Here is a 95,435-nt window from a genome sequence, read left to right as displayed (position 1 = left end):
GCTAATAATATCTTAGAAGATGTTAAGAAGAAGAGGTTTTAACCTTAGATAACTAGCTAAAAAGCTAGTTATCTCTATAAAATAATATATGTTTAATTCTTTAAGATTTAATGAAATTGTGATATAGACAAATTCTAATTGTTAATATTAAGTATATTTTTTAAATCAAATACATTTTAGAGTGTGATAAAATTCAGGGTTATCAAAACTTGGAGGAAAAGGAACACTCGCTCTAAATTCTTTATAAGCATTACCTGGAAGTTTGTCTATAATTTCTATAGTGTAAGAAACACTTGTATTTTGCATTTTGGCATTGCGGATATTTTTATCATTGAAAATTTCTCCCCCTGCTTTTTTTTGGTTTAATATGCTAAGCATCAAATAGCATTTTCTGATTTCAAATTTAGTAAGATTTTGGACCTTTCCGCTTACGATAACACTTTCATGTCTCAGATCTCTTGTGTAGGTTAGTTTGCTAAGATCGGCTTGAGTGGTGAATTGATTGATTGTTAGAAAAATAGAATATATCAAAAGTGCGATAAAAATAGTAGCTATGGTATAAGAAATCAAAGCCATTTCTTTCTGTTCGACTTTTAGAAAGATTAAAATACAAATCAAGGCAAAGCAAATAAGTAAAATAATAAAAGCTATAATATGAAAAATTGTAAAATGCATTAAAAACACTCCGAAACTAAGCGTATGGTATAGTTATTTTCATAGTTAAAATTTTCAAAAGCAATTCTTTGAAATTGGGTTGCATTTTTCTTTAGATCTTTAATTTCTCTACTTTTTTGTCTAAAAGGGATAAATTTCTTTTTATATTCTTCTATGATATTATCATTAGGTATTTTATCTGCAAAAATTTTAGCTGTAATTTTGCATTCTTTAAAATTATTTTTTGAATTATTTGTAATGTTAAAATCAACAATTAAATCATTTGAGCTTTGTATTATTTTTTGATCTGTAATAGCGGTTTTTCGAGTTCTTATTTCATTGTCTATTAGTTTATACCCATAGATATAAACTAAAAAACAAATAATAATATCAAATGCAATAATAAAAAGTGCTGCTATAGGTCTATGGCGTAAAAATACACAAAGAAGTAAAACACAAGTGAAGAGAAAAAAAACTAATAAAATCAGCATATAATCTACTAAATATAAATGAGTAGTGTAAAAAAGCACGATTTCTCTTAGTTTTTCCACTTGCGTATCCTTTTAGTTCATGTTGGCAGAACTTTGCTTTTTAGCATCTTTGGTATCAACCCAAATGTTTGGCACTGCTCCACCTGGAGTTAAGAAAATTTTAGCATCTTGATTGACTTTTAAAGCTTCATTAAATTCTTTTTGAGTTTCAATTTGCTTTAAATTTAGCAAAGGAGTGTTTAAGCTGTTTGCGATTTCTTTGTTAGAATAAGCTTGTGCATCTGCTTCTATTTTAACAGCCATAGCTTTACCTTTGGCACTGATTATGGTTGCATTTGCTTCCCCTTCAGCTAAAGCAGCTTTTTTTAAGGCTTCTTGATTAGCTCTTTCTACTTCATATTTAGTTCTTTCAGCCTCTTGTTTTGCAATTTGCACGCGTTCGATTTGTTCTTTTACTTTTGAAGGTAAAATAATTTCTCTAAGTTGTACAGCGCGAAGTTCTACAGGTTCGTTTGGTTGGGCTTCTATGGTTTTTCTTATACCTTCTTCTATTTGAGCGGCTATTGTATTACGATTAGTAGGAAGTTCTTCGGCTGTATATTTTCCTACAACACTTCGCACTACATCACGAACAACTGGATCGATAATTTTATTTTCCCAATTTAAGCTCCAAGTAGCTATGGTTTGAGGAACTTGCAAAGGATTTAAACGGTATTGCACCGTAACATCAATAGATACAGGCAATCCACGAGAATCAAGTACAGAAATACTATTTTTATTAATAACACCTGAACCTGAAGATAAATTTTCATTACTTCCCTCTATAGAAGCATAGTTGATTTGTCTTACTCTAGTATCGATTATGGTTATTTTTTGTACAAAAGGTAAGAAAAAGTGAAGTCCTGGTTCTAATGGATTTGGGTCATATTTACCTGTTGTTGATTTAATCCCCATTTCCCCAGAATTTATCACCATAAAAGGTTTTGCAACGATTAAAAATAAGATAATAATAATCACTCCATAAACAAATGGAGAGAATTTTCCAAAACCTTTAAAATTAAATTCTGGTGCTTTGAAATTGAAATTTTGACGGTTGTTGTTTCCGTTATTGTTAGAATTTCCATTTTTTTTATTGAAATAATCATTCAAATCAGCTGGCATTTATTTCCTTTTTTAAATATAAGTTAGCATAGATGCGTATTTTTCATTGCGTCCATAAACTACATCAAAATAAGCATCTTGAAGTTTTTTAGTTACAGATCCTCTTAAACCATTTCCTATTATTCTTGCATCGATATTGTTAATAGGTGTGATTTCAGCGGCTGTTCCGGTAAAAAATGCTTCATCAGCAGTATAAACTTCATCTCTTGAAATTCTTTGGCGAAGCACGGTGATACCAAGATCATGAGCGATTTTAAGCACTGTATCTTGAGTAATGCTTTTTAAAGAAAAATCATTTGGAGGCGTGATTAAAACCCCATCTTTTACAATAAAGAAACATTCTCCTGTTCCTTCTGCGATAAAACCTTCTTCATCAAGCATCAAAGCTTCTTCATAGCCTGCTTCAATAGCTTCAAATTTTGCAATTTGAGAGTTAAGATAATTCGCACTTGCTTTAGCTTTTCCCATGCATGATTTAACACTATTTCTTGCAAAAGACGAAATTTTTACTTTTATGCCTTTTTCTAAACCTTCTTCTCCAAGGTAAGCACCCCATTCCCAAGCTGCAATCCCAACTCTTACAGGAGCTTTTATATGATAAAGTCCCATAACTCCATCACCTAAGAAAATCAAAGGACGGATATAGACATTGCTTTGAAAATTGTTTGCTTTTAAGAGTTCAATTTGTGCATTTTCAAGATCTTTTTGAGAAAAAGGACAATTTAAAAGAGTAATTTTTGCAGACTCTAAAAGTCTTTTGGTGTGATCTTCAAGTCTGAAAATTGCTAAGCCTTTATCTGTTTTATAGGCTCTAGTTCCTTCAAAAACAGCATTGCCATAATGCAAAGAATGGGTTAAAAAGTGCAAAGTTGCATCTTTAAAATCAACTAATTTTCCATCCATCCAAATTTTATCTGCTGAGATCATTTTTTACCTTTTATAGTTGTTTATTTCTTAAAAAATATTATTTTAAGAATAAATCGGGATTTTATCAAAAATATACTAACAATAAGCTTTTATTAAATTAAGGTTTTTTGTTAAAAAAAATATTAGGTATTTTTTGAAATAATTATGAAAAATTATCGTTAAAAAGGAGAAATTATGCCATTGGTAAATATTAAATTAGCAAAGCCGTCTTTAAGCAAGGAACAAAAAGCGGAACTTATAGCTGATATTACCGAACTTTTAAGCACGAAATATAATAAAAGTAGAGAAAGAGTTGTGGTGGTTTTAGAAGATGTGGAAAATTATGACATAGGCTTTGGCGGAGAAAGCGTTGAAGCTATTAAAGCAAAGGCAAGTAAATGAGTTTAAACATAGGAGATAAAGCGCCTCAGTTTGAGCTTTTAAATCAAGATGGGGTAAAAATAGCATTAAAAGATTTTATTGGCAAAAAGGTGATTTTGTATTTTTATCCAAAAGATAATACCCCAGGTTGCACTACAGAAGCTTGTGATTTTAGTGCAAATTATGATAAATTTGGTGGTAAAAATGCAGTGATTATTGGTATCAGTCCTGATAGCGTGGCAAGTCATGAAAAATTTATCTCTAAATTTGATTTAAAACATACTTTACTTAGCGATAGTGAAAAAGAAGTTGCTAAAGTTTATGGAGCTTGGGGGCTTAAGAAAAATTACGGAAAAGAATACGAAGGTCTTATTCGTTCTACTTTTGTTATCGATGAAACAGGTAAGATTGCCCAAATTTATAGTAATGTTCGTGTAAAAGATCATGCTTTAAAAGTGCTTGAAAGTCTTTAATGCTAGTACATATTTGTTGTAGCGTAGATAGTCATTATTTTATTGAAGAACTTAGAAAAACTTATCCTAATGAAAAAATCATAGGATATTTTTATGATCCAAATATCCATCCTTTAAGCGAATACGAACTAAGATTTTTAGATGTAAAAAGATCTTGTGATAAACTTGGTATCAAGCTTTATAAAGGTGAGTATGAGTATGAAAAATGGCTTAATGCTGTGCGTGGTTATGAAGATGAGCCTGAAAAGGGTGCAAGGTGTGAAATTTGCTTTGATGTAAGAATGGGATCTAGTGTTAAATTTGCTGCTAAAATAGGAGAAAAAAAGCTTACTACTACGCTTTTAACTAGCCCTAAAAAAGATTTAGAACAGTTAAAAAATGCTTTACAAAAAGAATGTGAGCCTTATGGGGTAGAGTTTTTAGCTCCTGATTTTCGTAAAAATGGCGGCACTCAAAGGCAGTTTGCTTTAGCAAAAAAAGAAATGCTCTATCATCAAAATTATTGTGGTTGTATTTATGGACTTAAAAAACAAAAACAAGATAAGAATTTCATTGATGAATTAATGTCTTCTGTAAATAAGCAAATTTTACCTGCAAGTATAGAAGCAAGAATAGCTCTTTATAAAAAAGTAGTTTTATGGGAAAAAAAGGGTATAAAATTTGAAATTTTAAGAGAGAAATTTTTAAATTATCGTCTTTTAAGCGCTTTGATAAAATTAGATAAAAAGCCTGTTAAATCTCATATTTTATTTTATTCGCATTTTAAAAACGCTTATACAAGATTTTCTTTAAATGAAGAAAGCTTAAAACAGAATTTAAAAGAAGGTTTTTATAGAAGCACCAAAGATGAAATGGTTTTTGTAGAATTTTGGCGTTTTAATACATTTTTTAAAAATAAATGGAAAAATTTTGAAGATTTTTTAAAAAGACCTTTGAGTGTGCAAGCAGAAATTAAATGGCGCAATAAATTGTTTGGAACTTATAATCTTAGCCCTATTATCATCCTTGAAAATATTTTACCTTCAAGATATGAAGTGATAGCAAAAAGTGAAATTTATCATGATAATCAAGAGGTGCTTGTAGAAATTTAAGAAATTTATTAAGAAAAACTTTTTTGTTAATGTAATTTTTAATGATTTTTTTATATAATAAAATTTTTAATTGTTTTCAAGGTTAATTTAATAATGATAGATGTAATGCAAATTCAAGAAATCTTACCACACCGTTATCCTTTTTTACTAGTAGATAAAATTACAGAATTAAAAGTTAAAGAAGTGGTGCGAGGATATAAAAACATCAGTATAAGTGACCATGTTTTTATGGGACATTTTCCAGGGCATCCTATTTATCCTGGAGTTTTGATTTTAGAAGGTATGGCTCAAACAGGTGGAGTTTTAGCTTTTGAAAGTATGGAAGATAAAGTGGATCCAAAAAGTAAAGTGGTTTATTTCACAGGCATAGATGGAGCAAAATTTAGAAATCCTGTGCGTCCTGGAGATAGGCTTGATTATGAAATGAGCGTGGTTAAAAATCGTGGTAATATGTGGATTTTTAAAGGGCAAGCTTTTGTAGATGGAAATTTAGTTGCAGAGGCCGAGCTTAAAGCTATGATAGTGGATAAATAATGAAAAAAATTCATCCAAGTGCGGTGATTGAAGAGGGTGCACAACTTGGTGACGATGTTGTAATAGAAGCTTATGCCTATGTAAGCAAAGATGCTAAAATAGGTAATGATGTTGTCATCAAACAAGGTGCTCGAATTCTTTCAGATACAACTATAGGTGATCATTCTCGTGTATTTTCTTATGCTATAGTAGGCGATATTCCTCAGGATATATCTTATAAAGAAGAGCAAAAAAGCGGTGTTGTTATAGGAAAAAATGCAACTATTAGAGAATTTGCAACGATAAATTCAGGTACAGCTAAAGGAGATGGTTTTACTCGTATAGGCGATAATGCTTTTATTATGGCTTATTGTCATATTGCTCATGATTGTCTTTTAGGTAATAATATTATTTTAGCTAATAATGCAACTTTAGCAGGACATGTAGAGCTTGGAGATTTTACGGTTGTAGGCGGGCTTACACCTATTCATCAATTTGTCAAAGTAGGTGAGGGTTGTATGATAGCAGGAGCAAGTGCACTTTCTCAGGATATAGTACCGTTTTGTTTAGCAGAAGGAAATCGTGCAAGTATTAGAAGTTTAAATTTAGTAGGTATTCGTCGTCGTTTTGATAAAGATGAAGTAGATAGACTTAGCAGAGCTTTTAAAACTTTATTTAGACAAGGAGATTTAAAAGAAAATGCTAAAAATTTGCTTGAAAATCAAGAAAGTGAAAATGTTAAAAAAATGTGCCATTTTATATTAGAAACAAAGCGCGGAATTCCTATCTATAGGGGTAAAAATAATGCCTAGAAAATGTAGTTTTTGCAATGAAGTGGAGAATCCACAAAGAAGAATTTTAGCAAATGAAAATGATGATGCTTTTATTTGTGAATATTGCGTTGAAGGTGCTTATAGTATTATTTATGGAGAAGAAAAAGAATTTAAAGAACCTAAACAAAGCCATAATACAGAATTTAAAGATATCACTCCAAAAGAATTAAAAGCTTATCTAGATCGTTATGTTATAGGACAAGATAGAGCTAAAAAAGTTTTTAGTGTTGGAGTATACAATCATTATAAAAGACTTTTTAAAGCCGAACTTCAAGATGATGATACAGAGCTTTTTAAGTCAAATATTTTACTTGTTGGGCCAACAGGAAGTGGAAAAACTTTATTGGCGCAAACTTTAGCTAAATTTTTAGATGTACCTATAGCAATTTGTGATGCAACTTCTTTAACTGAAGCAGGATATGTAGGTGAGGATGTGGAAAATATTTTAACACGTCTTTTACAAGCTGCAGATGGAGATGTGCAAAGAGCTCAAAAAGGTATAGTTTTTATTGATGAGATTGATAAAATTGCTAGAATGAGTGAAAATCGTTCTATTACTCGTGATGTAAGTGGAGAGGGTGTGCAGCAAGCTTTACTTAAGATTATCGAAGGAAGTTTGGTAAATATTCCACCAAAAGGGGGAAGAAAACATCCAAATCAAGAGTTTATACAAATTGACACTTCAAATATTTTATTTGTTTGTGGTGGAGCTTTTGATGGTTTGGAAACTATCTTAAAAAGAAAACTTGGCGATAAAGTTGTGGGCTTTTTTGATGATGCAAAAGAAGAAAATAAAGCTTTACTTGAGAAAATTGAACCTGATGATTTGGTGCATTTTGGTTTGATTCCTGAGCTTATAGGTCGTTTGCATGTGATTGCATCTTTAAATGAGCTTAATGAAGAAGATATGGTAAGAATTTTAACTGAGCCTAAAAATGCCATTATTAAGCAATATCAAAAGCTTTTTGCTATTGATGGAGTGAATTTAAAATTTGAGGAAGATGCTCTAAGAGCTATCGCACAACTTGCATTGGAGAGAAAAACAGGGGCTAGGGGGCTTAGAAGTATTATAGAAGAAATGATGATAGATTTAATGTTTGAGTTACCAGAGTATAAAGACTATGATATTGTAATAACCAAAGAAGTTGTTAAAGACAATGCAAAGGCATTATTAATAAAAAGAAAAATAAGTTAAAAAGGATAGAAATGATATTAGATCAGCTTATAGGATTTTTTTCTAGTGATATGGGGATTGATTTAGGAACAGCTAATACGCTAGTTTTGGTAAAAGATAAGGGTATAGTGATAAATGAGCCTTCTGTTGTGGCAGTTGAAAGAGAAAGGTATGGTTCCAAAGCAAAAATTTTAGCCGTAGGTAAAGAAGCTAAAGATATGGTGGGAAAAACTCCAGGCAATATCGAAGCTATTCGTCCTATGAAAGATGGCGTGATTGCAGATTTTGATATGACTGAAAAAATGATCCGCTATTTTATAGAAAAAACACACCGTAGAAAAAGTTTTTTACGCCCTAGAATTATCATTTCTGTTCCTTATGGTTTAACTCAAGTAGAAAGAAAAGCGGTAAGAGAAAGTGCTTTAAGCGCAGGTGCAAGAGAGGTATTTTTGATTGAAGAGCCTATGGCAGCAGCTATTGGTGCAAGTTTACCTATACAAGAGCCTAAAGGAAATTTGGTAGTAGATATAGGGGGTGGAACTACTGAGATTGGAGTGATTTCTTTGGGTGGACTTGTGATTTCAAAGTCTATTCGTACGGCTGGAGATAAGCTTGATATGAGTATAGTTAATTATGTAAAAGAAAAATACAATCTTATCATAGGTGAAAGAACAGGCGAAGAGATCAAAATCACTATAGGTTCAGCAATACAACTTCCAAAAGAGCTTTCTATGGTGGTAAAAGGACGCGATCAAGTAAGTGGACTTTTAAGTCGTATTGAACTTACAAGCGAAGATGTAAGAGAAGCGATGCGTGAGTATTTAAAAGAAATTGCTGATGCTTTAAAAATGGTTCTTGAAATGATGCCGCCTGATTTAGCAAGTGATATAGTAGAAAATGGTGTAGTTTTAACAGGTGGCGGAGCATTGATTCGTGGTCTTGATAAATACTTAAGTGAAATTGTACGTTTGCCAGTTTATATCGCAGATGAACCGCTTTTAGCTGTAGCAAAAGGAACAGGTAAAGCTTTAGAGGAAATTTCATTATTACAACAATTAACCAATGAAGAATAAGATTTTTTATGTTCTTGTCTTAGCCTTTTTGGTTTTTATATCTTTTTATTATGGAGGACTTATTAAGCAAAATGTTCTCCGTGTTAATGATTTTGTTATAGGTAATTTTTATAATATTAAAGATTATTTAGGAGAAAAAATTTCAGAACACTTTAATCAAGCAAATCAAATTCAGCAACTAAAAGCTAGAAATAAAGAATTAGAAGATATTGCTGTAAAGGTAACTAGTTTTGCAAATCAATTAAATCGTATTTTAGAGGATCAAAATTCTACAAAATATTTACCTCAAGTTTCTTTAACTAGAGTTATTTCTTATGTTCAATTGAATGATTATAAAAAATTATGGTTAGATTGGAGCAAAATTCCCGTTGGTAAAAATCGTGGTTTGATATATCAAGGATATACCGCAGGTATAGCTATTAATAAAAATGGTAGAGCAATGGCTCTTTTACAAGGTGATGATCAGTGTGTTTTTTCTGTTTATATAGGAAAATCCAAAGCTCCAGGTTTAATCCAAGGTGAAGATGGCAGGATTGTGGTTAAATTTATTCCAAAATGGGCAAAAATTAATATCGGAGATGAAATTTTAACAAGTGGACTTGATAATATTTTCTTTTCAGATATACCTGTTGGGATTGTGAATAGAATTGATGATGAAGATATGTATCAAAGTGTAGAAGTAAAGCCTTATGTTAAGATTAGTATTCCTGCTTATTTATATGTAGTAGATAATTTATAAGTCAAGGATTAGACTTTTTAAAAAAATTTCTATATTTTTGCTAATTATTATAACTTTGTTTAATGCTAAAAATTTTATTAAATTATCAAATAAATTTTTATAATCGAATGAGAATTTTATAAAAAATCTTAAATTTCTTTATGTATTATTTCCTAGATTAAAAGCAGAGTGTTTATTTTTTAAAATTATATCGATAATTTCAAAGTTTATAAAACTAATTTTTGTTATAATCAGCCCAAATTTATGCTCTTAGGAAAATTTATGCCAAAACGAACAGATATTAAAAGTATTTTACTTATAGGAAGTGGTCCTATTGTGATAGGACAAGCTTGTGAATTTGATTATTCTGGAACTCAAGCCGCAAAGACTTTAAAAGAATTAGGATATCGTGTAGTATTAATTAACTCAAATCCTGCAACCATCATGACAGATCCCGAATTTGCAGATGCGACTTATATAGAACCCATAACAAAAGAAAGTATTTTAAGTATTATTAAAAAAGAAAAAATTGATGCAATTTTACCAACCATGGGTGGACAAGTAGCGTTAAATGTTGCTATGGAAGTTTATGAAAGTGGACTTTTAGGAGATGTGAAATTTTTAGGTGCAAACCCTGAGGCGATTAAAAAAGGTGAAGATCGTCAGGTCTTTAAAGAATGTATGAAAAAAATCGGCATGGATTTACCAAAATCGATGTATGCGTATAATTATGATGAAGCTTTAAAAGCTGTAGATGAAATTGGCTTTCCTTTGATGATCCGTGCTTCTTATACTTTAGGAGGTGCTGGAAGTGGTGTGGTTTATAATATGGACGAATTTAAAGAACTTGCCAATACTGCTTTAGCTTTATCGCCTATCCATGAAATTTTGATTGAAGAAAGTTTGTTGGGTTGGAAAGAATATGAAATGGAAGTTATACGCGATAGAGCGGATAATTGTATCATAGTTTGTAGTATAGAAAATATCGATCCTATGGGAGTTCATACAGGAGATAGTATTACAATAGCTCCAGCATTAACTTTGACGGATAAAGAATATCAAGTTATGCGTAATGCTTCTTTTGCTATTTTGCGTGAAATTGGCGTAGATACAGGCGGAAGTAATGTGCAGTTTGCTATCAACCCAAAAAATGGAAGAATGATAGTTATAGAAATGAATCCAAGAGTTTCAAGATCAAGTGCTTTAGCTTCTAAGGCAACGGGCTATCCTATAGCAAAGGTTGCGACACTTTTGGCAGTAGGCTTTAGTTTAGATGAGATTAAAAACGATATTACAGGAACTCCTGCATCTTTCGAGCCTGTGATTGATTATATCGTAACAAAAATTCCTCGCTTTACTTTTGAAAAATTTCCAGGAGCAAACACAACTTTAGGTACAGCTATGAAAAGTGTGGGTGAGGTAATGGCTATAGGACGCACTTTTAAAGAAAGTATACAAAAAGCACTTTGTTCTCTTGAGCGTTCTTTGAGTGGTTTTGATAGAGTAAAATTTGAAGATAGAAATGATCTTGTTTTTAAAATTCGCAATGCCAATGAAAAGCGTTTGCTTTATGTTGCTCAAGCTTTTAGGGAAGGTTTTAGCGTAGAAGAACTTTATGAGCTTTGTAAAATAGATCCTTGGTTTTTAACACAGATTAAAGAAATTGTAGATTTTGAAGAGCAAATTGATATGGATATTTTAAACAATAAAGCTCTTTTGAGAAAAGCAAAAACTATGGGCTTTTCAGATAAAATGATAGCCTTGCTTGTAAATTTGAAAGATAATTTAGAATTAAGCCAAAATGATATTTATTATGCAAGAATGAAGCAAAAAATCATCGCAGAATTTAGTGAAGTGGATACTTGTGCGGGTGAATTTGAAGCCTTAACTCCTTATCTTTATTCAAGTATTAATGTAAGCGAACTCACTCAAAGTAAAAACGATGCTAAGGATAAAAAAGAAAAAAAAGTGATGATTATAGGCGGGGGGCCAAACCGCATAGGACAAGGTATAGAATTTGACTATGCTTGCGTACATGCTTCTTTTGCGCTTAAAGATATGGGTATTAAAACTATTATGTATAATTGCAACCCTGAAACCGTTTCGACTGACTACGATACAAGCGATATTTTGTATTTCGAGCCTATTGATTTTGAACATTTAAGAGCGGTGATTGAGCGTGAAAAACCTGATGGAGTGATTGTGCATTTTGGTGGACAAACTCCTTTGAAATTTGCTAAGCGTTTGAGTGCTTTTGGAGCTAAAATTATAGGTACTAGTGCAAGAGTAATTGATATGGCAGAAGATAGAAAGAAATTTGCCGAATTTATTACAAAATTAGGCATCAATCAGCCAAAAAATTCCACTGCAATAAGCGTGGAAGAAGCAGTGCTTAAGGCTAGTGATATAGGATATCCTGTGCTTGTAAGACCAAGTTATGTTTTAGGTGGGCGTGCGATGCGTGTGGTAAATGATGAGGCTGAACTTAGACTCTATATGCAAGAAGCTGTGGATGTAAGCGATAAAAGTCCTGTTTTGATCGATCAGTTTTTAGACAATGCTACAGAAATTGATGTTGATGCGATTTGTGATGGCAAAGATGTTTATGTGGCAGGAATTATGGAGCATATAGAAGAAGCAGGAATTCATTCAGGTGATAGTGCTTGTTCTTTACCACCTTGTAATATCGATGAAAAAATGCAAGAATTTATTGCACAAAAAACAGCAGATATTGCTTTAAATTTAGGAGTTGTAGGGCTTTTAAATATACAATTTGCTTTACATAATAATGAGCTTTATATGATAGAATTAAATCCTAGAGCTAGTCGTACTGTGCCTTTTGTTAGTAAAGCTACGGGTATTCCTTTAGCAAAAGTGGCAACGCGTGTGATGTGGCAAGGAAATTTAAAAGAAGCTTTAAAATTTTATGATACTTTCAAAGTGGTTAATTTTGATACTAAAATTTTACGCCCTAAAACTCCAAAATATATGAGCGTAAAAGAAGCAGTATTTCCATTTGCAAAACTTAGCGGAAGTGATTTAGAATTAGGCCCTGAAATGCGTTCAACGGGTGAAGTTATGGGTATAAGCAAGGATTTTGCAAATTCTTACGCAAAAAGTCAAATCGCATCGTTTAATCATCTTCCAGAGCAAGGCGTGGTATTTATCTCCTTAAAAGATAAGGATAAAAAATATACCAAAAAAATCGCCGCAGAATATGTAAAGCTTGGCTTTAAGCTTATGGCAACTGGGGGGACTTGCAAGGAAATTTTAGAAAGTGGTTTTGAGTGTGGGCTTGTGCATAAAATTTCAGAAGGACGCCCCAATGTTGAAGATAAATTGAAAAATGGAGAAATTCACTTAGTTATCAATACAAGTGATAATCACAGTTTTAAAGGTGATACGAAAAAAATTCGTGAAAATATTATTCGTTTTAAAATACCTTATTTTACAAATTTACGATCAGCTTTAGCAGGTGCAAAATCGATTAAAGCTATACAGAGTAAATCTTGCCTAGATGCAAAGAGTTTGCAAGAGTGGCTTAAATATTGATTTATTTAGCTCAAACAGATACTACGGTAGGATTTTTAAGTAAAAATTTAGAAGAGATTAATGCTTTAAAAGGTAGAGATAAAAATCAACCTTGCTTAATCACTTCTGCGAAATTTTGCGAGTTAAAAAGTTTGGCAAGAATTCCAAAATCTTTTAAAAATTTAGTACGTCGTTCTAAAAAAACAACTTTTATTTATCCAAATAATCAGGCCATTCGTATTGTGAAAGAGTGTAAACATGCGAATTTTTTAAGTAAAAATGGCTATTTTTATTCATCTTCGGCAAACAAGCATGGAAAAGAATTTGATGAAGAATGGGCTAGAAGTGTTGCTGATATAATACTTGATGAGAAATTTTTCGAAAATATCCCATCAAAAATATTAAAACTTTCAAAGAATAAAATGATAAAAATACGTTAATTAAAGAGCTTTTAAAATATCTTCAAAAGCAATACAAAATTGCTCTATGCCATCGCTTAACAAATCATTGCAAGCTTTTTCTCGTTCACTTTGAGAAATGATTTGATTAAGTTCTGTATAAATTTCAAAATTCATTAAAGGTTTTTTAAAATCCATTTTTCCTTTAAATGCCTCTATTGCATCAAGAGGAGCAGTATTAACAGAATTCTCAAAAAGAAGTTCTTTGATATAATAGTCTTTTGGCAGATCATCTCCTTTAACTCCAGTGCTTGCAAACAAGGCGCGAATATTAGGTTCATTTTTTGAGTAGATATTGTTATAAGCTAAATTTGCATTTAAAATTCCAATACGATTTTGCTCTTTGGCTTTAGGATTTAAAAGTCTATCAAAACGACTTACAAAAATACTTATAACAGCTTGTGGTGTTCTAGTATTTTGTTCTTTTAAGGCTATATTGTTTTTTCTAAATTCGACTAAACCTGCATTTAAAGCTTCAAAACATTTTTGACTTTGTTCAAGAGAAAAAATTAAGGTAGCATTGACGCTAATACCATTTTTCATAAGTTCATACATTACTTCATAAGAAGCTTTTGTAGCTGGAATTTTAATCATTACATTTTCTTTGCTAATAGCACTATAAAGTCTTTTAGCTTCGCCTAAACTAAGAGTCGTGTTATTATGAAGTCTTGGATCTATTTCAATACTTATAAATCCATCGTTTTTTTGATAAAAAAGAGGAGCTAATTTATCAGCTGCTTTTTGAATATCAGAAATTGCTAATTCTTCATAAATATCTTTTGTTTTTTTTCCTTTTAATTTAAGAATTTTATCTTTATAAATTGGAGAATTTAAAATAGCATTTTTAAAAATAGCAGGATTTGAAGTAGCACCATTAATTCCATGTGATAATAAATTTAAAAATTCATTATCTAAAAAACTATTTTCTATAAAATCACACCAAAGAGAAAAATTTTTCATTATATTACCTTTATTATTTCTTTTAAGTCTTTTATATCTATGCAAATATCAGCTTTGGAACGTAAAATTTCTTTAGCACAAAATGCAATCTTTAATCCACTTTCGTTAAACATTGCCAAATCATTTGCCCCATCGCCAACACACATCACTTCATCTGTTTTCAAATTTAAAAAGCTTTTTAATCGTTGTAGCATTAAGCCTTTTGAATTTGAAAACATCATTTCCCCACCAACTAGCCCTGTTAAAATGTCATTTTTATGATGCAGATAATTTGCAAAACCAAGGTTAATTCCAAGTTTTTGCATAGCAGGATCTATGCCTTCATGAAAACCACCGCTAAAAATAACAATTTGTATATTTTTAGATTTTAAATATTGGATAAGTTCATGTGCTCCATGCATTAGTGGAAGTGTGCTACCTAATTCTAAAACTTTTTTATAAGACATACCTTTTAAAAGGCTTACTCGTTTTTGAAGACTTTCGAAAAAATCAAGCTCTCCAGCCATGGCATGGCGGGTAATTTCGCTTGTTTGATTACCCTTGCCATGTGCTGTAGCTAAAATATCGATGGTTTCACCATCCATTAAAGTAGCGTCAAAGTCAAAAACACAAAGTTTAATCATTAAAATTCGCGCTTAAGTAAAGCTTCTACTTTGAGTATAGTTAAGATATTTTCATCTCTTTTTCCTATACCATAAATCATACCTTTGTCTTTAACTAAAGTTTCAGGTGGTGGATCGATTCTGTTTCTGTGAATTTTAATTGCTTCAGTTAATCTATCTATAACAAAACCAGCATTTCCTCCAACTCCAGTTCCATTTGTCTCACCTCTTAAAACAATATATCTTGTTTGAGGTGTCATTTTAGAACTTCCTAAATGAAAGCGTTGAGCTAGATCAATGAGTGGCATAACATTACCACGCATATTAAAAACCCCTAGAACATAATCAGGTACACTAGGAACTCTAGTATATTCTATAGGTTTGATGATTTCTTGTATATTAAGAATTGGAATCGCATATTCCTCATCTCCAACTACAAAGCCGACAAGTTGGATGATATCATCTTCTCTTTGATCGACATCAGGACCAGCCATCTGAGTTTGCTGTTTTTGCAAAATTTGCTCTAATTTTTCATTACTCATATTCTTATCCTAGTTTCAAATTTTTTCTAACCACATTTTCCAAGTATTCTGGAGAATAAGGTTTAGTGATATATTCAGTCATACCCACTTCAACACCTCTTAAGCGGTCAGTTTTACTTGTTCTTGAAGTAACTGCAATGAGTGGTAAGTTACGATATTTAGAATACTTTCTAATTTCACCAGCTAAGGTGTATCCATCCATTCTTGGCATTTCGATATCTATAAGCATTGCATCAATATCATGTTCGCCAGATTTTATAATATTCAATGCTTCAACACCATTTGTTGCTTCAACTAAACTAACTCCTAGCGGTTCTAAAGCTTTTTGCATTAAGGTTCTATCCATTTTAGAATCATCTACAATTAAGACTTTATAATCACTTGGTTGTTCTTTAGGTTTTTTCGCGCTTGATTCTAATTGCGCTTTAATATCAACTTTAATTTCTTTGGCCATATCCATCATAGCACCTACATCAATGATTAATGTCACTCTACCATCACCACGGATTGTAGCTCCTGCTATGCCTTGGATATTTTGTAAATAATCACCCATAGATTTAATAACTATTTCTTCTTGTCCTACAAGAGTATCTACTATAATACCAAGCTTGCTTTCTGCTACCCCTATAACAACGACATAAGTTTGATCACCGCTTTCAAGGACTTGTTTAACTCCAAATACATCTGAAAGTCTCACAAGAGAAAGCACTTCATCTCTTAAGCGTAATACATTTTTACCTTCGATAGTATAGATATCATCAATTGGCACTCTAACTGTTTCAAGAACGCTTGCAAGTGGAATTGCATAGAATTCCTCTTGAGTTCCTACAAGTAAAGATTGAATGATTGCCAAGGTAAGAGGAATTTTAAGTTTAAATGAACTTCCTTTACCTAACTCACTATCAATTTCAATTACCCCATTTAGTTTTTCGATGTTGGTTTTAACAACATCCATTCCTACACCACGACCTGAAACATTTGTTACTTTAGCCGCAGTTGAAAAACCAGGCTTGAAAATCAAAGCAAAAGCTTCTTTGTCTGTCATTTGATCTGCTTCTCTTTCGGTAATCAAATTTTTCTCTATAGCTTTTGCTTTTAAGCCATTTGGATCAAGTCCTTTACCATCATCTGTAATTTCTACAACGATGTGATTGCCTTCATTATAAGCTTTAAGTTGAACTATACCTTTTTCAGGTTTTCCATTAGCTGCACGAGTTGCTGGATCCTCAACACCATGGTCACATGAATTTCTAATCATATGCATGATAGGATCGCCAATTTCCTCTACGATAGATTTATCAAGTTCAGTTTCTTCACCTGTAATTTCAAGTTCTATTTGCTTTCCTAATTCACGACTCAAATCACGAACAACTCTTGGGAATTTATTGAAAACTTTTGCTATAGGTTGCATTCTTGTTTTCATTACAGCAAGCTGAACATCAGTTGTAATAATACTTAATTGACTTACAACCTGATTAAGTTCTTCAAGGAATTTTTCTCCTTCATAACGCTCTTCAACATCATCGTAAATTTTAAGCAAACGGTTTTTACCTAAAACAAGCTCCCCAATTAGATTCATTAAGTGATCTAATCTTTTTACCTCCACGCGTATGGTTTGATCCATACTGCTAGCATTACTACCTGAAGCAGGAACTTTTTTCTCTCCACTTTCCGCAGGTTTATTTGCTGTATTGTTAGTCGATTTAGGTACCGCATTTGTTGTTTGTTTTTTTTGTGCGCGACGAGCTTGATCTTCAGCTTTTCTAACTTTTAAAAGTCTTTCTATTTCAGCTTCAACTTCAGAATCACTTAATTGATTAACATCTACTTCAGGTTCTGGAGTAGCTATTTCTTGTTTTGGTGCTTCTGGTTCTGCTTGTGGAGTAGATTTTTCATTTGAATCTTTTGCCGCAACAGGAGACTCTCCCTCTGAAATAGCTGTTAATCTTGCGCAAATTGGTTCTATATCCATACCAATAGCAGTATCGTTGCCATTATCACGAATGGAATTAAGCAAAGTTTTCATTCTATCAATAGACTCTAAAACTACATCCATAATATCTGGAGTTATTTTTAACTCGCCATGTCTTGCTTTGTTTAAAACATCTTCCATGTGGTGAGTTAACTTTGTTAAAACATCAAAATTTAAGAAGCTTGATGATCCTTTAACCGTATGTGCAACACGGAAAATTCTATTTAATAATTCTAAATCTTCTGGATTTGATTCAAGCTCTACTAAATCATGGTCGATTTGCTCAACAAGCTCAAAAGCTTCAACCAAAAAGTCTTCAAGTATTTCTTGCATATCTTCCATATTTTACCCCTGTTCTTGAGATTGATGTTTTTTAATAACCTTTGCAATTTCATTGAAGAAATCGCTAGCGTTAAATTTGACAAGATAACCTTCTCCACCAGCTTCTTGAACACCTTTCTCATTCATAAATTCATTTGATAAAGACGAGTTAAAGACTATAGGAATATCTTTAAATCTTGGATCTTCTTTAATGCGTGCAGCAAAGTGGAAACCATCCATTTGTGGCATTTCGACATCGCTTACTATAATTTTTAAAGTATCATTTAAACTTTCACCATAAACTTGGCTTAATTCTTCTAATTTGTTTATGCCCTCTACGCCGTCCTTAGCTTCAACAACTTGAAAGCCCATCTGTTGCATCATTTCTTTGACGCGTTTTCTAGCAGTCATGCTGTCATCAAGTATAAGTGCTGTTCCAGTAAATTTTTCTATTTTTCCAAAATCTATATCTGTTTTTGGAGCGTAAATTCCTAAATCTTCAACAACACTTTCAAGATCTAAAATTAGCAACACTTCATCATTTTCAATGCGTGTTACACCTGTGATTTTACCTTTATCTAAAGCACCTGATCCTGTAGAAAAAGTTGCTGGTTCTATATCTTTCCAGTTTATTCTACGAATTCTTTTTGCTTCGTGAACTATAAAACCAATAAGAATATTGCTAAATTCAGTAATAATAACTCTAGGTTTTAGCATAGTGCTTTCTGGCTCAGTGATTTGCATCCATTTGGCAAGATTGACTACAGGTATAACCACGCCACGAAGATCAAAGATACCTTCGATGTAATCAGGTACACCTGGAAGTTCTGTAAGGCTTGGGATTTTTATAATCTCCCTTACCTTAGAAACATTTACACCATAAATTCCTTCATAGACTTTATCGTGTCCTTGCTTAAAGATACGGAAATCGACAAGCTCCAATTCATTTGAACCCGTTTTCACGATATTTTCATCAAACATTTTGACCCCTCAATTTCTGTTCTCGAAATTTGATTTCTTGCTGATATTCTACTACAAAAAAACTTCTCTCATATGCAAAACTAGCTAAGTTAAGATATTTAATGTTTTCTTTGTTGATTTGTTGATTTTGATGATAGTGTCCTTCACATACCCAAAATCCTAAATTTTCATATCTTTCATATCTTTTTTTCGCTAAATTTTCAAAATCTTTTATTTGATAAAAAAGGTTTTTTTTGTTTTGATTTTGAAGAATTTTATTTGAAATAAAATTACAAGTAATAATATTTAAAAAATTCAAAAATATAAGCAAATAATGATTTCTTAATGTTTTAAGAGTAAATTGTAAAAGAGGTGGTAAAAAAATATCTCCGTGAGCTAATTTTATAAAAGCATTATTTAAAACAAGATTATTACCTTTACTTGTATGCAAATTAAGCTTTATGGGCTGCTCTTGTAAGTTAAAAATTTTTACCCTTTTAAAAAAACAAGAAAGATTAAAATCATGATTGCCTTCTAAGTAGATAATTTCAATTTTTAAGGCCAATTCTTCTAAAAGTTCTATGTAAGGTTTAGCAAATTCATGTGTAGCAGAGATTTCGCCTATAAGCAAATCGAAAATATCACCCATGAGTATGAGTTGAGGGGTGGAAATTTTACCTTTCTTTAAGGCTTGTAAAAATTCCCAAAATCCCTTTCTTTGTTCATTTTCATGAGCATCCGCGATTAAAATCGCTCCATTTTGTAGTAAAATTTTTTATCCTTAAAATTTCAAAGGCTCATAATTTATAGAAAGGATTTCAAATTCACTCTCACCTTTTGGCAAACGCACTTTAAAATCATCTCCTTCTTTTTTCCCAAGCATAGCTTTTGCTATTGGAGATGCGATGGAAATATAACCCTTATCTAAATCTCCTTCGCAAATTCCTACTAAAGTATATTTATTTTCTTTTTCTGTATCCAAATCCATGATCACAACACTTGAACCAAATTTCACACTATCATGTTCATAGCTTGAAGGATCGATCACTTGAGCTCTTGCTAGCAAGTCACTAAGCTCTACAATACGACTTTCTATCAAAGCTTGTTTTTCTCTTGCAGCATGGTATTCCGCATTTTCTTTCAAATCCCCATGACTCCTTGCTGTATCGATTTCTATTACAACGGCAGGGCGTTGATTGTCTTTTAAATCTTTTAATTCTGCGGCTAATTTATCATAGCCAAATTGACTCATTGGTTCTTTTTGCATGATTTATCCTTTTATATTTCGCTTAGGATTTTTGCTAAATTTTTAGCACTTCCAAATTGTAAATATTCTTTTAAAAAATCAACTTTAGCAAAAAATGCCTTATAATCATATTTATTATAAGCTTCATATAAATTTAAAACATTAACTTTATCTTGTAAAAATTCAGGATTTAAAGCTTCTTTTTTAGCAAAATCACAAAAAATATTTGCAAGTCCTATGTGTTTTAATTTTACAAAAAGTTTTGCGATAAAAATATCAATAGCCTTTGCCTTATAAGCAAGAGCAAAAGGAGTTCCCACTAAAGCTGCTTCTAAAGTAGCCGTTCCACTACAAATAAAGGCAAAATCAGCTTTTTTAAGCACTTTTGGAGTGTTACTTTCTATTTTAAATTCACTAATATCACCATAAATTTCTAATTTTTCAAGATTAAATGGGGGAACACAAAGAATTTTTTCACCCTTAAATTTTTGAGAAAGTTCTTTAAAAATAGGCATCAAACGCCTAATTTCACTACGCCTTGAACCTGGTAAAAAGGCTATAGTTTTTTCATCATCTTTTTTTGAAAATGTATGATTAATATCTTCTTGATTTTTAAATTCTTTTATCTCATCTAAGAGTGGATGCCCTACATAAGTGCTTTTGTTAAAAAACTGATTATCAAAGGGTAAAATAGAAGCTAAAATATCAAAATGACTTTCTATGATAGGTATGCGACCTTTTTTCCACGCCCAAACTTGAGGCAAGATATAATAAATGCGTGGAATTTTACTGCCTGCTTTTTTTAAAGCCTTGGCAAAAGGTATGTTAAAAGCGGGCGAATCTATACATAAAATCCCATTTATTTTTTGAGTAAAGCTTAAATTTACAAGTTCTTTTATAGCTTTTTTTGCTTTGAAAATCAAAGGTAAAACTTCTATAAAACCCATAGCACTAAATTCATGTGAGCTATAAAGTGGTTTAGAATTTAAATCAAATTCTTTGCATAAACTCTCATCATAAATCCCATGAAGTTCAAATTCACCAAAATCTTTTTTATAAGCTTTTAAAACTTCTTTTAAATGCAAATTTGCTGAAGGCTCTAAAGCGCAAACTAAAAAGGTTTTCATTTTTACTCTTTCTTATTTCTTAAGGAAATATCACAACCGATTTTTTAATATTTTAATAGTTTTAATTTCATATTATCTTAACTTCATTATTTGATAAATTTATACTTGCTTAGTTTATATAATTAAAAAGGCAAGGCAAAATCATCGTTTTTTGATATAAAAGGAATTTGAGATATTTTCTCTTCAAGATTATCTAAAACAAGTTTTTGCATTTTGCCATTTAACGCTTTAAACCACTTATAAAATTTATCCAACTCTTCACATTTGATAGAACTAGGATATTGCTGTGTATGAAAATCATTTTTAATGATTATGTTTATAAGTTTAGAATTGTTTTCAATATACTCATTAAAAGAATTTCTTTGAATAACCTTATCAATTTCTCCTAGAATTTCATTTATATTAGCATTTAATACAGGCTCTCCTATAAAACAATCAATATAACCAATAATATAATTTGAAAAAATATTATAAATCGCTTTATCTTCTTGGCTAATTTTTAAATTAACAAAATTTTCTTTGTTTAACTCTCTCTTTATATCTGCAAAACTTTGGTAACGAAATTTTTTTTCTTTTTTAATCATTTTATTTAAAATATTAAAATATTCAAAATTATGTTTATTTTCTGCTAAGTTATTAATAAGTCTATAAACCAAATCACCTAAATAATAAATATCAGTTTGAATTGTATATTCCTTTTGAAAATACTCTTCTGGTAAAGTATCAACATCATTTCTATTTATAATTGAATTTAGGGTATCTTCGTTTTTACTTATATCAAAAACCTTTCCCAAACCAAAATCAATAACTTTAACTACCCCGTCAGCATCTATAAGAATATTCTTTTCTCTTATATCCCTATGTATAATGCCTTTTTCTTCTATATAGGCAAAGACCTCAATTAGTTGTATAAAAATAGAATTTAAATTCTCCAAGTTATTTTCATCATCAAAATACTCTTTAATATTTTTCCCTTGTATATACTCCATTATAATATAAGCTGTATAAATATTTTCATAAGGATAATAATTAAAAATTCTAACAATATTTTTATGATTTAACTTGTATAAAATTTTTATCTCATCTAAAAAATTTTTATAAAATCTTTTCTTATTATTTTCATCTAGTATATCATCTGGATCATATTTTTTTACAACAAAAAGCTCATCAATAAAAACATCTCTAATCAATAAAACCTTACCAAATGATCCTTCATCTAAGAAAGTAATTTTTTCATAATCTTTTTGCTTAATAAATTTAATAATTTCTTGGCCCATCTTAATACACCACTTTCAAGCGTTCTTTTAAAAAGCTTTCTAGGTTTAAATAATCTTCTAAATTTATATCATCATATCCATTAATATACACATTTTCATTTTGTGTTTTTCTTAAAAATTCTAAAACTTCATCATCGCAATTTACTATATAAAAACAATCTTCGCACTCATAAAGTTTATCTTTTAAAATCATTTTTAAGTCTTTGTCTAAAGTCTTACCATCTAGTAAGGCTAAATTCAAAGCTTTTTCATAAGGGGTTAAATGTTCGTGATATTTTAAATTTAAAGCATTTAAATCATCTTTTGTTAGTTCAGGTTTTTCTACAAGAGAAAATACTTTAAAGCCTAAATCTAAATTTTTATCCCTATTTTCTTTTAAAATTTTCTCACCCGCTCTTTTAACTCTTTCAATGGTTATATCGCTAATAACTGGGTTTTCGCTTCCTAGTTTATTTTTACAAAAATTATAAGCCACTTTACTTTTATTCTCATCGATTTTTTCATCAAGTTGCACTAGAATAAATTTACGATTTCCATTATCTTCTGCGTTGAGTTCCATTACCGCTTGTGCTGTCGTGCCACTACCTGCAAAAAAGTCTAGGATAATATCATCGTTTTTAGTAACATTTTTTATAAATTTTTTAATTAATTTTGAAGGTTTTGAATAGTTAAAAATCGGGAGTTCAAAAATTTTTTTAATTTCTTCTGCAGCATCATTATTTGTATAAACATCCTCTTCTATTTTTTTGCTTAATAAATTTCGCATAGGACGGAAGGGGATGTCTTTACCAAAATTTTTATAAAATATAGGTTTCATTCCTTTTATAGATTTAATTTCAATTTTTCCACCTTGTTTTATTTCATCATCAATTTTTTGTTGAGACCAGCAAAATCTACCTTTAATTTGAATATCATCTTTAGCAATTCCATTTGTTATCTCTACATCTTTTAAAATTTCTATATTAAATTGTTTTGATCCATACTCACCCCTTTTTAATAAACCATTAAATTTTCCATTTTCAAATATACAAAAATTTTTATCTAAAATTCTTTCACTTACATTAGATGATTTTATAATTAACTCTCTATGACCTTTTGGATCAATAAGTGCATCTCTTGTACCTTCAAAAGTTTCACTTTTTCTATAAATTAAAATATATTCAATTAAATCTACAATATTTTTACCTAAAAATGAAGCATTATCTTTTTTATGCCAAACAATATTTGCCACAAAATTCTCTTCCCCAAAAATCTCATCACAAAGAATCTTTAAATTTGCTTGTTCGTTATCATCAATGCTTATAAATATTACTCCATCTTCTCTTAGCAAATCTCTAGCAAGTTTAAGGCGTGGTAGCATAAAGCCAAGCCATGCACTATGACTTCTATCGCCCCTAGTATTGATGAAAAAATTTAAAATTTTACTTCTGATTTCTTCACCTTCTTCTGTGATTTCTAAAAGTCCAACTTCTATTAAAAGTTTTTTATGCTCTTTTACAAAATCATCATTATAAATAAATTTATCATTTTTAGTATTGTAAGGCGGATCGATATAAATCATTTTTATTTTTTCATAGTAAGCGGATTTTAAAAGTTTTAAGGCATGAAGATTATCCCCTTTTATGATAGCATTTTTAGTAGTTTCAAAGTTTTTGCTTAAACTCTTATGAAATTTTAATTCTTTAGTATTTGGAGTATCGTAAAGAGCATTTGCTAAAGCTTTGCCTGTGAAACTTAACTCATAACCTCTAATTTCTTTATTATTTAAGCCTAAAAGCATAGCAATAGCCTTTAAATCGACTTGTCCATCTTTTATGGTTTGTGGGAAATTTAGCTTTAAATACTCTAAAAGTTCATTTTTATTTTCTTTTGTATTGATTAAATTTTCTTTTTTGATTTTATTTATATCAAGCATTATTTTCCTTTAAAACTTCATTGATACAATGAATTAATTTTTGTTTATTTATCCTTGTGTTAAAAATAATTTTTATATTTTCATTTTTTAAATTCTCATCTAATTTTTGAAAAAACACTCTAGCATAATCTATCTTTTTTCTTTCATTTAATGCGATATCACTTTCTTTATCATAGCCTTTACTTTCGCATACAAAAAAGATTTTTTTACCCTTTTGATCTTCTAAAAAATAAGCAAAATCAGGTTCATAGTTTTTATAAGGTGTAGGGATGCTAAGTTTTGGTAATTTGGCAAAAACTTTTATCGTTTTAGTTTCGATAATTTCATGATTTTCTTTGATGATTTCTTTTTCTATATTAGAATCATAAATCACACTTTCATAAAGATAATTTTTAGCCGGTTCTTCATCATCTTTGTAACGCCCTAATTTTTGCATAGCGATACTTTCTTTAAATTCACCATTTTCTATCAAATTTTCATAAGAATTTGAAAAAGCATGAAGAGAAAATTCATAATTTATAGAGTGTAATAAACTATGATGAATTTTATCTTTGATGATGTTTTTTAGGCTATTAAAAGCTTTTTTTGGAGAGTTTTCAAATTTAGTTTTATCAAGTTTTTCATAAATTTTTAGCAAAAATACTAAAGGAAATTTTTCATCTTTACTGAAATTTAAAAGCAAATTTTGTATTTCTTGGTAAAGGCTTTTTTTATAATCAATTTCTTCCAAGGTTTTAATTTCTTCAGTGATGATAGAATTTTGCTTAGCGTCAAAAAGTTTTCTTTCATAATACACGCGTTCTTTTTCTATATTTAAAGCATTAAAAGCTAGTATAACTTCATCTATAATACTTTGTTCGTTTATGTTTTGATAAATTATTTGTGCTTTTTTATTAATTTTTTCCCAAAGCTCTTTAAAATCTTTGGCTAAATGCGTTCTTATTTTGACCTTATTATCTTGATTTTTAGCATTGATGATTTGCTCATGAGTGTTGTTTGAATTTTCTTTAAATATATTTAAGAATTTATCAAATTTATCGCCTAAAAGTTCTTTAAACTCTTCATTATCCTTTATACTTTCATATATAGGAGATAAGATTTTATAATTACTTTGTTCTTCATTGTAAGAAATTAATTTTGATTTTTTTAAAAGATAAATTAAATCACTAGCTAAATCTACATTTAATAAATTCTCAAGAAAGTTTTTTTCTAGTGTTTGACTATCAAATCTAAAACTAGAATCTAAAACTTCTTTTTGCAAATTTTCTATATAATCAATTTCTCTTGCACTCACTAAAATATCAAGATAATTAATATCATAAAATTGATTGTCATCAAAATCTAAATAATTATGCGTAATTCTCTTGCCTTTATTATTAACACAAAGTCTTAAACCACGCCCCACTTGTTGATGAATGCTAATTTGAGAAGAAGAATTTGAAAGTTTGGTTAAAGTAAAAATATTTGGATTATCCCAGCCTTCTTGCAAAGCCCAAACGCTGAAAATAAAACGCAAAGAAGTATCAAAAGAAAGTAATTTTTCTTTTTCTTCTAAAATAAGCTTTACTCCATTAGCTTCTTTTTCATCAGGACTTCCTTTATCGCCACTAAAATAGCCTTGATGAACTCTTAAATTTCCTGCTTCATCAAAGTCTTTTTCTAAATATTCTTTGTATCGAACATCTAAATTTAGCTTTAAAATTTCCTTGCGTTTTTCTTTGTAAAGTTCTTCAAAAGTATTTTTAATAAAAGGACTTTCTCCCCTAAAATCTGTGATGTTCGGGATAAAAAACAAACTTAAAGCTTTGATACCCTTTTTAAAAAGTTTTTCTTCCTTTTCAAAATGCAAGTCAATCGCTTTTTTTAAAAGTTCTTTAATTTCATCATTGTTTAAAACATAACTTTCTTTTTTCTCGATAATAGTTTCATCATTAAAATAAGCTTTATTATCCTTTACTTGCGTTAAAATGGCATTATTTAAAAGAGAAAAACTATCTTGTAACTTTATTGTTTCTTCTCTTTCTATGCCATTTAAAGTATAGGTAAAAATTGCTTTTTTATTTTTATACTCTTTAAGAAAAATATTGTTTGTATTTACTCCTAAAGTATGTACTTTGACTTGTTTTACAAGATATTCTTTAAAAGCAGATATAGAATCAAGACAATAGATCATATTGCTAAGTTCATAATCTTTTTCTTTTGGAAAAGTCGCCCCAAAGCGAAAATAAAGTGAATTTATTTTTGAAAAATATTCATTAAAAGCCTTTCCTTTAAGTAAATGAGGCTCATCAATAATACTAATAGGTTTTAAATCTATGATATTTTCAAAAACGCTTTTGAATTCAGATAAACTTTTAAATAAACTTTCATTTTGTTGATTAAGCAAATTGGTTTTTTTATCAATAGCACTATTGGTTAAAACCAATACCGAAAGTTCATCTTTATTGTTAATGTAGTGATTAATAATAGCACTCTGACTCTTACCATCTGAGTAGTAATAGGCTTTTAAATATTTTTGATATTCTGAATAAAAATAAATTTTTGTGAGTTCTATATTTTGTTTTACGCTTTCTAAAATTGCTTTTCTTGGAACAAAAATAATGAATTTATTTTGCTTAAATTGCCTATGAAGTTCAAATATCAAATTTAAATAAGTAAAAGTCTTACCTGTGCCCGTTTCCATTAAAATATCTAAATTTAATTTATCACTTATATTTTGCACCGGTAAAAAGGTGTTTTTATAAAATTCTTTCAAACATTCTTTTAAATTATCCTGTCTTTTAAAATCAAAATTCTTTAAAAGTGTGATAATATTATCTATGCACTTAACTTGATACTCTTGTTTTTCAAAAATCATTCACATTTTCCGATAAAATATTTTAAACATTTTATCTTATTTTGGCTTAATTAAAAGAAGTTATGCAAGAATACACGCTAAAAAGCGTGTATGAAGGTTTATTCTCTCCAGCCGTATTTTTTAAAAATTTCTTTAGCTTCCTTAGAACTTAAATAAGCAATAAAATCTTGTGTTTCTTTGCTCGCACCTTCTTTAGCTACCACATTAAAAGTTCTATAAACAACCAAATCTTTTTCTATAGCTACGGCAGTTCCTATGTCAGGATTGCTTTTTGACCAGTCAATCCAAGTGATCCAAGCATCGGCTTGATCTTGTGCGAAAAGCTTTCTTGCACTTCCACTATTTGGAACAAAAGCTACGATATTGTTTCTAAAATTTTGTATGGTTTTTATATCTTGAGTTCTACCTATCATATCTTCCCAAACTCCCGTTCCAGAAGTATTACTCTTTCCAGCACCTTCAGGCACAACAATTCTTACTTTTTTATTGGCCAAATCTTTTAAACCTTTGATTTTTAAAGGATTGCCTTTTTGAGTAAGTATGATGGCTTCTCTAAAATACAAAGGCTTGATTTTACTCACATTAAAATCTTTCCCAAAATCACTCGCTATAGCTAAAGCCGATTGATCTGAAGCACCAAATAAAATATCTGCATCTTTTTTAGCCTTTTCAAACCAAGTCGCTTGAGGGCCAAAATTTACATTTACTTTAACGCCTGTTTTTTCGCTATATTTACTTGCTATATCTTTTAAGGCCGTGTGTGGGCCACCTGGTCCATAAAGATTTACATCTGCATTTGCCATACTAAAAGCTAAGGCACATGCACCAAATAAAGTAATAATTTTTTTCATAGTATTTCCTTTTATGATAAATTTTTATTGATTGAAGGTGAGATTTTAGAAATTATATGTTAATAAATAGTTATAATGTAATAAAAATATTACTAATGTATAATAAATATTAATTTTTTATAAAATAAAATTGTAAATGAAGTATTGTTTATTATTAAAATCATAGATATAAATTAGAATAGATTTGGTATTATTTTAATAATATTGTAAACCGAAATTTTTGGTTTACAAATGTATAATTAATAAATAGGGGTTGCTTCTATAATAGCTGGAGTAAAAAACATTAATTCATTTAAATCTAAAAATAAAGCTGGATCCAAAGTGCAAGGTTGTATGCCAAAGCGATTTTCTATAGCGACATTTGGATTATAAAATGTTACCATACACTCTCTTCCTCCTTCAACTAAAGATCTAATTTGAACTGCTGGTCCTGTTGTCGGCATAATAGAGAATACAGTTTCTAATTTTTCATCTTCTAAATCTTTTGTACAAGATTTTCCTCCAAAAAACCCACTTTCTAGTATTGCTAAACATAAATCACTATCGCTTGGATTAACAAATTGCACATAACCAAAAGGTAACTCTTTTGCTAATTCATCCCTTTGTTTTAATTTGTCATTAAGTATAATTTCTCTTAGAATCCAATTTTGATCTTCAAGTTTCTGAGAAGTTTCTCTGAATGGACTTAAACTAATTCCTGTTTCTAAAGATCTTATGGCAAACATAGGGGTAAAATCAGACAAGTCGCCTGGTTGTTCAATTGATCTAGATAAACTTAAAAAAATAAAAATTAAAACAAAAATTTTTTTCATGGTATTACCTTTAAAATTTTCTAAAATTTACTGGAAAGTGGTCTGATGCTAAAAAGGTTCTAAGACCTGCAAAAGCTAGTATAGCAAGTATTGATGGCGGACTATATCTTCTACTTATATCAGAATTTCCAGTAATGGCATAATCAAGAACATCGCCGCTTGCTTGTGTAAAAGAAGAAGGGGTAACAAAAGAGATTCTTGATCTTAAATCAGCATCTAGCAAGGGTGCTAATAATCCTGGATTTCTATTAAAATCGCCCATAATCATCCAGTTTATTTGAGGCATATTTCTAAAATGAGCATCTATAGCTGTTACTATAGCTCCTGCATCATTACCACCTCTTGCTAAAGCATGGATACTAAAAAAAGCATCATTTCCTATACGAATTCCTATAATAGGTCGTGAGCTTACAGTTGGAGGAGGTAAAACTATAACTTCATCAGCTTGTCTTCTGCTGACTATAGCCATATTAACTCTATTTGCGCCTACGTCTATTCTTGAGTAATATATAAAAACAGAATTTGGACGAGATGAGGTGCCTAAATTCCATTCATATTCGTGAATAGGAATACCTATTCCAACAGGTTGAACTTGTCTTTGTGTCATTACTGCAGTAGTAGGGAGAACCCCTGCTTCTTGAATAGCAAGAATATCCATAGGATTATCTCCTGTGACAAGTTGTCTAATGCTAATATTCCATTTGCTCTCTGTTGCTGCTGAAGAGCCTTGTAAATTCCATGTTCCAACATTATAATCTTCCAAGGCTCCAAAAAGTAAATTTATACTAAAAACCAATAAAAATATTTTTTTCATATTAAACTCCATTTTATCTATACGGTCTATGAGAAGCAAAAGTAGGTGCTGTTATATACCATTGTCTATCTAGATTTTTTTCACCTGATTTTAAACAGTCTGTTGTATATATATCATAAAAAGAGAAATTGAATTCATGCATCACATCTTGTATGGGAGTTTGAATACATTTTTGAGTTGCAAAATTTTGAATTTGGTAAGCTCCATTGCTCATAGGATAAAGTTTCCAAAATTGTGCATAATTACTTTGATCGCAAGGATAATGAACAATTCCTTCCCCATAAGCATTTAAACAAGTTAGTGTTTTGGCATTTTTAATCATAACCTTATTATTAGGAAATTCTATAAGTTGCCATATATTTGCATCTCCAAAAGGTATGCTTGAGTATAGATTATAACCCCATATCCAATTTCCCGGTCTTAATGCCCAAACAGTTAAAGCAGCTCCTGAAGGACCCATAATAGTCACGAAATCGCTTGGATATCCTCTATTTTCATATACAGATGCATCATTAAATTCGCCATTTGATTTTAATCTTGGCAAAGGTCCTTTAATACTACTACTATTATCTTTAAAAGTATTTAATTTTATTAAAGGTGGTTCTAACGGGATATCTGCTGGAATTAGGTTTGTGTCATCAATTAATGCAGGAATTTCTTGTTTAGCTGGTATTGTAGGTTTTTTTCCTATTTTAAGAGGATCGCTATCATATAATTTACCATAAGAACGCCCTAAAGGATTGAGTTCTTTAGAGGAACATCCAATAAAAAATAATAACAACAAGCTTAATATTATTACAAGATTAATTTTTTGCATTTTTTCTCCTTGAAGCAAAAATATTGTAAGTATATTAATATATTTTTTAAAAAGATATAAAATTTATAATTTATTTAATTTTTTAAATATATGTAAAGAATAAAAATAGTAAGTGATATCAATATTTATAAGTAATGCAGACAGTTTGGTAATAAATGAAATTAAGTAAAGTTTTGAAGCAAAATAAAGAAAATTGATAATAGACTAAAGGCTTTGTGATTGAGATAATTTGAATTTTGAAAGTACTATTTATAGAGAGTTGATATTAGTGTTTATAATCTCTAAAACTAGGAAGATTGAAATTAAGTGTTCCTGGATTTTAACAAGATATTGTATTAAAATTAAAAAGTATAGATAATTATTATATTTTTTATTATATGGTTGAATGTTAGAGAAATTATTTACATTTATAGGTGAAAATTTTAAACTAAATAGCAAAAATCAAAGTCTAATTCCTATGCTGATTTTATGGATTAGCTTTATTAAATTGAATTAGAGATAAGGAATATAAAAGTATTAGTAAAATTAGTAGTAGAAATTTAATCTATACTTGTACTTAAGGCTTTTTATGTTAAAATACTTAAAAAAAGGGTAAGAATGAAAAGAATTTTAATTACCAATGATGATGGTTATGAGAGCGAAGGACTTAAAAAGCTTGTCAAAATGTTAAAAAAAGAATTTAAAGTTAAAATTACCATAGTAGCTCCTGCTACTGAAAAATCAGCCTGTTCGCACTCTATAACTTTAACAAAACCCTTACGCTTTGTTAAAGTAGGAAAAAGATTTTACAAACTTGATGATGGTACTCCTGCAGATTGTGTTTATCTTGCACTTCACGCACTTTATAAAACACGCTTGCCTGATCTTGTAATCAGTGGGATTAACAAAGGAGCAAATGTAGGGGAAGATATTACTTACTCAGGAACTTGTGCAGGAGCTATGGAGGCGGTTTTACAAGGAATTCCTGCTATCGCTCTTTCTCAATTTTATAAAAAAAGTGAAAAAGAACTAGACTATAAAAATGCTTTAAAAATTACCAAAAAAATCATTCAAAATATTTTTGATAAAGGTTTTCCTTTGGAAAAAAAAGAATTTTTAAATATCAATTTTCCTGCAAAATCAAAAATCAAAGGCATTAAAATTTGTAAAGCGGGCAAAAGGGTTTATAATTTTGAAGCTCACTCAAATGTCAATCCGAGAGGAGTTGAGTATTATTGGCTTGCAGCGGCGAATTTAGACTTTGAAGATGAGAAAAATAGCGATATTGCCTTACTTAAAAAAGGCTACGCTACAATAACCCCTATAATGCTGGATCTTACAGCTTATGAAAGAATGAAAAAAGTTAAAAAATGGTTAAAGGCAAATGATGAATGATAGATTTACACGTATAAAATGGCTAGTTGGAGAAGAAAAATTTCAAAAAATTTCACAAACAAAAGTTTTGGTTTGCGGACTTGGTGGAGTGGGTGGAATTTGCGTTGATACACTTTATCGTAGCGGTTTTAAAAACCTTACTTTAATTGATGCGGATAAATTTGAAATCACTAATCAAAATCGCCAAATTCATAGCGAAAATATAGGCGAAGAAAAGGCTAAAGTATTTGAAAGAATTTATAAGGCTAAAGGTATAGTCAGTAAAATCGATGAAGATTTTTTAAAAAAATTTGATTTAAGCGAGTTTGATCTTATCATAGATGCCATTGATGATATCCCTGCAAAAGTAGCTTTAGCTCATCTTATAGATTTTAAAAAACAAATTTTTATTTCTTCAACAGGTGGAGCTAGAAAGCTTGATCCAACACGTATTAAAACCACAAGTATTTTTAAAACTTACGGTGATGCTTTAGCGAAAAAATTTCGCTATGAACTTAGAAAATCAGGCTTTAAGGGAAATTTTGATGTGGTATTTTCTGATGAAGAAGCACATTGCAAAGATTTAGGTTCTTTTATGGGCGTGACAGCTTCTTTTGGCTTAGTTTTAGCAAGTTTAGCAATGAGAAAAGTCTTATCAAGATATAAAGAGCAGTGAGAAATTTTATTGTATTTATATTGTTTTTGAATATAGCCATTGGAGAGGATAAAATACTTGGTAATTTTTTTAAAGATTATAATACAAGTGGGACTTTTATAGTCTTTAATGGAAAAAATTATGCAAGTAATGATTTTAAAAGAGCTAAAAAAGCTTTTTCTCCTGCTTCAACTTTTAAAATTTTTAATGCTTTAATTGCACTTGATAATGGTGTAGTTAGAGACACAAAGGAAATTTTTTATCATTATAAGGGTGAAAAAGTATTTTTGCCCTCTTGGAAACAAGATGCTAGTTTAAGCTCAGCCATAAAATGCTCTCAAGTGCCTGCTTTTAAAGAATTGGCAAGAAACATAGGACTTAAAACTATGCAAGAAAGCTTAAATAAACTTTCTTATGGAAATACAAAAATTTCAAAAATCGATACCTTTTGGCTAGATAATTCTTTACAAATTTCTGCAAAAAATCAAGCTGATTTACTTTTTAAACTTTCGCAAAATTCTTTACCTTTTTCTAAAAAAAATCAAGAAGAAGTTAAAGAAATTATTCTTTTTAAGGAAGATAAAATCCAAAAAATTTATGCTAAAACAGGTTTTAATGATAATATCAATTTAGCTTGGATTGTTGGATTTGTAAAGATTAAAAACAAAATTTTATCTTTTGCTTTAAATGTTGATATAAAGGACATTAAAAATATTAAAATAAGGGAAGAATTATTAAATAAGTATTTAGCTAATTTTTTCAACAATAATAGGATTAAAAGCTTTTACTGAAAGTATGAGAGTATCGCCTATTTTTATATCTTGATAAGCTTTTAAAAATTCCTCTTCACTAAGAGTGATTTTAATAATATCTTGATTTAAAAGCAAGGTTAAAACCACCAAAATATCACTTTTTTTAATTTCAAGTAAAGTCGCACTCAAACGCAATTTTGCACTAATACTTGAATGAGTAAAAAATTCATTTTTAGGAAAATCCTTAATGATATTTCCATTTTTAAGCTCTAAAATTCTATGACTTAACTTATAAATTTCAGCCAAATCATGACTTACCAATAAAGTACTTATCTTAAAATACTCTAAAATTTTAGCCAATTCATCTTGTAAATTGGCGCGCATTTTAAAATCCAAAGCACTCAAAGGCTCATCTAAAAGCAAAATTTTTGGTTCTCTTGCTAAAGCTCTTGCTAAAGCTACTCTTTGTGCTTGTCCTCCGCTTAAATGTTTAGGATAAATTTTAGCCAAATTTTCAAGACCCATTAAGGCTAAAAGCTCACTAACCTTTGCTTTAGAACTAGCGGCATAGGCGATGTTTTCTTTTACATTCATATTTGGAAAAAGCGCATAATCTTGAAAAACAAAACCAATTTTTCTTTTTTGTAAAGCTAAGCTAAAATTTTTTGAAGAATCAAACCAAAGTTCATTATCTGCTTCTATACGCCCAAATTCAGGTCTTATAAGCCCTGCTATGATTTTTAAAAGAGTAGTTTTTCCTGCTCCACTTTCGCCAAAAAGTGCAGTAATTTTTCCTGATTCTATATCTTTTTTAAAATTTAAATCCACCCTTCCTTTAGCGGTATTCATAGGATGATTGATATCAATTTTTATCATTGAAAACTCATTTTTTTATTGACAAAATAAAGACTAAAAAGCACTAAAAAAGAAAAAATAAACAATATAAAAGCATATTGATGGGCTAAGCTATAGTTTAAGATTTCAAGTTCATCATAAATAGCTATACTAGCCACTAAAGTTTCGCCTTGTTTATGTCCTCCTATCATCATCACGACTCCAAATTCACCCACAGTATGAGCAAAACTCATCGCACAAGCACTAAAAATTCCTGCTTTAGAATTAGGTAAAATCACTCTAAAAAGAGTATAAATTTTACTTTTACCTAAACTATAAGAAGCATCGAGCAAATTTGGATTAATCGATGAAAAGGCACTTTGTAAAGGATTTACCATAAAAGGCAAAGAAAAAATCAAAGAAGCAAAAACAAGACCTTCAAAACTAAAAACTAAAGAAAGATTAAAATATTCTTTTAAAACTTGCCCTAAAAAACTATTAGCCGAAAAAGTTACAAGCAAATAAAATCCCAAAACACTAGGAGGTAAGATTAAAGGCAGAGAAATAAAGCTTTGAAGAATTGTTTTAAAAGGAAAACGCACAAAACTTAACAAATAAGCTAAAAAAACACCAATAAAAAAAAGAATAAAAGTCGTGATAAAAGCAAGTTTAAAAGTAAGATAAAGGGTTTGTAAAAAAGCTGGATCAAGCACTATGACTCCTTAATACAATATCATTTGCTTTTACAAAACAAAACCATTCTTGATTTTCACAAAGTTCAAGTTCTAAAGCTTTTTCTTTAGTGATAATACTAGAAAGCTCATTACCTTTAAAATCAAAAAATACCTGATACAAAAGTTCGCCTTTTTTAATTTTTGTAATTTTAGCTAAAAAAGAATTTTCAACACTTAAAAGAGTTTTACTTGTGCTAAAACAAAGTTCATGCTCTTTAAAAAGAAGTTCTACACTCGCACCAATTTTTAAATTTTCTAAAGATTTTAATTCAAGCATTAAAACACTAAAAATCACTTCTTTAGAAAGTATTTTAACAATAACTATATCCTCTTGATTCAAAAGTTCACAAATTTGTCCTTTTATAAGGTTCATGGTGTGCTAAATCCGTATTTTTTAAAAATCTCTTTTGCTTTTGAAGAACTAATAAATTCACTAAATTCAAAGGCTAATTTTTTATCCTTAGCATATTTTGTAATGACATAACTTTGCTCTAAAGGGCTAAAATACTTTGGATTAATAATACTTGTTTTACCTTTAGGATGATTGATAGGAGAAACTAAAGAATAAGCCACTATAGCTATATCTACATTTTTACTATCTACATGTAAAACAGGTACTGAGATATTTTCGCCTAAAACGATTTTGTCTTTAAAAAGCTCATTTAAATCCAAATTTTCAAGCACTTCTTTAGCCGCTACTCCATAAGGAGCTACTTTAGGATTGGCTATGCTTAGATGCGTGATTTTACCTGCCTTTTCTTTTAAATTTTCAACACCTCCTTGGAGTAAATTTTCATCCAAACTATACAAAGCCAAAACTCCTAAAACATAAACTTTTGGTTTTATTAAGGCATTTTTATCATCATAAATAGCCTTAGCATATTTAGTATCTGCTGAAAAAAAGAGATCAAATTCTCTCCCTTGTTTTAAAAGCTCATAATATTTTCCAGAAGCACCAAAAACCAATTCTATTTTATCTTTTGGATGTGTTTTTAAAAACTCATCTTTAACTTCACTCATCGCCTTTGAAGCTGAAGAAGCCACGAAAATACTTAAATTTTGTGCATTTAAACACGAAACAAAAAACAAAATCCCAAAAAATACTATAAACTTTTTCATTTAGTTTTCCTTGTGTAAAAATTTAATTTTTGGATTATAACACAAAAAATTCATTTTATATCATTTTTGCATAAAATAAATACAGGATGATAAGTGAGTTTGTTTTGAAATTTTTCTTCAAATTCTTTTAAAAAACTTTTATTTAAAGGATAAAATCCTAAAGAATTTACCCCGCTTAATTTTAAATGCCTGAAAACATCTAAAGTATTATTAAAGCTTAATTCTATGAGTTCTTGAGTGATTTTTACTTCATCAAAATAGACTTTAAAAATTTGCTCTAATTCATTTAAGCTAAAATAATTTAAACCAAAACCCGTACTTTGTTTGATTTCTTTTAAATTTTGTTTTGCAAAAGTAGAAAGAAGTAAAATTCCATTTTGATTTAGCATATTTCTAAGACTTGGTATAATGCGTTTTAAATCAAGCCATTGCAAAGTTGCATTTGAAACAATAAGATCAAATTTCTCTTTACTTAAATCTTGTTTTGCAATTTCATTCATATCAAAAATTAAAATATTAGAATTTTCTTTAAAGTTTAAAATATCGTTTTTTAAATACTCATTAAAAGTAATGAAATTTTGAAGTTTTTTGCTAAATTCACCCCTACCACAACCAAATTCAAATACTTTTTCAAAATGTGAAATTTTTAAATCTTTTAAAATTTCACAAAGTTTTAAACCCATAAAATCTTGCACTTTTGCATGTTTTTCATAATCTTTTGCTTTTAAAAAATTCAAAGCTCATCCCAAGTTTTAAAATGAAAAAAAGCAAAATGCGGTTCATCTAAAAAAATCAAATTTTTAAAACTATTTTTCAAGGCATTTGGTGGAAAAATTTCATCTTCTTTACTTGAATAAACCTTATCCCAAAGCAAATTTTCTTCTTGTTTTGTTAAAGCAAAGTCAAAAAGTTTTTCAAGCTCTATTTTCAAAGATTTTTCATCTTTAAAAATAAAATCTTTGGCTAAGCTTTTGCGTTCTTCAAATAAAACTTCTTTAAAATATTTTAATTTAAAATTTTGCAGGGTTTTTTTAAAAATTGTAGAATGAATTCCTTTTAATTTATCTATGCCTAAATTTGTGCCATTTATGGCTATTTTTTGTTTAAAATGAAGCTCTTTTAAAAGTCTATTTGCTACGCAAACTCCCATAGAAAAAGCGATTAAAAAAAGTTCATCAAAAGCTTTGAAATCAAAATTTAAATCAAAATTTTCATAATCATAAAATAAAATCACATTTTTATTGCTTTTTAAATGCGAAAAATGACTAGGATGTGAAGCAAACCCTCCAAATACCACTATAAGTTTTTTTGAATCAGGATTTTTACATAAAAATTCATATTTCATAAAAGCTCTATTATCCTTTCAAGTTCTTCTGTGTTAAGTCCTGCGTGCAAAGAAAAACGAATTCTAGCTGTATTTTTTGGCACAGTAGGTTCTTTGATCGCAGGAGCAAAAAATCCAGCTTTTTGGAGTTTTTGTGAAATTTCTAAGGCTTTTTTATTTTCACCTAAAAGCAAGCAAATGATATAAGCATCGCCTAAAACAGTGTGATTTTTTTCTTGCAATTTACTTTTAAAAAAAGTGCTTAAAAGTTCTAATTTTTCTCTTTCTTTCTTAAAACAAGGTATTTTTTTAAAAATAAATTGTGTCCAAGCTACATTAATAGGCGGCAAGGCTGTAGAATAAATAAAAGCTCTAGCTTTGTTGATGAAAAATTTTTTATATTTTTCATCACATATCATACAAGCACCTATGGAAGCAAGGGCTTTTCCAAAGGTAAAAACCAAAAAATCCACTTCATTTTCTAAGGCTAGTTTTTTAATAAGCCCCAAACCCTCTTTATCAAAACAACCCACGCTGTGTGCTTCATCTATATAAAGCTTAATTTTATCATAACGTTTTTTAAGCTCACACAAAGTTTTAAAATCGCTAAAATCTCCATCCATACTAAATAAAGCTTCGCTTAAAACGATGATATTTTCATAATTTTCATAATGTTTTTGGATTAAACTCTCTAAATGATTTATATCTTTATGGTGAAAACGAAAAAAATCAGCTCTACCAAGTCTTAAGCCATCAATCATACTTGCATGAATAAATTTATCAGCTAAAAAAAGCGTCTTAGAAACGCTAGAAAGTGCTGCTATGCAAGAGATATTTAAATGATAGCCACTATTAAAATGTAAAATTTCCTTATCTTTAAATTTAGTCTTTAAAAAACTTTCTAATTCTTCATAAATTTCAAAATTTCCACTCAAACTTCTTGAACTCGAACTTGAAAAAAACAAATCTTGTTCTTTTAGGGTGTTTAAAAACTCAGCTTTTAACTCTTTAGAAGACGCCAAATAAAGATAATCATTTCCTGCTAAATTTAAAAGTTTTTGATCTTGCTTATAAACAAATTTATTTTCATGTTTTAAAGGCGTTAGAGTTCTTAGATTGTGATTTTGCTCTAGATCTTGCAAAATTTTTTCAAGCTTCATTTTTTTCCTGTAAATTTAAAAATTTAAAGTATTATTTTGCCAAAATATTTTTAAAAAAGAAGTTATAATGCAAAATCAAATCTTAAAAAATCTCGATTTAAAACACATTTGGCACCCTTGTACACAAATGAAAGATCACGAAACCCTACCTTTAATCCCTATAAAAAAAGCAAAAGGCGTATGGCTTTATGATTTTGATGATAAGGCTTATATGGATTGTGTGAGTTCTTGGTGGGTCAATCTTTTTGGTCATTGTAATGAAAAAATCACAAATGCCATTAAAAAACAAGTTGATGAGCTAGAGCATGTGATCTTAGCAGGCTTTACACATGAGCCCATCATCAAGCTTTCTGCAAGACTTTGCGAAAAAGTAGGCAGGAATTTTAACAAATGTTTTTATGCAGATAATGGCTCAAGTGCTATTGAAGTAGCACTTAAGATGAGTTTTCATTATCATTTAAATAAGGGAGTGAAAAAAAGTAAATTTTTATCTTTAAGCAATTCTTATCATGGCGAAACCTTAGGAGCCTTAAGTGTAGGAGATGTAGCGCTTTATAAAGATACTTACAAAGCTTTGCTTTTAGAGTGTTTAAGCACGCCTGTGCCACAAGGTAAAGACTATACTAAAGAGCTTGAAATTTTAAAAGATATTTTAGAAAAAAATGCAAGTGAAATTTGTGCTTTTATACTTGAACCCTTGGTGCAATGTGCAGGAAATATGCATATGTATGAAGCAGGGTTTATTGATGAGGCCATAAAGCTTTGCCATAAATTTGGAGTGCAAGTGATTTTTGATGAAATTGCGGTAGGTTTTGGACGCACAGGCACTTTGTTTGCCTTACATCAATGCAAACAAAGCCCCGATTTTATCTGCCTTTCAAAAGGGATCACGGGTGGATTTATGCCACTTTCTGTAGTGCTTACAAGAGATGAAATTTATAATGCTTTTTATGATACTTATGAAAGCCAAAAGGCTTTTTTACATTCTCATAGCTATACGGGAAATACCTTAGCTTGCGCCGCAGCAAATGCGGTTTTAGATATCTTTGAGGATGAAAATATTTTAGTAAAAAATCAAATTTTAAGTGCCTTTATCCAGCAAGAATTTTTAAAACTTAAAAAATTTGATTTTTTAGGAAATTTTAGAACTTGTGGAATGATCAGTGCTTTTGATATTTTAAGCTCTAAATACGAACGTGTGGGACTTTTTGTATTTCAAAAAGCCTTAGAAAAAGGTTTGCTTTTAAGACCTTTAGCAAATACGATTTATTTTATGCCTCCTTACATCATCACAAAAGAACAAATCGTTTATGTAGTAGAGAGTTTAGAACAAATTTTTAAGAAATTTTAAGTTGCAAAATTTCTTGCATTTGCTCTTTAAAATCTTTATTTAAAATGCTATTTTCATCAAAAAAATCAAGATTAATTATGGGAATTTTTGCATAATTTTTTATAAAATCATCTTGAAAGGTATCTTTTTTGCCCATCATCACAAGGGCTAAAATATTGATATTTCTTTGCTTTAAAGCTTCAATGCTAAGTAAAATATGATTAATGCTTCCAAGATAGTATTTTGCTACTAAAATCGTAGGGTGTTTAAAAATATTCATAAAATCAATCATAGTGTAATTTTCATCCATAGGAGAAAAAAGCCCACCCGCAAGCTCAATAAGTAGGTTCTCACTTTTTGGTAAAATGATATCTAAGGCTTTATAATCAAGCTTTTCTTTGATTTTTCCAAGATGAGGGGAAGCTGGAGTTTGCAAAAAAATACCTTCTTTAAAAATCTTTGTTTTTGGGCTAAATTTTGCAATAAACTCGCTATCTGTTGGAGTTCCTGCTTGAATGAGTTTAAAATAATCATAGTTAAAATTCGCACAAAAAACTGCGCTAAAATGTGTTTTTCCTACATCAGTATGTATTCCACTTACATAAATTTGCACAAAAAATCCTCAAGAAAGAAATTTTAAACCCACTGTACAAGCAATAATCACAGCGATTAAAAAAAGTTTTAAAAAACTTTTACTTTCTTTATAAAAAAGCACTCCTATCATTGCCCCACCAGCGGTTCCAGCTCCTGTCCATATAGCATAAGCAACACTCATAGCGATATTTTGCATACTTAAGCTTAAAAAAGTAAAAGAAAACCCAAAGCACACTATCAAAGCCAAAAGATAAAGCTTATTTTTAGTATTTACAAGTTCTTTCATGATCGCCACGCCAAAAATTTCACAAGTAGTAGCTAAAAACAAATAAAACCATTCCATGTTTAAGCTTCCTTGCTTACCCATTTAAGGGCTATAATGCTTAAAAGTAAAATCGCTATAAGCACAAGTTTAACTATAGAAACAGCCTCATTAAAAATAAACATTTCATTTAAAACCACTCCTATAGTGCCAATGCCTACAAAAACACTATAAGCAATGCTTACTTCAAGTCTTTCACAAGCTTTTAAAAAACAAGTAAAAGAAATACAAACCCCAATGGCTGTTAAAATATAGTGCCAAATTTCTGTAGAATACTTAAGTCCACTTACCCAAAAACATTCTATAATCCCGCCTAAGATTATTAAAAACCAAGCTATATTGATATTGAATTTTTCATTCACATGAAGCCTTAAATTAACATAATTTATAAAACAAATTATATCTTAAAGAAATTAAAAGAAGCTATAAATTTACTTTTCCATAAGCCAAAATTAGATATAATCAAAGCTCATTTTTAAGAAAGGACAAAAGATGTTAGAAGGTATCGTTAGAGAGAGTATCGGTAGAAAAGCTGCTAAAGCTTTAAAAAGAGATGGTTATCTAATCGCAAACATCTATGGAAAAGGATTAGAAAACATCAATGCCGCTTTTAAAGTAAATGAGTTTATTAAGGAAGTTCGTAAAAAAACTACTTTAATTTTTGATGTAAAAGTAGGTTCTCAAACTTTAAGTGTTGTAGTTGTGGATTATCAAAAAGATCCTGTAACTGCAGAACTTAAACATGTGGATTTAAAAGTTGCGCAAAAAGGTGTGATTTCTAAATACATGGTTCCAGTTAAAATCACAGGAACAGCTATAGGTCTTAAAAATAAAGGTGTTTTAATCCAATCAAAAAGAAGATTAAAAGTAAAATGTGCAGCTGAAAATTTACCAAATTTCTTCGAACTTGATGTAAGTAAACTTGATGTGGGTGATGCTTTACTAGTTCGTGATATTGTAGTTCCTGCGGGAGTAACTATGATTGATGCTGATAGAGTAGCGGTTGTAGGTGTAGAAAAAGCTAGATGATTTTAGTCGTAGGGCTTGGCAATATAGGCGTAGAGTATGAAAATACCCGTCATAATGTCGGTTTTATGCTAATTGACTTGCTTTTAAAAGAAAGCAATTTTACAAATCTTACAAACTCTAAATTTAAAGGAGAACTTTTTAAAATAGGTTCTTCTTTAATTCTTCTTAAACCTAGCACTTATATGAATAATTCAGGACTTAGTGTAAAAGCAGTGAATGATTTTTATAAATGCGAAAGAATGATAGTTATCCATGATGATATAGATATAAATTTAGGAGCCTTGCGCTTTAAAAAAGGCGGTTCAAGTGGTGGACATAATGGGCTTAAAAGCATAGATACTTTATGTGGAAATGATTATGAAAGAGTGCGTATAGGAGTGGGAAAGGGTGAAAATGTGATTTCCCATGTTTTAGGTAAATTTAAATCCGAAGAAGAAATAACTTTAAGCAAAGTTTTAGAGCATACAAAAAAAGCTTTGCTTGAGCTTATTGAAAATGATGATTTGTCTGCTATATCATCCAAATACAGCCTAAAGGCTTAAGATGTGGATATTTTTTCGTTTTATTTCAGGGATTTATTTAAAAATTTTTTTTATTATATTTTTTTCTTTGCTTGGTTTTTATTGCGGTATTGATTTGCTCTTAAATTTTAAAGATCTACCAAAAGCCGCAAATCTTGATTTGCTTTATGTTATGTTTTTATCTTTCTCGGCAGTGCCTTATGTATTACCCATTTCTTTGATTTTTGCTTTGGTAGTTTCTTTGATTTCTATGATCAGAGCAAATGAATTTGTAAGTCTTTATGCGTTAGGACTGAGCAGAAATTATGTTATTTTATTTCCTTTTTTATGGGCTTTATTTTTTTGTTGTATTTATATAGGATTGAATTTTACTTCTTTTGCTTATGCAAATGATTATAAGAGAAATATTTTAAAAAATGGCACTATTATGAATCAAAGTGGAGAAGTGTTTTTGAAATTTAACAATAATTTTGTTTATATTTCAAAGATAAACAATGGACAAAATAGTGCTCAAAATATAAAAATTTTTAATATCAATGATTTAAATTTAAGCTCTTTTGTAAGTGCTAAAAATGCCCATTTTGAGGGTGAAAGTTGGATTTTGCGAGATGGTAATATTACATTATTACCTAAAAATTATGAACTTGCTAATGATGGTTTAAAGATACAAGATTTCTTCGAGCTTAAATCACTTGAGGGTTTTAAACCAAAGATTATAGAAGGGGTTGCTAGTAATAGTGATTATTCAATATCTGACGCACTTGAAAGTTTTGAGCTTTTTAAGGCGCAAAATGTCAATACAGATGCTCTTAAAATCAATCTTTATAAATTTGTTTTTACTCCTTTTTTTGCACCATTTTTAATGCTTATTATGTATTATTTTTTTCCTGTAATAGCAAGATTTTTTAATCTTGCTTTTGTAACTTTTATAGCTTTTGTAGTGACTTTGATGATTTGGGGAGTCTTGTTTTTGCTTACTAGATTAAGCGAAAATAGTGTGATTGCAAGTGAAATTGGCATTGTAGTGCCTATTATAATTTTGGGTTGTTTAAGTGCTTATATGTATTATAAGCATCGATAAATTAAACTTTGTGTAGTAAAATTATAAAAATTAAAGGTTAAATATGGATTATAAACAATTAAAGCAAGAATTTAATACTCCTTTTTATATTTACAATTTTGATTTCATAAAAGAGCGTTTTTTAAATCTCAAAGAGGCTTTTAAGGCTAGAAAATCTCAAATTTTTTACGCTGTAAAAGCCAATTCAAATTTAAGTTTGTTGCAAATGCTCGCAAATTTAGATAGTGGATTTGATTGTGTAAGTATAGGCGAGGTAAAGCGTGCCTTAAAAGCAGGAGCAAAAGCTTATAAGATTATTTTTAGTGGAGTAGGAAAAACCAAAGAAGAGTTAAGACAAGCTTTAGAATATGATATTTTATATATTAACCTTGAAAGCGAAGCTGAAATGATGCTTTTAGAAAGTGTGGCTAAAGAACTTAATCTAAAGGCAAGAATCAGTATCCGTGTTAATCCAAATGTTGATGCAAAAACTCACCCTTATATTTCTACAGGATTAAATGAAAATAAATTTGGTGTTGAAATTGATATAGCAAGAAAAATGTATCTTTATGCAAAAAATTCATCTTTTTTAGAGCCCGTTGGAGTGCATTTTCATATAGGTTCGCAACTTTTAGATATTTCTCCCATTCATGAAGCAGCAGGCATTGTTGCAAAACTTGTAAGAGAGTTAAAAGCCTTGCAAATCGACCTTAAATTTTTTGATATAGGCGGTGGTTTGGGTGTAGCTTATGAAAAAGATGAGTGTGAACCTGATCTTTATAATTATGCACAAGGTATATTAGCACAACTTCATGGGCTTGATTTAACCATAGGAATGGAGCCTGGAAGGTATTTAGTTGCTAAAAGTGGAGAATTTGTTTGTTCAGTGCTTTATGAAAAACAAAATAAAACCAAGCGTTTTGTTGTAGTAGATGGAGCGATGAATGATCTTATACGCCCAAGTTTATACGAGGCTTATCATGAAATAATCTTACCTTATAATCAAGCTCAAGAGAGTTTATGTGATGTTGTAGGTGGAATTTGTGAGAGTGGAGACTTTTTTGCTAAAGCAAGGTCTTTACCTAGCACTCAAAGCGGCGATATAATGGTTATTAAAAATACTGGAGCTTATGGTTTTAGTATGAGTAGTAATTACAATACTCGTAATAAAGCTTGCGAATTAGCCCTTGAAGAAGGACAGGTAAGATTGATCCGTCAAAGAGAAAATTTTGAAGATCAAATCGCTTTAGAAGAGAAATTTTTAAAGGCTTAAAATGTTTTTTTTAGATGTTCAAGGGACTTTAATTTCTGATCATGATAAATCTTTAATCCATGGTGCTAAAGAATTGATTGATTTTTTAAATGCAAAAAATCTTCCTTATCTTATCATTACTAACAATACAAAAAAACTTGATTTTTTAGAAAAATTACAGCAAAAAGGATTGGCTATAAAAGAAAATGCTTATATTGATCCTTTCAGCGTTTTAAAACACCTTTTAAGACCTTGTAAAGTTGCGGCTTTTGGTGCAGATGAGTTTGTAAAAAGTCTTGAAAATCTTGGTTTTGAGCTCGATTTTGTAAATCCTAGTGCTGTGCTTGTGGCTAGTTATGATGATTTTAAATTTAAAGATTTTGCCACTATGATAGAATTGGCTAAAAGAGAAGTTAGATTTATAGCTATGCACGAAACTAGTATTTATAAAAAAGATGGTAGGCCTTATCCTGGTGTAGGTAGCATTATGGCTATGCTTAAAAATGCTATTGATTTTGAATACGAGGTTGTGGGTAAGCCTAGCATTGTTTTTTATAAAGAAGCTTTAAATTTGATAAGAAGACAAAATTCAAAAATCGATTTTGAAGATATTAAAATCATTAGTGATGATTTTAGGGGTGACTTGCTTAAGGCAAAAGAACTTGGCATGAAAACCTTGCTAGTTTTAAGCGGCAAGATAAGCGACACAAAAGGGCTTGATACGGATTTGCTTGATGGAGTTTACCCTAGTGTTTTTGAGTTTTTAAAGGATCTAAAATGCCAAATTTAGAAGAATTTAGAAATAAAATCGATGCGGTTGATGATAAAATTTTAGATCTTTTAAATGAAAGAATGACTTATGTTAAAAGTATAGGTGAGCTTAAACAAAGTAGTGGGGGAAGTATTTATCGTCCTGAGCGTGAAAGAGCCATTATCAATCGTTTAAAAAATGCAAATTTAGGACTTTTAGATCAAAATGCCATAGAGGCAATTTATCAAGAAATTTTTGCAGTTTCAAGAAATTTAGAAATGCCTCAAATTGTAGCTTATTTAGGGCCTGAAGGAACTTATACGCATCAAGCAGCAAGAAGTCGTTTTGGTGCGATGAGTCGTTATATAGCCTTGGCCAATATCGAAGATGTTTTTAAAGAGTTAAGTAACAAAGAAGCAAAATACGGTGTTGTACCTATAGAAAATAATACCGAAGGTGCAGTGGGCATTACTTTAGATTGTCTAGGTAAGTATAATGAGCTTAAAATTTTTGGCGAAATTTATATGGATATTCATCATTCTTTTGTAGGAATTAATGAAAATTTAAAAGAAATCAAACGCATTTATTCGCATCCGCAAGGTTATAATCAATGTCGTAAATTTTTAGAAAGTCATGAACTTAGTGCTATAGAATTTGTTCCTTCAAAATCTACAGCTAATGCAGCTTACCTAGCTTCGCAAGATAAATATGCAGCAGCAATTTGTTCTAAAATAGCGGCTAAACTTTATAATGTGCCCGTACTTTTTGATAAAATAGAAGATAATGCAGCCAATAAAACAAGATTTTTAATTTTAAGCGATATTAAAAATCCTAAAATGCCAAATTGTAAAACTTCTATTTTAGCACACACAGCACATAAACCTGGGGGGCTTAGCTTTTTATTAGAGCAGTTTAAAAAAGAAAATATTAATCTTACTAAGCTTGAATCTCGTCCTGTAAAATCAAAAGAATTTTTACACAGTTTTTATATAGATTTTGAAGGGCATATTGATGATGAAAATGTAAAAAAAGCCTTAAAAGATATACAAGAGATTGTTTGGCTTGGATCTTATTTATCAGGAGAAAAAGATGAAATTTAATGAATTTTTAAATCATTTAAGCAATTATGAACCTGGCAAAGATATAGAAGTTATTGCTAAAGAATATGGCGTTAAAGAAGTGATGAAATTAGCAAGTAATGAAAATCCTTTTGGTACACCACCAAAAGCCATAGAATGTTTAAGACAAAATGCAAACAAAGCTCATCTTTACCCTGATGATAGTATGATAGAACTTAAAAGCACATTGGCTCAAAAATATAAAGTTCAAAATGAAAATATTATCATTGGTGCAGGTAGTGATCAAGTGATTGAATTTGCTATACATGCTAAGTTAAATTCTAAAAATGCTTTTTTGCAAGCTGGAGTTACCTTTGCTATGTATGAAATTTATGCCAAACAATGCGGTGCAAAGTGCTATAAAACTCAAAGCATTACTCATGATTTAAATGAGTTTAAAAAGCTTTATGAAGCACACAAAGATGAAATTAAACTCATTTTCTTATGCTTACCAAACAATCCTTTAGGCGAGTGTTTGGATGCAAGTGAAGTGACCAAGTTTATTAAAGGTGTAGATGAGGATTGTTTAGTTGTGATTGATGCAGCTTATAATGAATTTGCAAGTTTTAAAGATAGCAAAAAACATTTAAAACCTTGTGAATTGATTAAAGAATTTGACAATGTACTTTATTTAGGAACTTTTTCTAAACTTTATGGATTAGGAGGCTTACGCATTGGTTATGGTATAGCTAATGCTAATATTATTAGTGCATTTTACAAGCTTCGTGCACCTTTTAATGTGAGTAATCTTGCTTTAAAAGCAGCAGTTGCAGCAATAGATGATGATGAATTTACTAAAAAAACTTTAGAGAATAATTTTTCTCAAATGGAGCTTTATAAAGAATTTGCTAAAAAATATGATATTAAAATCATTGATAGTTATACAAATTTCATCACTTATTTTTTTGATGAAAAAAATAGTACAGATTTGTCTGAAAAATTGCTTAAAAAGGGTATAATAATAAGAAATTTAAAAAGCTATGGTTTAAATGCTATACGCATTACTATAGGAACATCTTATGAAAATGAAAAATTTTTTACAGAATTTGATAAGATTTTAAGATAGATAAATCAAATAAAAATATGCAAAATTCGCTAAACTAAGGGATGAGAATTAATGGATTTTAAAAATATGCTTCATCAAATTGGGCAACTTTATCAAAATTTAACTCGCAAGCAGCGTATAGTGATTGCTGCATCTATTGTAGTAGTGGTTGGGTTTTTGGTTTTTTTAGCTTTATTTCGTGGAAGTGGTAGTAATGCAAATAATGGATATGCAGTTTTAGTTGAAAATGTAAGCCCAAGTTCTTCTGCTGCAATTGTAGCTAAACTTGAACAAAATAATATTCCCTATAAATTAGAAAGTGAAAATAAAATTTTAGTTCCACAAGATCAGGTTTATCGTCAAAGAATGTTTATTGCAAGCGAAGGTCTTATAAAAGATAGTCGCGTGGGTTTTGAAGCTTTTGATACTCAAGCTTTTGGAGCTACAAATGAAGAGCAAAAGGTAAAATACCAAAGAGCCATAGAAGGCGAACTTGCAAGAACTATTGAGACTTTAGAACCTATTCGTAGCGCTGTTGTACACATAGCATTTCCTAAAGATAGTGTTTTTACTGAAAGGCAAATTCCGCCTACAGCTTCAGTTGTTGTTAATGTTCGCGAAGGCTTAAAGCTTACTAGAAAACAAATTGATGGTATAAAAAATATTGTTTCAGCGGCAGTTCCAAAACTTACTAAAGAAAATGTTAAGATTAGTGATCAAAGTGGTGTGCCTTTAGATGAGCAAGAAGCATATGAAGATGACTTAGTTCGTGCGCAAATTAAATTTAAAAGTGATCAAGAAAAAGCTTTAGAAGATAAGATTATAGAAAATTTAGCTCCTTTTGCAGGTGGTATGGATAAAGTAAAAGTGAGTGTAAATATAGATTTTGATTTTTCCAAGCAAGAATCTCAAAGTGAAATTTATGATCCAAATCCTATAGTGCGTAGTGAGCAGACTTTAAACGAAGAAAGAACAGGTAGAAAAGATCCAGAAATTCAGGGTGTTCCAGGTGCTGTTTCTAATATAGGTCCTGTTGAAGGACTTGACAATAAAGGTCAAATTGACACTTATAAAAAAAATCAAGTTACTACAAATAATGAACTTTCTAAAACTATCACAAATACCAAAAAACAATTTGCAACAGTTTTACGCACTTCAGCAGCTGTTACTATAGATGGAAAATATCAAGATGTGGTTGATGAAAATGGGGATGTGAAAAGTGAATATGTCCCATTGACTAAAGAAGAGCTTGCAAGTGTTGAGAGTATAGTTAAAAATACTATTAATTTTAGCGCTACTAGAGGTGATAGTGTTGTAGTGCAAAATTTGCCATTTCATCGTGAGTCGATTAGAGTTGAGAGTAAAGTTAAAACTTTTTACAATCGTTTTGTTGAGCCATTTATTCCGCCGGTTAAGTATTTTATTGCAGCGATTTTACTTTTTATTTTTTACAAAAAAGTCATTGCTCCATTTACTCAAAAAATGCTTGAAGATGTCGCAGCGCAAGAAGAAATGCAGCAAGGTCCAAATGCTGTTTTAGATGATGTTGAAGATACTTTGGAAAAAATGAATGCAGCAAGGAAGAAAGTTGAAGAACAACTTGGTTTTGGGGATAACTTCAATGAAGATTCTATCCAGTATGAGGTTTTACTTGAAAAATTGCGTGGTTTGGTAAGTGATAAAAGTGAGGAAATTGCTGCACTTTTGCAAAACTTAATTCAAAATGATAGCGAATTTGGCGAAAAGGATATGTGATGATAAAGCTAAGTGAAGAACAAAAAATGGTCTATGATGATTTATCGATGCCTGAGAAGGTAGCGATATTTCTTATACAACTTGGCGAAGATGCAACAACTTCTGTGTTTTCACATATGGAAATTGATGTAATTACAGAAATTTCACGTTATATTGCTATGGCTAAAAATGTTGATAGATCTGTAGCTACTGCGGTTTTAGAAGAATTTTACACTCTGCTTCAATCAAATCAATATATTAAAAGTGGTGGTTTGGAATATGCTAAAGAAATACTTTTTCGTACTTTTGGGCCAGAGATTGCAAATAAAATTCTTGAAAAACTTACTAAAAGTATGGAGAATAATCAAAATTTTGCTTATTTGGCACAAATTAAACCACAGCAACTTGCAGACTTTATTACCAAAGAGCACCCACAAACCATCGCTCTTATTTTGGCACACATGGATTCTATTCATGCGGCAGAAACTTTAGAGTATTTTAGTGATGAATTAAGGGCTGAGGTGGTTATAAGAATGGCAAATCTTGGCGATATTTCTCCAAGTATTATTAAAAGAGTTTCTGCAGTGTTAGAAAGCAAGCTTGAAAGTCTTACCTCTTATAAGGTTGAAGTGGGCGGCCCAAGAGCGGTAGCAGAAGTGCTTAATCGTTTGGGTCAAAAAGCAAGCAAATCAACCATTACTTATATTGAACAAAGTGATGAACGCTTAGCAGAGACTATTAAAGAGCTTATGTTTACTTTCGATGATATACAAAAACTTAGCACTCAAGCTATAAGAGAAATTTTAAAAGTAGCCGATAAGCGTGATTTAATGATAGGTTTAAAAGGTGCAAGTGAAGAGTTAAAGCAAAAATTCTTAGCCAATATGTCTACGCGTGCAAGCGAAGCTTTTCTTGAAGAAATGGGTTTTTTGGGTGCTGTGCGTGTTAAAGATGTTGAAGATGCGCAAAGAAAGGTTGTTGAAGTGGTGCAAAAACTTGCAGAACAAGGTCTTGTTCAAACAGGCGATGCGGATGAAATGATAGAGTAGGTGAGAGATGGTTAATCGTAGCAATGTAATTTCTGGTGGGGCTTCTGATCAGCATGTTGTTGAAGGATATCGTTTTAAAGTTATTTCAGAATTTGATAATCATACAGGTGAAAAAAAACATACTCAAACTCCAGATGAAGAAAATGCTAATATATCTTTAAATGATGAAAAACCAGTCGAAGAAAATCAAGCCATTGCCCCTACGCAAGCTGTTATGGAAACTCAAATTCCAACATTTCAACCAAGCTTTGTTGAAGATTTGCTTAAAAAAACAGATGAAATGTCAAGCAATATTATTAAACTTCAAATGCAAATAGAAAGCCAAGAGAATGAATTTAATAACCGCTTAAATTCAGAACTTGAAAATGCTAAAGAAAAATTTGCCAAAGAAGGTTATGAGAAAGCAAAAGAAGAATTTCAAAAGGAATTGAGTGATTTTAAAGATAAGTATTTAAAAAGTATAGCCAAACTCGATAATGCTTGCGAAAATCTTGAAAATTTCATAGAAAAAAATGAGAAAGAATTAGCAGATACTGCTATAGATATCGCTAAAGAAGTAATCTTAAAAGAGCTTGAACTAAATTCAAGTAAGATAGCTTATGCTTTGGCCAAAGATTTAATCGGCGAGCTTAAGGGTGCTAGTGCAATTGAGCTTAAGGTTAATGCAGAGGATTATGAGTATTTAAAAGAGCAATTTGATCAGAATGCTCATATTAAAATAAGTCTTGATGATGCAATTAGCAAAGGAAGTGTTGTTATTATAAGTGACGCAGGCAATATAGAATCCAATCTTAACTCTCGTCTAACTAAAATTAAAAAAATGGTGAATAATGAGTAAAAAATTTGCCCATACTCAAGAAGAGTTAGAAAAGCTAAGTTTAAAAGAATTAGAAAATTTAGCAGTATCTATGCGTGAAAAAATCATACAAGTTGTGAGTAAAAATGGTGGGCATTTAAGTTCAAATTTGGGTGCTGTAGAACTTAGTATAGCAATGCATTTGGTTTTTGATGCAAAAAAAGATCCTTTTATTTTTGATGTGTCGCATCAGTCTTATACACACAAGCTTTTAAGCGGAAAAGAAGAAATATTTGATACTTTAAGACAAATCAATGGTCTAAGTGGTTATACAAAACCTAGCGAGGGAGATTATTTTGTAGCAGGGCATTCTAGCACCTCTATTTCTTTGGCAGTAGGTGCTTGTAAGGCCATTGCTTTAAAGGGTGAAAAGCGTATTCCTGTTGCTTTGATTGGAGATGGTGCTTTAAGTGCGGGTATGGCCTATGAGGCTTTAAATGAATTGGGTGATTCTAAATTTCCTTGCGTAATACTTTTAAATGATAATGAAATGAGTATCTCAAAACCAATTGGAGCAATTTCAAAGTATCTTTCTCAGGCTATGGCAACGCAGTTTTATCAAAGTTTTAAAAAGCGTATTGCTAAAATGTTGGATATATTGCCTGATAGTGCTACTTATATGGCTAAGCGTTTTGAAGAGAGTTTTAAACTTATTACTCCTGGGCTTTTGTTTGAAGAATTAGGGCTTGAATATATAGGGCCTATTGATGGACATAATTTAGGTGAAATTATTTCTGCATTAAAACAAGCAAAAGCTATGCAAAAGCCTTGTGTGATACATGCTCAAACCATAAAGGGTAAAGGCTATGCTTTAGCTGAAGGAAAACATGCTAAATGGCACGGGGTGGGAGCCTTTGATATAGATAGTGGAGAGAGTGTTAAAAAAAGTGATACTAAAAAATCTGCTACTGAAATTTTTTCTAAGAATTTGCTTGATTTAGCCTCAAAATATGAAAATATTGTTGGGGTTACGGCGGCTATGCCAAGTGGAACAGGTCTTGATAAGCTTATAGAAAAATATCCAAATCGTTTTTGGGATGTGGCTATTGCAGAACAGCATGCAGTAACTTCTATGGCCGCTATGGCAAAAGAAGGATTTAAACCTTTTATTACAATATATAGCACCTTTTTGCAGCGTGCTTATGATCAAGTGATCCATGATTGTGCGATTATGAATTTAAATGTGGTTTTTGCTATGGATAGAGCAGGGATAGTAGGCGAAGATGGGGAGACGCATCAAGGTGTTTTTGATCTTAGTTTTTTAGCTCCTTTGCCAAATTTCACTCTTTTAGCCCCAAGAGATGAACAAATGATGCAAAATATAATGGAGTATGCTTATTTACATCAAGGACCTATTGCTTTTCGTTATCCTAGAGGGAGTTTTATTTTGGATAAAGAATTTAATCCTTGTGAGATAAAACTTGGTAAGGCACAATGGCTTGTAAAAAATAATAGTGAAATTGCTTTTTTAGGTTATGGACAAGGTGTGGCAAAAGCGTGGCAAGTCTTAAGAGCCTTGCAAGAAATGAATAATAATGCTAATTTGATTGATTTAATTTTTGCTAAACCTTTAGATGAAGAGCTTTTGTGTGAGCTTGCTAAAAAAAGTAAAATTTGGTTTATTTTTAGTGAAAATGTTAAAATTGGCGGTATAGAAAGTTTAATTAATAATTTTTTACAAAAATATGATTTGCATGTAAAAGTTGTTAGCTTTGAATATGAAGACAAATTTATTGAACATGGAAAAACAAGTGAGGTGGAAAAAAATCTAGAAAAAGATGTCAATAGTTTGTTGACAAAAGTTTTAAAATTTTATCATTAAATAATAAAAAATATTATTTAATATAAACTTCTTTTAATAAAAATTTTATTATTATTTTTACTTAAAAAAGCAAGGAATAAATAAAATGGAATTACTACAAATGCTTAAAAAACATGAGTTAAAAGCTACTCCGCAAAGACTATGTGTTTTAAAAATTTTAAAAAGACATGAGCATCCTAATATTGATGAATTATATACAGAAATTAAAAAAGAATACCCTTCAATCTCTTTAGCGACGGTTTATAAAAATCTTAATACTTTACAAGAACAAGGTTTAGTTGTTGAAATCAATGTTTTAAATCAAAAAACTTGTTACGATATTTATGAAGAAGAACATATTCATGTTGTTTGCACCAAATGTGGTGGTATAGAGGATTTAAGTTTTAAAGATGCTAAGCTTTATGAATATCAAGAGCATTTAGAAAAAAAGATAGGCAATCTCGTCAATCATCTGTCTGTTTGTGCTTATGTTGATAGTTGCAAAAAGTGTCATTAAGCAAAATAAGGTTAAAATAACCCATATATTTTAAGGGTTATTTTAATGGTTTATGAAATTCAAAAAAACTTTTTACTATCTGATTGCACTCTTTTAGAGAATTTAAAAAAAGATAATATACCTTTTCGAAATTCTAAATTTGAAACTTTTTATACTCAAATAACTTCAAATCATAGTGTTAAATTTCAAAGTTTTTGCAATGAATTTTATAAAATTACAAAATTTAATAATTCAATTTTAGAACAGAATCAAGAAGAGAAAATTTCTAAAAAAAAATTTGAAAAAGCTCGAAAAAAGATTATAGGAAAGAGTATTAAAAAAGAACGCTTCGAATTTAAATTTTGCTCTTTAAAAAGTTATATTGATATTTATGAAGAGCCTAAAATTTGTATTTTAAAAATATTTTTTCCAACTTTGGATAGTTCCAATGAATTTAAAATTCCTAAAGATTTTAAAATTCAAAAAGAATTACATCATGATTTAAATTCTAAACATATTGTTTTATATGGTTTTGAATATCAAAATTTTGATATAGAGAAATGTTTTAAAATTATAGAAAAAAATCAGAATTTTAGCTTGGATTTTCCAAATTATATTAATGCTTATGATGGATTTAGAATTTTTTTATTTTATTTATTTAAAAAATTAAAATTTTATTGGACTTTATCTTTAGAGAGAAAAGATAAGCAAAGTTTATGCGAATTTTTATTTTATTCAAGAAGCTTGTATATAGTTTTATCAAGCATGAATACTATTTTAGATAAAAATTTGAGTAATATTTTGGCTTTAAAGTTTAAAGATATAACGAAAAAAACTCAAGATATTTTAGCAAGTGAAAATTCAAATCAAGATTTATTGCTATTTTTAAGCGATGAAAAAATCCAAGATTTGTTTAATGATTTTGATTTTTTCATAAAGGAAAATTCTTTTTATGAAGGCGATTGCAAAGATAGGTTTTTTAAACAACTTGTTGCGTTAGAACTTAGAAAAAAAATTATTTTATTTAGAAAAAATATACTAAAAAATTTTGATTTAGAGCTTTTTGAAAATAGTTTTTTTGAATTGGCAATATTTTTAGAATATTTTTATCGTTTTTTAGAGATAAAAAATTTAAACAAACTTTATGAAAAATATTGCAAAGATAGGGATAAAAATATTTTTTCGAAAATAATCAATAATAAAAATAAATTTTGCAAATTGCTTAAAAAATCAAGTAAAAATTTGAAAATTTACAAAGGATAAAAATGCAAAAACAAGAAAAAATTATAGAAATGTTTAATCAAATTGCACCTACTTATGATAAGGCAAATAGAATTTTAAGCTTTGGAGCTGATGTAGCGTGGCGCAAAAAAGCTTGTCAAAGAGTGATGAGTTTGTATTTAAAAAAAGATTTAAAAATCGCTGATATTGCCTGTGGCACAGGGGATATGATAGAGATTTGGCAAGAGAGTGCTTTAAAAATGGAAAAAAATATTTTAAATATTAAAGGTATTGATCCAAGTAGTGGCATGCTAAATGTTGCAAAAGAAAAATTTCCAAATGTCGAATTTATAGAAGCAGGGGCGCAAAATTTACCTTTAGAAAGTCAAAGTTTAGATATTTTAAGCATTAGTTATGGCATTCGCAATGTTGTAGAAAGACAAAAAGCCTTAAGTGAATTTGCTAGAGTACTTCAAAAAGATGGTATTTTGGTAGTTTTGGAATTTACAAAAAGAGAAAAGGGTGGATTTATAGCAGCTTGTAGAGATTTTTATCTTAAAAATATTTTACCAAGTATAGGTGGGATAATCAGTAAAAATAAAAGTGCTTATGAGTATTTACCAAACTCTATTGAGGGATTTTTAAGTAAGGAAGAGTTCATCTTGGAACTTAAAAATGCTGGTTTTGAAATGCTTGATTATAAAAGTTTTAGCTTTGGCGTGAGTTCAATGTTTATAGCAAAAAAACTATGACACCAACAGAATTAAATCTTAAGGCAAAGGCTTTATTAGAAACACATTTTGATGATATAGTTTTAAGTGGAGAAATTTCAAAAATTACTTTACATGGTTCAGGGCATTGGTATTTTGATTTAAAAGATGAAAGATCAAGCATTGCTTGTGCTATGTTTAAAGCAGCTAATTTAAAAGTCGCGTTTAAACCAGCGGTGGGGGATTTTTTAGAGCTTTGTGGAAGTGTGAGTTTATATCCTGAAAGCGGTCGTTATCAATTTATCGCTACTAGTATGAAAAAAGCAGGTTTTGGGGATTTGGAAGCACAGTTTTTGGCTTTAAAAGAGCGTTTGCAAAAAGAAGGACTTTTTGATCCACGCTTTAAAAAATCTTTGCCAAAATTTCCTAAAAAAGTAGGCATTATCACTTCAAAAACTTCTGCTGCTTTGCAAGATATGCTAAAACTTATTCATCACAAAGAATATTTTTTGGCAAAAATTTATATTTTTGATGCTTTAACTCAAGGAAATAATGCTCCTTTTTCTCTTATACAAGCTTTAAAAAAAGCCGATGATATGGATTTAGATGTTCTTATTATAGCACGTGGTGGAGGAAGCAGGGAAGATCTTTTTTGTTTTAATGATGAAAATTTAGCAAGAGAGATTTTTAAAGCAAAAACTCCTATTATTTCAGCCATAGGACATGAGATTGATTATGTTATTAGTGATTTTGTTGCAGATTTTAGAGCTCCAACGCCCTCAGCTGCTATAGATACTTTGTTTTATTCTAAGCTGGATATAGAGCAAAGTTTGGATTTAATGGAAGAAAAATTAATGCAACTTTGGAATCATAAAATACAAAATTATGAAAATTTGCTTTTAAATTTAAGCAAATTTTTCAAATTTAATTCTTTGCCAAAAATAATAGATGAAAAAATAAAACAAAGCCATAATATAGAAAAGCAATTAAATCATCTACTGGCAAATCAAATGCGTTATAATGAATTAAAATTAGATAAATTGCAAAATGCCTATTTGCAACATGAGAATTTTTTTAATAAAAGCAAAAAGTTTATTTGTATCAGAAAAAATGGTAAAATAGCAAATTTAGAAGATCTTAAGAGTGATGATATCGTTATTTTAAGTTCTCAAACTTCTCAAAAAGAAGCAAAAATTTTATAAGGATAAATTATGAGAAAAATTAATTTCAGTGCAGGGCCATCGACTTTACCTTTAGAAATTTTAGAGCAAGCTCAAAAAGAACTCTGTGATTATCAGGGTAGGGGTTATTCTATAATGGAAATTTCTCACCGCACAAAAGTATTTGAAGAAGTGCATTTTGGAGCACAAGAGAAAGCTAAAAAACTTTACGGGTTAAATGATGATTATGAAGTATTATTTTTACAAGGTGGAGCAAGTTTGCAATTTGCTATGATTCCTATGAATTTAGCTTTAAATGGGGTTTGTGAATATGCAAATACAGGAGTTTGGACAAAAAAAGCGATTAAAGAAGCACAAATTTTAGGTGTCAATGTTAAAACCGTAGCAAGTAGCGAGGAAAGTAATTTTAATCATATTCCTAGAGTGGAATTTAGCGATAATGCTGATTATGCTTATATTTGTTCTAACAATACTATTTACGGCACTCAATATCAAAATTATCCTAAAACTAAAACTCCTTTGATTGTGGATGCATCGAGTGATTTTTTTTCTAGAAAAGTAGATTTTTCAAATATTGCTCTTTTTTATGGCGGAGTGCAAAAAAATGCTGGAATTTCGGGTTTAAGTTGTATTTTTATCCGTAAAGATATGTTAGAAAGATCTAAAAATAAACAAATTCCTAGCATGTTAAATTATTTGACTCATGCTGAGAATCAGTCCTTGTTTAACACGCCTCCAACCTTTGCTATTTATATGTTTAATCTTGAAATGGATTGGCTTTTAAATCAAGGCGGACTTGATAAAGTACATGAGAAAAATTCTCAAAAAGCTGCTATGCTTTATGAGTGTATTGATTTAAGTAATGGATTTTATAAAGGACATGCAGATAAAAAGGATAGATCTTTAATGAATGTGAGTTTTAATATTGCTAAAAATAAAGATTTAGAGTCTCTTTTTGTAAAGGAAGCCGAAGAAGCTGGAATGATAGGACTTAAAGGACATAGAATTTTAGGAGGAATTCGTGCAAGTATTTATAATGCGCTTAATTTGGATCAGGTAAAAACCTTGTGTGAATTTATGAAAGAATTTCAAGGAAAATATGCATGATAAAGCGTTTTGATGAGTGCGATAGAATGTCGCAAATTATTGTTTTTGATAAATATTTTAAGACTGCAGGACAAGTGGCTTTTGAACCTAGCGGAGATATTAAAAAACAAACTAAAGAAGTGCTTGCAGAACTTGATGCTTTGTTTGAAAAAATAGGCGCAAACAAAGGAGATTTGATTCAAATTCAAATCTGGTTAGATAATATGCAAGATTTTGATGCAATGAATGAAATTTATGATGCTTGGATTAAAAATTATCCTAAACCTGTTAGAGCTTGTGTAGGAAGTGCTTTAGCAGAGGGTTATTTGGTAGAAATTCAAGCTTTTGGAAAGCTAAGAGAGAATTAAAAATTCTCTCCTCCAAATTTTAAAAGTGCAGATCCCCAAGTAAAACCACCGCCAAAAGCATCTAGCAAGATCAGATCCCCTTTTTTAAGCCGACCTTCTTCATAGGCATCATTCATTGCCATAGGTATAGAAGCAGCTGAAGTATTGCCATATTTTTGTACAGTGATCACACATTTTTCATCGCTTAGATTGAGTTTTTCTTGGACGGCTTTAATGATGCGTAGATTAGCTTGATGAGGAATAAAAAGATCAATTTCTTGTGCTAAAATGTTATTTTTGGTTAAAATTTCTACAACATCATTACTAAGCGTGTTTACTGCTATTTTAAAAACTTCATTGCCTTTCATTTGCATAGAAAGTGTTTGACATAGGCTTGATTTTTGCGATCTTTGAGTCATTAAAAGATCTCCATAATTACCATTGCTTGCAGTATGTACATCAAGGATATGATTTTCATTATCCAAACTTACAACTCCAGCACCTGCACCGTCTCCAAAGAGTATGCAAATACTTCTGTCATTGTAATCCATAATTGAACTTGTTTTTTCAGCTCCTATGATTAAAACATTTTTTTTCAAACCACTTTCTACTAAGGCTTTAGCTTGTTCAAGCAAATAGATAAAACCAGAACAAGCTGCTGAAATATCAAAAGCGCTAATATTTACAAGTCCTAAATTTGAAGCAATTTTACAAGCGGTTGAAGGCATAGTAAAATAATCAGGACTTAAAGTGGCTACAAGAATAGCATCAATATCTTCAGGTTTTAAATTTGCTCTTTCTATGGCTTTTAATGCAGCTTTTGTGCCCAAATCGCTAGTATTTTCATTTTCACTAGCAATGCGCCTTTCTTTAATACCTGTGCGTCTAGTGATCCATTCATCGGTGGTATCTACCATTTTTTCAAGATCAGCATTGCTTAAAATTTTTTCTGGAATATAAGAAGCTATACTTTTAAGACCGGCTTTAAGCATTGTATTTCCCAAGTTCATTTTCTATAAGTTCATTGATATGAGATTGGCTAAAATTTATAGCTTGAAAAATTGCATTTTTAATAGCTCTAGAATCGCTTTTTCCATGACTTATGATCACGCAGCCATTAACTCCAAGAAGGGGTGCTCCGCCATATTCTTGCCAATCTGTGTGTTTTTTTAATTTTTTAAAAGATGGCTTCATGAGTAAAGCACCTATTTTAGAAATAAAAGATTGCTTTACTTCGTTTTTTAGAAGTTGAAAAATAGCTGTTGCCACACCTTCACAAGCCTTTAAGATAACATTTCCATCAAAACCATCACAGACTAAAACATCTATTTCACCATTGAAAATATCTCTACCTTCAGCATTACCTATAAAATTTGGAATTTTTTTCATAAGCTGATGACTTTCTTTGGTAAGTTCATTACCTTTGCATTCTTCTTCACCATTAGAAAGTAAAGCAAGGCGTGGTTTTTGAATTTGCATGATTGCTCTAGCATAAACTTCACCCATTATGGCAAATTGAAATAAATTTTCAGCTTTACAATCTGTATTAGCTCCAACATCCAAAAGTAAAGTTTTGTTAATGATATTTGGCATTAAAGTGGCAATAGCAGGTCTTGAAATGCCTTTAAGTCTTCCAAGCCTTAAGGTAGCCAAAGACATACTTGCTCCACTATGACCCGCTGAAACTACAGCATCTACTTTTTTTTCTTTTAATAAATTAATAGCTTTATATATGGTTGTTTCTTTATTTTTTAAAGCATCTGTGGCATTTTCATTCATCGAAAAAATTTCACTAGCTTCTTCGTATTGTATATATTGTTCTAATTTTTTTGGTATTAAAGGTTTTAGAATTTTAGAATTTCCCACTAAGATAGCGTTAAAAGGTTTTGCTTCTAGCGCCTTTAAAACGCCTTCTATAATGGGTTTTTCTCCAAAATCACCACCCATTGCATCAATGGCAATGTTAATCATTGATTTTAATATTCCTTAGTTGTTGGATTCGCACGGTGAGGCATTTTGTAGCTTCCATCTTTGTCTTTTATAGGCATAGGAAGACTAACTTTATAGTGAGTTCTGCGTTTAGCTGCACGAGTTTTGCTCACTCTTCTCTTTGGTACTGCCATTTTTTCTCCTTTATAAAATTTAATTAATTATTGCAATTTATGCAATAAAAATAATCACTTAAATAAGCTTCAAGCTCGCTGATAGCAACTTCTATTAAATCAATATGTCCATCGAAAAATTCTATAGTATTGCTCAATTCGTTTGCTTCATCTTTAAAAATACCATCACTTGCAAAAAGTTCTAAATTTTCTTTAATTTCAAGTTTTAACTCAGTTCCACAACTATCACAAGGTCTATAGATAAAACCTTGCATAATAGCATTTATTTTAACAAGCTTAGGATTTATTTTTACTAAATTTCCCTCAAAAATCATATTTTCAAGATTAAGTTTAAAAGGATATTCCTTTGTATTAATCTTAGAAAAAGGGATTTTCATTTAGCAAATTTCATTTGGTTTAAAGAAAAAATCAATTTCTATTTTTGCATTTTCCAAGCTGTCACTTCCATGAACAGCATTAGCATCAATACTCTCAGCAAAATCGGCTCTAATTGTTCCTGCTTTAGCTTCTTTAGGATTTGTCGCTCCCATTAAATCTCTATTTTTTAATACAGCACCTTCTCCTTCTAGTACAGAAACAACAACAGGACCGCTAATCATAAATTCAACTAAGTCTTTAAAAAAAGGTCTTTCTTTATGAACAGCATAAAAATTTTCAGCTTGTTCTTTACTAAGTTGAACTTTTTTCATTGCAGCGATTCTTAATCCATTGCTTTCAAAACGATCTAAAATTTTTCCTATAACACCTTTTTTAACAGCATCAGGTTTAATTATAGATAAAGTTTTTTCCATCTTTGTAATAACTCCTTATTTTAATAAAGCTTAAAATTATACTTGAATTTGTTTAAAGAAAGTTAAATTATAAAGAAAAAGCTAGGAATCTCTAGCTTTTTAATTTTTTAAAATTATGCAAAAACTGGAGTGTCCCCACTTCTCATATCAGCGCCAATATTATCACGACTTGGTTGTCCTGATTCTACAGCACTCCAAACTATACATCCATCTGTTGGGCAAGCACTGGCACAAGCTGGTTGATCATTATGTCCTACGCATTCAACGCATTTGTTTGCATAAACATAATATCTATCTTCACCTTCTGGATTGTTAGCATCATCAACGATAGCACTCACTGGACACTCATCAATACAAGAACCACAAGCAATACATATATCTGTAATTTTTACAGCCATTTTTTCTCCTTTTTAATATTAAGATTTAAAAGATTTTAGCATAAAATTCTTAAATAATGTAAATTTTGATAATCAAAATTTTACCTTATTTGATAATAATTATAACTTTCTTAAATTTTTAATATTATTTTAGATATTTAAAAAAAAATAAAGATTTAAACGATATAATTTCGTTATCAATAAAATTTATTATTTAGGAGAAAATATGATAGTTACTAAAAAAGCTTTAGATTTTACTGCTCCAGCAGTATTGGGAAACAATGAAATTGTTCAAGATTTTAATCTTTATAAAAATATAGGTCCAAAAGGAGCGGTAGTATTCTTTTATCCAAAAGATTTTACTTTTGTTTGTCCTTCAGAAATTATAGCTTTTGACAAAAGATATCAAGAATTTAAAAACCGTGGCATTGAAGTAATTGGAATTTCAGGAGATAATGAATTTTCACATTTTGCTTGGAAAAATACTCCAGTAAATCAAGGTGGTATTGGTCAGGTTAAATTTCCGCTTGTTGCTGACTTAACTAAGCAGATTGCTAGAAATTTTGATGTACTTTATGCAGAAGCAGTTGCCCTTCGTGGTTCGTTCTTGCTTGATGCTGATGGAACAGTTCGCCATGCTGTGGTTAATGATTTACCACTAGGTAGAAATATAGATGAAATGTTAAGAATGGTTGATACTATGCTTTTTACAAATGAGCATGGTGAAGTTTGTCCTGCAGGATGGAATAAGGGTGATGAAGGTATGAAAGCTAACCCTAAAGGCGTGGCTGAATATCTTGGCAAAAACGAAGCTAAACTTTAATTTCTTAGTATAAAGCCTCTTTACGAGGCTTTTTCTTCATTTTTATTCTTTAATTGAAATTCATAAATTTTCTACTATAATTTTACACACATATTAAAATTTTTATTTAGGCTAAAATATGGCAGGCGAAGATCAAGAAAAAACAGAAGAACCCACGTCCAAAAAGATAGAAGATGCGCGTAAAGAAGGTAATGTTCCAAAGTCTCAAGATGCGGCAGCTATTGTAACTTTGATAATTGGAGTAACTATAACTTTATTTATGATGAGTTTTATGGGCGAGAGAATTGTAAATTTATATAGATACTATCAAAGTTTTATTGGTGTTGAATTTGATTTGCGTATTATTCAAGCCATTATGATTAAAAGTATTTTTGAGGTTTTAATTATTCTTGCACCTATTGTTTTAAGTATTATGATTGCTGGGGTTTTAGGAAATATTATGCAATTTGGTTTTATTTTTACAACTAAACCTATTATGCCAAATTTAGGAAAAATCAATCCTCTAAAAGGTTTAAAAAACCTTTTTTCGTTGAAAAAAATTGTTGAAAGTATAAAAATTATTTTAAAAGTGGGTATTGTTTTTACTATAGCTTTTATAGTTTTACTTAAATTTATGCAAGAGCTTCCAAGAGTTGAGCTTTATACTATGGTTGCACAGCTTACTTGGCTAAGAGACAGAGCTATTGTTTTAGCAGCTATTGTTATAGTTGCTTTTTTAATTATTGCTGTTTTAGATGTTTTTTTGGTGCGTTTTCAGTATTTTAAAGGTTTGCGTATGAGCAAACAAGAAATAAAAGATGAGTATAAACAAATGGAAGGAGATCCTCAGGTTAAAGGTAGAATTCGTAGACTTCAAATGGAAGCTGCGCGTCGTCGTATGATTCAAGATGTTGCAGGTGCGGATGTGGTGATCACAAACCCAACGCATTATGCCGTAGCTATTCGTTATGATACAAGTAAAGAACAAGCCCCTAGGGTTGTTGCCAAAGGAGTGGATTTTCTCGCTCTTCGCATAAAACAAGTAGCCTATGAAAATAATGTTGTAGTTTATGAAAATCCTCCTTTAGCAAGAGAGCTTTATAAAGCTTGTGATGTTAATGATCTTATTCCTAGGGAAATGTTTAAAGCTGTAGCTGAGGTACTAGGATTTGTTTATAATACAAATAATAAGAGTCGTTTAGCTGGTCAAGTAAAAAAAGGAAACTAAAACTTTTAAGGTGCTTTAGTTCCTATTTTGTTAATAAGCTCAAGAACCGATTTTTGAGTATTTGTATCTGCTGTATCGACTTTAAAATATATTTCTACTCTATTATTTTCTAGAGCTTGTGGATTTCCATTGATGGGATTATTAAGCCCGTAGCTTTTAATGCTAATGTTTTTTAAATTTGCTCCACCTTCTATAAAATATTTTAATACATTTTCTGCTCTTTGATAGGCGAGTTCATAACTTCTTATAATAGAGTCGCTATTGTCTGTATAGCCTCTAATTTCTATTTTTGCTTGAGGTGGCAAATATGTTGTTAGTTCAGCCATACGTTTTAAATAATCTTGTATATCAGCTGAAACGATTTGAGCACTACCTCTTTCAAATTCAACTTTAGATGGAAGGTTAAGAGCAACCTGATTGTCGCTTTGATCTAGAGCTGCTTGAAGACGTTTGATGGTTTCTTGCTGTGTCATAGTCATTTGTTTTAACGATTTGAGTTCATCACTTTCTTCTTTTGCTGCACCCTTATATTTTTCTTGGGTTTTACTTTCTTCTTTGACTGTTTGAGTAGAGGTATAATCAAAGATTTTAACAAATTCGGTTTTTAAAGCCTCTACTTTAGCAGGATTTGTTTTAGAAATTGCCCAAAGAGCAATAAAAAGTGCCAAAAGCAAACTTAGAAAGTCTGCATAAGGTACAGCCCATTTTTCACCTGCAGGACATTCTGGACATTTATGTTTCTTGGCCATTTTTAACCTTTGTCAAATTGTGAAATTTTTGGATCATCGTGACTTAAGAAATTAAAAAGCTTAGCTTCCAAATCTCTAGGATTCGCACCTTCTGCAATTCCTTTTATGGCTTCAGTGATGACAATTTGCTCTTTTACAAGATCCATTCCATTAGCTTTCATTTTTCTTCCCCAAGGTGCAAAAAGCGCATAAGCACCAAAAATCCCAGTAACCGTAGCTGTAAAAGCACCTGAAATACCCGCTGCCATTGCTTGAGGATTATCTAGCAATTTAAGAGCTAGAATAAGACCAAAAACCGCTCCAACAAGTCCCATGGTAGGGCAAGTTTCTCCAAATACTATCCAATATTCTGCGCATTCTTTATAATGCTCTTCAAGTTGTTCGGTTTGTATTTCCATGCTTTCGTGAATTTCTTCAAAGCTTTTACCATCTACAAGCATCATCATAGCATTTTTTAAAAATTCATTTTCGATCTCATTGGTTCTTGATTCTAATGCTAAAAGACCATCTCTTCTTGCAATAATAGCAAATTCTATTAACTGAGCTATCCTTTCAGGTAGATTTACTCCAGAACCTTTAAAGACAACTTTGAGTTCTTTATAAGCTGCTTTTACAATTTTTTTATGTGTAGAAGTCATTGCACAAAATGCAGCCGTTGGCATAACTATAAGAAAGGAAGAAAGGTGAATAACATGTAAAGGATTTCCTCCTTCTAATATATCTCCTACTGAAATACTAGTAACTGCGAGCACCATTCCCAGTATGGTTGAAAGATCCATTAAATATCTCCTTGATTATTTTAAATCGCCCCAATTTTTAGCGATACTTGAGCTTGTTTTTAATTTTACTTTTAATTTTACTATATTTTCCATAATATCTCTAGTTTTTTTTACAAAATTTTCACATAAATCATCTTTTACTTCAAAAATTAATTCATCGTGAATTTGCAAAATAAGCTTTTTGTCTTCATTTAATTCTTTATTGATTTCTAGCATTGCAAGTTTGATTACATCAGCTGCTGAGCCTTGTAAGATTGAATTAATGCTTTCTCTTTCATACATGGCAATTTGCATAGGTTTTGCGTTTTCAAAATCAAAATAACGCTTGCGACCGCTTAAAGTAGTGATAAAACCATTTTGTTTAGCTTTGTTTTTAACTGTTTCAAAATATTTCTTAATACTAGTAAAATTTTCAAAATATTTTTCTATGTAAGATTTGGCTAAATGAGCTTCTATTTTTAAATTTTGACTTAAAGTTTTATAGCCCATGCCATAAATAAGTCCAAAATTTATACTTTTTGCAACACTTCTGGTTTCATAATTGCTTTCTCCAAAAATCATTATAGCTGTTCTTGCATGTATATCTTCATCGTTAGCAAAAGCATTTAAAAGTTTTTCATCTTCGCTAAAATGCGCAAGCATTCTCAGTTCGATTTGAGAATAATCAAGAGAGATAAAACTAAATCCATCTTTAGCTACAAAGCAAGATTTATAATCTTTTGCGTATTGTCCGTGTGCAGGAATATTTTGCAAATTCGGATCTTTAGATGAAAGGCGTCCTGTAGCAGTTCCAGTCTGTAAAAAACTTGAATAAATGCGTGAATTTTTATCTTTTAACGCTAGTTTTAACAAAGGTTCGCAATAAGTGGAATAAAGTTTGGCAAGTTCTCTATAATCTAAAATTTTGGCAATTACAGGATGTTTATCTAAAAGTGCATTTAAAACTTTTTCATCGGTAGAATATCCTGTTTTTCCTTTTTTTCCACTTGGAAGTTTAAGTTTTTCAAAAAGTATATCACCTACTTGTTTAGGTGAGTTTAGGTTAAATCTATCCTCACAAAGAGTATAAATTTCTTCACTTAAATTTTTGATTTCATTTTCAAATTTTTTCATAAGGGCTTCAAGTGCATTTGTATCAAGCTTTATGCCATTTTCTTCCATCATCATAATGATTTTAATGAAATCAAATTCACAGTTTTTAGCAAGTTCTAATAAAGGAGTTTCAAGATTTTTTAAAAAATAAAGATAAAATCTTAACGTGATATAAGCATCTTCTGCGGCGTATTTGCAAGCTTTTTCAAGTTCTACACTTGCAAAATTTTCTCCTTTTTTAACAAGGCTTTCAAAATGTAAGGTTTCATAATTAAAAAGTCTTAAGGCTAAATCATCCATATTTACTCTTAAAGAAGGATTTTTAAGCCATGCTAAAATCATTGTATCTGCGTATTTTTGAGGTAAATTTAATCCAAAATTGTTTTGAATGATTTTAAAATCATATTTGAGATTGTGTCCTATAACAAAATGATTAAAGATTAGCTCTATAGCTTTTTTGGCACTTTGCAATGAAATTTGCTCACCTACTCCAAGATAGTTATGAGTTAAAGGCACGTAAAAAGCTTCGTTTTCACTCATGCAAAAACTAAAACCAACAATTTTTGCTTCTTTTGTATCAAGTCCTGTGGTTTCGGTATCAAAAGCAATAATACTTTCTTTATCAAGGGTATTTAAAATTTCAAAAAGTTTGTTTTCATCTTGTATTAAAGTGGCTTTAAAACCTAAATTTTTATCTTTATTATCAGGATTTTGACGCAGCTTTTTAAGCAAAGTATTAAGTTCGTAATGTTCTAAAATTTCAAGTATTTTTAAAAGAGGTTCTTCATCAGGATAAGTTGCTTTTTCTATAAGATCTTGCACTTCTAAATTTTCGTATAAAGAAGCTAATTTTTTGCTTAAAAATGCATTTTCCTTACCCTCTAAAAGCAAGTTACGACTTCTTTCGTTGCGTATTAGAGTTAAATTTTCATAAATTCCTTCTATGCTACCAAATTCATCAAGTAAGGTTTTAGCCCCTTTTGCACCTATACCTTTAACGCCTGGAATATTATCAGAACTATCTCCGCAAAGAGCTAAAAAATCTCTGATTTGATGAGGTTTTACTCCGTATTTTTCTAAACACGCTGCTTCATCATAGTCGTTTTTAGAAATAGGACTGTAAATGCTTGTTTTACCATCTTTTATGAGTTGATAAAGATCTTTATCTTGAGTGATAATGCGTACAAAAATATCCCTATCTTCACAAGTTTTTACAAAAGAAGCGATGATATCATCGGCTTCATAACCTTCTTGAGAAACGCTTATAAAACCCATTTTTTCTATCATCTCTATGCAAATTGGAATTTGTTCTAGAAGTTCAGGTGGTGGTGGAGTGCGATTTTGTTTATAGTTTGGATCAATTTCGCTACGAAAAGTTTTTCCTTTGGAGTCTAATGCAAAAACAATATAATCACTTTTATGTTCATTTTTTAAGCTATAAATAAAATTTGCAAAACCGCTAATCATTCCACTAGCTTGTCCTTGTGAATTTTTAAAACCTTTTAATGCGTAGTAAAGTCTGAAAAAAAATCCAAAAGTATCGATAATAGTTAAAGTTTTCATAATAATTTCTTCTTTTGATAAAATATATTTTTAAGCTGTATTATTTCAAAATTTTGCTTAATAATGTCTACAATTTAAGATCTTTAAGCAAAAACACTGCAATTTTTAGCCATAATTACAAATTATTTATAAAAAAATATATTAAAATATAAGGATAATGTAATGACAAATCAGCAAATTGATGGAATTGCGGATAAGAATTTTAACACACCTGAAGGTAGGAAAGTTTTTAAAAAGGCAGTTTTTTCTTGCTGGTTGGGAACTGCTATGGAATATGCAGATTTTGCACTTTATGGTTTAGCAGCTGCAACAATTTTTTCAGAAGTGTTTTTTCCTGAGCAAACTCCAGTAATTGCACTTTTGCTTAGTTTTGTAACTTATGGCATAGGTTTTATTGCAAGACCTATTGGGGCTTTGTTTTTTGGTTATTTAGGCGATAAACACGGAAGAAAAAATGTTATGATGGCTACAATAGCTTTAATGGGAATTTCAACTACTCTTATAGGTTTTATTCCAAGCTATGCAGTGATTGGTGTTTGGGCGCCTATTTGTTTGGTTATATTACGTTTTATGCAGGGTTTTGGTGCGGGAGCTGAACTTTCAGGTGGAACAGTTATGCTAGGAGAATATGCTCCTAGCAAGAGAAGAGGGCTTGTTTCTTCTGTGATTGCCTTAGGATCAAATAGCGGAACTTTGCTTGCGTCTTTTGTATGGCTTTTGATGGTACAAATGGATGAAGCAAGTTTTAAAGAATGGGGTTGGAGAGTTCCTTTTATGGGAAGTATTTTAATCGCTCTTTTTGCTGTATATATTCGTTTTCATGTCAAAGAAACCCCTGTTTTTGAAAAGCAAAAAAATGAAATGATGAAATTGCGTCTTAATAACGAAAAGCATATGAAAAAAGATGAAAGAAGTTTTTGGCAAAGAAGTCGTGCTTTTTGGACTATGGTGGGCTTAAGAATAGGCGAAAACGGACCTTCTTATCTTGCACAAGGTTTTATTGTAGGTTATGTGACTAAAATTTTACTTTTAGACAAATCAGTTGCCACTACAGCGGTAATGATAGCTTCATTGGTGGGTTTTTTGGTTATTCCTTTGGCAGGTTATTTAAGTGATAGATTTGGAAGACGTATTACTTATAGAATGTTTTGTTTGCTTTTGATGATTTATGCTTTTCCTGCTTTTATGCTTTTAGATAGTAAAAATGAAATTATTGTGATTTTAACTATTATTGTAGGTATGTCTTTAGCATCTTTAGGGATTTTTGGTGTACAAGCGGCTTGGGGTGTAGAACTTTTTGGGGTAAAAAACCGTTATACAAAAATGGCTTTTGCTAAGGAGCTAGGTTCTATTCTTTCAGGAGGAACAGCGCCTATGGTGGCTTCTGCTTTGCTTGCGTATTATGGCACTTGGTGGCCTATCGCAACGTATTTTGTATTAACTGCAGGTATAGGTTTTGTGACTACATTTTTTGCGCCAGAAACTAGAGGCAGGGATTTAAATAAAATAGAGGATGCGATATGAGACTTATCTTAGACACGGATATAGGCAATGCTATTGCAGGAGCAAATACCGATGATGGTTTAGCGCTTGCTTTGATTTTGGCATCTAAAGAAATCAAACTTGAAATGCTAAGCACAATTTGCGGTAATGTTCCAAGTCTTGTTGCCTATAGCGTGGCTAAGGATTTATTTAAACGTTTAAATTTAAATATCCCCGTTTATTTAGGAGCGAATGAAGCCTTAAAAGAACCAAGTAAAGCTTGGCGTCAAAGACTTGATGAAAGTGTAAAAAATTTTAAGCTTGAATATCTTTGGGAAAATATAAAAAGTCCTGAAATTTTAGAAAATATAAATCCTGATGCGATTTTTAAAATGGGTGAGTTGGTGGGTAAAAATCCTAAAGAAATTTCTATTTGTGCGATAGGACCTTTGACAAATATTGCTATGGCTATGAAAATTTTTAAAGATTTTGATATAAATCTTAAAGAGCTTTTTATTATGGGCGGTAGTTTTGATATGCCTTATTACACTAAGGATACAAATTTTGGTTTCGATCCTGAGGCGGCTAGTATAGTGTTAAATTCAAGAGCTAAAATTACACTCGTACCTTATAATGTAACCATGCAGACTTTACTAACACATGAGGATTTAAAAGAGTTGCAAGCTAAGAATATTTTATGCGATTTTATCGTTGAAACTTTAGGTGTTTGGATTGATTATGTTTCTAAAACACGTGGTACAAAGGGAACTTGGATACATGACGCTTTAACAATAGCTTATGCATTAGATTCTAGTATTGCAGATTTTGATGAGTGTTATGCTGATGTTATTTGTGATAGTTCTTTGGCAAGAGGTATGAGTTGGCGTTGTTTTAAAGAACCAAAAATGAGTATGGGGGTGGATTTAAGCACTAAAAATTGTGTTAAAATTTTAAAAAATGTAGATAATACAAAGCTTTTAAAACTTATAAAAGAGAGGCTTTTAAAAGGAGTTTGCTATGAAAATTATGAAAGCATAACGACTTAATTTTCCAAGTAAGATAAAAAATATAGTTTTTAAAAAAGAATATTTCGCAAAACCAAGTCCCAAGGCAAAAAGATCTCCCACCAAAGGTAAAAAAGTAAAAAAAGCAAATATACTTCCAAATTTAGCAAAATTAGCATTGAAATTTTCTAATTTTTTCAAGGATTTGCTAAAGTATTTTTCTAAAATTTTTTGCTTACCAAGATAAGCCAAGCCATAAGTACTTAAACTTCCTAAGGTATTACCCAAAGTAGCTACGATAAGCACTAAATTTGGATTAAAATCAAGTTTTATAAAGCCTAAAACAAAGGCTTCGCTTGCCAAAGGTAATAGTGTGCTTGAAAGAAAACACACTATAAAAAGTCCTAAATAACTTATATCATTATATAAAAAACCAAACATAAAATTATGATTTTTGTGTATTTTTAAGCTCTAAGTCTAGATAATATCCTGTGTAAGAACGGGTTTTTTTGTGTTCTTTAGCGACTTTTTCCACGCTTCCTGTGCTTATAACTTTTCCACCTTTAACTCCGCCTTCAGGCCCCATATCGATAATATAATCAGCATTTTTAATCACATCTAAATTATGCTCTATTACAAAAACCGAATTTTTAAGATCAACCAAATGTTGTAAAACTAAGATGAGTTTATTGACATCTTCAAAATGCAGTCCTGTTGTAGGTTCATCAAGTATATAAAGCGTTTTTCCTGTATCGCTACGGCTTAGTTCTTTAGCAAGTTTGATTCTTTGTGCTTCACCTCCACTTAAGGTGGTGGCATTTTGTCCTAGAGTTAGATAATCTAAACCCACTTTTACTAGAGTATCTAATTTTTGTTTGATTTTGGGAACAGCTGTAAAAAATTCACTCGCTTCTAAAACACTCATATTTAAAATTTCACTGATATTTTTGCCTTTATATTTGATTTCTAGCGTGGCATCATTGTAGCGTTTGCCCCCGCAAGTATCACAAACTACCATAACATCAGGTAAAAAATGCATCTCTATTTTGATTTCTCCATCTCCGCTACATTTCTCACATCTTCCACCCTTGACATTAAAAGAAAAGCGTCCTGCTTTATAACCACGCATTTTGGCTTCTTTAGTGGAGGCAAAAAGATTTCTGATTTCATCCATAGCGCCTGTATAGGTGGCAGGATTTGATCGTGGTGTGCGCCCAATTGGGCTTTGATCAAGATAAATGACTTTATCAAGTTTTTCAAGTCCTTCTATTTGTACCCCACCAAGTTTTTTAACTTTTTTAGCGCGGTTTAATTCTTCTTGTGCAAAAGGAAGTAGGGTTTGAAGTATCAAAGAACTTTTTCCAGAACCTGAAACTCCTGTTATAGCGACTAAATTTTGTAAAGGAAATTTTACGCTTAAATCTTGGATATTGTTAATATTTACATTTTTAAGTTCAAGCCATTCTTTTTGTGCTCTGTTTTGAAGTTGTGAAATTTGTTTTTTACCATTCATATAAAGTGCAGTTTCGCTTTTGCTTTTTAAAAGTTCTTTATAAGTTCCACTAAATACAACCTCACCTCCAAATTTTCCTGCTTTTGGGCCAATATCTACAATAAAATCTGCTTCTTCTATAGTCATTTTATCATGCTCTACGACAATTAGGGTATTGCCCTTTTGTTGTAAATTTCTTAAAGTTTTAATCAGTTTTGCAGTATCTCTTTCATGAAGTCCTATGCTAGGCTCATCTAAGACATACATCACTCCACTTAAACCACTGCCAATTTGTGAAGCTATGCGGATTCTTTGTGCTTCACCCCCACTAATCGTTCTTGCATCGCGCCCTAAGGAAAGATAACCTAGTCCCACATCATACAAGAAAAACAATCTTTCGTTGATTTCTTTTAGGATAGGTTTAGAAATAAGTTTTTGTTGCTCGCTTAAATAAGAAAAATTTTTCTCATCTGCAAAAAAGGCCGTACTATCTTCTATGCTCATATCTAAAATTTCACCCAAGCCTTTTTTGGCTACTTTCACGGCTAAACTTTCGGGTTTTAAACGATGCCCACCGCAGTCTTTACAAATTTTTTCACTCATATATTCGGCTAAATCTTTTTCATCTTTTAGCATTTCATAAGCCATTTTAACTATGCCTTCAAAGGTGCGTTTTAGACGATTTCTTTTCCAAAGAAATTCTATAGTTTTGGCATTACCATACAATACAAGGCGTTTTTGTTCTTCGCTTAATTGCATAAAAGGTATTTTGATAGGAATTTCATTTTGTTCGCAAAAGGCGATTAGGAATTTATAATAATAACTTTTATTAAAACCATACATGATTTTAACAGCACCATTTTCGAGGCTTAAATTTTCATCGATGATTTTTTTCATATCTAAAGTATAACGAATTCCAAGTCCATCACAAGCTTCACATGCTCCTTTTGGAGAATTAAAAGAAAAGCTTAAAGGCTCGAGTGGAACAAAAGAAATTTTACAATCAAAACAAGCTGAATGTTCGCTAAAATGATAATGTTTATTAAGGTTTATTTCCTCATGATTTAAAACTTCTATTTCTATTTCTCCAAAGCTTTCTTGTAAGCCTTTTTCTATATCGCTTGCAAGACGAGAGAGTAAATCTTCTTGAATTTCAAGCCTATCTATGACAAGTTTAATGGTGTGTTTTTTGGTTTTGGCCAGTTCAATTTCTTCATCAAGTCTTACCAAAACTCCATCGATTTGAGCTCTTACATAGCCTTTGTTGCGTAAATTTTCAAGCAAATCTGCATAAGTTCCTTTTTTTTCTCGTATGAGTGGGGCGTAGATGATGATTTTTGCACCTTTTGGAAATTTTAAAATTTCACTGACTATATCACTTGCACTCATAGATGAGATTTTTTGTCCGCATTGATGACAATGTTGAATACCCACTCTTGCATATAAAAGTCTTAGATAATCATAAATTTCAGTGATGGTTCCCACGGTCGAGCGTGGATTTTTAGAAGTGGTTTTTTGATCTATGGCAATGGCTGGAGTTAAACCTTCGATTTTATCGACATCAGGTTTGCCTACCTTATCTAAAAATTGTCTGGCATAAGCACTTAAACTTTCTATATAACGGCGTTGTCCTTCAGCATAAAGAGTTCCAAAAGCAAGGGTTGATTTTCCACTTCCACTCAGTCCTGTAAAAACAATGAGTTTGTTTTTGGGAATTTCAAGGTGGATATTTTTTAGGTTATTTTCTCTTGCACCAATGATTTTTATGGTATCGTTCATAGTCTTTCCTAAACATTAAATAAATTTAAGATTTTAGCATAATAATATTAAAAGAACTTGGATAAATCCAAGTTAAAAATTTATAAGATTTAGCTTATTAAGTAAAGAGTGGGTGGTTCCAAGTATTGATAAGGCATATACGCAAAGTAAAATTTTTCTATGAGCTGAAATATGCATTTTTTCTATGATTTTAATTCCTATAAAAACTCCAACCATAGAAGCTATACCTACTAGTATTCCTTTGTGAATAACTTCAGAGTCTATAACTCTAGAATTTGAAAAAGATATAATACCAGAGACTGAAGCAAAAATAACAAAAAACAAGGATAAAGAAACAACTTTTTTACTATCATAGCCTAAAAAATAAGCTAAAATCGGAGCAATTAAAAGTCCACCACCAATTCCCAAAGAAATAGCAAAAATACCAGTAAAAGCTCCAGCAATAAATAAAATGACATTCTTTACCCAAACGCTTCTTTGATTTTGCACAATGTTTTCTTTAATTCCAAAAGCATATTTGATAAAAAATATACAACTTACCGCCAAAAATACGCTAGTAAGAGCTACATCACTTAAAGCTTTTAAAAGCATTCCGCTAAAGCTTGCCCCTATGAGTCCTCCAAAACCTATCATAATACCATCTTTAAGATTTAGATTTTTTTTCTTATAATTAATATAAGAGCCAAAAACTGCTGCAAAAATCATTTGCAATACTGAAATTCCGATAGCATGGTGAGCACTTGCTCCAAGTGCGAACATAGAAGGAACGATAATCATACCTCCACCAATGCCAAAAAGTCCAGAAGCAATACCTGAAATGATTCCTATGATTAGATAAGGTAAATCTGTGATTTCCATAGCTTTTCCTAAAAAATATTAAATATTTCAAATACGGAATAATTTTATCTTATTAAGCTAAGTATTATCTTAGTTTTTTATAACAATAGAATATTTTTTGGTAACTTTAAGCATCGTAAAAATGTTTCAAAATATTATAAAATATAAAGATTTTATAATATTTATTTTAAATTTAAAGCAAAATTTATATTTATTGATTAAAATTAATTTAGACTTTAAAAATTTTCATAAAAGTCTTAATTTTTGAAATATTTTATAAGAAAGGTAAAAGATGAGTCAAAATGGTTTTTTTAGCAATTCTTTGATTTTAAAACTTACACATACTCTTCGCTCTTGGCGTTTCTAAACTTCTTTTTATCTAAATTTTTTCTTTAATATTATTTTAATTTATTTTTTAAAAAAGGTTTATTATGTTTGTTAAAAATGTAAATTTTTATTACAGACAAATCCTTGAAAAATTTGAAAATTCTTATTTTGCAGAGGATTTGACTAAGGTAATTATAGGGATTGATTGTGATTATTTAGATGCTAATGAATTATCCTTTAGCGAGTTTAAGGCAAAATATTATGAAGCTTTAAGCAAGAATAAAATTTGCGACTTTGCTGGATTTTTTGGAGTTTTTAGTGCAAATTTTGTATCTTTGTTTGAAAAAATTCCACTTTCTTCTAAGAAAAATTATGATTTTCCTTTATTTTTATTTGCCAATGCTAAAGCTTATTTGATTTATGAGAAAAATAGCAAGATGTTTTTTAAATTTGGTGCTTCAAAATATTTTGAATATTTAAAAGATGATATTGAACCAATGAAAAAGAAACAAAAAAATGATTTTGAAATTTTAAATTCTTTAGAAGATGAAAAAAATGATTTTTTAAAAATGTGCGAAAAAGCCAAAGAATATCTTTTAAGTGGAGATATTTTTCAAGTGGTCTTAAGTAAGCAACTTTGTATCAAACATCAAGTAAATGCTTTTGACTACTATGAGAGTTTAAGTGCTTTAAATCCAAGCGCTTATATGTTTTATTTTCCAAGTAAATATGGTGTTGTTTTGGGTTCTTCTCCAGAGTTTTTATTGAAAATTAAAAAAAGAGAGATTTATTTAGCCCCTATTGCTGGAACTAGAAATTTGGAAAATAACTGTGATCTTTTAGCTTTAGAAAAAGATCTTTTAAGTGATGAAAAAGAACTTAGTGAACATAAGATGCTTGTAGATTTAGCAAGAAATGATGCTTCTAAATTTGGCACTCAAACAAGAGTGGAAAATCTTTTTTCTATTATTAAAAATAAATTTGTAATACACATAGTGAGTGAAGTGTATGCCAATATGAAAGAAGATGCGAGTATTTTTGATGTGATTGAAGCAGTTTTTCCAGCGGGAACTTTAAGCGGAGCTCCTAAAATAAGAGCTTTAGAGATCATTAGTGAGCTTGAAGATTGCGATCGTGGAATTTATGGTGGTGCGGTAGGATTTTTAAATTTTAACGAAGACATAACTTTAGCGATTTTAATTCGTTGCGCTTTTTTTACTCAAGATAAGGCTTATTTGGCAAGTGGGGCGGGTATTGTTTTGCAAAGTGAGAGTCAAAAAGAATATGCAGAAATTCGTGCTAAACGCAAGGCGCTTTTGGTAGCTTTTGAAAATTTAAAAAAGGAAAATCAATGATACTTTTAATTGATAATTATGATTCTTTTGTTTTTAATGTTAAAAGCATGTTAGAGCAACTCAGCAATGATGAAATTTTAGTAAGAAGAAATGATGAAATTTCTCTGAGTGAAATTAAAAATTTAAATCCTACTCATATTATTTTAAGTCCTGGTCCAAAGCATCCAAGTCAAAGTGGGATTTGTCTTGAAATTTTTAAAGCAAGGCTTAATATCCCTGTTTTGGGCATTTGCTTAGGACATCAAGCTTTAGCTTTAGCTTTTGATTCTTTAGTGGTTAAGATGCAAGAGCCTATGCATGCAAAAAATTCTTTGATAAAACAGTGCAGGGAAAATGAATTATTTTCTAATTTACCTTTAAATTTTAGCGTGATGCGTTATCATTCTTTAGAGGTTAAACAGCTTAGTGATGAGCTTGAAATTTTAGCCCTTGATGAAAAGGGTGTGATTATGGCTTTGGGACATAAAAATTTACCTTATTATGGTGTGCAATTTCATCCTGAAAGCTATTTTAGTGAATATGGCTTACAACTTTTTTCTAATTTTTTAAAACAAGATATAAAAAAATCACAAAAACAGGAAAATCCTTTAAGTTTTTATTTGCAAAAAATGAGTGAAAATCATTTTTTACAAAGCGATGATTTTGAGCAAATTTGTAAGATTATTATGTCTAAAGATTATGAAATTTTGCAAGTGGCGGCTTTGTTGATTTTAATCACTGAAAAGTCTTTAAACGAAAAATCTTTAAGTGCTTTTGTAAGACAAATTTTAAGATATTCTCAAACTTTTAGTGATGAGAGTGAGATGATTGATATTTGTGGAACAGGTGGAGATGGTTTTAAAAGTATCAATGTTTCTACGACTAGTGCTTTTATTTTAGCAGCTTTAGGAGTAAAAGTAGCCAAACACGGAAATCGTGCCATTTCAAGTTCTAGCGGAAGTACAGATGTGTTAGAAGCTTTAAATATAACTACTCCAAACACTTTAGAATCAGCTTTAAAACAACTAAACAATCAAGGGCTTAGTTTTTTACATGCTCCATTTTTCCATCCTTTAGTAGGAGAACTTAAAGAGATCAGATCAAGGCTTGGAGTAAGAACGGTTTTTAATGTTTTAGGTCCTTTATTGCACCCTAATTTAAAGTTAAAATATCAACTTATGGGAAATTATCACGCACCTGTGCATAGGCTTTTGATAGAGGTTTTAAAAAATTTAGGACGCAAAAAAGCTTTAGTGGTAAGAGGAAATGATGGTATGGATGAGCTTAGTATTTGCGATGAAAGTAAAATTTATGAGCTTTGTGAAGGAGAAATTTTAGAGTATTCTATCTGTCCTGAACAATTTGGTTTTAAAAGAGCTTTTCATAGTGAAATCATAGGATCTAGTGCATATGAAAACGCTAAGGATTTAAAAGATATTTTAAGTGGTAAAATGCAAGGGGCAAAATTTGATTTAGTAGTTTTAAATGCTATGTTTGCACTTTATACAGCCAATAAAGCAAGTTCGCCTTTAGTGGCTAAAGATATGATTTTAGAAGCCATTTATTCAGGTAAAGTTATAGAGTATTTTAAGGAGTATCAAGCTTATGCTAAAGCTTAAAATTTGTGGCATTAAAGATGAAAAAAATGCCAAAGATTTAGCTTTTTTAAATATTGATTTTTTTGGACTTATTTTTGCTAAAAGTCCAAGAAGAGTGAGTTTAGAACAAGCAAGAAATTTAAGTGCAATTTTTCATGAAAAAGATAAAAAAGTTGTCGGTGTTTTTGTAGATGAAAATTTGGAACAAATTTTAAGATGTATTCAAGAAGTTAAGCTTGATGGAGTACAAATTTATCGCACTATTACCAAAGAAGAATTTGAAATTTTAAAGGTGCAAAATGTTTTTGTATGGCAGGTGATAAGTGTGGAAGATAGTTTAGATTTAAAAAGTGAAATTTTTGCTGATTTAGTGCTTTTTGATGCTAAGGGAATTTTAAAGGGCGGTAATGGAATAAGTTTTAATTGGACTTTATTAAGTTCTTATACTAAAGATTTTGTATTAGCTGGAGGCATAGGTTTGGATAATATTCATAAGGCCGTAAAAACAGGAGCTAAAATTTTAGATCTTAATTCGAAGCTTGAAGATGAAAAAGGCTTAAAAGATATCAACAAAATAAAACAAATTTTAAAGGAGCTGAAAAAATGAAAAAAGCATATTATGGGGATTTTGGTGGGCAGTTTTTGCCTGAAAGTGCAATGTTTGCTTTAAATGAGCTAGAAAGTGCTTTTTTGAAATTTTCTAAAGATAAACTCTTTAAAAAAGAATTAAACGAGCTTTTAAAAACTTATGTGGGGCGTCCTACTCCGCTTTATTTTGCTAGAAATTTAAGCAAAAAATATCAGCATGAAATTTATTTAAAACGCGAGGATTTAAATCATACTGGAGCACATAAAATCAATAATGCCATCGCTCAAGCCCTTTTAGCAAAAAAAATGGGAAAGAAAAAAATCATAGCAGAAACAGGAGCAGGTCAACACGGACTTGCAACAGCCACTGCAGCAGCACTTTTAGGACTTGAATGTGAAATTTATATGGGGGCAACTGATGTACAAAGACAGGCTTTAAATGTTTATAAAATGGAGCTTTTGGGTGCTAAAATTCATGCGGTACAAAGTGGGCTTAAAACTCTAAAAGAAGCTACTACTGCGGCTATTCAAGCTTGGGTTGGAGATATTAAAAATATTTTTTATGTGGTTGGAAGTGCGGTAGGTCCTTATCCTTATCCTAAAATGGTAACGCATTTTCAAAGCATTATAGGAAAAGAATGCAAAATGCAACTTCAAAAACTCAATAAAAAAGTAGATTATATTATCGCAGCTGTTGGGGGTGGAAGCAATGCAGCTGGGATTTTTTATGATTTTATCAAAGATGAAAATGTTAAACTTATAGGTATTGAAGCAGGGGGGCTTGGCATCGATACACCTTATCATGCAGCGACTTTAAATAAGGGAAAAACAGGCATTATTCACGGTATGAAAACCAAGGTTTTACAAGATGATTTAGGCAATATCTTGCCTGTGCATAGTGTTTCTGCAGGGCTTGATTATCCAGGAATTGGCCCTTTGCATGCTTTTTTATTTGAAAGTAAAAGAGCGCAATATCATGCTATAAGTGATGAAGAATGTATGCAAGCTTTAAAATTACTTTGCAAAGAGGAAGGTATTATTGCAGCGATTGAAAGTTCGCATGCTTTAGCGTTTTTAGAAAAACTTTGTCCAACTTTAAAAAAGAAAAGCGTGATAGTAGTAAATCTTTCAGGTAGGGGAGATAAGGATATGCAAATGATTAGAGATTATAAAAAAGGGGTGATTTATGGTTGATTTTAGAAAATTTTATAAAGAAAATGCAAATGTGGCTTATACGGTTTTAGGTTATCCAAATCTTCAAACAAGTGAAGCTTTTTTGCAAAGATTGGATCAAAGCCCTATTGATATTTTAGAACTTGGTGTTGCTTATAGTGATCCTATTGCCGATGGTGAGATTATTGCAGATGCGGCAAAAATAGCTCTTGATCAAGGTGTAGATATTTACAATGTTTTTGAGCTTTTAGCTAGGGTAAAAACTAAAAAAGCTTTGGTTTTTATGCTTTATTATAATTTAATTTTTTCTTATGGTTTGGAAAAATTTGTGAAAAAAACAAAATCTTTAGGGATTTGTGCTTTGATTATACCTGAATTAAGTTTTGAAGAAAGTGATGATTTAATTAAAGAGTGTGAGAAATATAATATAGCTTTAATTACACTTGTAAGTGTTACAACCCCTAAAGAAAGGGTTAAAAAGTTAGTAAAACATGCTAAAGGTTTTATTTATTTATTAGCAAGCATAGGTATTACAGGTACTAAAAGTGTCGAAGAAGCAATCTTACAAGATAAAGTAAAAGAAATCAGATCTTTTACAAATTTGCCTATTTTTGTAGGTTTTGGCATTCAAAATAATCAAGATGTAAAAAGAATGAGAAAAGTTGCTGATGGAGTGATTGTGGGAACTAGCATAGTAAAGTGTTTTAAACAAGGAAATTTGGATATAATAATGAAAGATATTGAAGAAATTTTCAAAAAATAAAATTTTAAAACATATTTTTATTTTATATTTACTATAATTTTAAATTAAGTTTTTTATAAAGGTGGTAGCTATGTTAAAGATTCTTGAGTATTCCATCACTCATTTTTGCGAGCATATCTTAAGACTTCGCATTGAAGCAGCTCAAGATATAAGCGGTGAACTTTATGGAGCGAGTATTCCTATCATGGGCAAAAGTGAAGGAGAAAGTAATTTTTATTTATTTTTTCCAAAAGAATTTTTAAAAAAAATTGCAGAAATTTTAATTAATGATGAAAAATTTAAAGAAGATGACTGGTGCGATTTAACTAAAGAATGTGCCAATCAGATTATAGGTTATGCTAAAAATTTGTTAAATGATGCCAAGGGTGATGACGAGTATAAACTCGGAATTCCGGAATATTTAGGAAAAGTTGATTTTTCTGAAATAGTTCTAGATGAAGCTTTAACTTATAAATTTGAAAATTGTTATTTTAGAATAGGATATTGCAAATAATGAGCGATGATATAGAGTTTAACATTCATCATGGGCTTTTACAATCTTATGAAGATATCTTAGATATTACAGTAGATTTTGTAAGCGAGCTTGGAACTACAAATATGAGTGTAGCGGAGCTTTTAAAACTTGAAGTAGGTTCGGTTATTGATCTTGAAAAGCCTGCTGGAGAAAGCGTTGAGCTTTATATCAATAAAAGAATTTTTGGCAAAGGCGAGGTTATGGTTTATGAAAAAAATCTCGCTATAAGAATTAATGAAATTTTGGATTCTAAGACTGTGCTTCAATATTTTAAAAAAGAAATTTAAATGAGATTGCTAGTATTATTTTTTTTAATTTTACCTTTATATAGTGTTGAGTTGATTAGTTATAATATCTACGATAGAAATGATCGAGTAGATTTAATGCTTTCCTTTGATAATGCTTATAATGGCAAGATTTCTCAAAAAAAAGAAAAAAATTTAACTCTTTTAACTTTTAGTGATTTAACATATTCTAAAGATGAATTAAAAGAACTTAACTCTCAACTTGTAGATAAAATTAGTATTAGTTCTAAAAATAATAATACCTATATTATGCTACAAAACAAACAAAATATTAATTTAGAACTTAGCTCTATCAATGATAAATTTGGAATAAGAATACGAGCTATAGAGCAAGGGAAAGCAAATATCGAATCTGTAGCATCACCTATAACTACTGCGAATAGTTCTCAAGAATTAATGCCTAAACCAAAAAGTACAAGTTTAGAAGGGTATGATTATACAAATTATATCTTAGTAATGTTGATTTTAGTTATTTTGTTAATAGTGCTTTGGTGGTTTAAAAAGACTATGGTTTATAAAAATAACAATGTTTCTAGAGATTTTACTATGATTTTCCAAAGATTTTTAGATAAAAATAATCAACTTGTTGTTTTTGATCACGCCAACAAACGTTATACAATGATAATAGGTAATTCCAATGTACTTTTAGAAAGTGTTGAAATTCCAGAGGAACAAATAATAAAACATACAGAAAAAACAGAGAAAAATTTTGATTCTTTTTTTGAAGAGAATAAAAAAAGAATTCAAAATCTTATAGAGCAGCGTCAAAAAGGTAAAAAATCTTAAATTTTTTGATTGATTGCTAATGCTATGGTAGCTGGTTTTGCAATTTTTTTGAGCTCATCTTTGGGTAAATTAAGAATTTTGTTTTCTTGATATATATAAAGAGTATTGTTTGCAAAAGCAAAATCAATCTTATCTTCATTTGTGCTTAAAGTTTTAGCTAAGCACAAAATAAAATTAAGCCATGAAATGGTATGAATATTGGGTAAAAGTTGTTTATAGGGTTCAAGATTATAAGGATTAACTTTTTTTCCATTAAGCTTAATAATGCTAGCAATTAAAGCTTTTTCTTTATGCGAAAATCCATAATTTAATCCACCTAGTACAAAATGAGCAGAGTGTTCATTAGCAAAATAGAAATTTAAATATTCTCCAATATGGCATAATTTAGCAGCATTTAGTAAAGTATGTTTGTAGTTATCGTTAAGTCTATGAAGATTTTTAAGGGCTGTAAAAATTTGGAGAGCAAAATGTGGAGTTTTATTTTTTTGTTTTGATTGTAAAAATTTATCTTGTAAACATTTTAAACTAGGATTGAAATTTGATGGAAATGTGATTTTAGGACGAAGCAAATCTTGTAAATAAACTCCTTCTCTGATTCCAACTCCACTCGTGATAACTTGTTTGGCTTTTATTTTTTCCGCAATTTTTAAAAAAATAAATATACCTTCTTTAATGGTATCAAAACGATCCTTTTTTATGCCAAAATTGATTAAAGAGTCTAAGTTTGAATTAAAAATTTTTAAAATATGTCCTTTTTCTTCATCTAGCATATAGCGAAAATCATGTAAATTTTTCAGTGGATAGGAATTTTTTTGCATGATGGAATTAGATATTGCTCTTAAGCTTCCACCTATTGCAATAAGGTTTTGATTGCAAAATTCTTTAGGAATTTGTTCTAAAATTGGTTTTATAAATTCTTCTAAAGAATCCATTTTTCCAGTATCATAGAATAATTCTTTTAGCCTAACAGTGCCAATATCAAGAGATATGCAAGAAATAATTCTATTATTTTTTATTAAACACAATTCACTAGAACCACCACCTATGTCTAAAGTGGTTCCATCCTTAAAAGGACTTAATAAATTTAAAGCCGCAAGACCACCTAAGTAGCTTTCGCTTTTTCCATCTATACAGCGTATATTTAAAGACAGATTATCTTTGATTCTCTTAATGAAATTTTTTGAATTTGGGGCATCTCTTAAGGCTGATGTGCCTACTATAAATATTTTTTTACATTTATGCTTTAAAGCGCATTGTTTGAAAAAAGCTAAAGCATCTTCAGCTCTTTGCATGGCTTCTTCTTGGAGAATTTTACCATTATTATAAGCATTTTCTCCAAGTCTTACTTTGCGTTTGTATTCGCAAGTTGTATAAAAACCATATCTAGAAGTTTTTTCAAAAATCACCATTCTAATGGAGTTTGAGCCAAGATCAACAACGGCTGTTTTTTTTGCCATTAAAATTCTCTATCTCTATGTTTGAGTTTTAATTCTTCTATAGTTTCTACATTATCAGGATCAGGAATGATACATTCATATGGGCAAGCAACAATACAGGCAGGCTCTGAAAAATCATTAACGCACTCTGAACAAAGATCAGGGTCTATTACATAAATTGGACTATTTTCATAAATAGCTTCATCAGGACATTCTTCTCTGCAAGCATCACAACATACGCAGTCTTTTGTAATTAAAAGAGACATCATAACCTTTCAAAAATTTAAAAAATAATTTTAGTTTATACAATAACCAAACTTAAATAAAATATAAAAATAGAAATAAAGATAAATTTTTTGCACCGAAGGTGCAAAATTGTTAAGATTTTTTAGGAAAGCAGAAACGGTATCCTCTACGACGAACTGTTTCTATGGTAGATATATTTAATGGTTTATCCATTTTTTGACGAATTTGATTGATAGCTACTTCGATAACATTTGGAGTTACTAGCTCAGGTTCTTCCCAGATAGCATCTAAAAGTTGTTCTTTGGATACAATTTGATCTGAATGTCTTGCTAAGTGCGTTAAAACTTCAAAAGGTTTTCCTTTAAGTTCTATATCTTGACCTTTATAAGTAATTTTTTCCTCATCTGGATCAATAACTAAGTCTTCAATTTTAATAACATTGGTTCCGCCAAGTCTTAGTCTTGCTTCAATTCTTGCGAGTAGAATATCAAAATCTAAAGGTTTTTTAACAAAATCATCAGCTCCAGCTTTTAAAGCTTTGATTTCTGTTTCTTTGTCTGTTTTTGAAGACATAATCATAACTGAAGTTCTTGGAGATTTATGTTTAATGGTATTAACAAGTTCTGCTCCATCTCCATCGGGTAAAGTCCAGTTTGCTAAAACTAAATCATAATGTCTAATGCCGATAAAGTATTCTCCATCTTTAAAATTTTCAGAAGAATCGGTTTGATAACCAAATTCATTAAGATTGTCTATAATTGTTTTATTTAGGCTAATCTCATCTTCTATAACTAAAATTCTCATTTGTTCTATCCTTATTAAGAAAAATTTAAAAAATTATATCATAGTTTAAGTAAATGTTTAGATATCTTTAAAAAAAAATTAATATTTTTTTTTCAATTTAACCCCAACTGTAGCATTTTTTATTATATGGGGTTTGAAAATTTTTATGTTAAGATTGGTTAAATTAGGAAAATCTTTTTTTAAATTTAAGCTTACAAAGCCTAAAGACTCTTCAAGGGTGTAAAATTCTTCTTTTTTATACCATTTTTTAATTTTGGTAATTACCTCTGCATAATTTAAAAATTCATTTGCTTTAGCTTTAAGCTTGATAATAATTTTTTGTTTTTTTCTTCTTTCGAAATCTAATATACCAATGATACACTTAAAGTGAAATTTTATTTTTATATGACTTTGCATTCTTCTTTAAAAATCAATCTTTTAATATTAGGTAGATGTTTATATACTATAATAAAAGCGATAATGAAAACGGGTGCATGTGTATGAATTTCTAAGTCATAATTAAATATAAAAGAACTTACAACAAAGGCAAGTAATGCTGCTAAAGAAGCTAGCGAAGATATTTTAAAAATTTTTCCAATAATTGCCCAAACAATAAATGCTGTAAGTACTTCCAATGGAAGTAAAACTATCATAGCACCTGCTCCTGTTGCTATGCCTTTACCTCCTTCAAATAACAAGTAAATTGAAAAACAGTGTCCAAAAATAGCCAAAACTGCGACGCTCCAAAGCAAAGCTTGATCATAATGAAGAAATTTCAAGATTAGTAAAGGAATAGCTGCTTTTGCAAAATCTAAAATTATTGTAGCAATGGCAAGTTTTTTTGCTAGTTTGGGATTTTTTTCTTTTACTACTCTTAAAACATTGGTTGCCCCTATACTTTTTGAACCTTCTTTTTTGATATCAGTTTTAGCAAAAAATTTAGCTAGGATTAGCCCAAAAGGGATTGAACCTAAAAGATATATAAAAGCGTAAATTATTAAATTTTCCATAATATCCTTTTCAAATCATCTTAAAATTTTAAGATTTATAACTAAAAATTATATCTTATGAAAATAAATAAACAAAAAATAATTTTTAAGATAAAAATAGTATTAATTAATTGTAAATATTTTTTAATAATATTTATTTTTATTTAAGCTCTAAATGATTATTATTTTATTTTAATTTATCTTTAATAGGAGTTTGTAAATGAAAGTAAAATCATTGCTAATCGCATCCTTAGTTGCTTTTTCAAGCTTAAATGCTGCAAGTCTTATAGATGAAGCTAAAAATTCAGGTCTTGTTGCCTTACCAAAAGATCAAAAAGGCGTTGATGAAATTTTAAAACAAAATGGAGTAAAGGCTAGTGAATTTACTCTTGAAAAAGCAGAGCTTGGCAAAAAGCTCTATTTTGAACCACGTCTTTCAAAAAGTGGTATCATTTCTTGTAATACCTGTCATAATGTAGGACTTGGTGGAACAGATGGAATCAGTACTGCAATAGGTCATAAATGGACAGCAAATCCTCATCATTTAAATTCACCAACAGTTTATAATGCAGTTTTAAATAATACTCAATTTTGGGATGGTCGTGCAGGAACATTAGCCGATCAAGCTAAAGGTCCAATCCAAGCTGATCCTGAAATGGCAACTCCTGCTAAACTTGCAGTAGAAAAAATTTCATCTTTGCCTGAATATGTGAGTGAGTTTAAAAAAATCTATGGTAAAAGCGGTGTAAATTTTGACAATATTGCTGATGCAATTGCAAATTTTGAAAGAACTTTGATCACTCCATCTCGTTTTGATAAATTTTTAGAAGGCGATGAAAAAGCTTTAACAAAAGAAGAACAAAAAGGCTTAAAGCTTTTTATAGATAAAGGTTGTGTAGCTTGTCATAATGGTGTGAATTTAGGTGGCAATATGCAAGCGTTTGAAGTTGCTGGTAAATATAAATTTGCAAATTTAGGTGATTTTAAAGGTGATGCAAATGGCATGGTAAAAACTCCAACTTTAAGAAATGTTGCTGAAACTGCTCCATATTTTCATAATGGTGCGATTTGGAATTTAAAAGATGCTATTAAGGAAATGGGTAGTGTGCAACTTGGCATTAAAATTTCTGATAAAGAAGCAAAAAGTATTGAAACTTTCTTAAAATCTTTAACAGGAACAAAACCAGCAATTGTTTATCCACAACTTCCTATTTCTACTGAAAAAACTCCTAAACCTGAACTATAAGGTTTCCAAACGAGCTCTATTTTTAGGGCTTGTTTAAATTTCTTTATCTTAGCTTTGTTATAATTGTCTTTAAATTTTGCTAGAAAGGTTTGCAATGAAACTTTTTGGAACTGATGGAGTTCGTGGAAAAGCGGGTGAATTTTTAGATAGTTTTTTGGCTATGCGTTTAGCAATGGCTGCGGGTATTTATTTTAAAGATAAAAGTATTACTAATAATATCTTAGTAGGAAAAGATACAAGAAGAAGTGGTTATATGATAGAAAATGCTATTGTTTCCGGACTTACTTCTATAGGATATAATGTTATACAAATTGGTCCTATGCCAACTCCTGCGATTGCATTCTTAACTGAAGATATGCGTTGTGATGCAGGGATTATGATTTCAGCTTCTCACAATCCTTATTATGATAATGGTATTAAATTTTTTGATTCTCATGGAAACAAACTTAGTGAAGATATAGAGAAAAAAATAGAAGAAATTTATTTTGATGATAAGCTTATACAAGCCTCTAAGGTGGATATGGAAAAAATTGGTCAAGCAAAAAGAATTGATGATGTTATAGGAAGATATATTGTTTCTATTAAAAATTCTTTTCCAAAAGATCTTACTTTAAAGTCTTTGCGTGTGGTTTTAGATGTGGCTCATGGAGCAGCTTATAAGGTAGCACCTACTGTTTTTAAGGAATTAGGTGCTGAAGTTATAGTAATGAGTGATAAACCCAATGGACTTAATATCAATGAAAATTGTGGAGCTTTGCATCCTGCAAACTTAGCTGCTGAAGTAAAGCGTTTGCGTGCAGATGTGGGCTTTGCTTTTGATGGTGATGCGGATCGTTTGGTGGTTGTAGATGAAAAAGGCGAAGTGGCTAATGGAGATAGTTTATTGGGTGTATTAGCACTTTATCTTAAAGAACAAGGTAAATTACAATCAAGTGTTGTAGCCACTATAATGAGTAATGGTGCTTTAAAAGAATTTTTAAATAAACATGGTATAGAACTTGATACTTGTAATGTGGGTGATAAATATGTGCTTGAAAAATTAAAAGCTAATGGTGGAAATTTTGGTGGAGAGCAAAGTGGGCATATTATTTTTAGCGATTATGCAAAAACTGGAGATGGCTTAATAGCTGCTTTGCAATTTAGTGCTTTAATGCTTTCTAAGAAAAAATCTGCAAGTTCTATTTTGGGTCAAGTTAAGCCTTATCCTCAGCTTTTAACCAATCTTAAAATTGCAGAAAAAAAAGATTTGGATAAAATTAAAGGTTTAAAAGAATTAAAAAAAGATTTAGAAAATAAAAATATCAATACCTTATTTCGCTATTCTGGAACTGAAAATTTGATAAGACTTTTACTAGAAGCCAAAGATATTAAGCTCTTAGAAAAAGAAATGAAAAATGTTGTGGAGTTTTTTAAGAAAGCTTTAAATGGCTAAAACTTTTAAATTTATTTTTTATTTTTGGGGTGCCTTTGTTTTGGTTTTTGTCCTTGATCAATGGGTGAAATCCTTAACTTTAGCAGGACTTAGATGGCAGAGTGAATACTTAGATTTAACTTATGCTCTAAATACAGGCGTAGCTTTTTCAATGTTGAGTTTTTTAGAACATAATTTAAAATATTTACATCTTGCTTTAATTGGAGTGCTTTTTATTTATCTTTTTTGGCAAAAAACACTTTTAAAAACTCATAGCATAGCTTTTGGAATGATGCTTGGTGCTGGCGTTTCAAATTTATTGGATCGTTTTATATACGGAGGTGTAGTGGATATGTTTTTTTGGCATAAATGGTTTAATTTTGCTATTTTTAATGTTGCAGATGTCATGATAAATATAAGTGTGGCTTTGATTTTAATACAAGAAATATTTAAAAAAAGGAAAAAAGATGACAGAATGGATTAATGATTATTATTTTTGGATTAAATGGGTGCATTATTTGGCATTTGTTTCTTGGATGGCTGGACTTTTTTATTTACCTCGTCTTTTTGTGTATCATGCTGAACATAAAGACAATAAAGGTTTTGTCGAGATTGTAAAAATTCAAGAAAGAAAACTTTATTTTTATATACAAACTCCTGCAATGATTGTGACTTTAATCACAGGAAGTTTAATGTTGCATGCTCATAAGGAAGTTTTAATGGTAGGTGCGGGTTTTATGCATGTTAAACTTACCTGTGTTACACTTTTGATTATTTTTCATATACATAATTATTATTGTTTAAAAGCTTTAGCAAATGATACTTCTACTAAAAGTGGGAAATACTTTAGAATTTATAATGAACTTCCAACTATAATGTTTATTATTATCGCTTTAATGATGGTTGTTCGTCCCTTTTAGTTTGTCTCCGCTTTAAATTCCATACTAGCGGAGTTAAGCGGATCAATATTTTCTTTCATGATATCGATATAATCTTTATTTTTAAGACGCTTATCATCTCTAAATACTGCACGCACAAGATCCATTCCTGTGTAAAAATCTTTCATTAAAACCACAAAAAGATATCGACCAAATTCAGTTGCGATTAAAGCATTTTGATCTTTTATGATGGCACCACTTGTTTTAAGCCCTAAAAGTTCTATGAAAAGTTCTTTTTCGAGGTTGCAATTTAGAGTTTTGTTGAATTTATCAATTTCTATTTTCCCTGAAAAAATTTCAGTTAAAAAGACATATTTGATAATTTCTTTTTTATCAAAACAAGCTTTGGCTATATTAGCATTTTGTTTTTCTTGTATAAATTTAGCATAATCATTTAGATTAAATGCATTAATTAAAAGCTCCCCATCTAAAAAGCTAAAAGCCCCGCTGCCCACTCCTAGGTATTCATGATGAGAACTGACATATTCATCATTAAGCTTGTTTTTTTCTAAAGAAAAACTCCAACCATTGTTTTGGGTATAGTCTTTAAAAAATTCGCATATGATTTGATAATAAGTAAATTCATTATCTTTAATACTTACTCCTAAACTTTTGGCGATATTATCTTTGGTGAGATTTGATTTCATTAAAGGATAGGTTGTGATTTGTTGTGGGGCTAAATTTTTAGCAATTTCTAAGTCATTTAAAAGTTGTTTTTCACTTTGTCCTGGAAGATTGAAAATAAGATCTATACTAAAAATAGGTAAAATTCCTAAAGCTTTTGAAATTTTTTCTTGAAGTTCTTTAGATGAACCAAATTTATTATATCTTGCCACTTTTTTTAAAGTTTCATCATCAAAACTTTGAATCCCGCAACTTAAACGATCAATTATACCTTTAAACATAGAAAGCTTGTTTGGATCAATATGATTTGGATCGCTTTCACATGAAATTTCTTTTATATTAAATAACTTTTTACAAAGTTCTAAAGTTTTTAATAATTCCTCTTCATTAATCAGTGTTGTACCACCACCCACATACATGGAGGTAAAATCAAAACCTTTATCTTTCATAATTTTAATTTCTTCTCTAAGATTTTGAAAATACACTTTGGCTAAATTTTCATCATAATAGTATTTATGAAAACTACAATAAGGACAAAAAGTATGACAAAAAGGTACATGAGCATAAAGCATATAGCTTTTATCTTGTTTTGGAATTTTTTCTTTGGGTTGTTTTAAAAGTTCGACATTGAAACCTTTTTGTAGGGATTTTTCCATCATAGTATGAGAGTATTTTAAAGCTAAATTTTGAAATAAATTCATAAGTGGCCTATATATTAAAATATTTAAGACATAACTTTATCAATTTTTAGCTAAAATAGGAGTAAATTTTTTATTTCTTAAATAAAAAATGGGATTAAGTTTTTAAATTATTTAAAAAGGATATAAAAATGGATAAAGCCAAAATTGTTCAAAATTTAAATGCTTTGTTTAAACAAAGAGCAGAGTTTTACTCTTATTTTGATGAAAATATTGCCAAAATCAATAATACTGAAGTATTTGATTTTAAGAATGCTAAAAATTTAAATCCAGAAGAGGTATATAAGCAATTTTATCATTTTGATTATGCTATAAGGAAATTATTGCCTGCTATTTACAAGGCTTATGAAATTACAGATGCAGATTTAGACAAAGATTTTTAATTTATTTAGAGAATAGAACGAACTATTCTCTAAAAGACATATCTAAATTTTTTGATTCTTCTTTTATATTTTTACTCGTATCTTCACTTTGCTCAAATCCTCCACCAAATGCTTTGATTACATCTACTATGGAATTGGCATAAGAATATTTAGTATTATTAAAAGCAACCGCAGCATTAAGCCAATTTTGACGTGCCTCTAAATAATCTTGCAAAGACATTTCTCCTATATCATAGCGTTCTTTAGCAATTTCATAGATTCTTTTATAAGATTGTTCGCTTGCTTGTGCGTTATCGTATTGTAAGCGTATAGTTTTTCTAGCTACTAAAGCATAGCGAATTTCTCCAAAAGCAGTAATCAAAGTATTTTGATAATTTACAAAAGCTTCATCTTTATTAAGCTTAGCTAAATTTACATTTTGGTAAATTTCACCCCAATGAAAAATAGGCAGAGTAAAGTTTCCACCTATATTCCAAGTCTTAGAACCTCCTTTAACCAAGGTATCTAAATCCCCACTTTCAAATCCCAATAATCCTGTTAAAGAAAGGCTAGGTAAGAAAGCCGTGCGAGCTACTCCAACAAGATAATTTTGCTGAGTTAATTTTTCTAAAGAAGAGCCAATATCTGGACGTTGAAGCAAGATGGTGCTTGAAATTCCAGTTGGAATGTCAAATTCTTTAAGATTAAAAACTTGATAGCTTTGATTTTTGTAAAGTATGTCATTTAAATCATTTGAAGTTAAAATTTTTAAAGCTTTAAGGTAATTTTCTTTATTTAATTTTGCTTCATTATATTGCAAAGCCATACTTTCTAAGTTGGCTCTTGCTTGAGCAAGTTCATATTCACCTACAGCACCAACTTGAAATTTTTCATCATTAATCCTATAAATTTCTTTTGCAGATTCATAGGCTTCTTTAAGAGCATTTTCATTTTCATAAGCATTTACAAGATTAAAATAAGTTTGAACTGTATTTGAAATAACAGAAAGTCTTGCAGCTTCATAATCATACTCACTTGCTTTAAAGCCTGATTTTGAGGCGCGATATGTATCGCGATATTTTCCCCAAAGATCGATTTCATAGCTTAAATTAAGCCCCATTTTAAAGTCATTACCGTAACTTACTTCCCCAGTTCGATTGCTTGGAGCATTTATAGCTGTTTTTGCACGACTACCGCTTGCGCTACCATCAAATTTTGGCAACAAACTGCTAAAATCTATACCTAATTGAGCAGCAGCTTGTTCCATGTGTATGAAGGCAAGTTTTAAATCATTATTATTTTTAAGTGCTAAATCAACCACTTTATTTAAATTTTCATCATCAAAATCTTTCCACCAATTTTTTGTGATAGAGCTATTGTTTTCTTTTTCCCAGGATAAGGCTCCAAGCTTATTATCAATGCTATAGTTTGCTTCGGGAATATTTAAATTTGGACTTAAAGAGCAAGCTGAAATCAAAAGAGCAAAACTTGCTATAGCGCTAATTGAAATTATTTTATTCATGAACCTTACCTCTTTTTTTATCTAGCCATTCATTAAAATTTTCTAAAAGATAGAAAAATAAAGGCACAAAGAATATCGCTAAAGTTGATGCTGCGATCATTCCACCAATAAGCCCTGTTCCTAAAGAGTGTCTTGAAGCACTTCCTGCTCCTGTTGCGAAAATCATTGGCAAGACTCCAAAAGTAAATGCTAAAGAAGTCATTATGATAGGACGAAAACGAAGTTTTGCCGCTGCAACAGCTGCTTCAAAAACTCCTTTGCCTTTTTTAAAGCGCTCTTCCATTGCAAATTCTACAATCAAGATAGCATTTTTAGCTGAAAGTCCAATCAAGAGCAAAAGTCCTGTTTGAAAATATATATCATTGCTAAATCCTCTTAAATATACCAATAAAAATGATCCAAATACCGCAAAAGGCACGGCTGTTACAACTGCTAAAGGTATAAGCCATCTTTCATATTGGGCAGCTAGAATTAAAAAGACAAATATCATTCCTAAAGCAAAAGCATAGCTTGCTGTTCCTTTGCTAGAAACTTCTTGATAGGCTGATCCACTCCAAGCTATGGAATAATCATCCCCTAAAGTTTCTTTTGCTACTTGAGCAATCGCTTCTATAGCTTGACCTGAAGTATAACCTGGTGCGGGTTGACCTTGAACTTGTGCTGCTGGGAAAAGGTTGAATCGTTTTACATCATCAGGCCCTGAACTTCTTTGTAAAGTTAAAAAAGAATCAAGTGGTATCATTTTTCCATCGTTTGATCTTACAAAAATATTTTTTAATGCATCTTGTGTATTTCTAAAATCACCTTTTGCACGGATATTTACTTGGAAGTTTTTGCCTAACATAGAAAAATCATTAACATAATAAGTACCTATAGTTGCATTCATTGTGTTAAAAACATCTTGCATGTTAAGATTGTAATGTTTTAATTTATCTCTATCAATTATAAGCTTGTATTGAGGGAAAGTTGTATCAAGAGTTGTTCTTACTCTTGATAGCTCTTTTCTTTGGTTGGCTACAGCAACAAGCTTATTTACATCTTTTTGTATTTCATCATAGCTTTTTCCACTTTTGTTTTGAACATACATTTCAAAACCACCTGTGATACTTAATCCAGGTATAGGAGGTAGGCCTATAAATATACTTGAAGCATTGCGATCAAAAGCAAATTTTTTATTAAGCTCCATGGCGATTTCATCAGCACTCACATTTCTATCTTTCCAATCTTGCAAGCCTATAAACATTGCAGCAGCGTTTTCTTTTAATGAGCTTGTAAAAAGATCAAATCCTATCATAGCCATTGCATCTTTAACTCCATTAGTTTTTAAAACTTCTTGGCTTATGTGATCAACTTCTGAAATTGTTCTATGGAGTGCTGAAGCTGAAGGAAGGTTGATAATGCTAATCATCAAACCTTGATCTTCTTCAGGAACTAAAGAATTTGGCACAGCTTTATTAAGATAAAAAATCGCTCCAAGCATAATACAAAAAATTAAAACAAAACGAATGGTTCTTTTTAGAATATATGCTACTCCTGCGCTAAATACAGAGGTGCTCCAATCAAAAAAATCATTAAATTTCTTTACAAATTTAAATGGCTCTCCTTCATTACGTCGCAAAAAGAGTGCGCATAAAGAAGGTGTTAAGGTAAGAGCAACAAAACCTGATATAGTTACAGATATAGCTAAGGTAAGGGCAAATTGTCTTTGAATTTCTCCAACAAAACCTGATATAAAAGAAACTGGTACAAAAACAGCACAAAGCACAAGAACAATTGAAATAACCGGAGAACTAACTTCTTGCATCGCTTGGATAGCAGCATCTTTTACGCTTATTTGTTCATTTTCATGTAAAATCCTATCGATATTTTCTACAACTATAATCGCATCATCTACAACGATCCCTATGGCTAAAACCAAAGCAAAAAGCGTAAGCAAGTTAATACTAAAACCTAAAACATAAAGTCCAGCAAAAGTTCCTAACAATGAAACAGGTACAGCTATCATAGGAATAAGTGTTGCACGGAAATTCTTTAAGAACATATACATAACAATGATAACTAAAATTAGAGCTTCAACAAAAGTTTTAACAACTTCTTTGATTGATTCTATTACAAATTTTGTTGTATCGTAAGGAATTTTATATGTTAAACCTTTTGGGAAATTTTTTGAAAGTTCTTGCATTTTAGCTTGAACAAGTTCTGCTGTATGCAATGCGTTTGCCCCTGATTGAAGATTGATCATAATCGGAACTGCATCATTGCCATTTAATCGTCCTTGTGAGCTGTATTGTTGTGACCCTATTTCTACATCAGCTACATCTTTAAGTCTTAAAAATGATCCATCATCATTTGTTCTTAAAATAATGTTTTCAAATTCACTAGGATTTTGTAGTCTTCCTTGCATAGTGATTGAATAAACATAAGGGGATTTTTGGGTTACAGGTTCTTCGCCAATTTTACCAGTTGCATACTGGGCATTTTGGTCATTAACCGCAGAAATTACATCAGTAGCTGTGATTCCAAATTTATTTAATAAATCAGGCTTGAGCCAAATTCTTAAAGAATAATTACGATTTCCTATGGCGTTTGCATCTCCAACCCCTGGAACTCTTTTTAACTCATCTAAAACATTTAGAGCGATGTAATTGTATACATCCACCGCACTCATTGAACCATCATTTGAATACATAGAAATTGCAGCAAGTGTTGCTGAGGAAGTTTTTCTAACAGTTACTCCAAGTTTTTTAACTGCATCTGGCATTTTTGCAGTTGCAGCTGAAATTCTATTGTTAACATCTATGGTGGCTTGATCAGGATCTGTGCCGATATCAAAATAGACAGTCAAGCTCATAGTTCCTGAAGAACTTGAAGTTGAATCCATGTAAATCATATTATCCGCGCCATTGATTGCATCTTCGATAGGACTGGCAACTGTTGAAGCAATGGTTTGTGCATCAGCTCCTGTATAAGTTGCGCTTACTTTAACTGTAGGCGGAGTTAAAGAAGGATATTGTTCTATAGGTAAATTTGTAAGACCTATGGTTCCAGCCAAAGAAATTATAATTGCAACAACTGAAGCAAAAACAGGTCTTTCAATAAAAAATTTAGAAAACATTATTGTGCTCCAATTTCTTTAACTTCGCTACCAACTTGAATTTTTTTAAAGTTGTCTAAAATAATTTTATCGCCATTTTGCAACCCTTTGTCAATAATAGCGTATTCATTGTTTTGGTAGCTTATATGTACAGAAGATTTTTCTACTTTTCCATTTTTAACAAGAAGAACATAAACATCATTTTGATCTTGTTTAACAGCTATTTGAGGCACTTTAAAGCCATTTTTTTGTATAAAACCTTCTGAAGTAATTGTTGCAAAAGCACCTGGTAAAAGTGTTGATTTATTGTTATCAAATACGGCTTTGGCTTTTACTGTTCCACTATTAGCATCTATAACCGAATCAATAAAATAAAGTTTGCCTTGAACGGTTTCTCCATTAAGATTTAAATTTGCATGAATGCTGTCTAAGTCCCATTTTCCACTTTGAGTATTGCGGACTAAATTTAGCTTATCTGTATCTGAAATAAAGAAATCTGCGTAAATAGGATTTAAATTTGTAACTCTAACTAGTTCAGTTGTTGAGGCACTTACATAATCTCCTATATTAACTAAAGCATCTCCTACAGTACCATCAAAAGGAGCTTTTATTTCGGTATGATCTAGATCAATTCTT

Annotated in this window: 99 protein-coding genes (1 of these 99 only partly in view); 49 read left to right on the top strand and 50 right to left on the bottom strand. The window is 30.3% G+C overall.

Features of this window, described 5'->3' with window-relative positions; all coding sequences use genetic code 11:
* Positions 1–165: 165 nt before the first annotated feature.
* The 4 genes from ELQ09_RS05465 to ilvE are packed head-to-tail and all read right to left on the bottom strand — an operon-like array spanning position 166 to position 3,233.
* Positions 166–675 (bottom strand): DUF2393 family protein, encoded by a 510-nt coding sequence (locus tag ELQ09_RS05465; protein ID WP_070316684.1) that lies wholly within the window; start codon positions 673–675, stop codon positions 166–168.
* A complete protein-coding gene (locus ELQ09_RS05460; protein WP_002934113.1) occupies positions 675–1,205 on the bottom strand; it encodes a DUF2393 domain-containing protein in 531 nt (176 codons plus the stop codon). Before ELQ09_RS05460 ends, ELQ09_RS05465 begins: the two co-directional genes overlap by 1 nt.
* A 12-nt stretch (positions 1,206–1,217) precedes the next feature.
* A complete protein-coding gene (locus tag ELQ09_RS05455) occupies positions 1,218–2,306 on the bottom strand; it encodes a prohibitin family protein (protein ID WP_070316685.1) in 1,089 nt (362 codons plus the stop codon).
* A 12-nt stretch (positions 2,307–2,318) separates the two neighbouring features.
* Positions 2,319–3,233, bottom strand: a complete 915-nt coding sequence (ilvE, locus tag ELQ09_RS05450; protein ID WP_002857493.1) for a branched-chain-amino-acid transaminase — start codon at positions 3,231–3,233, stop codon at positions 2,319–2,321.
* Positions 3,234–3,407: 174 nt separating this feature from the next.
* Between ilvE and ELQ09_RS05445 the strand changes: the two genes are divergently transcribed.
* The 10 genes from ELQ09_RS05445 (at position 3,408) to ELQ09_RS05400 (ending at position 13,439) form a co-directional block, all read left to right on the top strand.
* Positions 3,408–3,614, top strand: a complete 207-nt coding sequence (locus ELQ09_RS05445; protein ID WP_070295301.1) for a 4-oxalocrotonate tautomerase family protein — start codon at positions 3,408–3,410, stop codon at positions 3,612–3,614.
* On the top strand, positions 3,611–4,066 hold the full coding sequence (bcp, locus tag ELQ09_RS05440) for a thioredoxin-dependent thiol peroxidase (RefSeq protein WP_134224785.1): 456 nt from the start codon (positions 3,611–3,613) through the stop codon (positions 4,064–4,066). The genes ELQ09_RS05445 and bcp overlap by 4 nt, the downstream gene beginning before the upstream one ends.
* Positions 4,066–5,157 (top strand): epoxyqueuosine reductase QueH, encoded by a 1,092-nt coding sequence (locus ELQ09_RS05435; protein WP_044305744.1) that lies wholly within the window; start codon positions 4,066–4,068, stop codon positions 5,155–5,157. Before bcp ends, ELQ09_RS05435 begins: the two co-directional genes overlap by 1 nt.
* Positions 5,158–5,250: 93 nt before the next feature.
* Positions 5,251–5,691: a 3-hydroxyacyl-ACP dehydratase FabZ gene (fabZ, locus tag ELQ09_RS05430; protein ID WP_002851782.1), complete on the top strand. Its 441-nt coding sequence runs from the start codon at positions 5,251–5,253 to the stop codon at positions 5,689–5,691.
* Complete coding sequence (gene lpxA, locus ELQ09_RS05425) at positions 5,691–6,482, top strand: acyl-ACP--UDP-N-acetylglucosamine O-acyltransferase (RefSeq protein ID WP_070316688.1); 792 nt, start codon at positions 5,691–5,693, stop codon at positions 6,480–6,482. Before fabZ ends, lpxA begins: the two co-directional genes overlap by 1 nt.
* Positions 6,475–7,698 carry an ATP-dependent Clp protease ATP-binding subunit ClpX gene (clpX, locus tag ELQ09_RS05420; RefSeq protein ID WP_070316689.1) on the top strand — a complete coding sequence of 408 codons (1,224 nt, stop codon included), beginning with the start codon at positions 6,475–6,477 and terminating at the stop codon, positions 7,696–7,698. The genes lpxA and clpX overlap by 8 nt, the downstream gene beginning before the upstream one ends.
* An 11-nt stretch (positions 7,699–7,709) precedes the next feature.
* Positions 7,710–8,750, top strand: coding sequence for a rod shape-determining protein (locus ELQ09_RS05415; RefSeq protein WP_002851700.1), 1,041 nt, complete (start codon positions 7,710–7,712; stop codon positions 8,748–8,750).
* The gene (mreC, locus tag ELQ09_RS05410; RefSeq protein WP_002877813.1) at positions 8,740–9,489 is read left to right on the top strand and encodes a rod shape-determining protein MreC; all 750 of its coding nucleotides are present in this window, start codon (positions 8,740–8,742) and stop codon (positions 9,487–9,489) included. The genes ELQ09_RS05415 and mreC overlap by 11 nt, the downstream gene beginning before the upstream one ends.
* Positions 9,490–9,750: 261 nt before the next feature.
* Positions 9,751–13,020 carry a carbamoyl-phosphate synthase large subunit gene (gene carB / locus ELQ09_RS05405; RefSeq protein ID WP_070316690.1) on the top strand — a complete coding sequence of 1,090 codons (3,270 nt, stop codon included), beginning with the start codon at positions 9,751–9,753 and terminating at the stop codon, positions 13,018–13,020.
* On the top strand, positions 13,017–13,439 hold the full coding sequence (locus tag ELQ09_RS05400) for a hypothetical protein (protein ID WP_002851686.1): 423 nt from the start codon (positions 13,017–13,019) through the stop codon (positions 13,437–13,439). The genes carB and ELQ09_RS05400 overlap by 4 nt, the downstream gene beginning before the upstream one ends.
* Here the strand turns inward: ELQ09_RS05400 and ELQ09_RS05395 are convergent, their stop codons facing one another.
* The 15 genes from ELQ09_RS05395 to ELQ09_RS05325 form a co-directional block, all read right to left on the bottom strand.
* The gene (locus ELQ09_RS05395) at positions 13,440–14,417 is read right to left on the bottom strand and encodes a transaldolase (protein WP_070316691.1); all 978 of its coding nucleotides are present in this window, start codon (positions 14,415–14,417) and stop codon (positions 13,440–13,442) included. It lies immediately after the preceding gene.
* On the bottom strand, positions 14,417–15,040 hold the full coding sequence (gene serB / locus ELQ09_RS05390) for a phosphoserine phosphatase SerB (protein ID WP_070316692.1): 624 nt from the start codon (positions 15,038–15,040) through the stop codon (positions 14,417–14,419). The genes ELQ09_RS05395 and serB overlap by 1 nt, the downstream gene beginning before the upstream one ends.
* Entirely contained in the window at positions 15,040–15,561 is a 522-nt protein-coding gene (locus ELQ09_RS05385) for a chemotaxis protein CheW (protein WP_002826355.1), read from the bottom strand. Before ELQ09_RS05385 ends, serB begins: the two co-directional genes overlap by 1 nt.
* A gap of 4 nt (positions 15,562–15,565) precedes the next feature.
* Entirely contained in the window at positions 15,566–17,875 is a 2,310-nt protein-coding gene (locus ELQ09_RS05380; RefSeq protein ID WP_070316693.1) for a chemotaxis protein CheW, read from the bottom strand.
* Positions 17,876–17,878: 3 nt separating this feature from the next.
* Positions 17,879–18,835, bottom strand: a complete 957-nt coding sequence (locus ELQ09_RS05375; protein ID WP_070316694.1) for a chemotaxis protein — start codon at positions 18,833–18,835, stop codon at positions 17,879–17,881.
* Complete coding sequence (locus ELQ09_RS05370) at positions 18,828–19,586, bottom strand: UDP-2,3-diacylglucosamine diphosphatase (protein ID WP_347876346.1); 759 nt, start codon at positions 19,584–19,586, stop codon at positions 18,828–18,830. The genes ELQ09_RS05375 and ELQ09_RS05370 overlap by 8 nt, the downstream gene beginning before the upstream one ends.
* A gap of 9 nt (positions 19,587–19,595) precedes the next feature.
* Positions 19,596–20,081 carry a transcription elongation factor GreA gene (greA, locus tag ELQ09_RS05365; RefSeq protein ID WP_052861593.1) on the bottom strand — a complete coding sequence of 162 codons (486 nt, stop codon included), beginning with the start codon at positions 20,079–20,081 and terminating at the stop codon, positions 19,596–19,598.
* Between the two features lie 11 nt (positions 20,082–20,092).
* Complete coding sequence (lpxB, locus tag ELQ09_RS05360) at positions 20,093–21,187, bottom strand: lipid-A-disaccharide synthase (protein WP_052861592.1); 1,095 nt, start codon at positions 21,185–21,187, stop codon at positions 20,093–20,095.
* A gap of 122 nt (positions 21,188–21,309) precedes the next feature.
* Positions 21,310–22,464 carry a serine/threonine-protein kinase gene (locus tag ELQ09_RS05355; RefSeq protein WP_134263820.1) on the bottom strand — a complete coding sequence of 385 codons (1,155 nt, stop codon included), beginning with the start codon at positions 22,462–22,464 and terminating at the stop codon, positions 21,310–21,312.
* Between the two features lies 1 nt (position 22,465).
* Positions 22,466–24,379: a site-specific DNA-methyltransferase gene (locus ELQ09_RS05350; RefSeq protein ID WP_134263819.1), complete on the bottom strand. Its 1,914-nt coding sequence runs from the start codon at positions 24,377–24,379 to the stop codon at positions 22,466–22,468.
* The gene (locus ELQ09_RS05345; RefSeq protein ID WP_134263818.1) at positions 24,372–27,236 is read right to left on the bottom strand and encodes a DEAD/DEAH box helicase family protein; all 2,865 of its coding nucleotides are present in this window, start codon (positions 27,234–27,236) and stop codon (positions 24,372–24,374) included. Before ELQ09_RS05345 ends, ELQ09_RS05350 begins: the two co-directional genes overlap by 8 nt.
* 98 nt (positions 27,237–27,334) lie before the next feature.
* On the bottom strand, positions 27,335–28,087 hold the full coding sequence (gene peb3, locus ELQ09_RS05340; RefSeq protein WP_002886243.1) for an AcfC family glycoprotein adhesin PEB3: 753 nt from the start codon (positions 28,085–28,087) through the stop codon (positions 27,335–27,337).
* Positions 28,088–28,326: 239 nt separating this feature from the next.
* On the bottom strand, positions 28,327–28,899 hold the full coding sequence (locus ELQ09_RS05335; RefSeq protein ID WP_070316696.1) for a cytolethal distending toxin subunit A: 573 nt from the start codon (positions 28,897–28,899) through the stop codon (positions 28,327–28,329).
* Positions 28,900–28,909: 10 nt separating this feature from the next.
* Positions 28,910–29,713, bottom strand: coding sequence for a cytolethal distending toxin subunit B family protein (locus tag ELQ09_RS05330; protein ID WP_070316697.1), 804 nt, complete (start codon positions 29,711–29,713; stop codon positions 28,910–28,912).
* Positions 29,714–29,726: 13 nt separating this feature from the next.
* Positions 29,727–30,530, bottom strand: coding sequence for an RICIN domain-containing protein (locus ELQ09_RS05325; RefSeq protein ID WP_088303862.1), 804 nt, complete (start codon positions 30,528–30,530; stop codon positions 29,727–29,729).
* 597 nt (positions 30,531–31,127) lie between these two features.
* Between ELQ09_RS05325 and surE the strand changes: the two genes are divergently transcribed.
* The 3 genes from surE to blaOXA are packed head-to-tail and all read left to right on the top strand — an operon-like array spanning position 31,128 to position 33,329.
* Entirely contained in the window at positions 31,128–31,904 is a 777-nt protein-coding gene (surE, locus tag ELQ09_RS05320; RefSeq protein ID WP_134224778.1) for a 5'/3'-nucleotidase SurE, read from the top strand.
* Positions 31,894–32,559 carry a ThiF family adenylyltransferase gene (locus ELQ09_RS05315; RefSeq protein WP_134224777.1) on the top strand — a complete coding sequence of 222 codons (666 nt, stop codon included), beginning with the start codon at positions 31,894–31,896 and terminating at the stop codon, positions 32,557–32,559. Before surE ends, ELQ09_RS05315 begins: the two co-directional genes overlap by 11 nt.
* Complete coding sequence (blaOXA, locus tag ELQ09_RS05310; RefSeq protein WP_134224776.1) at positions 32,556–33,329, top strand: OXA-184 family class D beta-lactamase; 774 nt, start codon at positions 32,556–32,558, stop codon at positions 33,327–33,329. Before ELQ09_RS05315 ends, blaOXA begins: the two co-directional genes overlap by 4 nt.
* On the opposite strand, the gene ELQ09_RS05305 is transcribed toward blaOXA, so the two are convergent.
* Genes ELQ09_RS05305 through ELQ09_RS05275 form a run of 7 tightly spaced genes read right to left on the bottom strand, consistent with a single transcriptional unit; the run spans position 33,285 to position 38,461 of the window.
* Positions 33,285–34,166, bottom strand: a complete 882-nt coding sequence (locus ELQ09_RS05305; RefSeq protein WP_134224775.1) for a sulfate/molybdate ABC transporter ATP-binding protein — start codon at positions 34,164–34,166, stop codon at positions 33,285–33,287. The two genes, blaOXA and ELQ09_RS05305, sit on opposite strands and share 45 nt — an antisense overlap.
* On the bottom strand, positions 34,163–34,837 hold the full coding sequence (gene modB, locus ELQ09_RS05300) for a molybdate ABC transporter permease subunit (RefSeq protein WP_002936881.1): 675 nt from the start codon (positions 34,835–34,837) through the stop codon (positions 34,163–34,165). The genes ELQ09_RS05305 and modB overlap by 4 nt, the downstream gene beginning before the upstream one ends.
* Positions 34,830–35,231: a TOBE domain-containing protein gene (locus ELQ09_RS05295; protein ID WP_134263817.1), complete on the bottom strand. Its 402-nt coding sequence runs from the start codon at positions 35,229–35,231 to the stop codon at positions 34,830–34,832. The genes modB and ELQ09_RS05295 overlap by 8 nt, the downstream gene beginning before the upstream one ends.
* Complete coding sequence (gene modA, locus ELQ09_RS05290; RefSeq protein ID WP_052802222.1) at positions 35,228–35,977, bottom strand: molybdate ABC transporter substrate-binding protein; 750 nt, start codon at positions 35,975–35,977, stop codon at positions 35,228–35,230. Before modA ends, ELQ09_RS05295 begins: the two co-directional genes overlap by 4 nt.
* 50 nt (positions 35,978–36,027) lie before the next feature.
* A complete protein-coding gene (bioC, locus tag ELQ09_RS05285) occupies positions 36,028–36,714 on the bottom strand; it encodes a malonyl-ACP O-methyltransferase BioC (protein WP_002936890.1) in 687 nt (228 codons plus the stop codon).
* Complete coding sequence (locus ELQ09_RS05280; RefSeq protein WP_088303857.1) at positions 36,711–37,322, bottom strand: pimeloyl-ACP methyl esterase BioG family protein; 612 nt, start codon at positions 37,320–37,322, stop codon at positions 36,711–36,713. Before ELQ09_RS05280 ends, bioC begins: the two co-directional genes overlap by 4 nt.
* Complete coding sequence (locus tag ELQ09_RS05275) at positions 37,319–38,461, bottom strand: pyridoxal phosphate-dependent aminotransferase family protein (RefSeq protein WP_088303856.1); 1,143 nt, start codon at positions 38,459–38,461, stop codon at positions 37,319–37,321. Before ELQ09_RS05275 ends, ELQ09_RS05280 begins: the two co-directional genes overlap by 4 nt.
* Positions 38,462–38,528: 67 nt before the next feature.
* Between ELQ09_RS05275 and ELQ09_RS05270 the strand changes: the two genes are divergently transcribed.
* Positions 38,529–39,812, top strand: a complete 1,284-nt coding sequence (locus tag ELQ09_RS05270) for an adenosylmethionine--8-amino-7-oxononanoate transaminase (RefSeq protein ID WP_134224773.1) — start codon at positions 38,529–38,531, stop codon at positions 39,810–39,812.
* Here the strand turns inward: ELQ09_RS05270 and bioD are convergent.
* The 3 genes from bioD to ELQ09_RS05255 are packed head-to-tail and all read right to left on the bottom strand — an operon-like array spanning position 39,799 to position 41,069.
* A complete protein-coding gene (bioD, locus tag ELQ09_RS05265) occupies positions 39,799–40,404 on the bottom strand; it encodes an ATP-dependent dethiobiotin synthetase BioD (protein ID WP_134224772.1) in 606 nt (201 codons plus the stop codon). The genes ELQ09_RS05270 and bioD overlap by 14 nt on opposite strands.
* 9 nt (positions 40,405–40,413) lie before the next feature.
* Positions 40,414–40,728 carry a multidrug efflux SMR transporter gene (locus tag ELQ09_RS05260; RefSeq protein WP_134224771.1) on the bottom strand — a complete coding sequence of 105 codons (315 nt, stop codon included), beginning with the start codon at positions 40,726–40,728 and terminating at the stop codon, positions 40,414–40,416.
* A gap of 2 nt (positions 40,729–40,730) precedes the next feature.
* The gene (locus ELQ09_RS05255; RefSeq protein WP_134224770.1) at positions 40,731–41,069 is read right to left on the bottom strand and encodes a multidrug efflux SMR transporter; all 339 of its coding nucleotides are present in this window, start codon (positions 41,067–41,069) and stop codon (positions 40,731–40,733) included.
* Positions 41,070–41,199: 130 nt separating this feature from the next.
* On the opposite strand from ELQ09_RS05255, the gene ELQ09_RS05250 reads away from it, so the two are divergent.
* From ELQ09_RS05250 to ELQ09_RS05170, 17 genes are all read left to right on the top strand, one after another.
* The gene (locus tag ELQ09_RS05250; protein ID WP_002791314.1) at positions 41,200–41,736 is read left to right on the top strand and encodes a 50S ribosomal protein L25/general stress protein Ctc; all 537 of its coding nucleotides are present in this window, start codon (positions 41,200–41,202) and stop codon (positions 41,734–41,736) included.
* Positions 41,733–42,278, top strand: a complete 546-nt coding sequence (gene pth, locus ELQ09_RS05245) for an aminoacyl-tRNA hydrolase (protein WP_070316701.1) — start codon at positions 41,733–41,735, stop codon at positions 42,276–42,278. The genes ELQ09_RS05250 and pth overlap by 4 nt, the downstream gene beginning before the upstream one ends.
* A gap of 1 nt (position 42,279) precedes the next feature.
* On the top strand, positions 42,280–43,338 hold the full coding sequence (locus ELQ09_RS05240) for an LptF/LptG family permease (protein WP_134224769.1): 1,059 nt from the start codon (positions 42,280–42,282) through the stop codon (positions 43,336–43,338).
* Between the two features lie 43 nt (positions 43,339–43,381).
* On the top strand, positions 43,382–44,590 hold the full coding sequence (lysA, locus tag ELQ09_RS05235) for a diaminopimelate decarboxylase (RefSeq protein ID WP_134224768.1): 1,209 nt from the start codon (positions 43,382–43,384) through the stop codon (positions 44,588–44,590).
* 1 nt (position 44,591) lies between these two features.
* Entirely contained in the window at positions 44,592–45,359 is a 768-nt protein-coding gene (locus tag ELQ09_RS05230) for an HAD-IIA family hydrolase (RefSeq protein WP_088303851.1), read from the top strand.
* Positions 45,347–46,420 (top strand): prephenate dehydratase, encoded by a 1,074-nt coding sequence (pheA, locus tag ELQ09_RS05225; RefSeq protein WP_126393744.1) that lies wholly within the window; start codon positions 45,347–45,349, stop codon positions 46,418–46,420. The genes ELQ09_RS05230 and pheA overlap by 13 nt, the downstream gene beginning before the upstream one ends.
* Complete coding sequence (gene hisC / locus ELQ09_RS05220) at positions 46,410–47,504, top strand: histidinol-phosphate transaminase (RefSeq protein WP_134224767.1); 1,095 nt, start codon at positions 46,410–46,412, stop codon at positions 47,502–47,504. Before pheA ends, hisC begins: the two co-directional genes overlap by 11 nt.
* A gap of 51 nt (positions 47,505–47,555) precedes the next feature.
* Positions 47,556–49,238, top strand: coding sequence for a flagellar basal-body MS-ring/collar protein FliF (fliF, locus tag ELQ09_RS05215; protein WP_070316709.1), 1,683 nt, complete (start codon positions 47,556–47,558; stop codon positions 49,236–49,238).
* Complete coding sequence (gene fliG / locus ELQ09_RS05210; protein WP_002854670.1) at positions 49,238–50,266, top strand: flagellar motor switch protein FliG; 1,029 nt, start codon at positions 49,238–49,240, stop codon at positions 50,264–50,266. The genes fliF and fliG overlap by 1 nt, the downstream gene beginning before the upstream one ends.
* 7 nt (positions 50,267–50,273) lie before the next feature.
* On the top strand, positions 50,274–51,104 hold the full coding sequence (gene fliH / locus ELQ09_RS05205) for a flagellar assembly protein FliH (RefSeq protein ID WP_002876898.1): 831 nt from the start codon (positions 50,274–50,276) through the stop codon (positions 51,102–51,104).
* On the top strand, positions 51,097–52,944 hold the full coding sequence (gene dxs / locus ELQ09_RS05200) for a 1-deoxy-D-xylulose-5-phosphate synthase (protein WP_070316710.1): 1,848 nt from the start codon (positions 51,097–51,099) through the stop codon (positions 52,942–52,944). Before fliH ends, dxs begins: the two co-directional genes overlap by 8 nt.
* An 85-nt stretch (positions 52,945–53,029) precedes the next feature.
* Positions 53,030–53,440, top strand: coding sequence for a peroxide-responsive transcriptional repressor PerR (perR, locus tag ELQ09_RS05195; RefSeq protein ID WP_002876900.1), 411 nt, complete (start codon positions 53,030–53,032; stop codon positions 53,438–53,440).
* Positions 53,441–53,485: 45 nt separating this feature from the next.
* Positions 53,486–54,682: a hypothetical protein gene (locus ELQ09_RS05190; protein WP_002892855.1), complete on the top strand. Its 1,197-nt coding sequence runs from the start codon at positions 53,486–53,488 to the stop codon at positions 54,680–54,682.
* Positions 54,683–54,684: 2 nt separating this feature from the next.
* Complete coding sequence (ubiE, locus tag ELQ09_RS05185) at positions 54,685–55,392, top strand: bifunctional demethylmenaquinone methyltransferase/2-methoxy-6-polyprenyl-1,4-benzoquinol methylase UbiE (protein ID WP_002872421.1); 708 nt, start codon at positions 54,685–54,687, stop codon at positions 55,390–55,392.
* Complete coding sequence (xseA, locus tag ELQ09_RS05180; protein ID WP_134224766.1) at positions 55,389–56,552, top strand: exodeoxyribonuclease VII large subunit; 1,164 nt, start codon at positions 55,389–55,391, stop codon at positions 56,550–56,552. Before ubiE ends, xseA begins: the two co-directional genes overlap by 4 nt.
* 9 nt (positions 56,553–56,561) lie before the next feature.
* A complete protein-coding gene (gene serC / locus ELQ09_RS05175) occupies positions 56,562–57,638 on the top strand; it encodes a phosphoserine transaminase (protein ID WP_070316712.1) in 1,077 nt (358 codons plus the stop codon).
* Positions 57,635–57,985: a RidA family protein gene (locus ELQ09_RS05170; RefSeq protein WP_134224765.1), complete on the top strand. Its 351-nt coding sequence runs from the start codon at positions 57,635–57,637 to the stop codon at positions 57,983–57,985. The genes serC and ELQ09_RS05170 overlap by 4 nt, the downstream gene beginning before the upstream one ends.
* Here ELQ09_RS05170 and ELQ09_RS05165 read toward each other — a convergent pair.
* The 6 genes from ELQ09_RS05165 to ELQ09_RS05140 form a co-directional block, all read right to left on the bottom strand.
* On the bottom strand, positions 57,982–58,956 hold the full coding sequence (locus ELQ09_RS05165; protein WP_134224764.1) for a beta-ketoacyl-ACP synthase III: 975 nt from the start codon (positions 58,954–58,956) through the stop codon (positions 57,982–57,984). The genes ELQ09_RS05170 and ELQ09_RS05165 overlap by 4 nt on opposite strands.
* Entirely contained in the window at positions 58,949–59,935 is a 987-nt protein-coding gene (plsX, locus tag ELQ09_RS05160) for a phosphate acyltransferase PlsX (protein ID WP_002854249.1), read from the bottom strand. Before plsX ends, ELQ09_RS05165 begins: the two co-directional genes overlap by 8 nt.
* A 5-nt stretch (positions 59,936–59,940) precedes the next feature.
* On the bottom strand, positions 59,941–60,087 hold the full coding sequence (gene rpmF / locus ELQ09_RS05155; RefSeq protein WP_002858674.1) for a 50S ribosomal protein L32: 147 nt from the start codon (positions 60,085–60,087) through the stop codon (positions 59,941–59,943).
* A 23-nt stretch (positions 60,088–60,110) separates the two neighbouring features.
* Entirely contained in the window at positions 60,111–60,464 is a 354-nt protein-coding gene (locus ELQ09_RS05150) for a hypothetical protein (RefSeq protein ID WP_070316715.1), read from the bottom strand.
* A complete protein-coding gene (gene ndk, locus ELQ09_RS05145) occupies positions 60,465–60,878 on the bottom strand; it encodes a nucleoside-diphosphate kinase (protein WP_002854376.1) in 414 nt (137 codons plus the stop codon).
* A gap of 113 nt (positions 60,879–60,991) precedes the next feature.
* Positions 60,992–61,276, bottom strand: a complete 285-nt coding sequence (locus ELQ09_RS05140) for a 4Fe-4S dicluster domain-containing protein (protein WP_002854354.1) — start codon at positions 61,274–61,276, stop codon at positions 60,992–60,994.
* A gap of 205 nt (positions 61,277–61,481) precedes the next feature.
* Between ELQ09_RS05140 and ELQ09_RS05135 the strand changes: the two genes are divergently transcribed.
* Entirely contained in the window at positions 61,482–62,078 is a 597-nt protein-coding gene (locus tag ELQ09_RS05135; protein WP_002854219.1) for a peroxiredoxin, read from the top strand.
* 118 nt (positions 62,079–62,196) lie between these two features.
* Positions 62,197–63,285, top strand: coding sequence for a flagellar biosynthesis protein FlhB (gene flhB, locus ELQ09_RS05130; RefSeq protein WP_070316716.1), 1,089 nt, complete (start codon positions 62,197–62,199; stop codon positions 63,283–63,285).
* 5 nt (positions 63,286–63,290) lie between these two features.
* Here the strand turns inward: flhB and motB are convergent, their stop codons facing one another.
* From motB to polA, 3 genes are read right to left on the bottom strand one after another with little or no spacing between them, the layout of a single operon-like run.
* Positions 63,291–64,034, bottom strand: a complete 744-nt coding sequence (gene motB / locus ELQ09_RS05125) for a flagellar motor protein MotB (protein ID WP_070316717.1) — start codon at positions 64,032–64,034, stop codon at positions 63,291–63,293.
* 2 nt (positions 64,035–64,036) lie between these two features.
* Complete coding sequence (motA, locus tag ELQ09_RS05120) at positions 64,037–64,813, bottom strand: flagellar motor stator protein MotA (protein ID WP_002880492.1); 777 nt, start codon at positions 64,811–64,813, stop codon at positions 64,037–64,039.
* 15 nt (positions 64,814–64,828) lie between these two features.
* Positions 64,829–67,468, bottom strand: coding sequence for a DNA polymerase I (gene polA / locus ELQ09_RS05115; protein ID WP_070316718.1), 2,640 nt, complete (start codon positions 67,466–67,468; stop codon positions 64,829–64,831).
* Positions 67,469–67,630: 162 nt separating this feature from the next.
* On the opposite strand from polA, the gene ELQ09_RS05110 reads away from it, so the two are divergent.
* Positions 67,631–68,992 (top strand): MFS transporter, encoded by a 1,362-nt coding sequence (locus ELQ09_RS05110; RefSeq protein ID WP_059110892.1) that lies wholly within the window; start codon positions 67,631–67,633, stop codon positions 68,990–68,992.
* Entirely contained in the window at positions 68,989–69,996 is a 1,008-nt protein-coding gene (locus tag ELQ09_RS05105) for a nucleoside hydrolase (protein ID WP_070316719.1), read from the top strand. Before ELQ09_RS05110 ends, ELQ09_RS05105 begins: the two co-directional genes overlap by 4 nt.
* Here the strand turns inward: ELQ09_RS05105 and ELQ09_RS05100 are convergent.
* From ELQ09_RS05100 to ELQ09_RS05090, 3 genes are all read right to left on the bottom strand, one after another.
* On the bottom strand, positions 69,952–70,395 hold the full coding sequence (locus tag ELQ09_RS05100; RefSeq protein ID WP_070316720.1) for a YqaA family protein: 444 nt from the start codon (positions 70,393–70,395) through the stop codon (positions 69,952–69,954). The genes ELQ09_RS05105 and ELQ09_RS05100 overlap by 45 nt on opposite strands.
* 4 nt (positions 70,396–70,399) lie before the next feature.
* On the bottom strand, positions 70,400–73,225 hold the full coding sequence (gene uvrA, locus ELQ09_RS05095; RefSeq protein ID WP_134263816.1) for an excinuclease ABC subunit UvrA: 2,826 nt from the start codon (positions 73,223–73,225) through the stop codon (positions 70,400–70,402).
* A 72-nt stretch (positions 73,226–73,297) separates the two neighbouring features.
* Entirely contained in the window at positions 73,298–74,083 is a 786-nt protein-coding gene (locus ELQ09_RS05090) for a sulfite exporter TauE/SafE family protein (RefSeq protein WP_070316722.1), read from the bottom strand.
* Between the two features lie 121 nt (positions 74,084–74,204).
* Between ELQ09_RS05090 and ELQ09_RS05085 the strand changes: the two genes are divergently transcribed.
* From ELQ09_RS05085 to ELQ09_RS05045, 9 genes are all read left to right on the top strand, one after another.
* A complete protein-coding gene (locus tag ELQ09_RS05085; RefSeq protein ID WP_002854718.1) occupies positions 74,205–74,330 on the top strand; it encodes a hypothetical protein in 126 nt (41 codons plus the stop codon).
* Positions 74,331–74,493: 163 nt separating this feature from the next.
* Complete coding sequence (locus tag ELQ09_RS05080; RefSeq protein WP_070316723.1) at positions 74,494–75,744, top strand: anthranilate synthase component I family protein; 1,251 nt, start codon at positions 74,494–74,496, stop codon at positions 75,742–75,744.
* The gene (gene trpD, locus ELQ09_RS05075; protein ID WP_074469059.1) at positions 75,741–77,342 is read left to right on the top strand and encodes an anthranilate phosphoribosyltransferase; all 1,602 of its coding nucleotides are present in this window, start codon (positions 75,741–75,743) and stop codon (positions 77,340–77,342) included. Before ELQ09_RS05080 ends, trpD begins: the two co-directional genes overlap by 4 nt.
* The gene (locus tag ELQ09_RS05070; RefSeq protein WP_002854429.1) at positions 77,329–77,928 is read left to right on the top strand and encodes an N-(5'-phosphoribosyl)anthranilate isomerase; all 600 of its coding nucleotides are present in this window, start codon (positions 77,329–77,331) and stop codon (positions 77,926–77,928) included. Before trpD ends, ELQ09_RS05070 begins: the two co-directional genes overlap by 14 nt.
* Entirely contained in the window at positions 77,925–79,103 is a 1,179-nt protein-coding gene (trpB, locus tag ELQ09_RS05065; protein WP_002857405.1) for a tryptophan synthase subunit beta, read from the top strand. The genes ELQ09_RS05070 and trpB overlap by 4 nt, the downstream gene beginning before the upstream one ends.
* Positions 79,096–79,845, top strand: coding sequence for a tryptophan synthase subunit alpha (gene trpA / locus ELQ09_RS05060; RefSeq protein WP_134224761.1), 750 nt, complete (start codon positions 79,096–79,098; stop codon positions 79,843–79,845). The genes trpB and trpA overlap by 8 nt, the downstream gene beginning before the upstream one ends.
* 70 nt (positions 79,846–79,915) lie before the next feature.
* Positions 79,916–80,338, top strand: coding sequence for a chemotaxis protein CheX (locus ELQ09_RS05055; protein WP_002934004.1), 423 nt, complete (start codon positions 79,916–79,918; stop codon positions 80,336–80,338).
* A complete protein-coding gene (gene fliN / locus ELQ09_RS05050; protein ID WP_002824739.1) occupies positions 80,338–80,646 on the top strand; it encodes a flagellar motor switch protein FliN in 309 nt (102 codons plus the stop codon). The genes ELQ09_RS05055 and fliN overlap by 1 nt, the downstream gene beginning before the upstream one ends.
* On the top strand, positions 80,647–81,450 hold the full coding sequence (locus tag ELQ09_RS05045; protein WP_134224760.1) for a hypothetical protein: 804 nt from the start codon (positions 80,647–80,649) through the stop codon (positions 81,448–81,450). It begins immediately after the preceding gene.
* Here the strand turns inward: ELQ09_RS05045 and ELQ09_RS05040 are convergent.
* From ELQ09_RS05040 to plsY, 5 genes are all read right to left on the bottom strand, one after another.
* Positions 81,447–82,907 (bottom strand): Ppx/GppA phosphatase family protein, encoded by a 1,461-nt coding sequence (locus tag ELQ09_RS05040; protein ID WP_052858526.1) that lies wholly within the window; start codon positions 82,905–82,907, stop codon positions 81,447–81,449. The genes ELQ09_RS05045 and ELQ09_RS05040 overlap by 4 nt on opposite strands.
* A complete protein-coding gene (locus tag ELQ09_RS05035; RefSeq protein ID WP_002854647.1) occupies positions 82,907–83,152 on the bottom strand; it encodes a YfhL family 4Fe-4S dicluster ferredoxin in 246 nt (81 codons plus the stop codon). Before ELQ09_RS05035 ends, ELQ09_RS05040 begins: the two co-directional genes overlap by 1 nt.
* Before the next feature lie 112 nt (positions 83,153–83,264).
* A complete protein-coding gene (gene hsrA / locus ELQ09_RS05030; RefSeq protein WP_002857553.1) occupies positions 83,265–83,936 on the bottom strand; it encodes a homeostatic response regulator transcription factor HsrA in 672 nt (223 codons plus the stop codon).
* A gap of 78 nt (positions 83,937–84,014) precedes the next feature.
* Entirely contained in the window at positions 84,015–84,332 is a 318-nt protein-coding gene (locus ELQ09_RS05025; RefSeq protein ID WP_070316728.1) for a dihydroneopterin aldolase, read from the bottom strand.
* Positions 84,317–84,925: a glycerol-3-phosphate 1-O-acyltransferase PlsY gene (gene plsY, locus ELQ09_RS05020; RefSeq protein WP_070316729.1), complete on the bottom strand. Its 609-nt coding sequence runs from the start codon at positions 84,923–84,925 to the stop codon at positions 84,317–84,319. The genes ELQ09_RS05025 and plsY overlap by 16 nt, the downstream gene beginning before the upstream one ends.
* 199 nt (positions 84,926–85,124) lie before the next feature.
* On the opposite strand from plsY, the gene ELQ09_RS05015 reads away from it, so the two are divergent.
* The 4 genes from ELQ09_RS05015 (at position 85,125) to hemJ (ending at position 88,481) form a co-directional block, all read left to right on the top strand.
* Positions 85,125–86,150 (top strand): cytochrome-c peroxidase, encoded by a 1,026-nt coding sequence (locus tag ELQ09_RS05015; RefSeq protein WP_002857587.1) that lies wholly within the window; start codon positions 85,125–85,127, stop codon positions 86,148–86,150.
* Positions 86,151–86,244: 94 nt separating this feature from the next.
* On the top strand, positions 86,245–87,582 hold the full coding sequence (gene glmM, locus ELQ09_RS05010; protein ID WP_088303795.1) for a phosphoglucosamine mutase: 1,338 nt from the start codon (positions 86,245–86,247) through the stop codon (positions 87,580–87,582).
* Positions 87,575–88,045 (top strand): signal peptidase II, encoded by a 471-nt coding sequence (lspA, locus tag ELQ09_RS05005; protein WP_002934000.1) that lies wholly within the window; start codon positions 87,575–87,577, stop codon positions 88,043–88,045. Before glmM ends, lspA begins: the two co-directional genes overlap by 8 nt.
* Positions 88,029–88,481 carry a protoporphyrinogen oxidase HemJ gene (hemJ, locus tag ELQ09_RS05000; protein ID WP_134224758.1) on the top strand — a complete coding sequence of 151 codons (453 nt, stop codon included), beginning with the start codon at positions 88,029–88,031 and terminating at the stop codon, positions 88,479–88,481. The genes lspA and hemJ overlap by 17 nt, the downstream gene beginning before the upstream one ends.
* Here the strand turns inward: hemJ and ELQ09_RS04995 are convergent.
* Positions 88,478–89,824: a coproporphyrinogen III oxidase family protein gene (locus ELQ09_RS04995; protein WP_134224757.1), complete on the bottom strand. Its 1,347-nt coding sequence runs from the start codon at positions 89,822–89,824 to the stop codon at positions 88,478–88,480. The two genes, hemJ and ELQ09_RS04995, sit on opposite strands and share 4 nt — an antisense overlap.
* A 128-nt stretch (positions 89,825–89,952) precedes the next feature.
* On the opposite strand from ELQ09_RS04995, the gene cmeU reads away from it, so the two are divergent.
* Complete coding sequence (gene cmeU / locus ELQ09_RS04990; RefSeq protein WP_002857293.1) at positions 89,953–90,204, top strand: CmeU family protein; 252 nt, start codon at positions 89,953–89,955, stop codon at positions 90,202–90,204.
* Between the two features lie 22 nt (positions 90,205–90,226).
* Here the strand turns inward: cmeU and cmeC are convergent, their stop codons facing one another.
* The 3 genes in view from cmeC to cmeA are tightly spaced (each overlapping or abutting the next) and all read right to left on the bottom strand, a layout consistent with a single transcriptional unit that may run on beyond the window.
* Positions 90,227–91,705: a multidrug efflux transporter outer membrane subunit CmeC gene (gene cmeC / locus ELQ09_RS04985; RefSeq protein WP_134263815.1), complete on the bottom strand. Its 1,479-nt coding sequence runs from the start codon at positions 91,703–91,705 to the stop codon at positions 90,227–90,229.
* Complete coding sequence (gene cmeB, locus ELQ09_RS04980) at positions 91,698–94,820, bottom strand: multidrug efflux RND transporter permease subunit CmeB (protein WP_134224755.1); 3,123 nt, start codon at positions 94,818–94,820, stop codon at positions 91,698–91,700. Before cmeB ends, cmeC begins: the two co-directional genes overlap by 8 nt.
* Positions 94,820–95,435: the 3' portion of a multidrug efflux RND transporter periplasmic adaptor subunit CmeA gene (cmeA, locus tag ELQ09_RS04975; RefSeq protein WP_057042683.1), read on the bottom strand. It continues 488 nt past the right edge of the window; 616 of the gene's 1,104 nt are visible here — the last part of the coding sequence; its start codon lies off the right edge, out of view; its stop codon occupies positions 94,820–94,822. The genes cmeB and cmeA overlap by 1 nt, the downstream gene beginning before the upstream one ends.

It is taken from the genome of Campylobacter sp. CH186 (genome assembly GCF_004378925.1).
In the GTDB taxonomy this organism is placed as follows: domain Bacteria; phylum Campylobacterota; class Campylobacteria; order Campylobacterales; family Campylobacteraceae; genus Campylobacter_D; species Campylobacter_D jejuni.
This window is presented reverse-complemented; position numbering and strand designations above follow the sequence as displayed.

Excerpts from the sequence above, each read along its gene's own strand:
- serC (WP_070316712.1), top strand. The coding sequence starts at position 56,562 with ATGAGAAAAATTAATTTCAGTGCAGGGCCATCGACTTTACCTTTAGAA.
- clpX (WP_070316689.1), top strand. The coding sequence starts at position 6,475 with ATGCCTAGAAAATGTAGTTTTTGCAATGAAGTGGAGAATCCACAAAGA.
- hemJ (WP_134224758.1), top strand. The coding sequence starts at position 88,029 with ATGACAGAATGGATTAATGATTATTATTTTTGGATTAAATGGGTGCAT.
- ubiE (WP_002872421.1), top strand. The coding sequence starts at position 54,685 with ATGCAAAAACAAGAAAAAATTATAGAAATGTTTAATCAAATTGCACCT.
- bcp (WP_134224785.1), top strand. The coding sequence starts at position 3,611 with ATGAGTTTAAACATAGGAGATAAAGCGCCTCAGTTTGAGCTTTTAAAT.
- ELQ09_RS05325 (WP_088303862.1), bottom strand. The coding sequence starts at position 30,530 with ATGCAAAAAATTAATCTTGTAATAATATTAAGCTTGTTGTTATTATTT.
- ELQ09_RS05455 (WP_070316685.1), bottom strand. The coding sequence starts at position 2,306 with ATGCCAGCTGATTTGAATGATTATTTCAATAAAAAAAATGGAAATTCT.
- motB (WP_070316717.1), bottom strand. The coding sequence starts at position 64,034 with ATGGCCAAGAAACATAAATGTCCAGAATGTCCTGCAGGTGAAAAATGG.
- ELQ09_RS04995 (WP_134224757.1), bottom strand. The coding sequence starts at position 89,824 with ATGAATTTATTTCAAAATTTAGCTTTAAAATACTCTCATACTATGATG.
- ELQ09_RS05100 (WP_070316720.1), bottom strand. The coding sequence starts at position 70,395 with ATGTTTGGTTTTTTATATAATGATATAAGTTATTTAGGACTTTTTATA.
- lpxB (WP_052861592.1), bottom strand. The coding sequence starts at position 21,187 with ATGAAAACCTTTTTAGTTTGCGCTTTAGAGCCTTCAGCAAATTTGCAT.
- cmeU (WP_002857293.1), top strand. The coding sequence starts at position 89,953 with ATGGATAAAGCCAAAATTGTTCAAAATTTAAATGCTTTGTTTAAACAA.
- ELQ09_RS05110 (WP_059110892.1), top strand. The coding sequence starts at position 67,631 with ATGACAAATCAGCAAATTGATGGAATTGCGGATAAGAATTTTAACACA.
- modA (WP_052802222.1), bottom strand. The coding sequence starts at position 35,977 with ATGAAAAAGTTTATAGTATTTTTTGGGATTTTGTTTTTTGTTTCGTGT.
- fliG (WP_002854670.1), top strand. The coding sequence starts at position 49,238 with ATGATAAAGCTAAGTGAAGAACAAAAAATGGTCTATGATGATTTATCG.
- ELQ09_RS05465 (WP_070316684.1), bottom strand. The coding sequence starts at position 675 with ATGCATTTTACAATTTTTCATATTATAGCTTTTATTATTTTACTTATT.
- ELQ09_RS05375 (WP_070316694.1), bottom strand. The coding sequence starts at position 18,835 with ATGTTTGATGAAAATATCGTGAAAACGGGTTCAAATGAATTGGAGCTT.
- ELQ09_RS05295 (WP_134263817.1), bottom strand. The coding sequence starts at position 35,231 with ATGAACCTTATAAAAGGACAAATTTGTGAACTTTTGAATCAAGAGGAT.
- cmeB (WP_134224755.1), bottom strand. The coding sequence starts at position 94,820 with ATGTTTTCTAAATTTTTTATTGAAAGACCTGTTTTTGCTTCAGTTGTT.
- pth (WP_070316701.1), top strand. The coding sequence starts at position 41,733 with ATGATTTTAGTCGTAGGGCTTGGCAATATAGGCGTAGAGTATGAAAAT.
- lspA (WP_002934000.1), top strand. The coding sequence starts at position 87,575 with ATGGCTAAAACTTTTAAATTTATTTTTTATTTTTGGGGTGCCTTTGTT.
- ELQ09_RS05330 (WP_070316697.1), bottom strand. The coding sequence starts at position 29,713 with ATGAAAAAAATATTTTTATTGGTTTTTAGTATAAATTTACTTTTTGGA.
- plsY (WP_070316729.1), bottom strand. The coding sequence starts at position 84,925 with ATGGAAAATTTAATAATTTACGCTTTTATATATCTTTTAGGTTCAATC.
- ELQ09_RS05315 (WP_134224777.1), top strand. The coding sequence starts at position 31,894 with ATGATGAATGATAGATTTACACGTATAAAATGGCTAGTTGGAGAAGAA.
- xseA (WP_134224766.1), top strand. The coding sequence starts at position 55,389 with ATGACACCAACAGAATTAAATCTTAAGGCAAAGGCTTTATTAGAAACA.
- ELQ09_RS05070 (WP_002854429.1), top strand. The coding sequence starts at position 77,329 with ATGCTAAAGCTTAAAATTTGTGGCATTAAAGATGAAAAAAATGCCAAA.
- ELQ09_RS05170 (WP_134224765.1), top strand. The coding sequence starts at position 57,635 with ATGATAAAGCGTTTTGATGAGTGCGATAGAATGTCGCAAATTATTGTT.
- ELQ09_RS05250 (WP_002791314.1), top strand. The coding sequence starts at position 41,200 with ATGTTAGAAGGTATCGTTAGAGAGAGTATCGGTAGAAAAGCTGCTAAA.
- ELQ09_RS05260 (WP_134224771.1), bottom strand. The coding sequence starts at position 40,728 with ATGGAATGGTTTTATTTGTTTTTAGCTACTACTTGTGAAATTTTTGGC.
- dxs (WP_070316710.1), top strand. The coding sequence starts at position 51,097 with ATGAGTAAAAAATTTGCCCATACTCAAGAAGAGTTAGAAAAGCTAAGT.
- ELQ09_RS05015 (WP_002857587.1), top strand. The coding sequence starts at position 85,125 with ATGAAAGTAAAATCATTGCTAATCGCATCCTTAGTTGCTTTTTCAAGC.
- ELQ09_RS05305 (WP_134224775.1), bottom strand. The coding sequence starts at position 34,166 with ATGATAAAAATTGATATCAATCATCCTATGAATACCGCTAAAGGAAGG.
- ELQ09_RS05230 (WP_088303851.1), top strand. The coding sequence starts at position 44,592 with ATGTTTTTTTTAGATGTTCAAGGGACTTTAATTTCTGATCATGATAAA.
- ELQ09_RS05355 (WP_134263820.1), bottom strand. The coding sequence starts at position 22,464 with ATGGGCCAAGAAATTATTAAATTTATTAAGCAAAAAGATTATGAAAAA.
- ELQ09_RS05385 (WP_002826355.1), bottom strand. The coding sequence starts at position 15,561 with ATGAGTAATGAAAAATTAGAGCAAATTTTGCAAAAACAGCAAACTCAG.
- ELQ09_RS05085 (WP_002854718.1), top strand. The coding sequence starts at position 74,205 with ATGTTTCAAAATATTATAAAATATAAAGATTTTATAATATTTATTTTA.
- ELQ09_RS05035 (WP_002854647.1), bottom strand. The coding sequence starts at position 83,152 with ATGTCTCTTTTAATTACAAAAGACTGCGTATGTTGTGATGCTTGCAGA.
- ELQ09_RS05165 (WP_134224764.1), bottom strand. The coding sequence starts at position 58,956 with ATGCTTAAAGCCGGTCTTAAAAGTATAGCTTCTTATATTCCAGAAAAA.
- flhB (WP_070316716.1), top strand. The coding sequence starts at position 62,197 with ATGGCAGGCGAAGATCAAGAAAAAACAGAAGAACCCACGTCCAAAAAG.
- cmeC (WP_134263815.1), bottom strand. The coding sequence starts at position 91,705 with ATGAATAAAATAATTTCAATTAGCGCTATAGCAAGTTTTGCTCTTTTG.
- plsX (WP_002854249.1), bottom strand. The coding sequence starts at position 59,935 with ATGATTAACATTGCCATTGATGCAATGGGTGGTGATTTTGGAGAAAAA.
- carB (WP_070316690.1), top strand. The coding sequence starts at position 9,751 with ATGCCAAAACGAACAGATATTAAAAGTATTTTACTTATAGGAAGTGGT.
- mreC (WP_002877813.1), top strand. The coding sequence starts at position 8,740 with ATGAAGAATAAGATTTTTTATGTTCTTGTCTTAGCCTTTTTGGTTTTT.
- ELQ09_RS05025 (WP_070316728.1), bottom strand. The coding sequence starts at position 84,332 with ATGCAAAGTCATATAAAAATAAAATTTCACTTTAAGTGTATCATTGGT.
- perR (WP_002876900.1), top strand. The coding sequence starts at position 53,030 with ATGGAATTACTACAAATGCTTAAAAAACATGAGTTAAAAGCTACTCCG.
- ELQ09_RS05350 (WP_134263819.1), bottom strand. The coding sequence starts at position 24,379 with ATGCTTGATATAAATAAAATCAAAAAAGAAAATTTAATCAATACAAAA.
- ELQ09_RS05140 (WP_002854354.1), bottom strand. The coding sequence starts at position 61,276 with ATGGCTGTAAAAATTACAGATATATGTATTGCTTGTGGTTCTTGTATT.
- ELQ09_RS05345 (WP_134263818.1), bottom strand. The coding sequence starts at position 27,236 with ATGATTTTTGAAAAACAAGAGTATCAAGTTAAGTGCATAGATAATATT.
- ELQ09_RS05135 (WP_002854219.1), top strand. The coding sequence starts at position 61,482 with ATGATAGTTACTAAAAAAGCTTTAGATTTTACTGCTCCAGCAGTATTG.
- ELQ09_RS05380 (WP_070316693.1), bottom strand. The coding sequence starts at position 17,875 with ATGGAAGATATGCAAGAAATACTTGAAGACTTTTTGGTTGAAGCTTTT.
- pheA (WP_126393744.1), top strand. The coding sequence starts at position 45,347 with ATGCCAAATTTAGAAGAATTTAGAAATAAAATCGATGCGGTTGATGAT.
- fliH (WP_002876898.1), top strand. The coding sequence starts at position 50,274 with ATGGTTAATCGTAGCAATGTAATTTCTGGTGGGGCTTCTGATCAGCAT.
- fabZ (WP_002851782.1), top strand. The coding sequence starts at position 5,251 with ATGATAGATGTAATGCAAATTCAAGAAATCTTACCACACCGTTATCCT.
- ELQ09_RS05080 (WP_070316723.1), top strand. The coding sequence starts at position 74,494 with ATGTTTGTTAAAAATGTAAATTTTTATTACAGACAAATCCTTGAAAAA.
- rpmF (WP_002858674.1), bottom strand. The coding sequence starts at position 60,087 with ATGGCAGTACCAAAGAGAAGAGTGAGCAAAACTCGTGCAGCTAAACGC.
- ELQ09_RS05040 (WP_052858526.1), bottom strand. The coding sequence starts at position 82,907 with ATGGCAAAAAAAACAGCCGTTGTTGATCTTGGCTCAAACTCCATTAGA.
- ELQ09_RS05150 (WP_070316715.1), bottom strand. The coding sequence starts at position 60,464 with ATGAAAATCCCTTTTTCTAAGATTAATACAAAGGAATATCCTTTTAAA.
- ELQ09_RS05105 (WP_070316719.1), top strand. The coding sequence starts at position 68,989 with ATGAGACTTATCTTAGACACGGATATAGGCAATGCTATTGCAGGAGCA.
- ELQ09_RS05445 (WP_070295301.1), top strand. The coding sequence starts at position 3,408 with ATGCCATTGGTAAATATTAAATTAGCAAAGCCGTCTTTAAGCAAGGAA.
- ilvE (WP_002857493.1), bottom strand. The coding sequence starts at position 3,233 with ATGATCTCAGCAGATAAAATTTGGATGGATGGAAAATTAGTTGATTTT.
- ELQ09_RS05280 (WP_088303857.1), bottom strand. The coding sequence starts at position 37,322 with ATGAAATATGAATTTTTATGTAAAAATCCTGATTCAAAAAAACTTATA.
- ELQ09_RS05435 (WP_044305744.1), top strand. The coding sequence starts at position 4,066 with ATGCTAGTACATATTTGTTGTAGCGTAGATAGTCATTATTTTATTGAA.
- peb3 (WP_002886243.1), bottom strand. The coding sequence starts at position 28,087 with ATGAAAAAAATTATTACTTTATTTGGTGCATGTGCCTTAGCTTTTAGT.
- ELQ09_RS05045 (WP_134224760.1), top strand. The coding sequence starts at position 80,647 with ATGAGATTGCTAGTATTATTTTTTTTAATTTTACCTTTATATAGTGTT.
- motA (WP_002880492.1), bottom strand. The coding sequence starts at position 64,813 with ATGGATCTTTCAACCATACTGGGAATGGTGCTCGCAGTTACTAGTATT.
- fliN (WP_002824739.1), top strand. The coding sequence starts at position 80,338 with ATGAGCGATGATATAGAGTTTAACATTCATCATGGGCTTTTACAATCT.
- ELQ09_RS05270 (WP_134224773.1), top strand. The coding sequence starts at position 38,529 with ATGCAAAATCAAATCTTAAAAAATCTCGATTTAAAACACATTTGGCAC.
- serB (WP_070316692.1), bottom strand. The coding sequence starts at position 15,040 with ATGATTAAACTTTGTGTTTTTGACTTTGACGCTACTTTAATGGATGGT.
- trpB (WP_002857405.1), top strand. The coding sequence starts at position 77,925 with ATGAAAAAAGCATATTATGGGGATTTTGGTGGGCAGTTTTTGCCTGAA.
- ELQ09_RS05055 (WP_002934004.1), top strand. The coding sequence starts at position 79,916 with ATGTTAAAGATTCTTGAGTATTCCATCACTCATTTTTGCGAGCATATC.
- trpD (WP_074469059.1), top strand. The coding sequence starts at position 75,741 with ATGATACTTTTAATTGATAATTATGATTCTTTTGTTTTTAATGTTAAA.
- lysA (WP_134224768.1), top strand. The coding sequence starts at position 43,382 with ATGGATTATAAACAATTAAAGCAAGAATTTAATACTCCTTTTTATATT.
- lpxA (WP_070316688.1), top strand. The coding sequence starts at position 5,691 with ATGAAAAAAATTCATCCAAGTGCGGTGATTGAAGAGGGTGCACAACTT.
- hisC (WP_134224767.1), top strand. The coding sequence starts at position 46,410 with ATGAAATTTAATGAATTTTTAAATCATTTAAGCAATTATGAACCTGGC.
- trpA (WP_134224761.1), top strand. The coding sequence starts at position 79,096 with ATGGTTGATTTTAGAAAATTTTATAAAGAAAATGCAAATGTGGCTTAT.
- uvrA (WP_134263816.1), bottom strand. The coding sequence starts at position 73,225 with ATGAACGATACCATAAAAATCATTGGTGCAAGAGAAAATAACCTAAAA.
- ndk (WP_002854376.1), bottom strand. The coding sequence starts at position 60,878 with ATGGAAAAAACTTTATCTATAATTAAACCTGATGCTGTTAAAAAAGGT.
- glmM (WP_088303795.1), top strand. The coding sequence starts at position 86,245 with ATGAAACTTTTTGGAACTGATGGAGTTCGTGGAAAAGCGGGTGAATTT.
- hsrA (WP_002857553.1), bottom strand. The coding sequence starts at position 83,936 with ATGAGAATTTTAGTTATAGAAGATGAGATTAGCCTAAATAAAACAATT.
- ELQ09_RS05275 (WP_088303856.1), bottom strand. The coding sequence starts at position 38,461 with ATGAAGCTTGAAAAAATTTTGCAAGATCTAGAGCAAAATCACAATCTA.
- polA (WP_070316718.1), bottom strand. The coding sequence starts at position 67,468 with ATGAAAACTTTAACTATTATCGATACTTTTGGATTTTTTTTCAGACTT.
- ELQ09_RS05335 (WP_070316696.1), bottom strand. The coding sequence starts at position 28,899 with ATGAAAAAAATTTTTGTTTTAATTTTTATTTTTTTAAGTTTATCTAGA.
- fliF (WP_070316709.1), top strand. The coding sequence starts at position 47,556 with ATGGATTTTAAAAATATGCTTCATCAAATTGGGCAACTTTATCAAAAT.
- ELQ09_RS05240 (WP_134224769.1), top strand. The coding sequence starts at position 42,280 with ATGTGGATATTTTTTCGTTTTATTTCAGGGATTTATTTAAAAATTTTT.
- ELQ09_RS05415 (WP_002851700.1), top strand. The coding sequence starts at position 7,710 with ATGATATTAGATCAGCTTATAGGATTTTTTTCTAGTGATATGGGGATT.
- greA (WP_052861593.1), bottom strand. The coding sequence starts at position 20,081 with ATGCAAAAAGAACCAATGAGTCAATTTGGCTATGATAAATTAGCCGCA.
- ELQ09_RS05190 (WP_002892855.1), top strand. The coding sequence starts at position 53,486 with ATGGTTTATGAAATTCAAAAAAACTTTTTACTATCTGATTGCACTCTT.
- ELQ09_RS05090 (WP_070316722.1), bottom strand. The coding sequence starts at position 74,083 with ATGGAAATCACAGATTTACCTTATCTAATCATAGGAATCATTTCAGGT.
- surE (WP_134224778.1), top strand. The coding sequence starts at position 31,128 with ATGAAAAGAATTTTAATTACCAATGATGATGGTTATGAGAGCGAAGGA.
- ELQ09_RS05395 (WP_070316691.1), bottom strand. The coding sequence starts at position 14,417 with ATGAAAAATTTTTCTCTTTGGTGTGATTTTATAGAAAATAGTTTTTTA.